Raw genomic sequence first — 82,920 nt, 5'->3', positions numbered from 1 at the left:
AATCATGGGTTGATAATACTATAAATGACAAATAATGCTCTCAAAAACCCTTTATAGCGATAGGTGCAAATTCCTATGTCGGAGCTTGGGTCCCTAATAAACACTATATATTTTTTATTGATATATGTTATTATTGATTGACATGAAGAAAGTAATATTATCATACATTGAGAAAGTCCCGGCGCTTTCTCCAACTATAGCGAAGATTGTGCAGTTGACCAGCAACGACATGTCCTCAGCCGTTGACCTCGTTCAGGCGATTAAACTCGACCCTGCCCTTACGGTAAAGGTGCTGAACCTTATAAATTCCTCATATTTCGGGATGCCTCAGGAGGTTACCTCCATAAACAGGGCTATCATCTTATTGGGTATGAATACGATAAAAAATCTTGCACTAAGCGCCGAGGTTCTATCTTCGTTTAATCCTGCCAAGGGCGCATTGTTTAATGTAGATAAGTTTTGGCAGCACAGTCTGGCCTGTGCGATTTCCTCGAAGTTGATTGCACAGAAGATTGTTAAGGACCCGGTCAAGCGGGAGGAATATTTTATCGCCGGGCTGATTCATGACATTGGTAAGATATTTTTTATAAAACATTTTCCACGGGATTATCTGTCTATGGTGAAGAAGATTGGGCCTGCTGACAGCTTGAATCATAAGGAGAAGCTGGTGTTTTCAATGGACCATGCGGAAGTAGGCGCACTCATAGCCGAGAAGTGGGCTCTTCCGCCTGACCTTGTTGCGTCGATTCGTTTACACCACGAAAAGAATGTCAAAGATGAGACGTCTTTTTTGCCAGCCTCCGTATATATTTCAAATCTGTACTGTAAGACGAATGGGTTTGGCGATGACATCGGCTCATCTGCTGTACCGATGCCGGACGAACAGGACTGGGCCAGACTCAAGCTTCGCAAAGCAGACGAGGCAGCGATACTGACGTGCCTGCCGGAGAAGGTAGAAGAGGCAAAGGTCTTTTTGCAAGTACGAAGCAGATAGTGGGATTCTTAGATATTATGTTTGCAGTTGACAAATATGCTGGTTAATCGTTATCGGCAGCAGCGGCGGGTTGTTGTATTAGTCTTGGCATTAGTCTTAAGGAGGCATAGTTGTTTATGAAAAAGGCGGTCTTAGTGATTTTACTCCTGTTTGTTATAACCTCGTGTGGCAAGAAAGAGGTCAAGGTTCAGCCCGCTGAGTCTATGAAGGCAAGGGTTGCTGTTGAAAAACTTCAGAAAATAAAAGATTATTATATCAAAAAAGACGCTGAAGGGCTTAGGTCAGCTATTACGCCCGAAGGCTTTAAGGTAATAGCCTCTAATATGAAAAAATTTGATTCAGTTGAGCTGAATTTATCTCCCCGCTGGGTTGACATCAAAGACGATTCTATTGTGGTACTATCAGCATGGGATGGGACGTGGAAGCACTCCGGTCAGACTATAACGGAGAAAGGGACTGCTATGTTTCTGTTTACCGGTACACCTTTGAAACTTGATGCAATACTGCGTGACAGCCCATTTATTTATCCTTAAAAATATTACGGTCAGCGTTGCAATAATGTTTGGAATATCGGAAAAGCGGCTTCACTCAGAAAGGGAGTTCGCAGCGCTTGACAGGAATTTTCTCTCATGGCTAAGAACCAGCGTATCACTGTTGGCATTTGGTCTGGGTGTTGAGAAATTTGGCATATTCATAGAGGGTCTTGTCAGTGTCTATCCTACCGTTTTTGCTGAAATTGCATACAAATGCAACAGAGGCATCTATTCTCAACGTGAGGGGATTGCAATAATGTTAATTGGGGCAGCCGTAGGATTACTTGGTTTTGTTCAATATCTGATAAGATTGAAACAGATGGAAAATAAAATATACACCTCAACGCATATATCTGGCATAATGATAACGTTTTTTGTTATCTTAACAGGATATTTATTTCTGTTGAATCTTGGAAGGCTGTTATAGGTTTTGTGAAATTGAAAGAAAAGACTAATGAATATCCCCGTGCACAGGCACACATGGCAAACGAGAGGACATTTCTCGCATGGATTCGTACAACTATCGCGATAATGGCCTTCGGCTTTGTCGTGGAGAAATTCGGCTTGTTTATGATGAAATTCACAGAGATACTAACTGCTGCTGGCGGAAAACGCGAAAAAGTCGAAGGCATGGAACATTACTCATCACACACCGGCATATTCCTGATAGCCATAGGGACGGTGATTGCTATGCTGGCGTTTGTTAAATACATGAACACTGAAAAGCAGATCAATGGTGAAGTCTACCTTCGTTCCATCGCATTAGATATCCTGATGACGATTGCCATAATAATTATTGCCGTGTTGTTTACACTTCATTTAATACAATCAGGGATATGACAAATAAGATTCACCCCCTTAATGAGCTGGTTAGAATCATCGCAGAATTTCGTGCCAGTGTTAATAATAGTGTGAATAATAAGGGGAAGAAGTTAGTTTTTACCAACGGGTGCTTTGACATAATCCACGCTGGACATGTCCAGTACCTGCAAGAGGCAAGGGCGCTTGGTGATATGCTTATAGTTGCCGTGAACTCAGACGATTCTGTCAGAAGACTAAAGCCCCGCAGACCGATTGTCACGCAGGCAGAGAGGGCGCTTGTGTTGTCTGCCCTTGCGGCTGTGGATTACGTTTTGATATTTGACGAGGATACACCGATTGAGGTAATATCGGCGCTGAGGCCGGATATCCTTGTGAAGGGCGGAGACTGGAGAAAAGAAGACATCGTAGGGTCGTCAATCGTGCCGGATGTGTACAGTCTGCCATATGTCGCGGGGATGTCAACAACAGGGATTATTAACAAGATACTGGAAGCATATAGCTGAAAAACATACTAAGTACAATCAAAGAGCATCTCAGTCCATGCCTGAGTCCCCCACCAATACATGAGAGGATATATAATCTCAAGGGCAGCCTGTTGCCGCTGTTATTAACTCAGCACAGGGAGAGCTTCCTGCTTATAACAAACTCAGACGACGATTTCAATTCACTATCTGAAAGTTATGACTTCTTTGCGGCAATAACCGGGGCTAAACCGATTCTCCGGCTTCCCGCCCCTGACGATTCCGCCTCTACGGGGGCGCTTGTGGAAATCCTCGCCACAACCGACAAGGGCGCATCGGCAATGGCCTCCATTAAGACCATTACAACGCCGTTAAATATCTCACAGCTCGATTATTTTTTAATCAAAAAGGGTGATGAGAAATCAAGGGAGGATTCACTCAAAAAACTCCTGTCCTTCGGCTATAAACAGACTGCCCTGGTTATTGACAAGGGCGAGTGCAGTCTAAGAAACTATATCTTGGACTTTTACCCCGTATCAAAGGACAATCCCGTCAGGATAGAGTTCTTTGGTGATGAGGTTGACTCAATAAGGGAGTTTTCTGTAGAGACACAGAGGACTACGAAGACACTTGATGAGATTTCCATATTTCCTCTAATATTCGCTGCCGGTCCAATTGACAGCCAAAGCTCTCTTATTGAATTATTTGACGTATCACGCGTGTTTATTTTTGCAGAGTCGGCGGCAGAGGGGAAGGCGTTTTTGAAGACGTTACCAGCGGCGCCACCGGTAACAGTGCTTTCTGATACCACGTTTGACACCACGGGTGTTGACGCCCGCAGCCTGTCATTAAGCGGACTTGGGGTGTTACTGGAGGAGCGCACATCGGTTTCCGAAATTCCACAGGCTGTGAGCGGTTTGCTCAATGGCTGCCGTGTGATGATAGTCTCGGCGACAAAGGCGCAGGGCGAGAGGCTTAAGGATATATTCATTGAATCAAACATGCCGGTTCCTGTGATAAAAAAAGAAGACGCAGCCACTTATGAAGGCAATATATTTATCACAGTAGGTATGCTAAACGAAGGATTATATATAGACGGGCTTATAGTCCTGACAGAGACTGAGATTTTTGGAGAGGTGCAGCGCCACAGGACTCAGAAGAAGCCCGGGATGTCAAATATATTTAAGATACTTGAGGAGTTAAAGCCCGGCGACTATATCGTTCACTTTGATCACGGCATCGGTATATTCGAGGGGCTGCGCCAGGAGCAGGCGGACAACTTTGTCTATGATATGCTGATAATCAGGTATGCCGACGACGCACGCCTCTATGTGCCAGTCGGCAGTATAAATCTGATTAAGAAGTACTGGGCAGAGGAGGGAGTGCTGCCGCGTCTGGATAAATTAGGCGGCAAGACATGGCAGCGCGCAAAGGGCAGGGCCAAAAAAAGAATAGAGATACTGGCAGAAAAACTCATAGCACATTACGCAGAGCGTGAGGTTGCAAAGGGATTCGCCCTCAGTCCTGACGGCCCGCTTCATGCCGAATTCGACGATTTCTTCCCATATGAACCAACACCCGATCAAATCTCTGCGGCAGTGGAAATTAAAAAGGACATGGAGTCAGACAAGCCCATGGACAGGCTCCTCTGCGGCGACGTAGGATATGGCAAGACCGAGGTAGCCATGCGGGCGGCCTTTAAAGCCGTCTTTGACGGCAGACAGGTAGCAGTCCTTGTGCCGACGACAATACTGTGTGAACAGCACTATTTGAATTTCAAAGAGCGCTTTTCCCCGTTTCCGGTAAAAGTGGATTACATCAGCCGGTTTAAAATGAAATCGAAGGCAGATGAGACGCTAAAGAAGCTGGCAAAGGGTGAAATAGACATAATCATCGGGACTCAGTCACTCTTGAGGAAGAATTTAGACATACCGGCCCTTGGACTATTAATCATAGACGAGGAACACCGGTTTGGGGTTGCCCAAAAGGAGAGGATAAAGGAGCTGAAAACGGGGGTACACTGCCTTACGCTCAGCGCCACGCCGATTCCTCGGACGCTTCAGATGTCCCTGTCCGGCATCTGGAAGATGAGTGCAATAGAGACAGCCCCTGAGCTAAGACAGTCTGTTCGCACAAACATCTCTGTTTTTGACCAGCAAATCATCAAAGAGGCCCTCCATAGGGAACTTCAGCGTGGGGGGCAGGTCTTTTTCGTCCACAACCGGATTAAAGACATAGACAAGATAGCGGCAATGGTCAAGGGGCTGGTCAAGGACAAGAGGGTTGCCGTTGGGCACGGTCAGATGAACAACTCCGAGCTTGAGGAGATTATGCTGGACTTCATAAAAAAGAAAATAGACATCCTTGTCTCTACTGCCATAATCGGCTCAGGCATAGACATCCCAACGGCCAACACGATAATCGTAAACAGGGCTGACACAATGGGGCTTGCCGATTTGTACCAGTTGCGCGGGCGTGTGGGCAGGAGTAATGTCAAGGCATATGCGTATTTTTTTATACCCGGTGAGGACCTGATATCAGCGGACGCAAAAAAACGCCTGACCGCCATACAGGAGCTTAGTTATCTGGGCGCGGGTCTGAGGCTTGCCCTGAAGGACATGGAGATTCGCGGTGCCGGTAACATGCTGGGGGCAGAGCAGTCCGGGCATATTCATGCGCTTGGATTTGATACATACATGGAGATGCTTGAGGAGGAAATATCACGGCTTAAGGGAATACCCATAGAGAAGGAGAAAGAGCCGGTGATAGAGCTGAAAATAGAGGCCCATATACCGGAGGGCTATGTCGATGAGGTCTCGGTTCGGTTGAATTTCTACCGGCGCCTTGCCCTGGCTAAAGAGGAGGCAGATATCTTCGACCTCGAAGACGAAATCATAGACAGGTTTGGTAAGCTGCCAGCCCCGGCAGAGGCGCTTTTCAATCTGATGCGAGTTAAGATACTCTGCAAGAAAATAAGGGCGGCCTCTGTAAAGCGGCTAACCGGCAAGGTACAGGTGCAGTTTTTTGAAGAAGGTACAGATGTGCTTGCCCGCATGGCGTCTGAACATAAGAAATATGGACATAAGCTCCATTTCCTGCCGCTTGGTTTTGAGATCATGCTTAAGAACATCGGTATTGAAGAAATCCCGCGTCTCTTAATAGGTCTTTTTAAGACAATTGCCGCAGACTTGTAAAAAAAGCGCATAGTTCAAAAAGCCTTGTCATAACACCCCGCAGCGAATATAGATAAATCGTCAGGGTTCGTGATACAATAATATCTGGTTCATGATGCAATAATATGCAGTTATTAACTGTCTCATAATAATATAGATTCAAAGGGGCGAAGAGCCCCGTAGATGGGGTGCAGGGGACAAGTTCCCTGCCGGGAGTTTGAGGGCAGAGCCCTCATTCTTCAAGTTGGTTCTATTATGAGACACTTAATAATCGCACAGGCAATTGAGCGGGCGTTGCCCGCAGCCGGTAAAATATTGTGAATAACGGAGGTATAGATGGCGTCTTTCAAGGATGCTTCGGAGTGCTGGAAAGAGATATTGTCAAATCCAAAGGAAAACGTGGGGCTGCTCTCTGACATAGAACGTTTCGCAAAGGAAAACACCAACCCGACAAACGTAGTCTTCGGGACTTCCGGCTGGCGTGGTGAAATCGGCCTCGACTATACCTTTAACAATATGAAGATAGTCACAGAGGCTATTATTGCTATGTTCAGGGAGGAGGACCCTGCCGTCATGGAGGCCCTCGGCGTTAAGGATTTAAAAGAGATTCAAAAAAGAGGCGTTATCGTCGGGCATGACAACAGATTCTTAGGGCCGGACTTTGCTATGACGGCTATAGGGCTTTTAAATCGTGCAGGGATTGCGGCTTACTACTCCGGTGAGACCACAACGCCTGAGTTTTCCTCTGCACTTGAGGAACTTGGCGCTGCTGCATCCATCAATCTGACCCCTTCACATAACCCGGCACGCTGGGCCGGGTATAAGTTCAACCCCTCAGACGGCGGACCGGCAGGCCCTGAGATAACGGAGGTCATAGAGAAGTTTGCCAATAAGATGATGGCTGACAGGGTAATAATCCCCGATGCCAAAGCCGAAAATTACAAGACCATAGACCCCGTTGCCCTGTACGAGAAATACATTAACAGAAAGAAGACCATTGACCTTGATGCGATAAAAAAGTTTATTGCTGATAATGACGTGTTCATCTGCGTTGACCACGTACACGGCTCAACACGCGGGAGGCCGCAGCGCCTGCTTGGTGATATGGGAGATAAAATAAACTATCTCAGACTGGAAAACGATTATTTGTTTGGGGGTATTGCCCCTGAGCCATCGTCAAAGAATATGCAGATGGTAACTGATGAACTCAGGGCGTCAAAAGCAGCTCTGACCCTTGGCGTTATTATGGACCCCGACGGCGATAGAATCAGATTCACTGATGGTACTACCGAACTGCCGATGAATGCATTTGGTGCGCTGGCCTTTCATTTTTTTCATACGCACAAGAAACTCTCCGGTGTCGTGGCAAAGTCTGTGGCCACAAGCAACTTTGTCAACGCGATAGCTGAAAAACTTGGCGTCACGCTCAAAGAGACAATGGTGGGATTTAAAAATTTTAGGCCGTTCATGCTTCCCTCAGCAACAGAACGAGCAATTATAACATTTGAGGAGAGCGACGGCATCTCCGGCTATAACCATACGCTTGAGAAGGACTCGATGTTTGGTCTGCTCATAGCAATAGAGATGATGATGTTAACCGGAAAGACAATCGGGGCGTATTTTAAAGATGTGCAGGAGGAGTTTGGGTACTTCTACCCGGACAGGTCAGGCGTGGAAGTTGACCGCGCCCTTGTTGGTAAACCCCTCGTAGAGAAACTGTCAAAGATAAAAGATACCCTTACACCCGGCTCTTCTGTAACGTTCGGCAGCAAGTCAAAATCAGTAAAAAACATCATAACCGTAGATGGCACAAAGGTAATATTTGACGATAACTCATGGCTCTTGATAAGACCCTCGGGGACTGAGCCAAAGGTGCGCTTTTATATAGAGACGCGCTCGGAAGACGAAAAAGACATTATGTTTAAAAAGGCCGAAGAGATAACAAAGGCGGCAATCTCGGCATAAGCAGGGCTGCGCGAGACAGCTATACTTTATATTTTCGGGCGAGTATTGCGTTTTTGAGAAATGACGATGCCGCATCGTGAAGCACGTTTGACAAATACGCGATTATTGTGTTATTCTGTGATATACGTATTGTGGATTTACACAGGGGGAACGCCATGTATGTATTCATACAGTGGCATTTTATGAACCAGGGACAGAGTTAGGGAGGAGGAACATATGAAGGCAGCAAGGGTAATGGTTTATCTTTTGGGCACAGTATGTTTGTCGTTGTTAGTTGCTTCGGGTGTAATGTATAACGCTGCAACTGCTGAAACAAAGACCCCGGAATCTAATGCTGCGGCAAAAGACCCCTTGCGCGGGCAGCCCTTCAGCGACCCTGCGAAGGTCTTTGAGATGTCCCCTGAATGGATAAAGCAGGGGATAAAATATGAATCGTGGGCAGAGGGGGCAGACCTGGCCCTTGCCCTTGACCAGCAGATATATCCGGCGGTACTGCCGCTGGTGAGGGAATTCGAGAAAAAGAACGGACTTAAGATTGCTGTCGAAGAGGGCACGTGCGGCATTGCTGCCGGTGCAGCTTCGAAAAAGACAGTGGATATATCAGCAATGTGCTGCCCGCCGGGAGATACAGACCGTCTGCCCGGCCTTAAGTATCACACGATGGGGGTTTCCTCGAAGGCAATAATCGTCAACAAGGAAAACCCTGTTTCAAATATTTCGCTTGCAGAATTGAGAAAGATATACAGGGGTAAGATTCACAAATGGTCTGAGCTGAAGACCACGGGCGGCACACCCGGCCCGGACGCCGACATAAGACCTGTTGTCAGGCTTCACTGTAAGACGAGGCCGGGGCACTGGTGCCTGATTCTTGGGAAGGAAGACCTCTTCAGCCCCAGGGCTATGGAAGTCGGTTCTATCCCCAATATGCTCTCCCAGGTAGCGGCGCTTAAGGGTTCCATAGGATACGAAACCCTCTGGATGGCAGCGACCTACGGGTCAAAGGATAAGATAAAGTTTTTAACCATCGATGGAGTTTCTCCGCAGGACGATGCTGCTGTTGCCGCCGGAAAATACAGCATCTACAGGGTAATGAATTTCACCACGTGGGACGACCCAAAACTGGCAAAACCGAATGCAAAGAAACTGCTTGACTACATAATGTCCAATCTGGACAAGGTAGATAAGAGTTTCGGAATTATCCCCGCACCTGTTTTACGCAAGGCTGGCTGGAAATTCACGGGCGACGAACTTACCGGAGAGCCAAATTGATAATTTCACGCACGCAGCTAAGGTAATCCACAGGCTGTATGTTTAACAGGATACCGCTGACCTTAAAGATGGTCATTGTCACGGTGGTAGTCAGCGTGATTGCCAGCGCGGGCTTAGGGTATTACAGTACCCGCCGGTTATCGACCGCGTTAGACTCACAGTTGCATGACCGCCTTGCTAAACGCTCTGTAGTAGACCGTGCAAGATTCGATACTTACGTCCTGGGTTTCCACCAGACCGCGGTCTTGTTGTCAAAACAACATTCAATTGTTGATTATGTAAAGGGTGATAAGTGGGGCAAAAACAAATTGATAACTACTCAGGATGAAATCCCGCCCTGGCTGCCTGGCACTGCCGCGCTCAGGCTTATTGCCGACTTCACATACGCCGCTCTATTTGACTCCGAAGGTAATCCCAGAGAGGTATACACCGAGGATATGAAGCCGATTCCATCCACCTTGATAGGCAAGGGAGGAGTGCTTAACCAGATGAGCCGTGCTCAGGCATTTATGACGATGATAGACGGTGTGCCATATATAATAGCGTCTGAGACCGTTACAGATGAAACAGATAAACCTCTGGCGACACTTATGCTGGCCCACCCATTAGACGATAACTTCCTCCTGTCAATAGAGGGCGCTGCCAACAGAGATACCGCCTTAGCTTTAATTATGGGAAAAGAGCCGGTCATAATAGCAAGCAATAACCCAGATACACTGCCTTCGGGCACGTTAGTATCATCTCTCAAAGGAAAATATATTTTCACAGGGAAATCCTTTCTTGACTACGGAGAGACAGAGATAAAAATAATGTTTGCCTCCCTGATTTCAACAAGTGAACTAAGCAGGTTGAAAAGTGAAATAACGGGTACTCAAATCAAGGTTGGGATAACCGGAACAGCCATTCTTGTTTCAATTTTTACGCTGATAATGTTTATGATTACAAGGCGTATAGAGAGATTAAGCACCAACATTTCCATGTTTTCACAAGAGCAGCTTGGCCTTGTCCAGACTGATGATACCAAAGACCTTAAAGGCGACCAATTGTATGTAATAGAAAAACGTTATAAAATCCTTGCTGACGAAATCACCGCATCCAGAGACCGTCTGATGAAAAAAACAGAAGAGTTGATCTTAAGCGAAAAACGCACCCGTGCAATAGTAGAAAACGTCCCCACAGGCATTATAACTACCGACATCAATACAACGATTGTATCTGTGAACCCTGCATCTGAGGCAATCTTCGGTTATTCTTCAGAAGAGTTGACAGGCCGGAGCTTTTTTGATTTGACAACAGACGAACCCAGCCGTGTACTGAAGGCGCTTACCCTGACAAAGGAATTCAAGACGCACGAGATGAGTGGAAAACGAAAAGATGGAACAGTCTTTCCCGTGGAAACTATGATGAGCTGCATGGACCATGGGGACGATAAGATAATAATCATAATGGTCATAGATATTACAAAGCGCAAGCAAGATGAGGAGGCCATCAGACAGGCACACGAAGAACTCGAGGCAAAGGTAAGGGAACGGACGGCAGCGCTAACCGCAATCAACGAACAACTGTCGGGGGAGGTTGCAGAGCGTAAGCGCGCTGAGGAGATAAATGAACGTCATCTCGACATACAGAGAATAATCAGCCAGGTGCTGGACATTGCCCTTGAGCCGATTCCTCTTGATAGTCAGCTTGAGCATATAATTAACCTGGTCTTGTCCATCAAGTGGCTTTCTATTGACTCAAAGGGATGTATCTTTTTGTTTAATGAAGAGACTAACCAGTTAGACATGAAGGCACAGCATGGTCTTTCAGATAAGATACTTGAACTCTGCCATAACGTGCCATTAAATAAATGTATATGCGGCAGGGCGGCGGCGAGGAAGGAAATCATGTTTACAGACACACTGGACGACCTTCACGACGTAACGTATTCAACCATATCGTCTCATGGTCACTATTGCGTACCAATACTTTCCGGGGCTGATAAGATTCTCGGTGTGCTTAACCTATATGTCAAGGAAGGCCATACCAGCAATGAAATAGAGGTAGAGTTTCTCAAATCAATGGCAGACACTCTGGCTGGTATCATACAGAGAAAACAGACTGAAGAGAAACTCAAGATGTCTGAAGACCTGTTTATGAGTTTTATGAAAAACAGCCCTCTTGCCGCGTTTATGAAAGACGAGACAGGTAAGTACGTCTATGTAAACGACAACTTCAGGGAAATAAGCCACGTTGAGGCAAAAGACGTTATAGGAAAGACAGACAAGGACATTTTCCCTGCGAAGTTGGCCGATGCCCTGCGCGAACACGACGCCGTTGCACTGTCGGTAAATAAGACAATAGATATGGCAGAGACGTTCCCTCATGATGACGGCCCGCACCAGTGGCTTGTAATCAGGTTTCCAATTAAAGACCCTTCGGGACGGCGGTTTATCGCTGGTAAGTGCATTGACACTACCGCCCATAAACGCGTGGAGGAAGCCCTGAAAAAAACAGAGGAAAAATACTATAATATAATAAACAGCACGGCAGATGGTTTCATTGAGCTTAACCGCGCATATGAGATAACCAGTGCTAATGATGCAATTATAAATATGCTTAAAACGACGAGGAGAAAGATAATCGGCAGAGGCGTTCTCAACACTGTACACCACGCAGAGGCCGGGGCATTTGGCGGTGCGTTGGGTGAGTTATGGAAGGGGGTAGGGGTTGCTGCAACCGTAACGCTTCAGGCGGATGACGGAACGCTCCTGCACACGCGTGTAAACGCAACGCCTGTAAAAAACGATGGGGCCAGGTCAGCCAGGGCAGACGGGGCGTTTGCCCTTATTACAGATATAACTGAACTCGTAGAGATAAAGAACTCTATTTCAAGATACTCTGATGAGTTGAAGCGCAGCAATCAGGAGCTTCAGGACTTCGCTATCGTTGCCTCGCACGACCTTCAGGAGCCGCTGCGTAAGATAATAGCCTTCGGAGACAGACTGCGAGCCAAGACCGGCTCATCCCTCACGGAAGACGCCGCTGACTACCTGCAAAGAATGCAGGGGGCGGCAAGCCGAATGCAGCGCCTTATTGAAGAGCTGCTGAGTTTTTCGAGGATAACGACCCGCGCAAAACCATTCACGCCTACTGATCTCAACGCCATTATGCAAGGGATTGTCTCAGACCTTGAGGAGCGCCTTATGCGTACTGGCGGGCGCGTGGAGTTCGATTCGCTTCCCGTTATTGAGGCAGACCCTATGCAGATGCACCAGTTGTTTATGAATCTCACGGCAAATGGATTAAAGTTCCATGCAGAGGGTGTTGTGCCGGTGGTAACGCTAAGGCTTAATCTTACAGATAGTTCGGGTAGTTCCGGGCAATACTATGAAATCGCAGTTACGGACAACGGCATTGGCTTCGATATGAAATATGTAGACAAGATATTTAAACCATTTCAGCGGCTTCATGGCCGGGGGCAATATGAAGGGACAGGCATGGGATTAGCAATTTGTGATAAAATAGTGAAGCGCCACGGCGGGCTATTGACCGTAAACAGCGCACCGGGGGCAGGTACAACCTTTACTGTGCGGCTGCCGGGTAAGAGAGAAACAGAGAAAACGGAGACGATAGCTTGAAAACAGATGAAAAAGCATTAGAGCAATTTCAAATTCTCCACGCCGATGATGACGAAGACGACAATATCCTGATAGCAGACGCGTTCAAAGAGACCGGCCTCAACGCCAATATTACATGGGTTGAGGATGGTGAGAAGCTGCTGGAGTATCTGTCAAAAAAAGGCCATCCCGACTTGATACTGCTTGACTTGAACATGCCGAGGAAAGACGGCCTTGAGACGCTGCAAGCGATAAAATCAGATGTAACCATGAGACCTATTCCAATCATAGCAATGACGACATCATCTTCAAAAGAGGACATACAGCAATGCTATAACCTTGGCGTAAATTCGTATGTCAGGAAACCTGAGAGCTTTGACCGCCTGATAGAAATTGCAGGAATAATCTCAAAATACTGGTTCAATGCAGTTGAACTTCCCGAAAAACCTGAAAAAATGACTACGGACAGCCAATGCGTAAAGATATTCACAAAAAAAACAGATAAGGGTTACAGATGAAAGAGATGAGAGTACTGCTCATTGACGACGACGAAGAGGATGTTCTCCTTGTAAGGGATTACATAAGGGAAGGGTTTAAGAATGTTTCTCTGAAGATCGTGGATGTGCAGACAGTTCCCGATGCGATAGACAAGCTGCTCACTGACAAATTCGACATAATAATTGTGGACTATATGCTTGGAGAGACGGACGGCCTTGAGGTAATCGAAAGGGCGCGTCTTGAGGGAATCACCACGCCGATTATTTTCCTGACGGGCCAGGGGGACGAGGAGATAGTGCTTTTGGCGATGAAAAAGGGCGCTAAGGATTATCTGAATAAGGCCCGCATTACGGCTGAACTGCTCTGTCACTCTATAATGAACGCGATAAAGCTTGGCGAACTGCAATCGATGCGCCTGGATGCGGAGCGGGCGCTCAGAGAATCAGAGCTGAGGTACAGGACTTTAGTAGCGTTTTTACCGGCCATCGTGTGCGAGATGTCAAACGAAGGTATAATAGATTTCCTCAACGACTCGGCAACCAGAATACTTGGCATTAATCCTAAAGAACTCATCGGCAGGGGCTGGAGGGATTGTTTCCTGCCGCAGGCACAGAAAAGCAGCGGAGATGAGGATTTCTCCCGCAATCTGGAGAAGTTCTACAATATCCTGTCACTGTGCAGTATAAATAACCTTGAGCTGAAGACAAGCATTGAAGGCAAGACAGATAAATACATAAACTGGAACTCTACGTGTCTGTATAAAGACGACGGCACCCCAAATAGTATCATATGCGTCGGAACTGACGTAACCGAGATAGCAATACTAAGGGAAAAGCTGCATAAGCTGTCCATCGTGGATGAGCTTACCGGGCTTTACAACCGTCGTGGTTTTTACACGCTGGCAGAGCAGCAGTTTAAAATGGCCGGACGGTATAGCAAACAAATGCTGATAGTGTTTTTAGACCTTGACGGCCTGAAGCACATAAACGACACAAGGGGACACAAAGACGGCGACATAATAATAAAGGCAGCGGCAGACGTGTTGAAAGATACGTTCAGGGAGTCGGACATCATTGGGCGAATGGGTGGAGATGAGTTCATTGTCCTCGTCACAGAAATGGCGGATGAGGCAGAGGATACGATTAAAACCCGTCTTGCCGAAAATATCGAGGCATATAATCTATCCCTCAGGGAAAACAACATGACGCTGTCCTTAAGTACAGGTATAACTATATATGACCCAGTAAAACCAGCCACGCTGGATGAGTTGATAATCGCGGCAGATGCGCTGATGTACAAGGACAAGGAACACAAAAAGGCAGGACGGCGGACCATCGCATAATAATATACACCGGTAAAATATCCAAACGATTTCCCTCCCAATAATTGTGAAAAAGTACAAACGCATAAGATGGATTATTGAATACTGTGCAGTGCGGTTAATCTTTTTAGCGACTGCGGCGCTGCCAACACGGGCGATGCACGCAATCTCTGCATTCTTAGGTCTGCTGCTTTTTATCTTCGTACCGAAAAGGAGGCGCATAGCCGTTGAGAACATTACGCTGGCCTTCCCGCAGATGTCAAAGAAAGAAGTACAGGAGACTGCTGGCAGAAGTGCCGCGTCTTTTTTTCTAACATTTATGGAAGGCATAAAATATCAGGCCCTGCTGAGAGCGAACGACTACATTAGACTGATAAAAGAATCATACCCGGAGCTTGAGGCCCTGTTTCTCAAGGCAAAGGCGGCCCATGAAAAGGCAGGTGGGTGCATATTTGTAACGCCGCATATCGGGAATTGGGAGTTCCTGCCCTATGTAAGTTCCGCCGTCGGGATTCCTCTGGTAGTTGTGGTCAGGCCGCTTGATAACCCATACTTAGAGAAACTAATCTATGCCAACCGCGCGGAAAGCGGCCAGTTGTTCATAGCAAAGACCAACGCCATGTTCACGCTTCAGGAGACCCTGAGAAAGGGCAAATCCATAGGAATGCTGCCCGACCAAAGCACTGCAAAGGGAGTGTCAATACAATATTTTGGCAGAACTGCAACCGCCACACCAATCCCAGCCATGCTTGCAACATTGTATAAACGCCCCATAGTAGTAATCGCCTGCTGCAGGAGGAGGAAAGAAGGGGGGTTTACGGGCTACGTAAGCGACCCCATATTCCCGGCTGCGGGGTATGAAAGCGAAAAGGCCGAGATAATCAGATTAACACAGGAGACAGCCCGCGTAATGGAAGAGATAATAAAGCAGTTCCCCGGCCAATACCTCTGGATGCACAACCGCTGGAAGACATACAAAAAACAAAACCTGTGGGCAAAGGACGTGGTTAAGCCTGACAATGTGCTATAATAATCAGTAGATCGTCAAAGGAGGCGGCATGAACTGGACGGAAAGAATAACATTTGACCCGCTTGTGTGCCACGGTAAGGCGTGTATAAAGGGAACTCGAGTTATGGTGTCGGTAATTCTCGATAACATGGCAGAAGGAGCAACCGAATCTGAGATATTAACAAGCTACCCTTCATTAAGCGCTGAAGATATAAAGGCGGCAATTGCATATGCGGCTGAACTATGCAGTGAAAGATCTGTTGTGATTGTATAGGACAATGCAGTTTAAGATAGACGAAAACTTGCCGGTTGAAATAGCTCAAATGCTAATTAACGCAGGACATGATGCAATAACAGTAAATGAGCAGCAAATGACGGGTGCGGCAGATAGATTTCTTATAGAACGTTGTAAAGATGAAAATCGTGTCCTGGTTACTCTGGATAAAGATTTTTCTGACATAAGGGCATATCCGCCAGAAAAATATGCGGGAATAATGATTATGAGAGTTGCAAGGCAGGGAAAACAACACATTATAAATGTCTTTCAACAGGTCATACACCGCATAGACCTTGAACATCTTAGGCATCACTTATGGATTGTTGGAGAAAAGTTAACACGTATTCACAACAGTAATTATTAAACTGTAGCCGCGGCTGCGCTGCGTTAAGTTTAATGACATTAAATATATGAATAAATATAGCCTTGCTGCCGGACTTGGGCAGTGCAGCCTTGATTACTTATCCTTCGTGGATACGTTTCCCGTGGAGGACACAAAGTGTGAGGTCTCGCCGTGGATTATTGAAGGCGGCGGCCCTGTTGCTACTGCCCTTGTTACGTTGAGCCGCCTTGGAGTTAATACGAGATTCATGGGGCTTGTCGGAGATGACGAGGCAGGTGGGAAAATCAAACACGGCCTCATCGCCGAGGGCGTTGACATATCTCACATGCTCACTGAAAAGGGCGGCTCCTCTCAGACTGCCTGCATTATAATTAATAAAAAGACCGCAGGCAGGACAATCTTCTGGTCGCGCTCCTTAAAGGGCGAATGCACCGTTACTGAGGCGTTTCTTAAAGATGCTAATATCCTGCATCTGGACGGCCTTATGGAAGATGCCTCGATTAATGCGGCAGAGATGGCTAAATCCCTCGGTATCCCCGTCATGCTGGACGCTGGCTCAGTGCGCTCAAAGACGCATGAACTCATCCCGCTGTGTGACTATGTGGTGTGTTCAGAGAAATTCAGCGAAAAATACGCGTCAAGCCACAACAAAACCCTCTCACAGCTCACCGCATCAGGCGTTCGGTTTGCCTCTGTCACGCTTGGAAGCAAGGGCAGCCTGACCATGATAGATGACCGAACGTTTTATCATCCGGCGTATGACATCAGGGCAGTTGATACAACCGGTGCGGGCGATGTATTTCACGGCGGCTGTCTCTATGGCTTATTGAATAACTGGCCGCACGAAGAAATCATTCGCTTTGCCACTGCTGCTGCCGCTATGAAATGCCTTAAAACAGGAGGCAGGGCAGGAATTCCGCGTATATCAGAAATCGGTGAGTTCATGTCTGCAATGCCCCTAATGGGTATCAATGGTCTAGCTGAATTCCACAAAATATAATGCAAAAACACTTGCTTATTTCATCGCGATTATGTATAATGCGTACACACTAATGTAACATCAAACTAAGGAGGCAGGAATGAGTTTTCTGGATAACATGAAAATCAGCACGAAGTTAATAGGGAGTTTTTTACTGGTATCTTTAATCGCGGCCTGTATTGGTGTCTTTGGGATAATCAACTTGCACAAAATAGACGATGCTGACACTTTCTTGTATGAAAAGATGACAGTACCAATAGGCTATTTGGGTGATATATCAACAAATTTTCAGAGGATACGGGTAAATGTAAGAGACTTAGCAGAGGCAGCGACAAAAGAGGAGATGCAGAAGTCCATAGATACTATTAAAAAGTTAAGGGAAGACATAGATAAACTTTCAACTGAGTATGAAAAAACGATAATCACGGATAAAGGCCGTGAGGCATATAAACATTTCCTTGAGACAAGACATGCCTACGGTGAGGTAATAACCAAGGTGACAGAGTTATTATTGGCTGATAAACAAGAGGAGGCACAAGTCCTTATCAAGGGAGCGGGGAAAAAGGCAGCGATGGAAGAGCAGGAGGCTATAAACACCTTGCAGGAAACAAAATTAAAGGTGGCTAAAGAGACCTCGGATTCAAACACAGCGCTTACCGATAAGGTTACGGGTCTCATTATCACTATAACGGTAATAGGTATGATTATAGCTATGGGACTGGGGATAATAATTTCTAATTCGATAAGCAATCCGCTGAAGCGCGGGGTAACATTTGCCGAGGCCGTAGCAGGCGGGGACCTAAGCAAGAAGATAGACTTAAATAGAAAAGATGAGGTAGGGCAGCTTGCCAACGCATTAAACGATATGGTTGAAAAACTAAAAGAGGTCGTAGCCAGTGTGCGCACAGCAGTTGATAACGTTGCATCAGGCAGCAGCGAACTCTCCTCAGGCGCGCAGCAACTCTCAGAAGGTGCGACACAGCAGGCGGCCTCTATCGAGGAGACATCATCTTCAATGGAAGAGATGACCTCGAACATAAAGCAAACCACAGACAACTCAAGACAGACAGAGGCAATATCAACAACAGCGGCAAAAGACGCGCTTGACAGTGGCAAAGCGGTGTCAGAAGCCGTTAGCGCTATGAAAGAAATAGCCAGTAAGATTTCAATTATAGAGGAAATAGCGAGGCAGACAAACCTTTTAGCGCTAAATGCAGCAATAGAAGCGGCAAGAGCCGGCGAGCATGGCAAGGGATTTGCGGTAGTGGCCTCAGAAGTGAGAAAACTTGCAGAGAGAAGCCAAAAGGCCGCTGGTGAGATAAGTGAACTCTCAGCCTCAAGCGTTAGCATAGCAGAACAGGCCGGCACTATGCTCAATAAATTAGTACCAGATATAAGGAAGACAGCAGATTTGGTACAAGAGATAACGGCTGCCAGCAATGAGCAAAACTCCGGAGCTGAACAGATAAACAAGGCCATTCAGCAGTTAGACCAGGTCATACAACAAAACGCATCAGCCGCCGAGGAGATGGCCTCCACGTCTCAGGAATTAGCGTCACAGTCTGATCAACTGCAAAGCACAATTGCATTCTTTAAGACTGGCACCGAAGGTGCAGCCAGAGTTCAGACGAAGGCCAAACATAAACCCATGGCAATAGCGCACGCGGCTGCCACGCAAAGACCAAAATCACCAGCCCCTGCCAAAGGAAAAACGATTCAATTAGAAGATAGTAAAGACCACTCTGATGACAGCGAATTTGAGAAGTATTAAAAGGGATGTGTGAAATGGAGGGCGTTGCTTAACAGGACAAACGTGGCAAGGTCAGCAAAATAGTGGGATTCTCATTAATAACACAAAGCAAATGGAGGGGGCACAAATGGCAGATGAGAGGAAAAACAGATTTAACCTGAGAACCGATGGGCTTAATGTATGTGTTTTAATTGTAGCATTGCTTGCTTATACGGGAAATGGTTATGCCGGAGAGGATAAGGAAACTGGACGCGCTAAGAGCGAACATAAGACACACTGGACATATGAAGGAGACAGCGGACCTATAAAATGGGGGGACTTAACATCTGAGTACGCAGTATGTAAGGTTGGCAAACACCAGTCTCCAGTTGACATTAAAGACATGAAAAAGGCCGATATGAAGATACCCTTCAGGGTTAATTATAAGGCTGTCCCATTAAAGATGATAAACAATGGACACACGATACAGGTTAACTATGCCCCTGGCAGTACCATCACCATATACGGAAAGACTTACCAACTGGTGCAGTTTCACTTTCACCATCCAAGCGAACACACCGTCACCGGCAAAGATTATCCTATGGAACTGCATTTGGTACATAGAAATGATCTAGGAGAGCTTGCAGTATTGGGTATATTCATGACCGAGGGAAAGGAAAATGCCACGATAAAGACACTATGGGAGAATCTGCCGGAGAAGGTCAACGAGGAAAAGTCCTTGCCATGTATAAATGTTAATGCCTCTGCCCTTCTGCCCAAAATGGACAATATTATTGTTTATACCGGCTCATTGACGACGCCTCCGTGCAGTGAAGGCGTCAGTTGGAATGTTGCCAAGGGTACGATAGAAGTGTCGAAATCTCAGATAGACAAGTTTAAATCTGTTATTGGTAAAAACGCAAGGCCGGTTCAACCAATAAACGACAGGCAGCTGCAAGAATCTAAATAAAACTCATGTGAGTGCCGTGAGCTTAGGACACGGCACTCACCGGGACAGCGCTTCTGCTTAATCAGAGTGTTTGCAATGTGAGTTTAATTATAATTTACTTAAAACACTATGTTCACAATACAGGAGCCGGGTCTTTTTACGAGAATCTTTTGTCTGGGTTGTTTCCCAGCCGCAAGAAGCTCCATTACTTTTATATTTTTCAGCGCAAATTCCCTGATATTGTCGTCATCAAGCGAGGCGGAGACCTTCTCTTTTGCCCTGACCTTGCCGTTGATTTGTATGACCAGCTCTATTTCCTCTTCTTTTGCAGCCTCCTCGTCCCATTCCGGCCATGAGTGCAGCAGTATGGAGCCTTTCTCGCCTATGCCTTGCCACAGCTCTTCACATATGTGAGGCGCAAACGGGCTTAGTAACAGCAGCATAGAGCGCACTGCAAAATAAAGCGATGCATAGTCTTCGTCTTTTGATGGCCTAAACGAATTCGCCTCGTTCAGCAGTTCCATCAGCGCCGCTATTGCCGTGTTAAAGTGATAGTCACGTTCGACTGATTGAGTGACCTTGTTAATGGTCTGATGGGTCTTTCTGATTAACGGGCCGGTTGTGTGTGTCTTTTGCCTGTGCGTTTTTAATTGTTCGATGTTTGAATAAATCAGCGTCCAGAGGCGGTTTAAAAAGCGGTATGCCCCTTCTACGCCCTGGTCTGACCAGTCTATGTCTTTTTCCGGCGGGGCTGCAAACAGTGAAAACACCCGCGCCGTATCTGCCCCGTACCGCTCTGTAAGTTCATCAGGGGTGACGACGTTTTTCTTTGATTTCGACATCTTTTCAACCCTGCCGCGCTCAACGCTCCCATTACATTGGCTGCACTTGCCGCCTTTTGCCTCTTCTGGGAAGAGCCACCCGTGCTCAGGACACTTCAGTGTCTCCTTGCAGACCATCCCCTGCGTCAAGAGCCTCGTGAATGGTTCCTCAACCGCAACAATCCCTAAGTCTCTGAGTACGCGCGTGAAGAATCTTGAGTAGAGCAGGTGAAGCACGGCGTGTTCAACACCGCCTATGTACTGGTCAACAGGCATAAAATGCTCTATGTTTGGTTTGTCGAGTGCATCTTCGTTCATCTTTGAGCAGTAGCGAATGAAGTACCATGACGAATCCACAAACGTGTCCATTGTGTCGGTGTCGCGCCTGGCTGGGCCATTGCATTTCGGGCACTTTGCCGCAACGAAGCCCTCAACCGCTGCAAGCGGGGAGCCGCCCATACCCTTTAGCTCTATGTTTTCGGGCAGAATTACCGGTAGTTCGTCCAACGGTACGGGCAGAGCGCCGCAGTTTTCACAGTATACAACAGGGATTGGCGTACCCCAGTAGCGCTGCCTCGATATACCCCAGTCACGCAGTTTATACTTGACAGAGGCTGTGCCGATTCCTTTGTTCTCTATGTACTCGTTTATCCTTACAATGGCCTCTTTGTTTGGGAGGCCGGTGAAATCTCCTGATTCTATGAGTATGCCTTCGCCCTCATATGCCTCAGCAAGCGGCTTGAGTTCACTGACGGCTTCGGGGGGGGCTATTACCTGTTTGATTGTTAGATTATGTGCCGTTGCAAACTCGAAATCCCTGCTGTCGTGTGCGGGGACGGACATTATAGCGCCCGTGCCGTATTCCATCAGCACGAAGGTGGCAACATATATAGGGATGCGCTCGCCGTTGATCGGATTTACAGCGTATTTACCCGTGAACATACCAAGCGTGGTTTGCGCTGTGGCGGCGTCCTGCTTATCGTACTCTGTCCTTATGCGCCTCAATCCCTCCTGATCCTCTGTAAGAAATGCGGCAAGCGGGTGTGCCGGTGAGAGACAAACAAATGTGGCACCGAACAGGGTATCAGGGCGTGTTGTGAATATCCTTATCTTTATATCAGAGTTCTCAACGGGGAAGTCCAGCTCTGCCCCAAGGCTCTTGCCTATCCAGTTTTTCTGCATCGCAACCACATGGTCAGGCCAGCCTGTTAGTGTATCGCACCCGGCAAGCAGTTCCTCGGCGTAGGCGGTTATCTTAAAAAACCACTGCTCAAGTTCCTTTTTGGATACGACGCTGTCACAGCGCCAGCACTTGTCCTCGATAACCTGTTCGTTTGCAAGGACGGTGCTGCATTGCCCGCACCAGTTTACCGATGAGTTTTTCTTATATGCAAGGCCGCGTTCAAGCATTTTAATAAAGAACCACTGGTTCCACTTATAATATTGCGGCGTACACGTGGTCAGCTCACGAGACCAGTCGTAGCTGCATCCAATCTTGCCAATTTGTTTTTTCATGTAGTCAATATTATCAAGCGTCCACTTTGAGGCGGGTGTGCCGTGCAGTATGGCGGCATTTTCGGCAGGCAGCCCAAAGGCGTCCCAGCCCATCGGGTGGAGTACGTTAAAACCCCTCATCCTCTTGTAGCGCGTGATTACGTCCCCGATGACATAGTTTCTGATATGCCCCATGTGAATCTTTCCAGAGGGATAGGGGAACATCTCAAGGCAGTAGAATTTTTTTTTAGAGTCATCCCTGACGATTGAGTCCACGCCGGTCTCATGCCAGAGTTCCTGCCACTTCTTCTCTATTGCAATAGGGTTATATTTCTCTTCCAAAATATGGCCTCCTCTAAAATCATCCATATATTAAACAACCGCTGCTGGCAAAGTAAACACCCACCGTCTACAGTTAGTGCGTTTGCATACGCTGCCATTATTATAATTAATATGTTATAATAATTATATGGCAATAGGAACCTTTTATTAACAAAAGAAGGAGGTATTGACCATGGTAATAACACAAAGGCAGCCCGTAGGAATTGACAGAAGACAGTGCCCTGATGTAATCGTAAAGTCAACGAGGTGGGTAACAACTACCTGCTGGTTGATAATCTCCATCGTGTGTGTGTGTTTGTATTTTGCAATGCCGGAACGCCCTGCAATTCAAATGACCATCAGTATATCCAGAGAGGCAAGGGCATACTGGGATATTGCCATGTTGAAAAATGTGTTCATCATGATGGTTGTTTTGCTGCTAATATCTTTGTTCGGCCTTGCTGAAAGCATTTTGAGGCACAACAGAGTGGTGGACAATATCCCCAAGACGCTTATACTTACGGTCATTATGTCGCTTGTAGGAATGCTTGTTATTTATTCCTATTTTTAACTCGGGTGTGATTATCTTTCGGCATGGTATGGCAGGGCAGATGTAAAACAAAGATTGCCAATCCCCTTTGGCTCCGGCAGGAGGGGAACTTTCCAATGTTGTGCGTTTGCCCTGGCGTCAGCCGAAAGGAAGAATACCCCGCTGGAGCTGCAGATTGTCTGGCGGCATTGACTTAAGATATCAAATGACAAGTAAAGGCTGAATTTATAAGGTGTTGTAAGGGCGTAGAAAAGTTAAACGTGAGCAAAGGAGGTAAAACATGGTATCAAAGATCATCACATTAGTAGGAGAATCACCAGTCAGTTGGGAAGATGCCACAACGAACCTCATTAAGGAAGCCCAAACCAGCCTCAGAGGGATAACCCGTATAAAAGTTACCGAGTTCGACGTTAGACTTGAACAGGAGAATGTTTCAAGATTTCGTGTAAAAGCAGAAGTTGCGTTCAAAATCGAAGCGTAACGTGAATTAAAACTCTACGCCCTTACAATGGTACTTTATGAATGTAATTTTAAAACCAGGATATAACAAAATATACAGCCTGTATAAGGCATTTACCAATACTGTGGAAATAAAAATGGCAATGGAAAGTTATCTCTGCCCCCTTCAGATGTTTATGGAGCTTACTGAAGGCGGTTTCAACTATGGGGCAGTTAAAATCCTGAAACACGATTTGAACATCAAGCGCATCTTTTTAACTCGTGTCACTCTAAAATACTTTAAGAACATAGCCTTAGCGATAAGTGATAAGAATAACCCTTCTAATTCAAATATGACCAGCCAGCCGACAGAACACCTACCTCTTTGGAACAATGCAGTTTCAATACCATTGTTTATACTTGGTGTCATATATGCCATTGCACGAACAATAACACGCAGATTATTAAAGTCGGGTGATAAAACTTCAGGTTGAGAAACTACTGCTGCATATTCCGTTGCAATAGCGGGATTGGAAATATGGAGTACGTTAGTAGTATAAGATTATTTAACCGCTCGGCGTAAATCCGGGAAATAATGCTTACGTACATAACGTACTCCTTTTATTATAATCATTTGACTACCTCTACTGTGTGGCATTTTGTACAATCAAAAGATTTATGGCTCATCATTTGTTTAACTTTGTCCGCCATACCCTTAGGCCCCTTAGCGCCGTGGCAAGTCCTACAGTCCATATTCTCATGTTCTAACATCATCTTGCCAGCCAGAGGGGTTTTAATAACTTCGGCGAATTTTTTCTTCCCATCGGCTTTAGTAGTGCCTAGTTCGTGGCAGTCTGTACACGCCTGCCCAGGGTGGTTTCCCATTTTTACGTTTTTAGGGCCGCTGTCACCGTGGCAATTGGTACAGGCCATCCCAACATGCTCCAACGGCATCTTCCCAAGATATGCCTTAGGTGGGGACTTCTCAGCCCATGATAACGACATTCCAGCCATTAAAAAAACTACTGTGATTGTCAACGCGGACAGTTGCTTAAATCTCATAGCGGCCTCCTTTAATATGGTACTTAGGTTTATAAGCTGCCCCCACTAAATACTGTACCTTTTTAAACAGCCCTTAACTATGAATCAACTTATATTAGTATAATACATAAGCGCGATAGTGTCAAGAAGTTTTTGTCAAGAGCAAGCATGGATTGATTTTAGATGTCTGGGTTATTTGGGGTATCAGTCAATTGTTCAGTAAGTCTTCCGTCCATGAGGGTTAAGACCTTGTCAGATACCCTGCGGGCAAATCCGGCGTCGTGCGTGGAGAGGATTATGGCTGCCTTTAGAGTATGCCTGATGCCTTGGATGATATCTTCTATTGCCTTTGAGTTGTTGGCGTCCACCGCAGCGGTTGGTTCGTCAAGAAACAGGACTGAGGGGGAGATAACCAGCGCACGTGCCAGACCCATGCGCTGAGTCTCACCGCTTGAGAGTGTCACGGCACGGCGTCTGAGTTTGTCCTTCAGACCGACCATCTCAGCAGCATTTAGTACCTTTTCCTCTACTTCATGCCTGCTTACTTTTCGCAGCTTAAGCCCATATGCAATGTTCTCATAGACTGTTGTATTAAACACCCCTACAGCAGGCAATAACAGCGTAATCCGCCGCCTCAGGGCAAGGTTATTCTCTAATACTGTGCCACCCTCAAGAAAATCCACCCTGCCAGAGTCCGGCTGCTCTAAAAATGTGCAGAGTCTGAAAAGTGTTGATTTCCCTGAGCCGTTTTGCCCCATTACGGCATACACAGAGCCGCTTTCAAACCTGTACGCGCAGCCGTCAAGGACTACAGATTCCCCATAGGACTTTTTTAATTCAGATACACTGACGCTCAGACCCAAAGATACCCCGTTGCCCGCCCCCGTTTAGAAAAAAAATATAATGCAATATTAACGCTAAGTGAGATGCCAAGCAGCACAATCCCCAGCGCTATGGCCTCAGAGAAATCCCCCTTGTCCGTCTCCAGCACTATGGCCGACGTAATTACCCTCGTTCGCCCTGCTATATTTCCACCAACTATTAGCACCGCCCCTACCTCGGCACTAAGCCGCCCAAAGGCCGCCATCACGCCGGAGATTATCCCATATCGTGCCTCCTTCACTATTGCCATCGCTGCCTGAAACGGCGCAGCCCCAAGCGACAGGGCAGCCTGCCGTATTATTGGCGGCACACCGTTAATAGCCGCGTAACTAAGCGACGCCACTATTGGAAAGGCCAAAACGCTCTGGGCTATTATCATCGCCGGGGCAGTATATAACAGCCCCATGAAACCCAGCGGCCCCCTCCTTGACAGCATCAGATAGAGAAACAACCCCACCACAACCGGCGGCAGCCCCATCGCCGTGTTCAATATGTTTAATGTTAAATGCCTCAGGGGAAATCTTTTCTTCAGACTTATCAGCGCCCCAACGGGCACCCCAAGTGCGCTGCCAATAAGCAGGGCACTCAGAGATACCTTAAGGGACAATAATACTATCCCCATCAGCTCGGCATCTAATGTATATATCAGTAAGCACGCCTTTCTAACCCCATCGAATATTAAGTCCATCTCAGGGGTAATTAATCCCCTTAATGGGACACTCGGCACAGGCCGGGCGCGGTTTACAGTAATACTTGCCAAGCCTTACGAAGAGGGCGTGGTAGTTGTTGTATATCTCAGGGCCTATGGCGCCGCTCATGTGAAATAGTGCTTGAAAGTCGTCATATGACCGCTTATAGTCCAGAGCCCCGTGTCTGTCCAGGACGCGCTTTGTGTAGGCGTCTATGACGAAGACTGGCTTTTGGAGGGCATAAAGCAGGATTGAGTCTGCGGTTTCCGGCCCTATGCCGTTTATTTCAAGGAGGGCAGCCCTGAGATCAGAAGTCTCCTTCATATTTTCAATAACACCATCGTATCTCAAAACAAGAAATTCGATAAATGCCCGCAGGCGCACGGCCTTTACGTTGTGGTAGCCGGAGGGTTTTATCAATTCCGAGAGCCTCGAAAGCGGCATCTCATAGATTATAAAGGGATCAAGGGCATTGTTGGTCTTTAGATTTGAGACAGCCTTTTCCACGTTGAGCCAGTTGGTGTTTTGTGTGAGGATTGCCCCGACTGCCACCTCAAAGGGGGTATCGGCAGGCCACCAGTGCTGAGGGCCAAAGGCGGCATTGAGAGTTTCATAGAGGCGCGCAAGGAAGTCCCCCATTATTGGTGAAAGTGTCGGTGAAAGTGAATCTGCAGTTGTGTTATAATGCGGTATGGCAGTGTTTTCTTTCATCACGGTCTATTGTAGGATATTTTAAATGGACAGGGCAATAGTGCTGACGTATCACAACATTGGCAAGGCGCCAAGGGGGGCACGGCTCCCCGGGCTTTACGTATCACCTGCGGTGTTTCACCTTCAGATGCGGTATCTGAAGGCCGCAGGGTTTACCGTAGTGCCGCTGGATGAGATAATGAATTTCATAAGCGGTCAAAGCCAGGTAAAGCGCCCTGTGGCGCTTACGTTTGATGATGGATTTCAGGATTTTAACGATAATGCGTGGCCTGTGCTGAAGGCTATGGGGTTTCCCGTGACGGTATTTATTGTAGCTCTACGCGTTGGCGGGGAGAATCTCTGGGACTGCGAATATTTAAATGTGAGAAAGAGACTGCTTGACTGGGACACAATTGCCAGATTACAGGCAGAGGGGGTCAGCTTTGCCTGTCATACCATGACGCACCCGTCTCTTACATCACTGAGGGGCGAGGCACTGAGTGATGAGATATTTGGCTCAAAGGCTGTGGTAGAGGAAAAAATAAATGCCCCAGTGGATTATTTTTGTTATCCATATGGTGATTTTAACGAAGAGACTACTGAAATGGTAAAGGCCGCGGGCTTTAGGGCTGCGTTTACTACCCGAAAGGGCGCTGTGTTTCAGGCTGTCAACCCATACGAGATAAACCGCATATCAGTTAAATCCACTACCGGGCCGCTTGCCTTTGCCTATAAGCTCCACCTGTATAATGGCAGACCTCCAGGCCGCCCGAAATAATGCAAAAACCAATTAACATACTGCTGCTCTATACTGGTAAGCACTGGAGCGGCATCGGCTCACACGGAGCTGTGCTTGCCGGTGGGTTGATGAAAAAAGGCATTAACGTGGTGTTAGGCTGCCCGCGCGGGGGAAAGCTCTACGCTCAGGCCGAGGCCCTGGGCATTACAGTAAGACATATCGGGATGAAAAACCTGATGGACTTCGCCTCATGGTATAGGATACTCAGAGTGGCACGTCAGGACAATATCGATATAATCTGCGCCAATCTTGGGAAAGAGTACTGGCCCCTTGCGGTCATCTGCCGTGTACTAGGGCTTAAATCCGTAATCGTCAGGCATCAGATGAATAAACTCAAAACCCTGACTAACCGTCTTATCAAAGGAGATATTGATAAAATCATCGCCGTAAGCGGCGCCGTAAAACGCACACTGATTAACAGCGGCATCGACGGAGACAAAATAGAGGTCATATATAACTCTGTTGACCTTGGCCGGTTCGACCCCCTGTTAAAATCTGGCAGAGTCAGCCGCAATGAGATACGCGCCGAGCTTGGCCTTGCCAAAGACGATATAGTTATTGCCAGTGTTGGCAGGATAACCGAGGACAAGGGCGGCCTTGACCTGTTGTATGCCTTTAAAGAAGCCGTTGGGGTGTATCCCCGCATGAGGCTGGTCTTTGCAGGTGACGGGCCTTTTCGCAGTTCGCTTGAGGGGCACGCCGCCGACTTGTCGATTTCAGGGCGTGTCCATTTCACAGGCTACAGGGATGATGTAGAGCGTATGTATGCGGCGGCAGACATTGTGGTAGTGCCGACACGTGGATTAGAGTCCTTTGGAATGGTAGTGATAGAGGCGATGGCGATGGAAAGACCCGTGATTGCCTCTGATGTTGGCGGAATACCTGAGATAATAACTCATGGGGTAAACGGTTTGCTGTTTAACGCTACGGACAGGGCGGGCTTGCGGGCGTGTATTTGTGAACTTATTGAAAATCTGTCTTTGGCCTCACGGCTTGCCGCTGAGGGCAGAAAAACTGTCGTTGAGCGCTTCTCAGACGGTGCGTTTTCAGAAAGGTTTGCCGACGTTTTATATAATCTTATGTTATAATGAATAGTTATGATGAAATTTAACTTAATACGCGATGCAACGCTTGGGGCGGTTAATATTGGAAGATACCAGATTCTTCACGAGCTTGGGCAGGGCGCTATGGGGGTTGTATACAAGGGCAGGGACTCGATAATTGACCGTATTGTTGCAATCAAGACAATCAGGCTTGGCAAGGCATTTCTGGGTATGGATGAGAAGGAGATGCTCAGGCTGTTCTATCAGGAGGTCAGAATTGCAGGGAATCTATCGCACCCCAACATAGCCACAATATATGATGCCGGTGAGTCCTATGATATTCACTATTTTGTTATGGAGTTTGTTGACGGCATTCCGCTTAAATCTATAATACAGGACAAGGTATCTTTACCGCTTATCAGCAAGGTAAAACTGCTGGTGCAGGTGGCCTCCGCACTTCAATATGCCCACTTGCGCGGCGTGATTCACAGAGACATCAAGCCGGCAAACATTATGCTTGTCATTAGTGAACATACCAAGTCTAAGGACTATCAGGCAAAAATAATGGACTTTGGAATAGCAATGCTCTCGTCATCAAAAAGCGCCATACACAGGGCAGACCGGATTCTTGGAACGCCGTCATATATGTCGCCTGAGCAGGTAACGGGTGGCGAACTTGACAGACAGACCGATGTGTTTTCCTTAGGGGCAATGTCATATGAGTTTCTAACTGGCCGGAAACCGTTCCCTGCGGCAGACTTACCGGCATTATTTACTAAGATTAGGACAGAAAACCCGCCTCCTCCAAATTATATACAAAAAGATATGCCGCTTATCATAAGCAACTGTATAATGAAGGCCATGGAAAAAGATAAAGAAAAGAGGCTGCAATCTGCCGGTGAATTCGCCGATGAGATGGAGATATACCTCAGCCGTGCAGAAACTCAGGATACGCAAAAGTTCTCAGCCGCGCTCGATACGGCAAACAGGGAATTCCTTCTGAAATTAAAGAAACACTATGCGTTCTTTGCTGACTTTTCCCTCATGGAGCTGAACAAAATTTACAATATAAGCAGCAAACACGTGTATAAAAAAGATGAGGAGATTTTCAGAGAGGGCAGTATAGGCAAGAAGCTGTTCATAATCATGAGCGGGCGGGTGAAAATCACTAAGATGTCTCCGGGAAATATGACTGAAACCCTGTTAAACGTGCTAAAACCAGGGGACTGCTTCGGAGAGATGTCCCTGATGGACTCAGCGCCGCGCTTTGCAACTGCCACAGCCGACAGCGAATGCTCCCTTGTGGCCATTAGCGAGGTAGTGCTGAGAAACTCCGAGCCTATGCTCTGCCTGAAGCTGTATAAGAATCTTGCGATCACCCTGTCTGACAGACTCAGAAAAAGTGACGAGAAGGTCAACGCCTTACTCTCAAGATATCCAGACACTGACATAAGTCATTTAACATAACAACACCAGAAATGTTATTATACTATTAAGGTATGGCAACATCATTATCAAAGCGTACAAGGGGTCCCAGAGGTACTGGGGGCACGCTGGTGGTTATTGTACTGATGTCTCTGCTTTTTATATCGGGCAGGGCCGCCTATGGCGACTGTACACAGGGGGATTGTTACAACGGGCGCGGGGTATTTGTATTCCCCAGCGGAGAGAGATATGAAGGTGGATTTAAGGACGGCAACCCCAGCGGCACCGGCACTATATACTACCCAAACGGTGATGTCTACACAGGGCAGCTTGTTGCAGGGGTAGCTTACGGCAAGGGTACGCTTTCCTTCGCAGACGGTCAAACATATGAAGGGGAGTTTAAGGACGGCAAAAGACACGGCATGGGTATAAACAAATGGCCCTCAGGGGATAAATATGAAGGGCAGAGCGCCGACGGGATTAAACACGGCACAGGGACTTATTACTTTTCCAATGGTGATAGATATGAAGGACAGTTCTCAGGCGATAACTTCAACGGCGATGGCACATATTACTTCGCAAACGGCGATAAGTACACAGGGGAATTCGTTGACAACCTGTTTAACGGTGCAGGCGTTTTGACCTACAAGAGCGGCTACAGGTACGAAGGCAGTTTTGAAAATGATAAGAAAAACGGCCCGGGCATATTAACGTTAAATGGCAGACAGATGCAGGGGCATGATGGCTTAATGGTGAAAGGTGAAATTAGTACAGACGACGCCCCGAAAACACCATGGCCGCCCGTGCCATAAACACTGCCATAAACACTGTATGTTTAGCAGGAGGGATAAATGTTAAAAAAATATATTATATTTTTAGCAACAATAGCAATTGTCTTTTCCAGCGCTGATATCTTATCGGCAAAGGCTGGCAGCTCAAGTAATTCAGGCAGTTCAAGTAGTTCAGGCGGCTCACGCAGCAGCAGTTCATCGGGCAGGAGTTCTTACGGCAATACATCATCTGTGAACAGGGGCTCAACGGCAACGAAGCAAACAACCCCGACTTCAAAATACGGCAACTCTGCCTCGTCACAGGGTACCGGTGCAAAAAAATACGGCAACACGGCGGTTACCCCCTCATCAGGCACTCAGCAAGCCCCGGCTAGTAAATATGGCAACACCGCAGGTACGGCCTCAGCGGGTGGTCAATCCGGTAAACCTTCCACATTTGACCAAAAGCTAAACACTAATGTCTCTAAGCAGCAGGCCAAAGACTCCCTCTCAAAGTATGAAACGCAGCAGAGCAGATATAAATCCAAAGACACCACAACCAACTATGGCAGGTACACCGGCAATCCCATAGTAAACCGCTCGCGCGGCTACGACCAGAATACTCGTGCTTACAGAAGGGACAACTTCTACACAACGTATAGCTATCAACCGCCCAATTATGCGTTTATGGGCGCGCCGTCTTTTGGCATGTGGGATGCCATGTTTTTGTGGTTTATGCTTGATCACATATCAGACAGAAACTACTCAAGAATGTACCATAACCATCAAAACGACCCGGATTTCCAGAAGTGGCGGCAAGAGGCTGACAAGCTCTCAGGCGAAAACGCCGAACTAAAGGCCAAGCTCGCAAACCTCGACAAACAGGTCGCCGAACTAAAGGGTGAACCCGTCGATCCCTCTTATATTCCACCGGGGGTAGATGCAGACATTGCTTTGAATAAGAAAGTAGTAGATAAGGCTCAACCAGAGAAAAAAGAATCTCATTTTTTCCGATGGCTCTTGGTATTTGTGCTGGCTGCTTTGATAATCTATTATATATACAAGAGGAAGACCACTGTGCAGGAAGCGAAATTCAGGTTGGATTAAACAGGAGGCAATAATATGGGTGCATTGGGAATATTCAAACATATCGTTGAAAAGCAAAAAGAGGCGTTGTCAGATTTGCTTGAAGGGAAAAAACAGCGCGTGGACTTAACTATTCCCCTCGGCCTGAAAATCAACAGCATAGTGAAGATAGATGAGACAAAGTTTATCCTCAACGAGGGGAAATTAAAGGTGCCATCCCCCGGGGCGGCAACGCACACGGTAGTTGCTGCCGGTAAATATACCATAGGGCCTATGAGCAACTATAAGTTATATCTTCAGTCAGCTATGGACAAAGAAGATGAGTCTGTTATTCAGGTAGTTGTAGAAAATACGGAGATAGTATCATTGGCTTACTACAGGGTCATAGATGAGGTATTCCCAGCCGATGAGGACGAATGGGGCGTATGGCTAAACTACGGCACAGGACTGATAGGATATAAGGATTTTATAATAGACGGCGAACTGACATACCAGAGGACAGTGGGCAGCCATCAGCAAGACTATATTGAACCTATGGAGTATACTGAGACAGTCGCACTTGACCCGTATGGGATGACCGGTATGAAGATTGATGGTTTGTCGATGAGATATGCAAGGGAAGTGAATAAGGACATGCAGGAGTATATAGTTGTCACAATGGAAAAGGTGAAGGATGAGTTCGGCACAGTTAAGGAAGCCGGAGTAACAATCATGGCAGGCATAGAGCTGGTTGAGCCTGAGCTTGAAATTTCGTAAATATTTAAGGAGGTATTGAAGATGGGGTTTTTCACAAATTATGGAAAGGTTACAATGGACAAGATTAAAAACTCAGTGATAGAAGGGCTGGTTTCCTTTGACCCTGAAGGGGCTACCGAGGCGGAAATAAAGGAGATGGAACAAAAGCTCGAGGCAGTAAGCGTTCAGGCAGCAAAGTCACGGCAAACAATGCTGAAAGAAAAGGATGAGGCAGATAAAATAGCAGCCGTGTACAATCAGAGGATAGAGGCGGGTGAACTCTTAAATCAGAAAATAACCGTAGAGACAGACCCTGCAAAAAAGGCGTCTTTAGAGAAAAGCCTCGCAACACTGCTTGAAAACGTAGAGAAAATGGCCGCCGATGTAGATAAAGAACAGCAGGAGGCAACAGAGGCCGAGGAGATGTTCAGGTACCTGGAGCAGATAACACGGGACGCGGCAAAAAAACTCAAAGAGGCAAAATCTCAATACACACAGGCCATGAGAGAGATGCAAAAGGCAAAAATGCAGGAACAAATGGCTAAGGAAAAGGAGGTTGCAACAAAAACGGCTGCCGGACTGGGCACAGATAATTTTAACACGGCGCTGAAGGCAATGAAGCACATCACAGAGGATGCGGCAGCAAAGGCAGAAGCGGCAAAGCTCCGCTCAGACCTCCTAAAGCCTGTATCCCTTGAGGATGACGCAAACGTGACCGCAGCGCTGAAAGAAGTAAAGGGAGAAGTTCAACCAACAAGCCTGACAGAAAGGTTGAGCGCTTTAAAAAAAAAGTAACTGAGAGATAGAAAGATGTTCAAAGGGGGAGGGGGTATCCTTTCCCCCCTTTTCCTTTGAATACTATCAAAGTGGGCGCTATTTCAGATATTTGAAATAATCGCCTGCAGGTTGGTATAATCACCCTATGTACTATATACTTGCTCTGATTATTACTGTCCTTCTCACCGCATGTACCCAGCCGCATGTGTTGTATCAGTACTCTTCGCTTAACGCCCTTATGGAAGGCGTCTATGACGGTCAGCTGACAATTGGGGAGTTAAAAAGACACGGGGACTTGGGGCTTGGCACCTTCAACGGTCTCGATGGGGAGATGATAGTAGTTGATGGCATCGTCTATCAAATCAAAGGCGATGGGACTGTGTTTGTCGTCAATGATAATGTGGAAACTCCGTTTGCAGCGGTAGTGTTTTTCAAGCCCGCTAAGTCCTTTAGCGTGGAACAGGAAATCTCCTGCGAAGAACTGCAAAAGAGAATCCTTCAACTCGTACCGTCTCCAAATATCTTTTACGCCGTTAAAATCGAAGGACTGTTTAAGCACATCAGGGCACGGGCAGTCAAGGCACAGAATAAACCATACCCACGCCTGATTGAGGCGGCTAAAGGGCAGGGAATGTTCGATTTTAAGGACATCAGGGGGACGTTGGCAGGGTTTTACTTCCCCGAAACATTCGGAGGGTTGAGCGTCGGAGGTTTTCACGTTCACTTCTTATCAGATGACAGGAAATCGGGCGGTCACCTGATGTCATGTCAAGTGAGCCGCGCCGCTGTCGATATAGATTATCTTACGGACTTCTCACTGGAACTCCCAAAAAGCGGCGGTACCTACGGCAAGTCAATCGGCACGGCCCAAAAACAGGAGGTCGATTTAATTGAAAAAGGACGCTGACTCAACTGAATCAACACGACCGCTAAACGGCAAACCATCGAAGACATTAGAAATATTAAAGTATATAGGCCCCGGGCTGTTTGTTACCGTAGGGTTCATAGACCCCGGAAACTGGGCTACGAATATGTCCGCTGGCGCAGATTACGGCTACAAACTCCTCTGGGTAGTCACGCTCTCAACGGCGATGTTAATACTGCTTCAACACAATGCCGCTCACCTGGGAATAGCAACTGGTCTGTGTATAGCCGAAGGGGCGGGGAAGTATTTTTCGCGGCTGACGGCCAAATTGTTTATTGGAACGGCTATGCTGGCCTCGGTTGCAACTGCCCTGGCTGAAGTTTTAGGGGCGGCAATCGGCCTTCAGATGCTATTTAAGATACCTATTGCAGTTGGTGCAGTTATTACGATGATTTTTTCGGCACTAATGCTTATATCTAACAGTTATAAGAGGCTTGAGATGTGGATAATGGGTTTTGTCTCTATAATCGGTATTTCATTTATATTTGAGCTGACACTCATAGATATTAAATGGGACGAGGCGATAAAGGGATGTTTTATACCACAATTTCCAACAGGGTCGATTGCAATAATTATGGGTGTCCTGGGGGCAGTTGTAATGCCACATAATCTGTTTCTGCACTCTGAGGTAATTCAGAGCCGACAGTGGAATCTCAAGGGGGAAGAGGTAATTAACAAGCAGTTAAAGTATGAATTCCTGGACACCATAACTGCAATGTTAATCGGCTGGGCAATCAACAGCGCTATGATGCTGGTAGCGGCAAGCGTATTTAACACCAATGGGATTTCCGTAACAGAGCTTCAACAGGCTCAGGCCACACTAAAGCCACTGGTGGGGAATGCGGCGGCTGTTGTTTTCGCACTGGCACTTTTGGCCTCTGGTCTGGCCTCTTCTACTACGGCTGCAATGGCGGGCGGGAGCATTCTTGGGGGACTATACCAAAAACCACTTGAGATAACTGACACTCACACACGCATCGGCGTGGGAATAACACTCTGCGGGGCGCTGATAATAATATTCCTGCTCAAAGACCCATTTAAGGGGCTGATCTGGAGTCAGATAGCCCTCAGTGTTCAACTGCCCTGGACAGTTTTTGGCCTCGTCTATCTAACGTCATCAAAAAAGGTAATGGGCAAATATGTAAACTCAACAAGAAATAAAATCTCACTATTCATTGTGGCCGCCATCGTTACCGCACTCAACGTTATACTTATTATTGATACTATAAAGTAGATATTTTCACGATTTGTAATACAGAGACAGGGGAAAAGGTGTCTGTGTTGGGAATATTAAGCTGCCCTGCGCGCTTGACAACGTTAAACGATATGTAATACATTATGATTAGTGTTAAACGGGGATATGTATCGGTACTGCGGGCCGTTGTTCGATGGTTTTTATGTTGCTATTGTCTCAGACGGACGCGTGGTGTGCAGCTGCCGTGACGCATGGAACGTCCTTACCTTGGGGAAGGTTCCCAATAGCAGCCTCTATGATATATGGCATGGTGAGGCAGCGAAGCACATCAGAAATATGTTTAGGGAAAACACGCCGCCAGATACGTGTCTGAACTGCCCATTCATCGTCTCGACATATGATAAAAGCAAACTCTACAACACAATTAATACCCCCTATATGGTTTTTTTAGAGACAAATGCAACCTGTAATCTGAGGTGCAAACGCTGTGACCGCAAGAAGATATTAGAAGACAGGGAAACCCCGCACATGTCTCTTGAGACCTACAAAGCAGTTATTGATGACTTGAACACGCTTGAGTATTTCAAGGCGCTTATTCTTCACAACTACGGCGAACCATTTTTACACAAAGATATTTATGACATGCTCTTATACACCAGAGCGAATGCCCCTTTTATCAACGTATATATCTCAACCAATGGAATGCTCATAGACACCAGGGAAAAGCAAAAGATAGTGGCCGCCACAGTAGACCAAATAGTGTTTTCTATTGACGGCAGCTCAGAGGATTCCTATATTCAGTACCGCGAGGGGGGAAACTTTCAGAAGGCATTTAACAACATGGCCGCCCTTGCGGACGAAAAAAGGCAGGCGTCATCGGATATTGATATTGTATGGCGTTATCTGCTTTTTAAGTGGAACGACTCGGACGAGGAAATGCAGAGGGCCATTGAGTTAAGTGAAAAAACAGGGGTCTTACTATACTGGCACATCACAAGCAATCCCCCCGGTGCCCAGTCTGCCAAATACACAATAGATGACAAGATTAATACACCAAAGATAGAGAGCCGCCTGTGGCTTGAGCCTCCATTCGGTGTCCTAAACCTCAAAAGAAACAACTGCAACCCTGATAAATGGGAAAGAATCGCCGCACGTGGACTCAGTGATTATTTCGCCCGCTATCAAACAAGACATCAAAACCGGCTTCAAACAATTTCTCAAGGCGCAAGCTCCGAACTGAGTACTGAAAAAAACACTCAGGCGGGAGGTTTTGCCAGAAAATATATCACTATGCTTGCCTCTTTTCTGAAGAGATAGCGCCGCGCCTGATAATGGTTCATCTGTCGTGCCACCGCTTTTTCACACCACCGTAAAATAAGTCGAGTTCCTTACGCTGGCCCTCAGTCAGTTTCTGTTTCATGTCTGATATGGCCGCCTCAATAATCTTTTCGGCCTCCGGCTGATGCCTGTGCCTTAGTTGTTTTAAGTCTGCGTGTGCCTTCTCAACAATGGGTTCTATTGCCTCCTGCTGTGCCTTTGTAAGTTTTAGTTCACCAGATAGTTTCTTTAATATCAATCTCTTAAATGCAGGCGGCCCCTCGTGAAATATTGACTCCATCTTGTGTTTCATAATCATTCCGCCAATAACTGCACCTGCTAAAATCCCGGACAGGAATATAATCAGGCAGCCGGCGATGACCTTCATATTTTTCATCTCTATACCTCCATAAACTTTCCATTTATAAAAACAACTGCAGCGCGCTGATACCGGAGGGGTCGTCAATAAATACCCCAAAGACAGAGTACCCGCTGCCGCTGCCAGAGAATACCGCGTACAGGGCTGCCGTCAGGGCACATGCGGCTGAGGCGGCTGCAAAAGGCCATATAAATCTTTGGAGTGCGTCTGCCTTTGCATCATGTACCGCTCTGACCCTGGTCATTACAGCGTTGTACCACTTGTCATCTGGCATAGGGGCTGTGTACTGGCTTGCCAGGCGATGAGCTTCTCTGAGGGCTTTTTCTATTTTTTCTATGACATTTTTTTTCATAGCACACCCTCCTTTAAATTATTTAGAATTTTTTTTCTAAGTTTTGCCTTTGCCCTGAGCGCCTTGACCTTTACGTTAATTGTGCTGAGATTGAGCATCTGTGCTGCCTCCTTAACGCTGTAACCCTCAAGATATACCAGCGTTATTAGCATTCTCTCAATGGGGGCAAGCCCAGCCATCGCCCAGTTAAGGATTTCGACTGTGTCCCGCTGCATCTCAGAATCCCTGAACAGCCCCATGGAGTCTTCATTGATAACCCTTTGGAACCATCCCTGTTGGACTTCTCCCAATGAACTCACCGGTAGTTCCCGGCTCTTGTAGTGTGTCCTCCAGAAGTCATAGCACGTTCGCACTGTAATGGTTCTGAGCCAGTACTTGAACTGGCTCTTGCCGTTAAACGACGCAAGCCCCTCGAAGGCACTGACAAACACCTCCTGAGCTGCCTCGGAAACTGCCTCCTGTGGTATGTATGAAGCGGCGATTTTGAATACATACGCGCTGTATCTCCTGACGATGACCTCAAACTCATCGGTATCTCCGGCTATGATGCGTCCAATCAGCTCTTGAAGGGCTGAATCATCGCTGTGTGTATCGGGCATTGTCTGTCCTCTTGTCCCAATCCTATTATACTTGAAGTTAAGGTAAAAGGGGCAAGGGTTTTACGCCATGCCCCTCACTTAAGTTTAACTATTAGCCGCCATTGCTGCTAATCCAGAGGTCAACTATGGAGTGAATGCCCTCCATTTTGTTCTTAATGTGCGTGTACATATCTGTTCTGAACTGATTTGCTGCAGCAAGCTGTTCAACGCTCAGGACGCCCTGAAGTTGTGTCACCACTTGTGCCCTGAGTACGGCGAGTTCCTCCTCGGCTGCGGCTGCGCTTTTTGCCGCCTGACGCACCTTGGTCTCATCATATGCCGTGCTGTGGATAGCGTCACTCAGATTTTTCTTTGCCTCAGCAACGCTTAAAGCGCTGCTTCCAATCGTCTGACGATAGGACTTCAGTATGGAGGCTATCTGCTGCTTTTGTGAAGGGCTGAGTTGCAGGCCAAGCATGAATTTCAGAAACCGTGGTTCAATCGCATGCACAGCGCCCCCATGTCCTGATGCCGTAAAGCCATACGCCTTGTGAACGCTCAACCCTCCAGCAAACACCACCGCACACAGGGCTGCAAATACAACGACCGCCAACATCCTTTTACTGTACATCATGGTTACTACCTCCTTTAATATCATCTTGGGAATCATCCAGACCCGCTGGCTTTTCTAATCCCTTAAATCACTAAGTCGCACTTGAATGGTGAAAGGTTACATATATATAAACAGTGCAGACAGCAAGGAATTTAGCAGAGCACTGAGAAGCCACTGGACAACTCGCTTCACTGGGTAGTAGATGTAGTTTTTCGTGAGAATGACAGCCGTATACGTAGTGGTTATGGAGCTGAAAACTTCTCTGCAGCAAGGCATATTGCGCTGAATCTTCTGAAACAGGAGAAACCCGCCAATATAGGTGTCAAAAACAAGAGACTGAAAGCCGGTTGGAGCAATAGCTGCATGGAGAAAATCATCCTATGTTGAAATGCGTTTGCCCTGATTACTTAACTAACAGGAATTTAATAATGGCAAACGTAGCGGCTAACTGCCCTATCCAGAAGAGGAACATCCATTTGATGTTCTCTTTGCTGGATTTCTCAATTTCAATTCGCAACTTGCCTGATTCCTCTGTGATTCGTTCGTTGACCTCTGAGATGCGTTCGTTGATTTTGCCTGTCTCAAGAGTAATGCGCTCGTTGACCTCTGAGATGCGTTCGTTGATTTTGCCTGTCTCAATCCGCAGTTCAAGGCGCAGCTTACCGGCTTCTTCGACAAGGCGGCGTTCAAAGCGCTCCTCGGCTATAGCGATGGCGTCTTTACGCGCGTTTAAGTCTATGTCATTAATTAACGCAGCAAAGTCGTCACTGGCATCGTCGCCGAGGCGCTCTCTTAAAGAACGAGGTATTGTTATCACACTCATGCCCCTACAGTATCACATTAAAATAATCTTGTCAACCTTAGAATGAACGCATTGGACTTTGCCCAAACCCAGGAGGATGCCCAAATTAACATGAAAGAGCCTCAGCCCCTCAAGGAGAAATCAGAATGTTGAAATGCGTTTGCCCTGCACATTGCTGGATATTGTTAAACGCAATAAGTTAGAATTGATAGTGTAGGAGGACTATTGATGAAAAGGCTAATATTGATGGCGTTTTTTCTGCTGTTGGCATCAACTGCGTCTGCCGAACTGTATTTAAACGGCTATGAGGCGGTGTTTGAAGCGGCTCAAAATAGAGTAGGGGAATTCGTCAATGTACAGGCCAAACTAAGGATAACCTATAAGACTGACCAACCGCTTAGCAGCGGCTTTAAGTTTGTCGGCTCAGGGAAGATTTCAAATGTCATGGTGACAGACGACACTGGAAGACCTGTAAGATATACAGTGGAGAAGCTCAAAGAGAACAAGATAAGCTTTAGTTTCCCTGCTATTACATCTGGATCAAAGACAATTGTAATCATCTTTGTCATGGAAGATGCTATAAAGAACGGGCTGCTTTACGACTCGTTTGATGCCAGTTGGGTTGGCAAGTGGCAAATCCCTGTGAACAACGCTGTGTATACGTTCATATTTCCTCGTGGATTTAATGCTAGCTGGGTTGATACAAATTTCGCATCATTTAATAAGATAACGGTAGACGACAGGCAGGCGATTCAAATCACGCAGCCTCTGCTGGCCGAGTCTGTATTCAGCATGAAGGTGAAACCTTCGTTAGGCGTACCTTCATTTGGTGGACATTCATCTGTTTTTTTTCTTCTGGCGTTGACAGCGGCGGTGTTATTAATCCTGCGTATAATTATAAATATAAAAAATCTGCCAGACTCCGCAAGGCTCGACTCAAGGGAGTTGACGCCTGCCGAGGTAGCGTATTTAAAAAAAGGATTAAAACACTCCATATGTGTTGGCGTATTTGACCTCTTGCAGTTGGGGCGGCTGATAAAGACCCCGCCAAACTCACTGCAATCCCTAAAACCTGACAACACGCTCTACGCGCATGAAATGCTGCTCATGGAATTTTTTAAGACTTCAGCCACATTGACGGATTTATTCAGGGACAAGGAGCTAAGAAAGGGGTATGAGGAGGAGATAATTAATTCCCTGTCAAGAAAGGGATGCCTGAAGGAGGCCAAAGCAGACATGGCGGCAGCCCGAACGATTATTTGGACATCAGCGCTTGCCGTGATAATAATGGTTGCTGCAGGGAAATTCTCAGGTGTTAGCGCTTTCTATCTGATATTGTCTTTGATTGTTCCGGTTATTGGTATAATAACAGGGTTGATATTGTATAAACGCCGTCCTAAGTCTGGCAGGGCAAGGTATATGTTAGAAAAATGGGAAGCGACAGTGGAAAACCAGTCCTTTGTAGTACGGGAAGGAAATCCGTTTATTAGTTATGGAGTTGCGATTTTAGGGCTTAGTATTATAGCGGGTACTGTTTTTGATGACTACTTGGGGTATGTTTCATATGCCAGGGCACAGCGTGGGGAGTCATCGTCGGGGTGTTCGGGATGCAGCTCGGGTGTTTCATCCGGTGACAGCGGTGGAAGTGACGGCGGAAGCGGTGGCTGCGGTGGCTGCGGTGGAGGCGGCGGTGATTAGACCACTGCTATTCAGGGGGGATTCAGGGGGGAGCAGGGCATACTGAGAATCTCGGGATTTGACGATTATTTTTACCTTCAATGGCACATCACAAACAGTTGTAACCTGCGCTGCAGCCACTGTTATATCGAGGAAGATAAGCCTCCGTTAGGCCGTGAGGCATTGATAAGCGTTGTTGAAAAGTATGACGAGTTCCTTAAGCGAATGGGCTTAAGGGGAAGGATACAGTTTACGGGCGGCGAGCCGCTCATCTGCGGGGACTTGTTTATACTGCTTGATGAAGCAAGGAAAAAGAACATGCCCACAAGGATTCTCTCTAACGGCACACTGCTTACAAGGGATACTGCCATAATGCTGAAAGACTCCGGCTGCAAGATAGTGCAAATATCCTTGGACGGTGACAGACAGACGCATAATGCCATAAGAGGGGAATTTGCCTATGAAAAGGCAATCGAAGGTGCGAGGATACTAAAGAAAGAGGGTATCTCAGTAACCATAATGATGACCCTGTCAACGGTTAACCACACCCTGCTGAAACCTGTTTATGACGAGGTGCTGGCGGGCGCAGCGGTGGACAGGTTTTCCTTTTCAAGGCTTGTACCCATAGGGCGCGGTGCGTCTTACCGAGGTGATACACTGTCAAAAACCCAACTGAAAGGGCTGTTTAAGGTTGGTCGTCAACTGAAGTCAGACCATCGCATGGAAATGCCGATGAGAGACCCCCTGTGGGGCCCGTATTTAAACAGCAGAAGCCTGTCAAAGGGCAATCCCAGACTTCTAAGCGGGTGTTCGATAGGATATAACGGCATATGCGTAGATAGCGATGGCTCTGTGTATCCCTGCCGCAGGCTGCCACTGCGATTAGGCAATATAATGACAGATGATTTCGGGAAACTCTGGAATGACGAGATATTAAATCACCTGAGAAACAGGGATGTCCTCAAGGGCAAGTGCAGAAAATGCCGCTACAGATGGCAGTGCGGTGGCTGCAGGGCAGTTGCCTATGCAATACACGGGGACTACATGGAGGAAGACCCGCAGTGTTTCATCTAAATAGCTTTATTCAAAGGCCGATGGTTCTTATTATCGTAACTGTAATATTGTGGATATTGTCAGTTTCCATTGTATTACATAATCAGGAGATAGTCGTTGCCGCGTGGCAGCGTAAACCGGTTACAAACTTTAACCATGTGGCAAACTATACATACGAGTCGTTTTTAGACAAAAACGATTATTCTCCGCCCTCTGCCTCAATGCTTTACGAAAACGGTATCCCGCTTGGGCCTGGCAACTCAAACGGCCCATCCATCTCGTGTTTTGGAAAGGGAAGGTATCAGTTTCGCTATGACCGTCTGCATTTTTCAACGTCTGACAACACCGACCCGCGCACTAATGGTCGGCATTACGAGATAGAGTGGCCGTTTCCAATACCCCCGTTGTTACGCTGGCTCGTCTTCGGACTGGCTGCTGCAACCGTCATAACTTATCTGAAGAAAGCAGACAAATGGATATGGGGCTATAATGTTTTCATTCTACCATGTTCTTTCGGGGTTGTCATTGCGTCGTTTCTGATAACAAGACTGCCATACTTCCTTTATTATCCCGTTATTTCACTACACCCTGATACTGCTGGGTATTTAGTGATAGTAGATAGTATTGACAAAGGTGTACTCCCGTCCTTGTATTTGAGGCCGCCCGGTTATCCATTGTTTATTAAGTTGGTCTTCTTGTTTTCCAATAAGCTGTTTTCAGTTGTAGCAGCCCAAAGCATGTTGGCGCTAATATCGTCTTTAGCATTCGTGTATGTGGTATTTAAGGCATACCGGAAATTGACGCCTTTAGTGTCGATAGCGTTAGCTGCCTTCATATCAAGTAATGTCCATCTGGAATCAGAGATTTCGATATTGTCAGAGAGTGTCTACGTAAGCGTTTCAGTGCTGGCTTTTGGATTTTTAATAGCGGCGTTAAGGCTGAGAAGTACCGTATACTTTACTTTATTTTCCTCCGCTGCCGCATATGCTATATATATTCGCCCTGCCGGAATATTTTTTGTGGTAATCGTTTTACTAACGCTTATATATTTAATAGTCAATCGTTTTAGGAGAGTTAATTTGATAGCGCTTGCCGCACCGTTTAGTTCGCTTCTTTTGATTCTCGCATTCTATAACTTATTTACGTTTCACGCATTTACTTTAAACAACAATGCGGAACTGACACTTATTGCAGGGATTTCCGCCCTAATGGAGCAAGATGACAGATATAGCAGGGAATTAAACAATGCCATAATAAAGATTCAAGGCAGGTCGAAGCCGTACGAGAAAGAAATATTAAAGACATCATGGAATCCTGAAATGTACGACAAAGCTCTGAGTAACGCTTATTCGAATACCGGTGGTGACAGCGCTGTTATCGGTCCAATAATAAATGCAGTCGGGGATTATCCCCAACAGAAATTGCACGAGATATATAAAGAGTTATACCTCGATGTAATCAAAAGAAATCCTTATCAGTTTTTTAGAAAGACATTTATGACGTTTTTAGCATATCACCAAAATACATCCAATGATCACGAGATTTACAGCATATTAAATATGTTATATAACAATACATATATTCAGAGAAATACGGTATGCAGCTCTCAAAATATTACAACAAAAACGCTTTGCAAGGATTATTCAAACCCACAGCCTTTGCCATATTTCAGCGTGCAGGAGAGCGATTGCGGCAGTATTGTTAATTATAAACAGACATTTATTCAGGGAATACACTATAAAATATTTTCTAAACTTCATAAGGCATTATTTAGAAATCTTTTGTGGCCTGTATTAAACCTTGTTATTTTCGTAATGAGCGCAATTTATTTAGTCCGCAGCCGCTTGGCCCACACCGGCGCATTTATTCTGTTTGCAATGTCGTTCTCAGCAATAGCGTCGGCGCTGATAGTGGGGTTGTCAACCTTTCCGAACATCAGATACAGCTATCCGACAGAGTTTATATATTACGCAGGCGCGGCCTTGCTGCCTGTACTATGGCACCTCGATAGCAAGATTGCGATTAGTCCCACCCCCAGCGAATATCACGCATAATGTCTTTGAACTCGTACAAGCGTATCCTGTTTTGAGCCGGGGCAAGGGCAGCGCTTACGAGCTTGCCAGCATCGCTGAACTTTGTGAGTACTACTGGTGTGCCAGAGCCCGGGGGGGTGTTCAATGGAAATCTGCCCTCAAGCATCCAATATGTCAGAAGACCTAAGCAGTAGACTATGGTCTTTTCTTTTAGCTCCTCGCTTTCTAATATCTTTTCCGGTGATGGCTCTGCAAGGAACTCAGGGGTGACAAACCAGTCACCCCTGAATACCGCCTTGTACCTCCGGCTGTGAAGGATTATCTGCCTGTCAATAGAGAGTTTCGATAAGCCATTGCCAGCAAGCAGGACCTTCCCATCGTCCCAAAATACATGCGATGGGTGCAGATTTGGGATGAAGCGCAGCGGCTGTGCAGCACTGAGGAGTTCGACAACGGCTGAGAGGATAACTTTTACCTTGTTCGGTGTCATGCCGGTCACACCAAGTGTCTTTAACGAAGATGCCCTTATGAGAGGTTCCACTTGTACTAACCATTTATGGCTCCTGTGGACATTATATATCCTTGTAAAACCATCTGGCAGGTTGTTAAGGGCTTGGTAGTCGGCAATGTTGATATGCTTGTGCCTTTTGGGGATACACCTCAGGAGTACGTCCATTTTCCTTTCCTGGTTGTATGCGCCTAGTGTGACAAACATGCCGTGGTCTCTGTATAATCCCATTGGCACGTAATCGCCAACCACTACCATTGGGAATCCCCTTGCTGCCAGACAGCCCTTGAGCCGCTGGTTAATTAACTGGTCAACACCGGATTGAAGCTGCTTTCGTCTGTACGCGGTTAATATAACGATTTGGTCTTTTAGTGTTGGCACTCTGCTTAGAAAATGTTTGTTGAAATTCAAAAAATAGCTTTCTATTTTATGTTCAGGCAGTCTGTCCAAAAAATCCATCTCTTCTGTGGTGCCGCCTTCAGGGCGGGTCTCATATTCCGTTAAAATAAACTTATGCAAATAGTTAAAGGCCGGTTTAAACTCGTCTATATTGAGAAAAGCCCTTGCAAGCTCAATTTTCAGTGAGCAAAGCGCATGGTCGTTTGTTTTAATATCATAGTTGTCCCTTTGCAGTACATGTTTAATTTGGAAAATAAGCCATTCTATCAGACCGGCACTGGCAAGCCTCATGTAAAACAACCGTTTGTAGAGACTGAGGATATATCTGTAGAATCTCCGCTTCTCTGAATTGCTCAGTTTAACGCCGTTTATTACGTTATTTTCGTACAGGCGCAGTATCCCAAGCCATTCCATCGTCGTATCGCGTTTAATCAGCTTTGCAAGCAGGACTTTGAGGCTGAAATCCCATGCCTGTGTTGGGGGCTTTGACAGAAGTCCTGCGTCGTTCAGATATGCAGGAATCTCACCGGCGCCAGGGTGGGCGGCGATTACTTTTTTCCACTTGCTGTTTTCCCTCCACCAGAAAAACACCGTGTAGAATAGTTTTATAAACAGCGGGTAGTTAAACACGACCAATATCAGGACAGTTAAAATGAAAATCCCCGTAGCCAGAGGGATGAAGGCCTGTATCACAGAGCGTACCAGTTGAACCTTCTTGTAAAAGTCCGCCACCCCAGGCTCCTCTAAAAACTCAGGGTCTTGTTTTAGTACATGTTCTAATTTTTTCTCTACATCTCTGTACAGTATAAATTGAAGCAGCGCCGGATAATCATATTTTGATACCATCTCCATTATGTCGTTTTTAACCCCTGTGAAGCTGGACAAGAGTGCTGCCTCCTGTTTGATGTTCTGCTTAAACTGCTTAATTGCCTGCCGGAAATATTGATCACCTGGGTAAAGTTCTCCGGCAATGGACATGAGGACAAATGTCCTTTCGTCATTGTGCGACAATAGGGAGTTTTTTAGTTCTGTAAGCAGTGAGTCCATCTCCGGCGGAGGCATGATTCCCTGATTGAAGTAGTCCGGCACGTTTGGACTACGCAGGGGCAGGTTGATTGCCGGTGCAGGTGCAAAGTATATCTGTTTTTCATCAGTTATGCCGGTCAGTGCGAATTGCCCATCGGCGGTTGGGAATAAAAACAGCCTATCCAACTGTGGTATGGGGGCGTTGAACTCAGCAAGCGCATTTGCTTTGCCGTCTTCAACCCCATAAAGCGTATTATTGTCCTGGGATAAAATCATGGGGACATATGTGGCATTGTCTGATTTTCTGAGGTAAAACGGTATGTTGTCGTAGGATTTAATCCCGTCTGCCACAGGGAATTTAGTAAAGTCAACGGTGCTGATTTTCCAAATCGAGTTGGTCTCTATGATGTTAAGATATAAAAAACAATCTGAGCCGCCAGCACAAAATGCCGACAGTTGGTTCAAAAAGCTGAATTGAAGGCCCTTGTAGATAATATCAGGCTTTATTGTTAGCGTCTTGTCTGCGTGTACGGTAAGCGTATAGAAATCAACGGTCTTGTTGTGCGATGGGCAGATAAGCTGCCACGTGATGGCGTCTTTTGATTGACTGCCCTTTATCAGCGTCGGTGCGACGCGTAGTTCGTTTACGATGGGAAGGGTTAGCTGATTGAAAACAAAATCGTTTGACTCTGAGAGAAACACCTGTAGGTAGTACTTGTCTTTATAGGTAAAGGGGATGATGAAGTCGCTTATACCGTCGTCATTTAAATCTCCGGCAACGGGAGATGAAAATGTTGTACCGTTTACATCAAACTGATAGACGTCTAATGGCGCTTTTTGGGTTAATCCCTCGCCGTCGATTAGAAAAATGCCCCTTGCTGCGATAAGTACATCGACATTGCCGTCGTTGTCGAAATCTGCGATGACCGGTCTGGAAGTAATGCTGCCGGGGATGTTCACCTCTGTCCGCTTTGTAAATGTACGGCCATCTATGACCGCAAAAACGCTTTTATCTGCCGGTTTGTCATAGTCTGCCAGCTTTGCGAAGGCCAGAATGTCGGTGATGCCTGATTTCTTAAGGTCAAGAAGAATGGGGTCTGCCTTAATGGAATCGCCGATTTTGATTGCATGGGGTTTTTTGCCGTTTGAGTTAATGGAAACTATGTAGCCATTTTTAGTGCCGAAGATGATTTTGTTTTTGCCGTCACCGCTTATGTCGCCAAAAACAAGGGAAGTGGATATCTCACCATATGTTTCAACCCACTGTTTGTCGTTATTGGGCGGGAAGAACCACGGGCCGCCAGCAGAGGCCAGAGTTGGCAGCAGCAAGACCAGCAGCACAAGTTGTCTGACAGTGAAGTGTGTCCGCATACATTGATTATATAAATATTTGGCAGGTTAATGTCAAAAAAATCGTTGAGGCTGCCATGACATCACACCGGTGTTGTCTGGGAAATGCTGCGTGGTGCAGCGGAGTCACAGGTATCCGCTACGCCACGCTTCATACAACTTGTTAAACAACACACCATCAATTCCGGCAGTTCCGGCGGTTCCGGTTTACAGCGTAAAGTTATACGTTTGAGGCGTCTTCAGTGTAGCCGCGGTAGTAACCCTCGACCTTTGCGATGTAGTTTTTCGTCTGCTGCGGCATCTTGTGCGGTTTTCTGTCAAGATTTCCCATGCCCCAGTTGTATGCGGCCAGCGCCTGATGGACGTTGCCATCGTATTTATCAAGTAGTTGACGCAGGTAGCGGCTGCCGCCGTCTATGTTTTGTTTTGGGTCATAGGAATTGGCTACGCCAAGCCCTCTGGCAGTTGCAGGCATTAACTGCATCAGCCCCCTTGCGCCTGACCTTGAGCGCGCCTTCGCATTCCCGCCGCTTTCAGCTACTATTACTGCCTTTATCAACGCCGGGTCTAATCCATAATTGGATGCCGATTCATTAATATAGGTTTCGTATTTATCAAGATTTACGTCAGTTTGCTGTGTCAGCAAGGTGTCTGCTGATTGTCCCGGCTTGTAAGCGAAGTTGGCTTGATTGAAGAGTCGTCCCTTTTGCGGCTTGTATGACGCTATTGCGTTGGAATCCCACCTGTCATATGTCCCGTGGAGCCTTCCCTCTGCTGCCATCTGGCGTAATGAAGTGTTTCTGTCAGTATTTACAGTGGCAATATCTGTATTGAATTCAGATGATGGAAATATATTCCCAGATTCAGGAAATAAATTCGTATCGTCTATCCTGTCCACTGATAAAAACGTATCCATAGCAGCGTCATTTGATACATAACCCGATACTTTACCTGTTGATGTTGAAAACGATGTTGAGGGTCTTTTCCTGTCTCCTGCTACGGCGCTCTGCAGGGCGGCCTTAAAATCGCTGTTCATTGCAGTCTTGGCGCCCTGTGAGGCTGACCGGTTTCCCCCAGTTGCCTGAAGCTCTCTAAATAACTCTTTGTCTACCTTTCCTAACATGCTAAATATATTGCAAATAGCGTGCCAGCAACTTCCAGTAGCCTCCAGTAGTTTAAAGAAGAGTTGTTTAGTCAGGAACAAACAGTAAAAACAGGCATAAGTGTCAGGCCTTCCGCCCTTTGTCCCTTCCCGATTCCATTAGGCCTATAGCCTCTCTGAACAGGCCGCTTATCTTTTTCGTCTCCTCAGATATCTTGTTTAACAGCTCTGGAAGCCCGTCTACAGCCAATTCAGCGGATTGCTGCGCCCACTTAACATATGTGGCAGCGTGTTCGTCATTGTGTTCTAACCAGTGTTGAAGCATTGTCTTGATCCTGTTATAGTCGTCCATGGTCTCCCTTTACATTCATGTGTTTTGATTATGCTGGAATTCTGACACACCCGTCAATATTTAAATCTCAGGCTTTCATCCAGATTTTTATTAAAGTACGGGTCGATATAATTCTCTATGTCCCAACGCTCCCTGAACAAGTCAACCTCGGCCTCGAAAAGACCGGCACAGCGGCTTGTATCCTCGTATGGTTTTCCCACGCTTACCGATTCGTGGTGGTAGAGTTTTGCGTATGGCGTATAGATGACCTTGTAACCCATCTTTCTCACGCGCAGACACAGGTCTATGTCATTGAAGGCTATCCTGAATTTGATGTCAAAGCCCTTGATTTCATCAAACAGCGCCCTTGGCATCAGCAGGCACGCCCCGGTTACTGCCGTTACATTTCTCACTACGTCCTTGGCATGGAGAAATGGGAAGCCCATCGGTTTTCTGTCCGGGTACAGTCTTCCCACGTGTGAGGCCGCGCGCTTGAGGCCCACTACCACGCCCATGTGCTGGATACTGTTGTCCGGGTAGAGCAGTTTTGCACCCACAGCGCCAACCTCCGGCAGCTGCCCATATTCCATCATCGCCGAGAGCCACCCAGGTTCTATCACCTCGGTGTCGTTATTTAAAAACAGCAGGTACTGTCCTTGTGACCGCGCGGCTGCCCAGTTATTAGCCTCTGCGTAGTTAAACTCAGGGTTTGGATAATCTATAATTCTTATTGAACTGTGCTGTCTGATTTCATCGTAAAATTCATGTGTCTGAGGTTCTGCACTACCCGTGTCCAGCAGTATTATCTCTATGTTGGGATAATCTGTTTTCCTGATTAGGGACCTCACGCATTTCTCCAGATACTCCACCTTGTCCTTTGTCGGTATGATAATTGACACCAGAGGTGTTTTCACCAACTGCCTCTTAATCCTGTATAGGCCGGTATTGTGTTCGTTTATCACCTCGCCTTCGATGGAGTTCCTTTGCATGTAGTCTTTGAGTGCCTTCATAGCACTGTCAAAGGCATAGGTCTTGTGCTGTGCGCTCTCTGAGGCCGAGCCGTATATCTTTCTCCAGTGGTAGAGTGCCTTTGGGAGGTGGGCTATGCGCTCCGTGGTTGTCTGCTCAACAAACCTCAACACCATGTCATAGTCCTGAGACCCCTCGTAGCCCTTTCTGAAACCATTTATTTTTTCTATTACGGTCCTTCTATAAACTCCAAAATGGCATGTGTACATCATCGTGCAAAAAAGCTCCGGTGACCAGTCAGGCTTAAAAAACGGGTCGCAGAGTGTGCCGTCTTCCTCTATCTTGTCCTCGTCGCTGTATATGAAGTCCAGCTCAGGGTTCATATTGAGGAGTTTGACTGTTTCATAGAGGGCGTCCTTTGTCAGCTCGTCATCGTTATCAAGCAGGGCTATAAACTCCCCTTCTGCCAGTTTTAACGCCTGGTTTGTTGCCCCTGATATGTGCAGGTTTACTGTGCCAAATGCGATTTTAATACGCTCGTCTGCGGTCTTCCATTTATGAAGACATGCAATTGTATCAGCGCGTGTGGAGGCGTCGTCATATATGCACAGCTCCCAGTTGTCGTAGTATTGGTCAAGTACCGATTGAATACACTTGTCCAGCCAGCGTGAGTGTACGTTATATACCGGCGTCACTATAGATATTTTCGGCCTGTACAGGAACTCTTCTATCGTGCCTTTTATTTTACTCAGAAGGGGATGCTTTATTTTTTGCAGATATTTCTCATACGAATCGGCAATGTAGTACTGTGTAGACCATTCCCTGACAAGCCCGGTCTCAGATATTATCTTAAGTGTAATCAAGTGGTCACCGGCGGTAAAAGTATGCTCATACGCATTATAAAGTACAAAGGCAGAGTGTGAACTGTTTTTATAACAGGGAAGCAGCCTTTTAATCTCCTGGGTGCTGATTCCATGAAAGGCCTTATCTATATATTCGCCATCGACATAAACCTCCACCGTGCTTACCCCGTCGGGGCTGGCTGTCCATCCCTCGACTTCTATAACGTCAGGGGTTACCATCAGTTTGTCGCAGCTTAGGATGATTCGCGGTACGTCAGAGTGCATTTCTTTGTATGGTCTGTTGATAAAATTGTATTCGTACATCTCCTTTGATATGCCGGTAACAGACAGCGCAGCCACTTTGAGTGTGTGGTACCCCGGCTCAAGCGTCTCGTCCAGTTTCTTATATAAACAGAACCCGCTGTTTGCCCCGTTTTTATAGAACGAATGCATGGGGAATGTCTCTTTCATATCCCCTCGCTCATATCCATAATAGGCCGTGTCAACAAACCTGTTATCAAGGTATATTTCCACCTTGTCTATACCTTTGGGTGACAGCGCCCAACCGTTTACCTCAATAAAATCAAGCGACATCACTGCCTTGTCCAACTGAACAAGTACCTCTGGGGCGGTTGACATCAGATAATCTGCATATGTTTCAACATCCTTATATTCAAAATCCCACGACATCGTCTGCCCGTCTTCGGCAGTTGCCTTTACTGTGAGTATGTGTCTGCCTGTTGATATCGGAGTCTGTAGGATTTTGTCAAAACCTAAGAGCAGGTTTTTCTTGTTCTTATAACAAGGATAGAGCTGTGCTATGTCAGGCCTTGTATTAACACCTTCAGCGTAGCCTGTAAACTCACCGTCTATGAATATCTCAGTTGTGGCAAGCCCGGCAGGGGTAACAATCCACGCAAATATCAGGATTCGTTCACAGGTCAGGAAGCATTTCTCAAAACTAGCGATAAAGGTTGGGTTTTGTACCGAGTATGTTTTGTAACTTTCAACTGTCTCACACATTATATCAAGTGCGGATTCCTGACCGTTGCTGCTTTTTGCCTTGAGTGTCAGGGTATGCTGCCCCTCAGACAGTGGGTTTTCAAGTGTCTTAAACAGACAAAACCCGGCATTTATACTGCCTTTGTAACATGGGTATCTTTCTGCTAAGGTCTTAGTCGGCACACCGCACACTGCGTTATCTATAAATACGCCGTCAACGAATACCCCAATCTCCTTAATCCCATCGGGCGACACTGCCCAGCCGACTACCTCTATAACGTCAAACGTCAGCAGCTCTATGTCACAGTTTATAAATATACTCGGGTTGTCATCTGTAAGGGCCTTGTATGGCAGGGCAATCTCAACTTGCTCTGACCACTGTTTGACATGTCCGCCTTCGGCCCTGACGGTAAGCGTATGCACTCCGGGCTGAAGCGGTTCATTAAATTGCTTATAGAAACAAAACCCTGCGTCCTTGCTGTCTTTGTAACAGGGATAACTCAGCGCTACGTCCATTCTGTTAAGTCCACAGTGGGCGTTTCCTGCGAGCTCTTCATCTATATATACTTCAATTTTAGTAATTTTCACAGATGATACCACAAAACCATTAATCTCAATGGCATCTGTGCCAAAATGGATTTCATCGCATACAATATCAACAATGGGTGTGGTTTCATTTGCGGCGTCAACGGTTAAGCTGTGACTGTCTGTGATGCCATTTTTAGTGACCGCCTTCAGTGTAATCGTATGCGGGCCAACTTCGATGGGCGCTTCGAGTTCGGTGTATAAACAAAAACCTGAGTTTAGAGAATCTTTATAACAAGGGGACATCGACTCAGCGTCAGGGCGGTGGATACCGGTTAAGGCACTGTGTACGAATATATCGTCAATATACACATCCACGCGGTCAATAGGGTATGGAGAAACCGCAAAACCTGTCATATCTATGGATTTCAGGCCTAACAATACCCTGTCAAAGTGGACAATCACGGTTGGATTCTCTTGTGAAAATGCCCCGTATGTACCGGTTATATCAATTTGAAACTGTCTTATTTCAACATGACCGCAATTTGAGGTTATTTTTACATCAAGTCTGTGAAGACCATCTGGTAATGGCGGCTCAAGTGTCTTAAAAAGACAAAATCCGGCGTTTAAGGAGCTGCTTATTTCTGGAAAGGCCGCCTGAATATCTGTTCTGACGCTGCCATAGATGGCTGGTCCTGTGTGTATATCGTCGATTGAAACTTCTACAGATTTTATCCCGTTGGGTGAAACTGCCCAGCCCATTATGTCTACCGCATCGACGGTCAAAACGGTCTTGTCGCAGTTGGCCGAAATCGGCGTAGAAGGGTGAGGGGGAGGCGGCTCATGCACGCTTTTAGACTTTGTTGTGTCGGCTATCAAATTAAATATTTTTTGTTTTAAATTCATCTGTTTATAAACCGCAATATCAATTTTTTAATCCATACCGCCATATTATAAAGATAAAACGACCTGTGAGCCAGATACGAAGCCGCAATCTGTGAGAAGGCCGGATAGTGCTGCATATAACAGTATTTCCTTAGAAACAATAACTTATGCAGCAGGGCTATTAACAAGACCTGCCAGATTCCGCATCTCTTAAGGTCAAGATTCCCTGTAAAGTAGAAGTTATCCTTCATAGCCCCCTTATTATATCATAATATCTCAAGAGCAGGTTAATGCCAGGTATCCCCATGGACTTTACCGTGCCGTATCTCCAGTTGGACTTTTTTACCGCTGCCTTAAATCTGGCCGGATTGAATATAATAGCGGGGCTGTCGGCCCTGTCACTGCTGAAATCGGTAACGCTTTTCGAGCCGAAGTCCTCTGCATGTTTTATCTTAAAGAGACAGCTCATCTCCTCTTTTGTTGGGAAGGCTATACATCTTTCTGCTGTGGTCATTATAAATGGTTTAATGTCATCAAAGGTACAGCCTGTAAGCAGGATTGACCTGAGAAATTCCCTTGAGAAATCAATGGCGCCGTCTTTCATTGCCTGTATCATGTCGTTATTGAGCAGCTCTACTGCCCTGTCGTGTTCTTTTTCATCCTTAAAGACTGGTTCTGCCATACCTGTTTGAGGATTTATTTTATATCCTACTGTGGTTGGCTGAAGCGATCTGGCGCCCTCTTCAAAGAGTTCTTCAAAACGGGCAAATATTTGTTCTATAGCAGAGCCGCGCCTCTGGTCAAGCAGTACCCCTGTGATAGTGTTTTTTGTCTCGTCAAAGGTATACTGCCCAAGATTGCTGAAGCCAAAATAGAGGCCATAGACGTGGGGATAGTCCTCGCGCGGCATAAATGTATCCTGAAGGAACTTTTGAATCGAGGCACTCCATCCAATATCTACGAAGGCCGTCTTGTCTGAGCCAAAGAAATTCAATTGATTCAGATACCTTTCAAGTTTATCTCTGTCAGCACCGGCATATTTGCGGACAAGTCTTTGAAATTCCTCATCAGCTATCATATCGGCAATCCGGGGGTCATTGTAGTTCCATATAGGCTCTTCGATGTTATGAAAACCGTATTTTCCTGAGAGCGCTGCAATGTCACTGTGATATAAGCCAAAGACATTTAAAATAGAGTACAGGCCCTTTTGAGCCGGATTACAAAGCCCAAGCAGCGCCTTATCCAGGGGAAGCCCCTTGCACAAGGAGGCCAGAGCGGTTGATTTTCTCGTTAAATAGACGTAATCAGTCGTGGGAGTTTCATTTTTTGTTAATAGTGCCGGGGCAAACAGCTTAAAGATGTTCAGGAACAGTTCCCCTTCCCGGGATATAAAGAATGCCTTTTTTATCTCATGCCTCTTTATCTCCTCTACTACGCCATAGACAAATGCCGCGTATATGGGGCCTAAGAAAGAGTACCCGTAGTTATAGTAAAAATCGCCGCTTTCATGATTGGTTTGATTGGGACGTATGAGCTGCAGGACATAACGGCCCCTCCAGTAGGGATTCTTAGAGGCGAGGGCATTGTAGTTAAGCAGGATATTTTTTTTCTTAAGATGTGATATATCATAAAGCCGTATGGCCTTAATACCCATACGAAGCGGGACTTTATAGTCTGCCTCAATGTGGTCGCCAATATGCAGCATACGCTCTGGCGGCACGCCCTCTTTGTGCAGCACATAGTCAAACAGTTTCCCTGAGTGCTTGCCCAGTCCGTTTTCCGAGGAGACATAGATTTTATCAAAATAACCGTCTATGCCCTTGTCTTTGAATATTTCCCGGAAGTGTTCCTTGTCGAGATACATGTTGGAGGTGGCAATGATTCGTTTATTCAGAGATTTGAGCCACTGGAGGATTTCCCTCATGCCTTCTTTGATATAGATAACATCTTTTTCAATGTCAATGTCAAACTTAATGATTTGTCTCTGAATTTTACTGCCTATGTCGCCCGGCGCCTCACTGGCAATTTCACGTGCCATTTCACTGGCAATGGCGGTAAAGGAGCATTCGGTGTCCTTGCCTTCGGCGCCTGAGAGTTGTCTTAAGCGTGTCTCTGTCAGATTTCTGAGGGAGTACAACTCATGCGGTGAGTATTTTAAGCCGTGAGTATCGCTTAAATATTGAGATAAGGCGCGGGCGGCGGCCTCTTTTACCTTTTCTGGTGGTTCAATTTCCCTTTCAAACAGCGTATCGAAGACATCGAAAGAAATAATGTCCACAGAGCCGGTCAGTTTTTCTATTGCAGTTCTTAAGACGCCTGGCGTCTTGACCTGTCGTCCATTTGAGCGTATCATCTATATCTTTAGGTATATATTCAGGCTTAATATTAAGAAACCACATCAAGCAGCGCTCGGTACACTGACTCAGCGTTTGCGAGCCTTACAGCGCTCGTGTTGATTATAAAAGAGAAACATTTATTTGTCAATAACTGCTTTTATTTTTCCTTTAGTTGTGTTACTATACCGGACAGCAGAGCCAGCATTGCGTAGTACGGCAGGAAGTTGGACAATCAAGCGGTTTTGAGAAGGGTTGAATGGGAGCAACGGGAGCGGGATGAAAGGAAGTTTATCATATAGAATTAAGAACGGGCTGCTTAAGATACTGCCAAGGGCAGCGGTAAGATTTCCCCACCTGGGGTCAGAGTCTGCGGCACCGCCGCTGTATAACGTGAAAAAGGACATCCTAAGAACGTTTCAAGGCGGGTGCATTGATGCAATAGATATAGAACCCTGCGGGCTTCTCCGGTTGGAAGGCTGGTATATAGAGAATGTTTTACAGCTGTTGGATTATATTAAACTATATATAGACGATAACTTGGTGCCGGTTGCGTTTTATTACAGGGTACACAGGGCTGACATAGCGGCTCATGCAGGAATAACTAATTATTTCTCAGGGTTTGCTCTGGAATATCAGGTATCTTCGGCATTTAAGGACTTGAGGGTAACCTTTAAGGATGAGGAGATATTTAGTTCGAAAATTGAATATCAGATTGCAGCCCCACACTATGCCGAGCTGATTTCTCAGACGAAACCGGCCACGCGCAAGGATATATACGGCTCTGCGCCTGCTGCCAGGTATGTATCTGAGGTGATAATGAATTTAGCGAGCAGCTACCTGCTGTCGCCGGTGCTGGATTTTGGATGTGGAAGTGGTGCCTTGATAAGGAATCTGCGCGGCATTGGGATTGAGGCCTATGGTATAGAGATAGAGAGTGAGGCGATTATTGAAAACCTGTACCCTGACATTCAGGAGTACGTTACTCTGTATAAGAGCGGTTCAAAGTGTCCGTTCAAAGATGGAAGCTTTGAAAGTGTTGTCTGCACAGAGGTAATAGAGCATATCCCTGACTTTAAAGGCGCGGTCAGTGAAATTGCGAGAATAGCGAGGAATAGGGCGCTGATAACTGTCCCGGACATAAGCGCCATACCGGTGTGTTACCAGCACAATGTAGTGCCGTGGCACATACTTGAGGCAACACACGTCAATTTCTTCAATCAAAACAGCCTGCATCACCTGTTAAAGCCGCATTTCAAGGATATAGAATTCGTCAAAATCCACCCCAATACGATTAACGGCACAGTGTACTTCAACAACATCGCCTGCATCTGCGCAAAATAATGGACGCCGGGCAGGGAACCGACAGTGCATAAGATACACATCAAGAACTTCGGACCAATAAAAGACCTAAAAATGGACATAAAGGATTACCTTGTCCTGATTGGCCAGCAGGCCACCGGTAAGAGTACCGTGAGCAAGTTGATTTATTTCTTTAGGACAATTAAGGATGAGATGTATAGGTATTTTAGGGAAGAGATAGAGAATTCACCTGTCCAGGTAAATTTTACATATTTAAATAATGGATTACTAAGTGTCATCAGACATAAGTTTCTTCGAATCTATGGTTCTACATATTCTATGAAAGGCTTATCAGTTAAGTATGAATACGACGAGGATAAATCTATATCGCTAAGTTCAAGTTCAACCAAAACCCCACTTAATATCGATATGACCGATGCATTGACTAATAGTTATAAACAGCCTTTTTATTCCTGTTCTAATAACATAAGGAGTATCAATGAAGCGATAACCGGTTTGTCATCGGATGTGGATATCAATATAATTAGTGAACGGAAGGAAAGATGCTTCAGGGAATTGAAAGGAAACTTAAACAACTTGTTTAAAGATGATACCTCTGCTATCTATATTCCGGCTGGTCGAGCTATGGCAACGGTGTTCGCAGATCAGATGAGTAAAGAAAATATTGAGTACAAAGACTTATTGACTGGTAATTTCATTGAAAGGATCAGAAACTATAGAATTTTCTACTTAAAAGATATGGAACAAAACACAGAAAGAACATCTTGCCATAGTTATGCAAGCAAGTATATTAAAACTATTTTAAAAGGTGATTATGTGTATGAAAAGGTAAGGGATAGGGAAACGTACGAAGAAAGATTGTATATAAATAGAAATAAGTTTGTAAAGATGCAATTTGCTTCTTCGGGGCAGCAAGAATGTCTTTGGATATTGTTAACACTAAATAAAATATTGTACGATGATCAATACAATAAGCAGAAAGTTTTATTCATTGTAGAAGAACCTGAAGCACATCTATATCCTATAGCCCAACGGGATTTGGTCGAATTGATAAGTTACGTTATGAACGCCACCCAAGGCCAGATGATAATAACCACCCACAGCCCATATATTCTGACGAGCTTTAACAATCTGATACATGCAAACAATGTTGCCAAGAAAATCAGTATAGAGAATGAAGTAACTAAGATTGTCGATAAAAGTTTGTGGATAGATATAGATAAGATGGATGTGTATGAACTGGAAGGTGGGGAATGTATCGATATAGTAGACAGGGAACTGAATTTTATTAAGGCAGAGGCAATCGATAAGGCCTCCGATGACATAGAAGATGTTTACGAGAAACTATTTGATATAAAATAATACGATGATTTGTGAAATATTCAAAAATGAATATCCAGGCTATGAGCACTGTATTTTATGTAACGGCAATGATGAGAGTTTCTATGTAGAAGCTAATAACATGGAGTTCATTGTTAATAATGCTTCTAAAAAAAAGTTTATGGTAATTGAGATTGACGATTGTATAATAAAAAATGAACAAGCTAAATGCGATTTTTTATTTATAGATTGCGATGATGACACACTTTATTTTGTTGAGTTAAAAGGAAAAAAAAGAGGTGTACCATATGCTATAGAGCAAATTCTAATGACACTGAATAAGTGTAGCATTAATAAGTTTTATATTGATTCAAAGTCGGTAAGTGCATATATCGTCGCATCAAAACTTAGAAGACCTAAGATAGTTTCTGCAGAAAGAGATCGGTTGAAGAACGAATTGTATAGAAAAAATGGTAAGCTTTCAATTATGCTTAAGAAACATGAGATAAAGGTTTAACTCCGATCACAGGGGCTCTCTAATCATTCCTCCCCATTTCTGCAATCCTTGCCTTCACCTCTTCGGTTATAGATTGATACGTGCCGCTGGCGGGGGGTATTGGTTTGCCTAAGTTCAGGGTTATGCAGGCGGGTTTTGGCAGGAATGCCCCGCGCGGCAGTGCCTCATATGCACCGTCTATTCGTGCAGGGATTACCGGTACCCCGCACTCCTTTGATAGTATTCCAACACCCTTCTTAAACACCTGAAGTGTGCCGTCAACCGAACGCCCACCCTCTGGGAATATACACAGTGACAACCCCTGTCTCAATAGGTATGCCGACATCGTCATCGCCTTTTCAAGATTCACATTAGGGTCAATCGGAATCACATGCCCAAGACGTGCAAATAGCTTTGCCAGAGCGCTCCTGAATATGTCCTCAGCCCCCTGAAAATATAAATTTTTAAACACTGCCCAGGGCAGAAGTGCCGCCACTATAAAGGCATCAAGATAACTCGTGTGGTTTGGGCTAATAATATAGGGCGGTGCTGTAAGGTTTTCAATCCCTATGAGCTGCCCCCTGTAAAACCTCCTGATACACTGTCTTATCAGCCACAGTACAGCCCGTGTGATTAATCTCTCAGGCAGTGAATTACGAATGCCTATTTTTTGCAGGTCATGTGCATCGGGCGGGGTGCTAAACATCTCCTTAAACCCGCTCTGTGCCTCGTTTGTTAGGATGGCTGTGCCTGTATTAGAGCCCGCCCTTTCGTAAAACTCCCTCACCCCATCAGACAATTCCTTAACGGTGTGAATTGCCTGCCCGAAACCATCGGGAAGCCGCGCCTTGAAGTGTTCTTCAATCGCACCAAGCAGCTCCAGACGCTTCAGTGAATCAATGCCGAGGTCAAGCTCAAGATTCTCTTCAATTGAGATATTACGATTCAGTTCCATGAGATTCTTTAGTATTGAGATAACTGCGGCGGCGTATGGTTCTGTGACAGGCTGCCCCTCTGGCGTATTGCTGCCTTCTTCGGGGGCGGCAGATGCAATGGCCTTTAGCTGAAACCTCTTTATCTTGCCTAGTCTGGTCCGGGGCAGTGGTTCTGAGTGAATCACAAAGCCTTTTATCCTCATATAGGGCGGCAGCTCTGTGGATATTTTATTTATTTCCCATCTGAGGGCATTTTCAACAGTGGCTATGTTCATTCTTTTTGCGTAATCCATGTCGGGGACGATAATTGCCCTGACTGCATCTGTGTCAGGGCCACTTGCATGGACGCACATCTCTTTTATTAATGGTATGGCAGAGTATGCCTGTTCAACATCTTCGGGATAGACGTTTTTCCCCGAGCTTAGGACGATTACCTCTTTAGACCTGCCGGTTATAAACAGGTAGCCATCCTCGTCTATATAGCCGAGGTCACCGCTGTGAAACCAACCGACTGCCGTTGAGTCTGCACCAAAGGCCTTTTCGGTCTCATCGGGCATGTTTAAGTACCCTGTTGTTACCATCGGCCCTTTAATCAGGATTTCACCCTCTGGCGGTGGAGTGTTACCGGTTTTTCGCGGGGCACTTATCTCTACCCCCTTAAGCGGCACACCGGCAGAGCCGGGTCTTCGTTTTCCAAGAGGATTAAACGTTACTACAGGGGATGTCTCAGTCAACCCATAGCCCTCAACGACAGTGAATCCATAGGACTCAAGGCGCGTCATCACATCTGGTTTGAGGCGCGCGCCTCCTGATGAGATAAACCTGAACTGCCCTCCAAATGCCTCCTGCACGGCCTTAAAGAGATACCTTCCGGCGTTTATATCAAGCGTTCGTCTGAGCGTGTGCGATACAGTGTTCAGTGCATTGATGACACGGCGTGCTGTCTCAGGTTTTGCGGCAATCTTGTTGTCTATGGCGGCCAGGAACATCTCTAACAGACGTGGAATACCGATTAAGATAGTAACAGACTGCGTACGAATTGTGCTTATTAATTCCTGTCCCTTAAGGCTGGGTGGATATGTGATTGTCGCCCCGACAAATAAGGGCACTAAAAATGTACACATAAAGGGATAAGTGTGATGGAGCGGGAGTACGGAAAGTACGTTGTCTGAGGGGGTTATCAGCCCCGTTTCGATTACTGCGGCAGCGTCAGAGAGGAAATTTTTATGCGTCAGAATGACCCCCTTGGGGGTTGACGTTGTGCCGGAGGTGTAGATTATTGATGCAGTATCATTGGGCATCGATAGAACTTCTGGGGCAGCGGCGCCGGTCTTAGCGTTTTCCCAAATATCATTAAACTCACCGGAATCTAATAATATTTGATGGACTGCCAAGCCCTCACACGCGCCGCGTACCTTGTCATTCGTGTGGCGGCTTGTGAATATGACAGAAGCGCCGGAGTTAATAAGCAGATTTCTGATTTCCCCCGCGCCAAGTTCTGAGTCCATTGGGACTGAAACACCGCCCGCTGCCGTTACCGCAAGATATGATGCGCACCACTTTGGTGAGTTTTCAGCACATATCGCTGCCCTTGAGCCGCTTGTTGTTCCAATGTCTTTCAGCAGACCTGCGATGGCGGTTGCCCTGTCGAGGATGTCTGCATATGTGTATGTCTGGCACTCTGGGGCGGGGCTGGTTGATTTCTCGCCTGAGCTGCAATATATAAATGCCTTTTTTGCGGAGTTCTTCCTTGCCGATTCGGCAAATCGGTTGAATATTGAGCTTGAGTTTTGTGGCGTTTCTTTCATTTTTTTTGTCATTATTTATCTCATCTGTAATGTGAATTAATGAGGGCGTCGAGGGCTCTTGCGTGAATGTGAGCGTTCGCTGACGCCAGTATAGTGTTTATCTTTCCCAGTCCGGTGTGGATGGTGCTGATGTTGCGGCCCTCTGCGTCGGTACATATGCCCCCGGCCTCTTTTACGATTAAATATCCTGCGGCAAAATCAAAGCTACGCGATTTCGATAGTGTGACAAACAGGCTGACAGACCCGGCGGCCACATGTGCGAGATTGAGGGCGGTTGCCCCCAGGCAGCGTGTCCTTACGGTGTAAGAAAACAGGCGGTTCATGCGGGGCAGCTCTTCTGAGGGCCTCTGAGATTCATAAAGCACTATCTCGATATTGTCGTCTGTTTTAGTATGTGTTTTATTGCCATTAAAATAACAGGCACCGCAGCCTTTGACTGCCCAGAACTCATCTCCGCTTATGAGATTGACAATATATCCCATGTATACGTCATCAAGAGTTGTACCGCTTGCAACTGCAATTGAAGTACAAAACATAGGCAGACCATTTATTGCATTTTTACTGCCGTCTATGGGGTCGATGATTACTCTGAGACTTGAGCTGTCTTCGTCTTCAATACCGCACTCCTCTGAGACGATGCTTAATGGCTCCCCCAGGGATTTGATACGGGAGACAATGATATTTTCAGCAGCCTCATCCAGCGGGAATGTCGTATCCCCTGCAGCCCCGGTACGAAGCCCCGTGCGCGCGTTTTCGGCGAAACGATAGCGTGGGATTACCGAAAGAAGCTCTTGCCCTATGTTTCTCAGGTCATCAATTGTCACGCCTCACCTTTTTTAGATGTAAAATTAATGGCGGCCTGTTAAAAAGCCCCTACCATATGTGATATGAATACATGGTATGCACTGCCTCAATTACCCGCTTAATGTACTGAGTGTACTCTTCGCTGAGTTCGATTTGTTTATCTGTCAGTTGACTTAGAAAATCATTCCAGTTTCCCGTGCCCTTAGAGTCTTTAATGAAATCGAGCATAACCTGGGTGATTTCGATGAGTTTATTCTCCATGTCGGAGGTTGAGGCGGCGGCCTTTTGATAGTCAATCATTGCATCAAGAATGCGGGCTGAAAACTCAGTAAAGTCATTGCCCATGGCCAAGCCCTTGTTTTGAAGCAGCGACAGGTAGTCCCAGAAGATATTAACACCCTCATAGCTTGGCTGACCGAAACGCTCTTTTACGAAATTCATTGTTGCATCTATAAGTTCATTAAATCCCGATGCCATAAAAAAACTCCTCCTTGAATTGTTTATCTGTAATTAGTAAATTGTAGGTGTATGTCAAAGTCCTGTCCTTTAATTTTTTCGATGATGAGTTGAAGGTCGTCGAGTTTTTTGCCTCTGACCCTGACGGAGTCACCCTGAATTTCAGAGGACACCTTGAGCTTCATATCTTTGATGATTTTTACGATTTCCTTAGCCTTGTCAATGGGAACGCCCTGCTGGAGGGTAATCTTTTGCCTTACTGTGCTTGCGGCGGCTGGTTCGACCTTGCCGTATGAGAGGGCCTTAAGGGATACCTCGCGTTTTACAAGTTTGCCCTGAAGGATATCAAGGACATTTTTCAGCTTGAATTCGTCATCTGAGGTGACGAGGATGGTGTTATTACCCTTGTCGATTTCAATGCTGCTCTTACTGCCTTTGAAGTCAAAGCGCTGGGCAATCTCTTTCATGCTTTGGTTAACAGCATTGGTAACTTCCTGCATATCAACCTGACAGCCAATGTCAAAAGAATGTTCGTCGGCCATTGAGTAGTCCTCCGTAAACGATTTTAAATGGTATTATAGCATATTTCGCATTATCTTACTAATTTTTTACCAGTACGTTTTCAAATGCCTGTGCGGTCAGTTGTCTTAGGTCTGCCTTATCTGAAACTGAAAGTATCTATTATCTCAGAATGCTCGTTCAGTATTGTATCTATTAGCGCCAGTTCAGGACTCAATGCCCATAAGCCTTTCTCAAATTGCAGTTTCTAATCGTTCAATAGATTCATTCTCCCCTCCTGTTTCTTGATTTCTCTGCAATTATACCATTTGCCCTTATTTATTGAGTAGTTAGAGTTTATGGACAGACTCTACTTAGGAAGCGCCCTGCGTTTCTCCTATTCGCATCAGGGCGCAGAAATACAGATATGTGCAAAAATACATATAATATTATATGTTTACTGCAAGATTGGCTGCCAAATGGCCAAAAATGCCGGAAACAGTGAAAAACGGCTTGACAAATTTACTCACTATGCGGTACATTCGCAGATGGATAGCGCCTTAAATTCAGCATATATTTCTGATTTATTTCAAAAAGCCAGGGTTTAGTGACTACTACTATTGTATTGCATACCATCGGGGACGCTGATCATTATTATAATAATTATTATTGTAATGATCACATGATTTTCTCTACCAGCTCTTCAGTCGATGTCTACCTGAAAGAGGTCCATAATATTAAATGCCAGTGTCTGAGTAAATTCCTCAACGAAGATGAAATCAAGAAGGCTATGGATTATACAACTGCGGTTATAGATGAGATATTGCTTGCACTTGACAATACAGTTTCAGCGGAAATAAATAAGGCATACGGCCTTGATATGAATTTTTTCTCCGCCCTTTACTCCTATAGTGGGAAACATCATTTTGCTGAATATTACTTCTTTATAATCTCATTAAAACACTTCATAGAGTTACATAAACCTGATGAGCCAAATGAAATAATTATTTATAACTTTGACTTCAGCGCCACATTTCCTGGTATAAGCACTGATATGGCGTATATTATAAATCAACTATCTCAATTATTTGGGGGATATGATATTAAGATAATATCTTATCACAATATTAAGCGCAGGCAGAGAAACTATTTCAAAGAACTATCGATAGTGTTCAGAAGGTTAAAGAAGATGCCGTTATATATGATTAACAGATTAATATATGTACTATCGTCATCACTGCGGCACAAGGGGTTTTCAGCGAAGAAAAAAACAATCCTGCTTTCTGAGCCTTTATATGAAATTGAGTTTATAAAAAGCCGTCTTAATAAATATAACGTCATAACTGACAAATTTGCTGAGGATACCGGGATCAAAGTAACCCAGAATATTAATAGTATACCCGCAGGTATCAGGCATAATATCAATGGCGATTCACTTGCCAATATCTTTATTAAAGATATAACTGAGTCATTTAACAAGAACATAGTGTCGTACTTAAACACTGTTGACGCATTAAGAAGCATTAATAAGCAATATCCAATATGCCTTGGAATATGGGGATGTTCCCCCTGGGACGGCACAAGGGCAATAATATTCGAATATCTGAGGTCTGTCAATATAAAGACAGCCGGTTCTCAGCATGGGTGCCTGTTCGGAGAGGCCTTTATTCCATGGCAATTTAATACTGACTTCAATAGATGTGATTATTTTTTCAGCTATGGATTTACTAAAAATGATTTGAAAAAACTGTATCCTGAAAAAAAAATTAACATTGATGTCCTGCCGTTTGGAAAGGTAAATATAATACCAAGAAAACGCAAAAGACAGGCAATAGATATCCTGTTCCCTGTAACTAATACGCTGTCAATGCTGCAAGGAGGGATTGTCAGAACTCCACCCGACAGATTAACAAGGATACAAATTGAAATTATTAGTTATCTGGATTCTATTGACGGCATTAACGCTTACGTAAAACCATTTATGAATTCAACAGTTGAAAACTGCTCAGTCTTTACGCTCTTAAATAAGGTAAAGCGCTTAAAGGTAGTTTATGATATGAAATTAGATGAATTTTTACAGATTTATAGTCCACGTGCTGTAGTTATCGAGTTCCCTTCGCAGCCGCTGGTTGAGGTTATACATTTGAATACGGAGATATTTTTATTGAGCGACCCCATTAACCCATACGCAGAGGATGTCCTTGAACTGCTAAAGAAGCGTGTCCATTACTTTGATAGCACTGAGGGTCTTATTGCCGCTCTTGACCTGTTTTTAAATGGCACACTGGAAAAAAAGAGAGACAACTCGTACATGAATCACTACGTATGTAAAGACAATACAAAAGAAAATATTTTAAAATCTATATATGCCCTTATTGAAAAAAATGAGTAGCAGAACCACCGATTCCTTCAACAAGAGATACCTCTATAAGCTGACAACAAACTTTGCCGGTCTTTTGATAGGCCTGATCTCGCAGACGATTATACCGCGGAGCCTTGGCCCGCGTGCCTATGGCGACTTCAACTACTTAACCGGCTTTTTTAGTCAGCTAATCTCGTTTTTGGAGTTAAACACTTCAACGGGGTACTTCACAATGCTATCGAAGAACCCGCAGGACTCACGTCTTGTGCGTTTCTACATGTTATTTGGCATATTGGTCTGTCTTGCTGTGTTTTTTTTCACCAGCTCTTCACATATAATGTCTCTTCATATGTATATATGGCCAGGCGAGCAAATTGGTTTTATTTACCTGGCCGCTGGCTTTGGGCTTTTCACATGGATAACGCAGATATTGAGCCAAATGGCAGATGCCTATGGGTTGACCGTTACCGCGGAAAAGGCAAAGATGCTCCAGCGTCTTTTGGGATTGTGCCTTTTGGTGTGGTTATTTGTGTCGGGCAAATTAGACCTGACCGTTTTTTTCTTATATAACTATGCATTATTTATTTTTCTTTTGGCGGCCTTTATCTTTATTATGCAAAGAGGTGGGTTTTCACTATTTAAAAGGACAGAATTAACTGCGCACCATGTAAGGCTTTATGCAAGGGAATCTTACACCTATGGTCATCCACTGTTTGTAAGTGGTTTGATCGGTATGGTAGCGAACATTTTCGATATGTGGCTCTTGCAGGTCATGAGCGGAAGCGTAGAACAGGGTTTTTTTGGGCTCTCAACTCAGATAGGCGCCCTGTGTTTCCTATTTACCGGGGCAATGACGCCGCTTCTGATGCGGGAGTTTTCCATCGTCCACGCCGAAAACGACATCGGACGAATGAACAGACTTTTTGAAAAATACATACCGCCGATGTTTTCTATAGCCGCGTTTTTTTCGTGTTTTGTCTCTATTAATGCTGGCAAAGTTATTCACATATTCGGCAGTAAACAATACGACGCCGCACTTTGGGCCGTTACCGTTATGGCCTTTTATCCAATTCATCAGACTTATGGACAGTTAGTTGCCTCGGCGTATTTCGCAATGGGAAAGACCACCTTGTACAGAAATATTGGAATCTTTGTTAGCGCTGTCGGCGTACCCATGTCGTTTTTCTTAATAGCATCTCCAGAGTATCTCGGGGCCAGCGCTGGGGCGGCAGGGTTAGCCATTAAGATGGTTGTAATTAACATAATAAGCGTAAATGCACTGCTTTTTTATATATCAAAGCCAATAGGCATATCTTTCGTCCACTACTTGCGGCATCAGGCGCTTTGCATAGGGTTTATGACTGTGACGGCATATGTAACGGCAATTATTATTGACCCTCTGACAAAAGACCATATGATCACGGGTTTTCTAATCTCAGGCATTATCTATACGATTGCAGTCAGTGCATTCGCCTTTTTCATACCATCAGTGGCGGGGCTTAAGAAAGGGGATATTCAAAATATACTTAAGACGTTCAGGCCATAGTACTATCTTAGTCAAAACAGGGCACTATTTGGAGAACTTGCTGTAGTGGTCAGAAAATCTCTTCGTGCGAACCTTGAAAAAGTCGGAGACCTGGGACTCTGTGAGTTTAGCAGTTACCTCTTTTATCCTGTCAGTCGGTGATGGATGGGTCTTAAACATGCCGCCGTCAGAACTTCCCGTCTTGCTCTGAAGATTGCTCAGGACATCTTTCAATGCCGCGGGGTTGTAGCCGGACGCCTTTAGATAGACAACCGCGGTCTCATCTGCTGAATATTCCTGCGTCCTTGAGTAGCCGTTTGTTACCAGAGATTTAACGATGTCATCTATCGATCCCTCGAAAACACTCAACAACTGAGACACCTGACCAGGGCTGTATTGCTTTGCAGCCTCAGAACCCATTACTGTCAGCGCCTCAGTCCAACGCGATGATTTAATCGCGCCAAGCCCGTCCTTATGGGTTATGTGCGCGACCTCATGCGCAAGTATTGCAGCAAGCTGGTCCTCGTTTACCGCTAAATCTATCATGCCCTTTGTGATAAATATAATCCCTCCCGGACACGCAAAGGCATTTACCTCCTTAGAATCCAGTATAGCAAAGTGATAGCCGCCAAATGTGAACGGCATCTCCGAGTGAAACACTATCGACTGCCCCGTGATATTGATATACGCCGTAAAGTCCGGGTCATTCAAAAGCTTATAGGACGACAGAATCCTTGCCGCAACAGACCTGCCGATATAGTATTCCTCTTCCGGCGTTATCTCGCGTGCTGCCTTGGACACCGCTGACCCTGTCTTGACCGCCGTCTCTGTTAAAGACGTAAGCGACGGCACACAGCCTGTAAATACAAACGCTGCAAATATCATTATGCTTAAGTGTTTTTTCATGGCTAATTTATTCCGTCTATTCCTTTAGGCCCCCGTCCTTTATAAACGCTGCAACCTTCTCAGCTGGTACGGTGAAGCCTTCTATTTTAGTAACAAGATCAAAATCCAGTTCCGGGTGCTTTTTCTTATAGGCATCCTCGACCTGCGGATTAAATCCCTTGCCAGCAAGCGATACCTCATCCTTTGAGGCGGTGTGCTTGCCGCCCTCTGTCTTGGCTAATGCTACAGCAGTCTTGTTGAGCGCGGTTTTGTGTATGCAGCCGGACTTATCCCCAAACTTCACCATGTACCAGTCACCCTTAGTTGAGACTATCTCCAGCGTGTCGGCATACTTGACCATCGCCTTGACGGCAGAGTAAAAGTTGCAGTCTGCCCTGACGGCATTCTCCTTCGTGATTACCTGCATAGTCTCGCTATAGACAAGCGCAGGTACAAGCAACAAAATTACTATTACTGCAATCTTTCTCATCATTTCTCAGTCATTTTAACAATTATCCAATCTTTTGTCAAGTCATCTTTTAGCGTCGGGGCAGCCAATAAATTTTTTACCCGTTTTAACAGTACACCCGATGGCCCGTCTGCCGGATACAGCGATAAGATTTCCTCTAATTTCTCTGCCGATTCCTGCCACTTTCCCTCTTTAAACAGGTGCATCGCCTCTTTGTAGCGCCCGGCAAGCACTCTTTTGTCATCGTCAGCGCCGTCAACAAAACCCATGACCTCAAATATTTTTACCGGTATGCTCTTGCCCTTGACCTCTATGAGGGCCAGCTCACGGCTTAAAAATAAGTCATTTGTACCGGCAAGTACATCTTCGCTTACTATTATCTTCGTCTTAAAATACTTGTTTACAGACTCAAGCCTCGATGCGAGATTTACCGTGTCGCCAATGACAGTGAAATTGTAGAGCCTGTTGCTGCCCATATTCCCGGCGATAGCGTCGCCTTTGTGCATACCTATGCGAAGGGAAATATTGGGGAATCCCTTGCTTTTAAATTCGTTATTGACCTTATCCAGCGCCTTGAGGCAGTTTACGGCAGCGCTGCAGGAGTTTGTCTCATCGCTTTCTGAGACCACTGGGGCGCCCCAAAAGGCCATTATACAGTCGCCAATATACTTATCTACCACGCCCCCGTATCCGATGATTACCTCTGTCAGTTCGCTCATCACGCCATGAAGCATGATGGCCGTCTCCTGGGCGGTTTGCATCTCAGAGATTGTCGTAAACCCTGCAATGTCAGCAAAATACACGACAACGTCCATAGTGTTGCCACCCGGCTTCAGAAGCTCTGGATTTTTTAATATGTGATCGGCAATCTTCTTGTCCATGTACTGCGTAAAAACCGTCTTAAGAAACTGCCTCTTCTTGCCCTCTGAGGCATAACTATATGCCAGCGCTGCAATGAAACTTGTTATATCGGCAGCTAAAAGAGGTATGACCTCAAGATATATTGCATTTTTAAATAAAATTGCAGTAACGGCTGTTATCACAACAACAGACGCAGCCAATGCCCCAATGTTGCTTAAGAGCGAATGCCGCCTTAACACAGAGGTAACGGCAAAGAGGCAGAGAATAAACATGGGCAGACATACGTAAATCTTGTCCAGTTTTCTGATAAATCTGCCGTTAATGATGTTGTCAAAGGCGGCGGCATGGATATTTATACCTGTTGAGATGGTGGTAACCGGTGTGGATTTCAAATCATATAGTCCTGCCGCGGTCAGCCCCATGAAAACAGCCTTTCCTTTAAAGAAATCTTTATCGATCGCAGGCTTTTCTGACTGTGACGCTGCAAGATGGGACTGGAGAATCTCTTCAGCAGAGATAGAGGGGTATGGGTCTTTGTGGGTAGAATATCTTAAGTACGGGCTTATTCCCGGCACCTCTTTTCCCTTTACAATGAGACGGCCATCGGCAATAGCAGCAACCTTTTTATCTATCAGAAACCCAAGCGTAAAATATGGTATTGTATGACCTCTTAGTTTAAAGAACAAGGGGATTTTCCTGTAAATGCTGTCGCTGTCAGGTGAAATCGAAACATTGCCCCCACCCCTTACTGCCTCCATCAGTTCCTCTATTTGAGGTACCATAGAGTTAAAGGTGCTGAACACGGTGGCGTTGTCCCTGATTTCTATACGCCTGATAAGTGCCTCTTCTGCCTCAGATATCTGGTTAGGGGGGGATTCCGAGAGGAACATCGCTATATAGACATTGTCGGCCTTCTTTACGGCATCGGCAAATAATTTGTCATCTTCCACGCCGTAGAAGGACGACTGGGTATAAAGTATATCAATAAATATTGCATCGGCCTCAGACATATACTCTACCATTGCGGCATAGAGCTGGCGCGGCCACGGCCAGTTTGTCCCCTGCTTACTCCTTTCATCAAGGCTGTGCTGGTCAATCTTGACTATGACTATGTTGTCAGAAGTAGTCGCGGGATTTAAGTACCGGCAGTATATATCATAGGCCTTTAGCTCAAAGTAATCAAACCCGCCGGATGTGTACAGTATCAATGATAAGAGAAATGTTAAGGCGGTTAGTACTGGCAGAGATTTTTTCATTTATTTATTTTGGGCGTGTGCTTGCCTGACTAGTCCGTTATTTTTTCCTCAGCGTTATGCGGCATATATTTCTCTGCCACTTCGTCTCTGAGTTTTTCCCATATGGCATCGCCTTCGGGTGTCAGCTTTTCGGCCTTTTCAACCTCAGGCCACATGGACTTCGGCAGTTTCGTATATATCACAAAGCACCGCCTGACGCCCTCTATTTGTTCAGGCGTGTACTGCGGCATATTTAGCAGTGTTGGTCTTGTTACCGAACGGGCTATAGTGCCTGGCTTGATGTAGCCCTGTTCTTCTGCGATTTTTCTCAGTGGTGTGCCGTGAAACGGGCTGAAGGAATAGGCGTTCATGCTGTCGGCGTATATATGCCGGTTCAGCTCTATTGTGTCAAACGTCAGCTCGCGCGTCTCAAATGGGAATCCCAGTATGTTGTTTACACTGAATGGGACGCCCACATCATTAACCGTTGCAAGGGCCTTGATAATAGTCTCATTTTTTACGCTTCTGTGAATGACCCGCTTTCTAAACTCTTCGTTGCCGTGCTCTATGCCGAAGGCCATTCTGAACATGCCCACCTCTGAGAGTTTTTTCACCCGCCTATGTGTAACGGTCTCAGGGCGCGTCTGGCACCAGAAGGGGATTTTAAAGTCTGAATACATCTCAACGAAGGCGTCAAACTCGGCCTCTGAATACGCAAAGAACGTATCTGCCCAGAAATAAAATGCCTCGGCGTTGTAGTTATCACGGAAATGAATTATCTCCTGCCTGATCTTATCAAGGCGCTTCTTGCGAAAGAACCTTGAGCCTGTCTCTTCCCTGTATTTATATGTCTGAGACGGGGAATTGCAGTACGTACACTGGTACGGGCAGCCGCGGTGCGTCTCAAGTGGAAACATCCTCCACACCCGCCCCTGCATCGGCCTGTAGAGTCGCCCCTCAGGGAATATCGACAAATCAAGCATCGGGTTTTCGTTCATATCAACTGCCTGCCCCATGGGGTTGCGTCTTATTTCACCTTTTTTCTTTGTCCAAAGCCCCGGGATATCGTCGTATGGCATTGCCTTGTCCATGCGCGCACACAGTTCCTTTATAACATGTTCGCCCTCACCAACGCAGACCATATCCACCTCCGGCCGGCTTATCACAAGCTCCGGCGCAAAGGTTGCAAACACCCCGCCAACCAATGTGGGGATTTTATATACTGACGACAGCTCAAGCAGCCTAATCCCTATAGGGAACATGTCCTCTGTTGTTGACATAGCAATGAGGTCAGGGGAAATGCCCTCTACGTGTTTTTTATATGACTCAAAGAGGTCGTCTTCCTTAAATGTAATTTTTAAGAGTGTGTCGTCAAAGGGGCGGACATTCAGGTTTTTTTCTTTCAGCTTATCGCTGTTGAACTCGTTATCTTCAATATTTGGGTAATCTGTGGCGTCAAAGAGCGATACCGTATGCCCTTGTTCTTTCAGTATCGATGAGAAAAGCGCGATTGCCGGAGGAAGCATATTCATCCCCCTGATGTTTGGGTATATCAGCAGTACTTTCATTGGTTTCCTTTTGAGTCATGTTTCCTTGCAGCACAGCACAGCGTGTCGCCCTGATTTGTCACTGACATCAGCCTTAGAAAGCGCTCGTTCATTTCGTTAAACATATCATTCATCCCTGCCTCAAACTCACTGTTACCCATAAAAAGGCCTTTCCCTGTAACGGCATCTACGAACGAACCCTGGGGCCTTCCCCTGAAATACCAGTTCAGGTAGTTATGAAGCGTGTACTCGTGCCTGCAGCTTAGTTCACAGCTCAGTCCAGCCTTTTGCATTAACTTTGTCAGCGTATCTGCAGTGAAATAATAGAAATGCGCCTTGTGCCAAAAAAACTTGTTAAATGCCTTGAGATTCGGCTCAGGCAGGTAATGATTCAGAGCCTCATCCCTGTTTGGTACTTCAACGTACATCAGCCCGTCGTCTGTGAGCAGGGATTTCAACTTTAACAGGGTCTCAAAGGGATTGATAAGATGGTCAAGAGTGGCTATGGAGACAATCAAATCGTATTTCCTGCCGCCAAAGTCAATATCGTTTATATCCTGCGCGTATGCCTCGATACCAAGAGAGCCTTTCATAAATTCGACGAATCCCTTGTGTATCTCTATGCCTGTGACAGACTTCACATGCGGCTTTATGCTGTAGAGCAGTTCCCCTGTGCCTGAGCCAAGCTCAAGGACAGTTAAATCTGGATGGAGATAAGCACGCAGCTGTCCGACAATTGGGTCAATGGTCTTGAGCCTGTCCTCGAAATGTTCCCGCGGGGATTGTTCTCTGGTTGAGTCGAGGGAGTTGGTCTTTTGGTATATCTCATTATAGTACGTCGCCAGCTCCTCAGCGTCCATCGCAATGTCCTGTATAACGAGACCGCAGTGCGTACACTGGCAAATCCGCCCCGGTCCCTCTCTGATTTCAGTGGCGATTAACTCAAAACCACTGAGGCCGCATAGTTCACATCTTGCTGTCATTAGTGTTTATCTTTTTCTTTCACTTAAAGGTGCCGCTTTTTAGGTATACTCTAACATATTTTTTCTGCTTGTGTATACGATGGCGGCTTTTCGGTAGTGTCTCAGTTTGAAATTTTAGGGTCTTCATTTTAGGGTCTTTGTCAATGTGATATATTTGTTATAATGCATTCACTGTAGTTGAATAAAACAAGTCAGGGATAGGTTGTGTTTTTTCTATCTTCTCACATAAGGGAGTGAAATTCATAACAAGTGCTTCAACCATTGGATTGCGATTGTCTTCTTTCGCCCCGACATGGTAGAAGTGGTCTTGTGTAACTATGCTGAATTTTGACCAAAGGCTGTATAAGGAATCATTCTTCCGATACTTATTGCTATGCCATGTTGAAAGAATAAATTTTGCCTTAGTTGCTGCTAAACAATCATATAGTCGTTTCTCGTCCTCAACAGTCCATGAATTATAATAATCAACATGCCTTCCTAAATATGGTGGATCGCAATAAATAAAATCCTTTTCTGTCGCAGAGCTAATAGTCGTTTCAAAATCCTGACAAGTAAATGACCAACTACAATTACTCAAAACATTATAAAATCGTGCAATTTGATTGACAATTTTAGTTATATATGCGATGGCAAACCGATTGGATTTTCTACAGAATGGGACATTGAACCATCCTTTACTGTTGAAGCGAATCATCCCATTAAAGCAAGAACGCGATAGAAAAAGAAAATCCATAGGGTCTTTCTCACGGTTAAATCGTTCACGCACAGAATAATAATACGTTTCTCCTTGTTCTTTTAAAAGTCTCCCCTCTTTTTCTAAATATAGTCTTGTAGATTCAGGTGTAATAGACTTGGATTTTAGAGCATTATAGAAATTTATCAAATGTGGATTGATGTCAGAGAATAAAGCCTTAACCGGACGAGCATTAAGGCCAACAACACCTGAACCCATAAACGGTTCTATCCATGCCATTTCATTAAGATGTGGGGAATTAGCCAAAATTAAAGGTACGAGTTTCGATTTAATCCCTTGGCATTTAATCGGAGGGATTATTATTTTATTTATCATGCGTTTCAGCCTTAGACCTAATGCACGGATATGCAAGGGTTGGGTCTTTGCCTTTAAATACCAAAAACTCATTCAGTTTAGTAATCTTTTTTGTTTTGCCAGTTTCAGTTGTTATCATTATCTTCCCATAATTCATCCAGTACTCATCAAACCATTCTTCCCCAAGGTTCTTCAAAACCCCATTGCCAGAGAGAATATCTTTAATACGAACAATACTACCAATATTGGCAGTGTTTCCACTCCCTTGAGAATCACTTGCGATTTCCCATTTTTCACATGCAAAGAACTCAAAATCGCGAATAACGGAGGTAATAGATTGGAGTTGTTCAACCTTTTGGATTGTTGTTTCGTCAATATCTCTTATATTTGCTCTTGTGTAGATTATCCCTATACAGAAATGTCCACAATATTGATTATAAGAATATTGAATATTCTTTTTCTTATCGCGTTCAATAAAATAACTTCCGTGTGAGCCAAGTGTAAAACCATTACAAAAGCCAGGCTTATTGGGTAGACGGTATGTCGTTTTTATGTCAACCGCAAATTTTATAGACTCGTCTCGAGTTGAAACAAAAGACAGGTCGGGATAGTAGTTTTGGTGGTCGGCAAGAACTATAATATAATTGTGTTTTTGTGCGAATTTTAGCAATACAGGGAAAAGATGGATTTCAAGAATCTTAGAGACAATTTTCGTATCTGCAGAAATCGTGTACACATTGCGAAAAACATCAATGAAACCCTTTATAGTCCATTGTCTATCATCAGTAGCAACATGACCACTTAATGTTTCTGTCAGCTCTCGGAGCAGTTGCTTGAAATTATCCTTATAGTGCTGCTTATAGTTACTCAATAAACACCCTGCGCTACAACTTTTGGATACATTGTTGACATATAATATAATAACAGTAACTTTATATTTTCCTCAATGCCACTTGAGATTCCTGCTTCCGGAGTTACCCGTAACGTCTTATAGGGTAAAACAATCAAATTGAGACACTACAGGCTTGCCCCTGCCGGGCACTGTCACTTATTTACTAAATCAAAAAATCTTTGAACGCTGTCAACCGGCTCGCTGAAATAGAAAAACTCGTTTATTATCCTCTTTGCCTCTGTCCTATGCCGGAGCGTGTCATGTTGTTCCATGAATATTCTGACGGCTTGACGCTTTAGTTCATCTGCCGATGAAACCGTGTTAATCATAGAAGCCCTGGTCTTTGTCAGGGGTGACATGCTTATCCACTCCGGGGAATTTACAATAAACACATCACAGCCAAAGGCTATGGCCTCGATACAAACGCTTGACTCCCCAACCACTACTACCCGGGCGCGCTGAAGAAGCGTCCCTATTGGTTCATTTATTATCTTAAAAGAACAGCTTTTCATTTCTATCCCTGAGTACTGAAACAGTTTCTCTATCTGTAAAAATGGGTGAGGCTTTATCCATACTTCAATGCCGGGTTCATTGTTTAGCGCCTCATATAGGACATTTAACATCGAACTGCTTTCATATATGCTGATAGAACAGGCCAGCAGCACAATTTTTTCTGTCCTGATAAACTCAGCCTCAAGATATTTGATTAAATAAGAATATCGTACAGCCTCAGCTATATACAGTTTCTCCTGTGGCCAGCCGGACCCCAGCATAAAGCTGTATGGATGCTGCCCGTTGCATATAATAATGTCGGGCTTGGGTAATGAATACCGGCCCGTGTCGCGTATCTCTGATGGGTCATTAAAGAAATTCAGCAGCATTTGCGACACCGTGCCGGATTGTGAGCCTAAAACCGGTGGTGTAAGCCCAAGCGCCTTCTTTGCTGAGATAAATGCCTTCTCCCACGCCTGATGCTCAAGCAGGTAGAGGTATTTTCTTGCCTTAATTGTAGATAAAAGCCTCTTAAATGTCTTATAGTACACAAGGCCCTGGTATCCGGCTATGCCCATAAAGGAGCTATACCAGTCATCTTTGACCAAAGCATACATGTTGTAATCCTTGATAACGTGCGCCGCCTTAATGTTCTTCTCCAGCAGGATAAACTTCAGTGCGCTGAAAAACATTGTTACCAATGAGCTGAGATGAGTCCACAATGAGTTGAACTCATCAAGGAAATATATACGGCTGCCATTTTTTATAAACGTCTTTGCTGAACGTATGGCTTCCTCTTTCGTGATTGCGTTGCTTTCAACATATAGGGCTATCCATGTAATGGCGCTGCCTGCTGCTGTCAGCATTGTTTGCAGCTTCATATAGTTCTTGTCTGCGAAGATGCCTTTTTTTGCTTGTGCTATGTCGATATTCGGGTAGTAAGTTAGCAGCATCAGGGCGTTGTCATCAACAGGTTCTCTTTGAACGCTTGCAAATTCCCTCTTCATAGTCATCGAAGTGTAGAGGCTGTAAATGAAGTAATAGAGAATCCCTGTTATCTGTTTTATTATGCTTTTAGCTTTGGCTGCTGTGTTGTTATGATGCTTATTTGAATTATCAATGAGGATGTTCTTTTCACTTGCATAACCGGTTAGTGCGCTCTTGAGTCTGGATGAGCTGCATGTTATTATGATTTTATTTATGTTATAGCGCTTTATGGCTTCAGTTATCGCGTCAAGCTGGGAAAGCCTTGTCAGGGTGTCGGACTTGTGTGTGTTTTTCTCTGCAACAAGGCTGAACCACCATAAAGACGCATGCTGCCCGACGGCAAAAATCTCTTTTAAGTCACTGCCTTTGTTTTTAACTTTGACTGGCAGTTTTGCTATTAACCGTATATACATATCTCTCATACTGAGGGCCGATTCATTGATAGCCTTAGATGAGTCTATGATTTCAAAGGTGCACCCAATGGCCTGTAACAGGCGTATATATGAATCTGATACATGTTTCTTAGATGTTAATGAAAACAGAAATACCTTATCGGCCTTTACAATGCTGCCTAACTTACCGCTGTATGAGTCATATATAAGTAATGTATTCACGTGGGCTGTCAGCAGGTTGCCGGTATTGTTTTCAATGTGACGCCAGCAGCAGCTCTTTAGACATTTCAAGTACAGCATCCAGTTTTTCAACAGGTGCGGTGCCTATCCTTGTCCACTGCCTGAGGTGTTCCTCTCTGAAGGGGCGTCTCAGCAGGACTCCCTTGTCTCTGAGTTTGAGGCTCATCTGTTCGCCTGAGAAATGCGCCCCAAAGCGTGCTGCCAGAAAGTTGGCCACGCTCTTGCTGGTTTCTATGCCCAGTTCGGCAAATTTATCCTTCAGATATTGAAGGCAATAGCGTGTCTCTTTGGTAAAGGAAAAAATCTCCTCCGTATGGTCTAATAGCTCATCTATCAACAACAGGGCAATCCCGTTTAGCTCGTGCATGGGTTTTACCTTATAGAGCGAGTTAATGTTTTCCTCCTGCGACAGCAGATACCCGGCCCGAAGCCCGGCAAGCCCCATCGCCTTTGAAAAAGTCCTCACCACAATCAGATTTTCATGGGTTTGAATCATATCAGCCGCCGTAATGTCGTGAAAGAAAAAATACGCCTCGTCAACAACACATATAACTCCGGTTGCTTCACATTTTCTTACGAATTCTCTTAGTAACTCTTCTGGCGGCGCCACCCCTATAAAACCGTTTGGATTTTCCAGCACAGCCATGCGCAGATTGCTGTCGATTCTGTTTATGTATCCTTCATAGTCAAAATCCAGGTCTGAGTCGAAATCCTGATATATGGCCTCGGCCCCAAACATCTTTGCATATACGGGAAACATCGCATACCCGGGACGATGCATGAGAATCGTGTCATCGGCTTCGATATATGTCTCAAAAATAGATTTAATGCTCTGGTCTGAGCCGCTGTTAAAGAGAATACGTCCACGCGGCTGCCCCAAAAACGCGGCGCACTTTTCATACACCGGCTCCGGTTCGGGATAAGTATTAAGCCACTCGCTGTCTAAACGCGCCCGAATACGGCTTATAAATTCGTCCGAGAATGGGCGTGTGCGCTCGCTCCTGTCAAGGCGCACCTTGTAGTAGCGCGAAGGCTCTTTTTCATGTATTCTGATAACTTCCGCAATCAGTGGTTTGGGTTTAATCATAGTCCCCCGAAATAAGCTGCTCTAACGTATTTGACGGCCTGCCTGATGGCGGCCTCTGGGTCTGGTTCCTGTCTTCTCATCTCTATTGATATGTAGCGGCTGTAGCCGCTTGCCTTTATTTTTTCATTTACTATTTTGTGGGCACTGTCAAATCCCATGCTTCCCGGTGGCATAAGCTCAGGGTCGTTTACGTGTACGTGTTTGGCTCGTGAAAAGGCATCGGTGATATACGGGGCATTTATCTCTGCTTCGTCTATGAGCGCCTTTATGTCTACATGCAGGCCAAGTCCTGCGGGGTTTCCAGCCTTTTTAATTAACTCATCAGCGTCAAGGACTGTGTTGATGAAATTCGTCTCGGTCTTTCCAAGCGGCTCGATGCAGAAGTATACGCCCCGGTCACCGGCCAATGTGCCAAGTTCGTGAAAAAAATCTACGGCCACCGCCATCGCTTCGTCTGAGTTTAATCCCTCAATCTTACGGTTTGCAGGGGAGCCGAACACCATCACCTCGCCACCGAGGTCACGGCACAGGTCCATCATTTTTGTTAAATAGTCAATTGCGCTGCTCCTGCCACCGCCAAAAATCGTCAGCTCACGCCGCGTGTAAAGCAGGGCTTGCAGACCTGTTACCTTAAGCCCGTTGTCTTCGATTTGACGCCGCACCAGAAGCCTGTCGTCCCTTGACGAATCAACGGGTTCATCCCAAATCATACTTGTCGCTAATTCGATACCGTCGCAGTCGAGCAACCTCATGAGCGTGACAAGGCTCTCAAGCTGCTTAGGGTACCATGCGACATTTGATACGGCCAGTTTCATCTTATTGTTGTTTTTATCCGGGTATTTCAAGCCTGATACCTTCTCTCATAACATTTTCCATGAACGGCGTTGGAATTGACTTTAATCTCATATATTCGTTTGTTTGAAATATCTTCAGCGATACCAATTTGCCTGTTTCTAATAATATGTCCATCACAGAGTCATAGAGTTTATCTTTCATTAACCTGTCTTTTTTATCAACAACAATCAATATATCATAGTCTGAGTCAGGCAGCCAATCCATGCGGGTTCGTGAACCGAACAGATATATTTCCTTTATCTGACCTTTAAGTGTTTTTATGCCCCGCAAAAAATCTACCACTATGGGGTCAGTCACGGGCGTTGTACATTCTTCAGTAATCACGCATCACCGCGCTTTTTTATCTCATTCATTCTCATAGGGCACTCTGCACATGCCTGGGCCTCGTGCGCGCGGCCTGCTTTGTGCAATTTTCTCAGCGGCTCCATCAATGACTTCCATGCCTCTTTTATCGTTACATTGTGGACATTACCAACCGCCAATTTGCCGTAGTGGTCATTATAGCACGCGGTTATTGTCCCATCCCACATTATCATTAATCTTTGATAGGGAAATGGACAAATCCACGGCGATACCGCCGGTTTAATTGTGTTTGGTACGTTATCCAACATTTCATTGTATGATATCTGGTCGGCCTTGTCACTCCAAAATGCGGTGAACTCATCAAGACGGCCACGCAGCTCAGGGATAAGCACGGCCTGAATGCGTACCTTCGGCGTCCTGGAGCCATGCCGTATCTTTAAATCTCTCAAGGCTTCGATATTTTTTACGACTGCCTCAAATGTTGCCCCTACACGGTTTTTCTCGTACAGCTCCTTTTCAAACCCTTCAAATGATACCGTAAGCCTGTCAAGGCCGCTTTCAATCAGTGCCTCGGCCTTGTCTGGTGTTAGGAGTGTGCCGTTTGTGTTGAAAAACACATCGACGAGGCCCTTTTCCTTTGCATATCTGATAAACCGGCATAACTCTTTATGGAGCAGCGGTTCGCCCCTGAAGTTAAACTTACAGGCGTAGAGGCCGTTCTCCCCTGCCTCATCCATTATTTTTTTCAGCGTCTCCCATGACATAAAGCCGTTGTTTATGTCAGTCCGCGAGTATGTGGTCTTGCAAAATGGACACCTGAGATTGCATGTGCTGGTGGTTTCAATATCAAGATGTACGGGGAATGTGCCTGCGGTAAGAGTCATTGGATTATTCTCCCACATCCTGCGGTATTCCATGAATCTCTCATCAGCGCGAACGAGGATGTCCTCACCTGAGATGTCGTGGTGCAGTGTATCGCCTGAGTGCTGCGCCACTATTTAAGCCCCTTTGCCCAGTTGACCATTTGAGCAATGCCAGTCTTGAGGTCTGTGGCAGGGTACCAGTTCAGCTCTCTTTTTATAAGGCTTATGTCTGCCACAGTGCCGAATTGGTCTCCGGCTGTATTTTGGGCAAACACTATTGGGTACTCAGGTAAGTTAAACGCGTCTTTTAACTCACTGAGAAGTTCGCCAACCGTTGTCTTAATCCCAGTGCCAAGATTATATGTCTTGCCGAATGAGACTGGATTTTCATAAGCGTGCAGCCACGCAGCCACTATATCGTCAACACTTATAAAGTCACGATAGCGTGTGGAGGAACCTTTGACGATTACCGGTCTGCCCTCAAGCATATATGACAGGTAAATACTCAACATCCCCTGCATCTTGTTATCAAGATTCTGCCCCGGGCCATAGACGCTGAACAGGCGAAAGACCGTGGTATTAATGCCAAGCCTGCTGTAAAGATTTATATACGCCTCCGCCCCTGCCTTGCCTGCCGCATAAAATGTCTTCGGTTTATAAGGATGCCCCTCGCTTATGGGCAGTGTGTCAGGGTCGCCATAAACGCTCATCGAACTTGAGTAGAGAAACCGCGAAACACCGTGTTCCTTACACCACCGCAGCATATAAAACGTGCTTAACACGTGGCTTCTGAGGTCATATTCGGGGTCGTCAAATGAGACCTCCCCAGAAGACTGCCCGGCCAGGTGAAACACCGCGTCGCAGTTAATCCCCTTTATGTGCGGGTTTGCCCCGAGGTCGATATTAATAAAATCTGCCCCTTGGGGGATGTTTTCCTCTTTGCCGGTGTGAAGATTATCAAGTACAGTAACGCGGCAGCCGCTTTTGAGCAATGCCTCAGCAATATGTGAGCCTATAAAGCCCGCCCCGCCTGTGACAACTACATGGCTGTGTGTCCTGTTATTATATGCCATGCTTTTTGAGCCAATACACTACCATCGGGATTTGCCATTCGTAGTCGATGTCACACCCGCCCCACTGCTTAAGCGGATATATCTTCTGTCCCATCCACTTCTGCGGCAGGAGGCCGTCATCGAGATTCTCCAGACACCGCGGGCGTACTATTGAAACCCCCATGTCGGCAAACCACACATCACCCTGAGAGTCCCGGTCACAGTTCAGCGTCTTCGGGTCTCCAAACGTCTCAAAAGGGACAAAGGGTTTTAGCAGGCCGTCTGCGTCAATTTTTCTGGCGCGAAGCGGACTCCACATGTTGTACCTTGATACGCTGACTGCTGAGTCATACTCTGGATTTTCCCGCAGAACCTTTATGCCCTCTGAAATAATGGCAGGGGTTACGGTAGGGGCATTACACATGAGCAGCACTACAAGTTCTATATCTTTGTCCTGGTTAAGTTCCCTGATAACGCCATATGCATGCCTGTAGACGTGTTCACCCAGGGCAGCATCAGTGCAAAGCTCCGGTGGGCGCACAATTACCCCGACAGAGTTTTCCTCTGCAAGGGCCATGAGCCGTTCATCGTCTGTAGATATATATGTCTTATCTATTTCAGGGGTATCGGCGGCGGCCTTTATTGGATAATAGGAGAGCGGCTTGCCAAATACCGGATGCAGATTCTTCCCGGGAAAGCCCTTGCTTCCCTTCCTTCCCATTAACATTGCTGCAATCATTCGCCGTGCCTCATTACATACAATAGCATAATTGCCTCTGATATTGCATATAGCTCAAGCCTCAGGGCAAACACATTGGCTCAGGATATACGAGAACTTGTTGACCTTCGACTAAACTCAGCCTCTTGGAGAATGGACTTATCGTTCGAAGATATCCTCGATATTGACTTTCAGACCTTCGATGACCTTTGACGTAACTGTACCTTCAATCTCTGCAGCGGAATTTAGTTTATATTTATCGTTTTCCATCGTGAAAATCTCGATAGTTAGAAACTCTGGAAGGACTATCCAATACTCCGGCACCTTATATTTTTCATAAATCGCTTTCTTAGTTTCTGTATCCTTTCTGAATGTGCCTTGCGATACAATCTCACAAACCATATCGGGTACGCCTCTAATCCAGTCCTGAAATATAGTCATATTCTCTTTCTTGATAAACAATATATCTGGTTGAAGGCGGTTGATCCCTTCCTCAAATATTATATCTAAAGGTGAATAAAACACCTTTCCCAAACCATTCGCTTTTACATAATTCCATATAATACCATTTAAATTGCTGCTTATGTACTGATGCCTCCCAAATGGACTTGGACCCATAACCTCTTCTCCATCGATTATTTCCGTTAAATCGAAATCTCTAGTTAGCATAGCTGTATTATATCATTAGGTTTGTCAATGTTTCAATAAAGAATTGACGCTGTCCCAATACTGTGCGGTACAGGAATTGCTTAACAATTTACGGTAGAGGTTGAGAGCAGTCCTAAAGCTACAATTATCAGCACATC

73 protein-coding genes are annotated in these 82,920 nt (G+C 45.7%); 38 read left to right on the top strand and 35 right to left on the bottom strand.

The genetic code is table 11. From position 1 onward, the window contains the following. Positions 1 to 142 precede the first annotated feature (142 nt). From ASN18_RS04735 to ASN18_RS04655, 17 genes are all read left to right on the top strand, one after another. A complete protein-coding gene (locus ASN18_RS04735) occupies positions 143 to 994 on the top strand; it encodes an HDOD domain-containing protein (RefSeq protein ID WP_236861520.1) in 852 nt (283 codons plus the stop codon). Between the two features lie 116 nt (positions 995 to 1,110). Next, entirely contained in the window at positions 1,111 to 1,527 is a 417-nt protein-coding gene (locus ASN18_RS04730; protein ID WP_085051535.1) for a hypothetical protein, read from the top strand. Beyond that, positions 1,502 to 1,954: a YidH family protein gene (locus ASN18_RS04725; RefSeq protein WP_236861519.1), complete on the top strand. Its 453-nt coding sequence runs from the start codon at positions 1,502 to 1,504 to the stop codon at positions 1,952 to 1,954. Before ASN18_RS04730 ends, ASN18_RS04725 begins: the two co-directional genes overlap by 26 nt. Before the next feature lie 5 nt (positions 1,955 to 1,959). Next, positions 1,960 to 2,367, top strand: coding sequence for a YidH family protein (locus ASN18_RS04720; protein WP_236861518.1), 408 nt, complete (start codon positions 1,960 to 1,962; stop codon positions 2,365 to 2,367). Beyond that, the gene (gene rfaE2, locus ASN18_RS04715; RefSeq protein ID WP_085051531.1) at positions 2,364 to 2,852 is read left to right on the top strand and encodes a D-glycero-beta-D-manno-heptose 1-phosphate adenylyltransferase; all 489 of its coding nucleotides are present in this window, start codon (positions 2,364 to 2,366) and stop codon (positions 2,850 to 2,852) included. The genes ASN18_RS04720 and rfaE2 overlap by 4 nt, the downstream gene beginning before the upstream one ends. Before the next feature lie 92 nt (positions 2,853 to 2,944). After that, positions 2,945 to 6,004, top strand: coding sequence for a transcription-repair coupling factor (mfd, locus tag ASN18_RS04710; protein WP_085051529.1), 3,060 nt, complete (start codon positions 2,945 to 2,947; stop codon positions 6,002 to 6,004). 315 nt (positions 6,005 to 6,319) lie between these two features. Beyond that, a complete protein-coding gene (locus ASN18_RS04705; RefSeq protein WP_085051527.1) occupies positions 6,320 to 7,948 on the top strand; it encodes a phosphohexomutase domain-containing protein in 1,629 nt (542 codons plus the stop codon). A 216-nt stretch (positions 7,949 to 8,164) separates the two neighbouring features. Further along, positions 8,165 to 9,217, top strand: coding sequence for a substrate-binding domain-containing protein (locus tag ASN18_RS04700; RefSeq protein WP_085051525.1), 1,053 nt, complete (start codon positions 8,165 to 8,167; stop codon positions 9,215 to 9,217). Between the two features lie 38 nt (positions 9,218 to 9,255). Further along, positions 9,256 to 12,837, top strand: a complete 3,582-nt coding sequence (locus tag ASN18_RS04695) for a PAS domain S-box protein (protein ID WP_085051523.1) — start codon at positions 9,256 to 9,258, stop codon at positions 12,835 to 12,837. Next, positions 12,834 to 13,334 (top strand): response regulator, encoded by a 501-nt coding sequence (locus tag ASN18_RS04690; RefSeq protein ID WP_085051521.1) that lies wholly within the window; start codon positions 12,834 to 12,836, stop codon positions 13,332 to 13,334. Before ASN18_RS04695 ends, ASN18_RS04690 begins: the two co-directional genes overlap by 4 nt. Next, complete coding sequence (locus tag ASN18_RS04685; protein WP_085051519.1) at positions 13,331 to 14,656, top strand: GGDEF domain-containing response regulator; 1,326 nt, start codon at positions 13,331 to 13,333, stop codon at positions 14,654 to 14,656. Before ASN18_RS04690 ends, ASN18_RS04685 begins: the two co-directional genes overlap by 4 nt. A gap of 91 nt (positions 14,657 to 14,747) precedes the next feature. Then, positions 14,748 to 15,665 carry a lysophospholipid acyltransferase family protein gene (locus ASN18_RS04680; RefSeq protein ID WP_236861517.1) on the top strand — a complete coding sequence of 306 codons (918 nt, stop codon included), beginning with the start codon at positions 14,748 to 14,750 and terminating at the stop codon, positions 15,663 to 15,665. A gap of 28 nt (positions 15,666 to 15,693) precedes the next feature. Next, entirely contained in the window at positions 15,694 to 15,918 is a 225-nt protein-coding gene (locus ASN18_RS04675; protein WP_085051515.1) for a DUF433 domain-containing protein, read from the top strand. A gap of 4 nt (positions 15,919 to 15,922) precedes the next feature. After that, positions 15,923 to 16,285 carry a DUF5615 family PIN-like protein gene (locus ASN18_RS04670; RefSeq protein ID WP_085051545.1) on the top strand — a complete coding sequence of 121 codons (363 nt, stop codon included), beginning with the start codon at positions 15,923 to 15,925 and terminating at the stop codon, positions 16,283 to 16,285. Positions 16,286 to 16,331: 46 nt separating this feature from the next. Further along, the gene (locus ASN18_RS04665) at positions 16,332 to 17,264 is read left to right on the top strand and encodes a PfkB family carbohydrate kinase (RefSeq protein WP_085051513.1); all 933 of its coding nucleotides are present in this window, start codon (positions 16,332 to 16,334) and stop codon (positions 17,262 to 17,264) included. Between the two features lie 79 nt (positions 17,265 to 17,343). Continuing rightward, positions 17,344 to 19,014, top strand: coding sequence for a methyl-accepting chemotaxis protein (locus ASN18_RS04660; protein ID WP_085051511.1), 1,671 nt, complete (start codon positions 17,344 to 17,346; stop codon positions 19,012 to 19,014). Between the two features lie 106 nt (positions 19,015 to 19,120). Beyond that, a complete protein-coding gene (locus tag ASN18_RS04655) occupies positions 19,121 to 19,942 on the top strand; it encodes a carbonic anhydrase (protein WP_085051509.1) in 822 nt (273 codons plus the stop codon). A 98-nt stretch (positions 19,943 to 20,040) separates the two neighbouring features. Here ASN18_RS04655 and leuS read toward each other — a convergent pair whose 3' ends face one another. After that, complete coding sequence (leuS, locus tag ASN18_RS04650) at positions 20,041 to 22,578, bottom strand: leucine--tRNA ligase (RefSeq protein ID WP_085051507.1); 2,538 nt, start codon at positions 22,576 to 22,578, stop codon at positions 20,041 to 20,043. Positions 22,579 to 22,750: 172 nt separating this feature from the next. Here leuS and ASN18_RS04645 point away from each other — a divergent pair, with 172 nt between their 5' ends. The 3 genes from ASN18_RS04645 (at position 22,751) to ASN18_RS04635 (ending at position 24,039) form a co-directional block, all read left to right on the top strand. Further along, on the top strand, positions 22,751 to 23,128 hold the full coding sequence (locus ASN18_RS04645; protein ID WP_085051505.1) for a hypothetical protein: 378 nt from the start codon (positions 22,751 to 22,753) through the stop codon (positions 23,126 to 23,128). A 259-nt stretch (positions 23,129 to 23,387) separates the two neighbouring features. After that, entirely contained in the window at positions 23,388 to 23,588 is a 201-nt protein-coding gene (locus ASN18_RS04640; RefSeq protein ID WP_085051504.1) for a dodecin family protein, read from the top strand. A gap of 37 nt (positions 23,589 to 23,625) precedes the next feature. After that, positions 23,626 to 24,039 (top strand): hypothetical protein, encoded by a 414-nt coding sequence (locus tag ASN18_RS04635; protein WP_085051502.1) that lies wholly within the window; start codon positions 23,626 to 23,628, stop codon positions 24,037 to 24,039. Positions 24,040 to 24,175: 136 nt separating this feature from the next. Here the strand turns inward: ASN18_RS04635 and ASN18_RS04630 are convergent, their stop codons facing one another. The 4 genes from ASN18_RS04630 to ASN18_RS04615 form a co-directional block, all read right to left on the bottom strand. After that, the gene (locus tag ASN18_RS04630; RefSeq protein ID WP_085051500.1) at positions 24,176 to 24,607 is read right to left on the bottom strand and encodes a hypothetical protein; all 432 of its coding nucleotides are present in this window, start codon (positions 24,605 to 24,607) and stop codon (positions 24,176 to 24,178) included. A gap of 158 nt (positions 24,608 to 24,765) precedes the next feature. After that, positions 24,766 to 25,449, bottom strand: coding sequence for an ATP-binding cassette domain-containing protein (locus ASN18_RS04625; protein ID WP_085051498.1), 684 nt, complete (start codon positions 25,447 to 25,449; stop codon positions 24,766 to 24,768). Next, positions 25,440 to 26,156 carry an ABC transporter permease gene (locus tag ASN18_RS04620; RefSeq protein WP_157072829.1) on the bottom strand — a complete coding sequence of 239 codons (717 nt, stop codon included), beginning with the start codon at positions 26,154 to 26,156 and terminating at the stop codon, positions 25,440 to 25,442. The genes ASN18_RS04625 and ASN18_RS04620 overlap by 10 nt, the downstream gene beginning before the upstream one ends. A gap of 1 nt (position 26,157) precedes the next feature. Beyond that, positions 26,158 to 26,868 carry an endonuclease III domain-containing protein gene (locus ASN18_RS04615; RefSeq protein ID WP_236861516.1) on the bottom strand — a complete coding sequence of 237 codons (711 nt, stop codon included), beginning with the start codon at positions 26,866 to 26,868 and terminating at the stop codon, positions 26,158 to 26,160. 25 nt (positions 26,869 to 26,893) lie between these two features. Here ASN18_RS04615 and ASN18_RS04610 point away from each other — a divergent pair, with 25 nt between their 5' ends. The 10 genes from ASN18_RS04610 (at position 26,894) to ASN18_RS04565 (ending at position 36,919) form a co-directional block, all read left to right on the top strand. Further along, positions 26,894 to 27,625: a polysaccharide deacetylase family protein gene (locus ASN18_RS04610; RefSeq protein WP_085051495.1), complete on the top strand. Its 732-nt coding sequence runs from the start codon at positions 26,894 to 26,896 to the stop codon at positions 27,623 to 27,625. After that, complete coding sequence (locus ASN18_RS04605) at positions 27,625 to 28,734, top strand: glycosyltransferase family 4 protein (protein WP_085051493.1); 1,110 nt, start codon at positions 27,625 to 27,627, stop codon at positions 28,732 to 28,734. Before ASN18_RS04610 ends, ASN18_RS04605 begins: the two co-directional genes overlap by 1 nt. A 9-nt stretch (positions 28,735 to 28,743) precedes the next feature. Beyond that, positions 28,744 to 30,156 (top strand): serine/threonine-protein kinase, encoded by a 1,413-nt coding sequence (locus tag ASN18_RS04600; protein WP_085051492.1) that lies wholly within the window; start codon positions 28,744 to 28,746, stop codon positions 30,154 to 30,156. An 89-nt stretch (positions 30,157 to 30,245) separates the two neighbouring features. Continuing rightward, a complete protein-coding gene (locus ASN18_RS04595) occupies positions 30,246 to 30,926 on the top strand; it encodes an MORN repeat-containing protein (RefSeq protein ID WP_236861515.1) in 681 nt (226 codons plus the stop codon). Positions 30,927 to 30,965: 39 nt separating this feature from the next. Next, positions 30,966 to 31,991 (top strand): hypothetical protein, encoded by a 1,026-nt coding sequence (locus tag ASN18_RS04590; protein ID WP_085051488.1) that lies wholly within the window; start codon positions 30,966 to 30,968, stop codon positions 31,989 to 31,991. Between the two features lie 15 nt (positions 31,992 to 32,006). Next, positions 32,007 to 32,726, top strand: a complete 720-nt coding sequence (locus tag ASN18_RS04585) for a DUF2491 family protein (RefSeq protein WP_085051486.1) — start codon at positions 32,007 to 32,009, stop codon at positions 32,724 to 32,726. Between the two features lie 21 nt (positions 32,727 to 32,747). After that, a complete protein-coding gene (locus ASN18_RS04580) occupies positions 32,748 to 33,500 on the top strand; it encodes a hypothetical protein (protein WP_085051484.1) in 753 nt (250 codons plus the stop codon). A gap of 127 nt (positions 33,501 to 33,627) precedes the next feature. Further along, on the top strand, positions 33,628 to 34,389 hold the full coding sequence (gene budA / locus ASN18_RS04575) for an acetolactate decarboxylase (RefSeq protein ID WP_085051482.1): 762 nt from the start codon (positions 33,628 to 33,630) through the stop codon (positions 34,387 to 34,389). A 52-nt stretch (positions 34,390 to 34,441) separates the two neighbouring features. After that, on the top strand, positions 34,442 to 35,641 hold the full coding sequence (locus tag ASN18_RS04570; protein ID WP_353740363.1) for an Nramp family divalent metal transporter: 1,200 nt from the start codon (positions 34,442 to 34,444) through the stop codon (positions 35,639 to 35,641). Between the two features lie 111 nt (positions 35,642 to 35,752). After that, complete coding sequence (locus ASN18_RS04565; RefSeq protein WP_157072828.1) at positions 35,753 to 36,919, top strand: radical SAM protein; 1,167 nt, start codon at positions 35,753 to 35,755, stop codon at positions 36,917 to 36,919. Positions 36,920 to 36,938: 19 nt separating this feature from the next. On the opposite strand, the gene ASN18_RS04560 is transcribed toward ASN18_RS04565, so the two are convergent. The 5 genes from ASN18_RS04560 to ASN18_RS04540 all read right to left on the bottom strand — a co-directional run bounded on the left by ASN18_RS04560 (position 36,939) and on the right by ASN18_RS04540 (position 39,664). Continuing rightward, positions 36,939 to 37,316: a hypothetical protein gene (locus tag ASN18_RS04560; protein ID WP_085051478.1), complete on the bottom strand. Its 378-nt coding sequence runs from the start codon at positions 37,314 to 37,316 to the stop codon at positions 36,939 to 36,941. Between the two features lie 25 nt (positions 37,317 to 37,341). After that, the gene (locus ASN18_RS04555) at positions 37,342 to 37,650 is read right to left on the bottom strand and encodes a hypothetical protein (RefSeq protein WP_085051476.1); all 309 of its coding nucleotides are present in this window, start codon (positions 37,648 to 37,650) and stop codon (positions 37,342 to 37,344) included. Then, a complete protein-coding gene (locus tag ASN18_RS04550) occupies positions 37,647 to 38,249 on the bottom strand; it encodes an RNA polymerase sigma factor (RefSeq protein WP_085051474.1) in 603 nt (200 codons plus the stop codon). The genes ASN18_RS04555 and ASN18_RS04550 overlap by 4 nt, the downstream gene beginning before the upstream one ends. A gap of 91 nt (positions 38,250 to 38,340) precedes the next feature. Then, positions 38,341 to 38,862 (bottom strand): Spy/CpxP family protein refolding chaperone, encoded by a 522-nt coding sequence (locus ASN18_RS04545; RefSeq protein WP_236861513.1) that lies wholly within the window; start codon positions 38,860 to 38,862, stop codon positions 38,341 to 38,343. Between the two features lie 382 nt (positions 38,863 to 39,244). Then, complete coding sequence (locus tag ASN18_RS04540; RefSeq protein ID WP_085051471.1) at positions 39,245 to 39,664, bottom strand: LA_3696 family protein; 420 nt, start codon at positions 39,662 to 39,664, stop codon at positions 39,245 to 39,247. A gap of 207 nt (positions 39,665 to 39,871) precedes the next feature. Between ASN18_RS04540 and ASN18_RS04535 the strand changes: the two genes are divergently transcribed. The 3 genes from ASN18_RS04535 to ASN18_RS04525 are packed head-to-tail and all read left to right on the top strand — an operon-like array spanning position 39,872 to position 44,427. After that, on the top strand, positions 39,872 to 41,341 hold the full coding sequence (locus ASN18_RS04535; RefSeq protein WP_085051469.1) for a DUF2207 domain-containing protein: 1,470 nt from the start codon (positions 39,872 to 39,874) through the stop codon (positions 41,339 to 41,341). 9 nt (positions 41,342 to 41,350) lie between these two features. Continuing rightward, a complete protein-coding gene (locus ASN18_RS04530; RefSeq protein WP_306688617.1) occupies positions 41,351 to 42,394 on the top strand; it encodes a radical SAM/SPASM domain-containing protein in 1,044 nt (347 codons plus the stop codon). Continuing rightward, entirely contained in the window at positions 42,382 to 44,427 is a 2,046-nt protein-coding gene (locus tag ASN18_RS04525) for a hypothetical protein (RefSeq protein WP_085051466.1), read from the top strand. The genes ASN18_RS04530 and ASN18_RS04525 overlap by 13 nt, the downstream gene beginning before the upstream one ends. On the opposite strand, the gene ASN18_RS04520 is transcribed toward ASN18_RS04525, so the two are convergent. The 6 genes from ASN18_RS04520 to ASN18_RS04495 all read right to left on the bottom strand — a co-directional run bounded on the left by ASN18_RS04520 (position 44,396) and on the right by ASN18_RS04495 (position 55,698). Then, complete coding sequence (locus tag ASN18_RS04520) at positions 44,396 to 47,710, bottom strand: FG-GAP repeat domain-containing protein (protein WP_157072827.1); 3,315 nt, start codon at positions 47,708 to 47,710, stop codon at positions 44,396 to 44,398. The two genes, ASN18_RS04525 and ASN18_RS04520, sit on opposite strands and share 32 nt — an antisense overlap. Positions 47,711 to 47,909: 199 nt before the next feature. Continuing rightward, entirely contained in the window at positions 47,910 to 48,812 is a 903-nt protein-coding gene (locus ASN18_RS17770) for a lytic transglycosylase domain-containing protein (protein WP_306688606.1), read from the bottom strand. A gap of 103 nt (positions 48,813 to 48,915) precedes the next feature. Continuing rightward, the gene (locus ASN18_RS04510) at positions 48,916 to 49,143 is read right to left on the bottom strand and encodes a DUF8180 domain-containing protein (RefSeq protein ID WP_085051461.1); all 228 of its coding nucleotides are present in this window, start codon (positions 49,141 to 49,143) and stop codon (positions 48,916 to 48,918) included. 53 nt (positions 49,144 to 49,196) lie between these two features. After that, complete coding sequence (locus ASN18_RS04505; protein ID WP_085051459.1) at positions 49,197 to 53,366, bottom strand: glycosyltransferase family 2 protein; 4,170 nt, start codon at positions 53,364 to 53,366, stop codon at positions 49,197 to 49,199. Then, positions 53,363 to 53,596, bottom strand: a complete 234-nt coding sequence (locus ASN18_RS04500; RefSeq protein WP_085051457.1) for a hypothetical protein — start codon at positions 53,594 to 53,596, stop codon at positions 53,363 to 53,365. Before ASN18_RS04500 ends, ASN18_RS04505 begins: the two co-directional genes overlap by 4 nt. Further along, positions 53,593 to 55,698, bottom strand: coding sequence for an HAD-IA family hydrolase (locus tag ASN18_RS04495; RefSeq protein WP_085051455.1), 2,106 nt, complete (start codon positions 55,696 to 55,698; stop codon positions 53,593 to 53,595). Before ASN18_RS04495 ends, ASN18_RS04500 begins: the two co-directional genes overlap by 4 nt. Positions 55,699 to 55,957: 259 nt before the next feature. On the opposite strand from ASN18_RS04495, the gene ASN18_RS04490 reads away from it, so the two are divergent. Genes ASN18_RS04490 through ASN18_RS04480 form a run of 3 tightly spaced genes read left to right on the top strand, consistent with a single transcriptional unit; the run spans position 55,958 to position 58,838 of the window. Beyond that, a complete protein-coding gene (locus ASN18_RS04490) occupies positions 55,958 to 57,022 on the top strand; it encodes a class I SAM-dependent methyltransferase (protein ID WP_085051454.1) in 1,065 nt (354 codons plus the stop codon). Between the two features lie 24 nt (positions 57,023 to 57,046). Beyond that, on the top strand, positions 57,047 to 58,363 hold the full coding sequence (locus ASN18_RS04485) for an AAA family ATPase (RefSeq protein WP_085051452.1): 1,317 nt from the start codon (positions 57,047 to 57,049) through the stop codon (positions 58,361 to 58,363). 4 nt (positions 58,364 to 58,367) lie between these two features. Next, positions 58,368 to 58,838 carry a hypothetical protein gene (locus ASN18_RS04480; RefSeq protein WP_085051451.1) on the top strand — a complete coding sequence of 157 codons (471 nt, stop codon included), beginning with the start codon at positions 58,368 to 58,370 and terminating at the stop codon, positions 58,836 to 58,838. A gap of 19 nt (positions 58,839 to 58,857) precedes the next feature. On the opposite strand, the gene ASN18_RS04475 is transcribed toward ASN18_RS04480, so the two are convergent. From ASN18_RS04475 to ASN18_RS04460, 4 genes are read right to left on the bottom strand one after another with little or no spacing between them, the layout of a single operon-like run. Continuing rightward, complete coding sequence (locus ASN18_RS04475; protein ID WP_085051449.1) at positions 58,858 to 61,572, bottom strand: AMP-binding protein; 2,715 nt, start codon at positions 61,570 to 61,572, stop codon at positions 58,858 to 58,860. A gap of 8 nt (positions 61,573 to 61,580) precedes the next feature. Next, positions 61,581 to 62,384, bottom strand: a complete 804-nt coding sequence (locus ASN18_RS04470) for an inositol monophosphatase family protein (protein WP_085051447.1) — start codon at positions 62,382 to 62,384, stop codon at positions 61,581 to 61,583. Between the two features lie 49 nt (positions 62,385 to 62,433). Further along, positions 62,434 to 62,841 (bottom strand): hypothetical protein, encoded by a 408-nt coding sequence (locus tag ASN18_RS04465; RefSeq protein ID WP_085051446.1) that lies wholly within the window; start codon positions 62,839 to 62,841, stop codon positions 62,434 to 62,436. 23 nt (positions 62,842 to 62,864) lie between these two features. Then, complete coding sequence (locus ASN18_RS04460; RefSeq protein ID WP_085051444.1) at positions 62,865 to 63,362, bottom strand: YajQ family cyclic di-GMP-binding protein; 498 nt, start codon at positions 63,360 to 63,362, stop codon at positions 62,865 to 62,867. Positions 63,363 to 64,000: 638 nt separating this feature from the next. On the opposite strand from ASN18_RS04460, the gene ASN18_RS04450 reads away from it, so the two are divergent. Beyond that, a complete protein-coding gene (locus ASN18_RS04450; protein ID WP_157072826.1) occupies positions 64,001 to 65,710 on the top strand; it encodes a hypothetical protein in 1,710 nt (569 codons plus the stop codon). Further along, complete coding sequence (locus ASN18_RS04445; protein WP_236861512.1) at positions 65,694 to 67,226, top strand: lipopolysaccharide biosynthesis protein; 1,533 nt, start codon at positions 65,694 to 65,696, stop codon at positions 67,224 to 67,226. The genes ASN18_RS04450 and ASN18_RS04445 overlap by 17 nt, the downstream gene beginning before the upstream one ends. 24 nt (positions 67,227 to 67,250) lie before the next feature. Here ASN18_RS04445 and ASN18_RS04440 read toward each other — a convergent pair whose 3' ends face one another. The 15 genes from ASN18_RS04440 to ASN18_RS04370 all read right to left on the bottom strand — a co-directional run bounded on the left by ASN18_RS04440 (position 67,251) and on the right by ASN18_RS04370 (position 82,783). After that, the gene (locus tag ASN18_RS04440; RefSeq protein WP_085051437.1) at positions 67,251 to 68,111 is read right to left on the bottom strand and encodes a M48 family metalloprotease; all 861 of its coding nucleotides are present in this window, start codon (positions 68,109 to 68,111) and stop codon (positions 67,251 to 67,253) included. Between the two features lie 16 nt (positions 68,112 to 68,127). Beyond that, positions 68,128 to 68,583 carry an SH3 domain-containing protein gene (locus ASN18_RS04435; RefSeq protein WP_157072825.1) on the bottom strand — a complete coding sequence of 152 codons (456 nt, stop codon included), beginning with the start codon at positions 68,581 to 68,583 and terminating at the stop codon, positions 68,128 to 68,130. Beyond that, complete coding sequence (locus ASN18_RS04430) at positions 68,580 to 70,676, bottom strand: CHASE2 domain-containing protein (RefSeq protein WP_085051433.1); 2,097 nt, start codon at positions 70,674 to 70,676, stop codon at positions 68,580 to 68,582. Before ASN18_RS04430 ends, ASN18_RS04435 begins: the two co-directional genes overlap by 4 nt. A 29-nt stretch (positions 70,677 to 70,705) precedes the next feature. Further along, positions 70,706 to 72,223, bottom strand: a complete 1,518-nt coding sequence (locus ASN18_RS04425; protein WP_085051432.1) for a B12-binding domain-containing radical SAM protein — start codon at positions 72,221 to 72,223, stop codon at positions 70,706 to 70,708. Then, the gene (locus ASN18_RS04420) at positions 72,220 to 73,185 is read right to left on the bottom strand and encodes a class I SAM-dependent methyltransferase (protein ID WP_085051430.1); all 966 of its coding nucleotides are present in this window, start codon (positions 73,183 to 73,185) and stop codon (positions 72,220 to 72,222) included. The genes ASN18_RS04425 and ASN18_RS04420 overlap by 4 nt, the downstream gene beginning before the upstream one ends. 157 nt (positions 73,186 to 73,342) lie before the next feature. Beyond that, positions 73,343 to 74,254, bottom strand: a complete 912-nt coding sequence (locus ASN18_RS04415) for a DNA adenine methylase (protein ID WP_085051428.1) — start codon at positions 74,252 to 74,254, stop codon at positions 73,343 to 73,345. Further along, the gene (locus ASN18_RS04410) at positions 74,244 to 75,104 is read right to left on the bottom strand and encodes a type II restriction endonuclease (RefSeq protein ID WP_085051427.1); all 861 of its coding nucleotides are present in this window, start codon (positions 75,102 to 75,104) and stop codon (positions 74,244 to 74,246) included. Before ASN18_RS04410 ends, ASN18_RS04415 begins: the two co-directional genes overlap by 11 nt. Before the next feature lie 173 nt (positions 75,105 to 75,277). Continuing rightward, entirely contained in the window at positions 75,278 to 77,287 is a 2,010-nt protein-coding gene (locus ASN18_RS04405; protein ID WP_085051425.1) for a hypothetical protein, read from the bottom strand. Then, positions 77,250 to 78,323, bottom strand: a complete 1,074-nt coding sequence (locus tag ASN18_RS04400) for a pyridoxal phosphate-dependent aminotransferase (protein ID WP_085051423.1) — start codon at positions 78,321 to 78,323, stop codon at positions 77,250 to 77,252. The genes ASN18_RS04405 and ASN18_RS04400 overlap by 38 nt, the downstream gene beginning before the upstream one ends. After that, a complete protein-coding gene (locus ASN18_RS04395; RefSeq protein ID WP_085051421.1) occupies positions 78,320 to 79,168 on the bottom strand; it encodes a sugar phosphate isomerase/epimerase family protein in 849 nt (282 codons plus the stop codon). The genes ASN18_RS04400 and ASN18_RS04395 overlap by 4 nt, the downstream gene beginning before the upstream one ends. Continuing rightward, positions 79,152 to 79,502, bottom strand: coding sequence for a nucleotidyltransferase domain-containing protein (locus tag ASN18_RS04390; protein ID WP_085051419.1), 351 nt, complete (start codon positions 79,500 to 79,502; stop codon positions 79,152 to 79,154). The genes ASN18_RS04395 and ASN18_RS04390 overlap by 17 nt, the downstream gene beginning before the upstream one ends. Then, positions 79,499 to 80,476 carry a radical SAM/SPASM domain-containing protein gene (locus tag ASN18_RS04385; RefSeq protein ID WP_085051417.1) on the bottom strand — a complete coding sequence of 326 codons (978 nt, stop codon included), beginning with the start codon at positions 80,474 to 80,476 and terminating at the stop codon, positions 79,499 to 79,501. Before ASN18_RS04385 ends, ASN18_RS04390 begins: the two co-directional genes overlap by 4 nt. After that, positions 80,476 to 81,417, bottom strand: a complete 942-nt coding sequence (locus tag ASN18_RS04380) for an NAD-dependent epimerase/dehydratase family protein (protein ID WP_085051415.1) — start codon at positions 81,415 to 81,417, stop codon at positions 80,476 to 80,478. The genes ASN18_RS04385 and ASN18_RS04380 overlap by 1 nt, the downstream gene beginning before the upstream one ends. Further along, complete coding sequence (locus tag ASN18_RS04375) at positions 81,407 to 82,135, bottom strand: acylneuraminate cytidylyltransferase family protein (RefSeq protein WP_085051413.1); 729 nt, start codon at positions 82,133 to 82,135, stop codon at positions 81,407 to 81,409. Before ASN18_RS04375 ends, ASN18_RS04380 begins: the two co-directional genes overlap by 11 nt. 138 nt (positions 82,136 to 82,273) lie before the next feature. Next, the gene (locus tag ASN18_RS04370) at positions 82,274 to 82,783 is read right to left on the bottom strand and encodes a Uma2 family endonuclease (protein ID WP_085051411.1); all 510 of its coding nucleotides are present in this window, start codon (positions 82,781 to 82,783) and stop codon (positions 82,274 to 82,276) included. Positions 82,784 to 82,920 lie beyond the last annotated feature (137 nt).

Source organism: Candidatus Magnetominusculus xianensis (assembly GCA_001541255.1).
GTDB classification, from domain to species: Bacteria; Nitrospirota; Thermodesulfovibrionia; order Thermodesulfovibrionales; family Magnetobacteriaceae; genus Magnetominusculus; species Magnetominusculus xianensis.
This window is presented reverse-complemented; position numbering and strand designations above follow the sequence as displayed.

Coding starts and splice junctions, on each gene's coding strand:
- ASN18_RS04460 (WP_085051444.1), bottom strand. CDS start 63,362: ATGGCCGACGAACATTCTTTTGACATTGGCTGTCAGGTTGATATGCAG.
- ASN18_RS04705 (WP_085051527.1), top strand. CDS start 6,320: ATGGCGTCTTTCAAGGATGCTTCGGAGTGCTGGAAAGAGATATTGTCA.
- ASN18_RS04535 (WP_085051469.1), top strand. CDS start 39,872: ATGAAAAGGCTAATATTGATGGCGTTTTTTCTGCTGTTGGCATCAACT.
- ASN18_RS04670 (WP_085051545.1), top strand. CDS start 15,923: ATGCAGTTTAAGATAGACGAAAACTTGCCGGTTGAAATAGCTCAAATG.
- ASN18_RS04560 (WP_085051478.1), bottom strand. CDS start 37,316: ATGAAAAATATGAAGGTCATCGCCGGCTGCCTGATTATATTCCTGTCC.
- ASN18_RS04695 (WP_085051523.1), top strand. CDS start 9,256: ATGTTTAACAGGATACCGCTGACCTTAAAGATGGTCATTGTCACGGTG.
- ASN18_RS04495 (WP_085051455.1), bottom strand. CDS start 55,698: ATGATACGCTCAAATGGACGACAGGTCAAGACGCCAGGCGTCTTAAGA.
- ASN18_RS04580 (WP_085051484.1), top strand. CDS start 32,748: ATGGGGTTTTTCACAAATTATGGAAAGGTTACAATGGACAAGATTAAA.
- ASN18_RS04500 (WP_085051457.1), bottom strand. CDS start 53,596: ATGAAGGATAACTTCTACTTTACAGGGAATCTTGACCTTAAGAGATGC.
- ASN18_RS04430 (WP_085051433.1), bottom strand. CDS start 70,676: ATGAAAAAATCTCTGCCAGTACTAACCGCCTTAACATTTCTCTTATCA.
- ASN18_RS04465 (WP_085051446.1), bottom strand. CDS start 62,841: ATGGCATCGGGATTTAATGAACTTATAGATGCAACAATGAATTTCGTA.
- ASN18_RS04510 (WP_085051461.1), bottom strand. CDS start 49,143: ATGGACGACTATAACAGGATCAAGACAATGCTTCAACACTGGTTAGAA.
- ASN18_RS04655 (WP_085051509.1), top strand. CDS start 19,121: ATGGCAGATGAGAGGAAAAACAGATTTAACCTGAGAACCGATGGGCTT.
- ASN18_RS04480 (WP_085051451.1), top strand. CDS start 58,368: ATGATTTGTGAAATATTCAAAAATGAATATCCAGGCTATGAGCACTGT.
- ASN18_RS04585 (WP_085051486.1), top strand. CDS start 32,007: ATGGGTGCATTGGGAATATTCAAACATATCGTTGAAAAGCAAAAAGAG.
- ASN18_RS04600 (WP_085051492.1), top strand. CDS start 28,744: ATGATGAAATTTAACTTAATACGCGATGCAACGCTTGGGGCGGTTAAT.
- ASN18_RS04610 (WP_085051495.1), top strand. CDS start 26,894: ATGGACAGGGCAATAGTGCTGACGTATCACAACATTGGCAAGGCGCCA.
- ASN18_RS04735 (WP_236861520.1), top strand. CDS start 143: ATGAAGAAAGTAATATTATCATACATTGAGAAAGTCCCGGCGCTTTCT.
- ASN18_RS04685 (WP_085051519.1), top strand. CDS start 13,331: ATGAAAGAGATGAGAGTACTGCTCATTGACGACGACGAAGAGGATGTT.
- ASN18_RS04505 (WP_085051459.1), bottom strand. CDS start 53,366: ATGAATTTAAAACAAAAAATATTTAATTTGATAGCCGACACAACAAAG.
- ASN18_RS04540 (WP_085051471.1), bottom strand. CDS start 39,664: ATGAGTGTGATAACAATACCTCGTTCTTTAAGAGAGCGCCTCGGCGAC.
- ASN18_RS04400 (WP_085051423.1), bottom strand. CDS start 78,323: ATGATTAAACCCAAACCACTGATTGCGGAAGTTATCAGAATACATGAA.
- ASN18_RS04660 (WP_085051511.1), top strand. CDS start 17,344: ATGAGTTTTCTGGATAACATGAAAATCAGCACGAAGTTAATAGGGAGT.
- ASN18_RS04370 (WP_085051411.1), bottom strand. CDS start 82,783: ATGCTAACTAGAGATTTCGATTTAACGGAAATAATCGATGGAGAAGAG.
- ASN18_RS04550 (WP_085051474.1), bottom strand. CDS start 38,249: ATGCCCGATACACACAGCGATGATTCAGCCCTTCAAGAGCTGATTGGA.
- ASN18_RS04640 (WP_085051504.1), top strand. CDS start 23,388: ATGGTATCAAAGATCATCACATTAGTAGGAGAATCACCAGTCAGTTGG.
- ASN18_RS04645 (WP_085051505.1), top strand. CDS start 22,751: ATGGTAATAACACAAAGGCAGCCCGTAGGAATTGACAGAAGACAGTGC.
- ASN18_RS04620 (WP_157072829.1), bottom strand. CDS start 26,156: ATGGACTTAATATTCGATGGGGTTAGAAAGGCGTGCTTACTGATATAT.
- ASN18_RS04635 (WP_085051502.1), top strand. CDS start 23,626: ATGAATGTAATTTTAAAACCAGGATATAACAAAATATACAGCCTGTAT.
- ASN18_RS04615 (WP_236861516.1), bottom strand. CDS start 26,868: ATGAAAGAAAACACTGCCATACCGCATTATAACACAACTGCAGATTCA.
- ASN18_RS04605 (WP_085051493.1), top strand. CDS start 27,625: ATGCAAAAACCAATTAACATACTGCTGCTCTATACTGGTAAGCACTGG.
- ASN18_RS04520 (WP_157072827.1), bottom strand. CDS start 47,710: ATGCGGACACACTTCACTGTCAGACAACTTGTGCTGCTGGTCTTGCTG.
- ASN18_RS04450 (WP_157072826.1), top strand. CDS start 64,001: ATGATTTTCTCTACCAGCTCTTCAGTCGATGTCTACCTGAAAGAGGTC.
- ASN18_RS04665 (WP_085051513.1), top strand. CDS start 16,332: ATGAATAAATATAGCCTTGCTGCCGGACTTGGGCAGTGCAGCCTTGAT.
- ASN18_RS04425 (WP_085051432.1), bottom strand. CDS start 72,223: ATGAAAGTACTGCTGATATACCCAAACATCAGGGGGATGAATATGCTT.
- ASN18_RS04590 (WP_085051488.1), top strand. CDS start 30,966: ATGTTAAAAAAATATATTATATTTTTAGCAACAATAGCAATTGTCTTT.
- ASN18_RS04545 (WP_236861513.1), bottom strand. CDS start 38,862: ATGATGTACAGTAAAAGGATGTTGGCGGTCGTTGTATTTGCAGCCCTG.
- ASN18_RS04380 (WP_085051415.1), bottom strand. CDS start 81,417: ATGGCATATAATAACAGGACACACAGCCATGTAGTTGTCACAGGCGGG.
- ASN18_RS04675 (WP_085051515.1), top strand. CDS start 15,694: ATGAACTGGACGGAAAGAATAACATTTGACCCGCTTGTGTGCCACGGT.
- ASN18_RS04375 (WP_085051413.1), bottom strand. CDS start 82,135: ATGATTGCAGCAATGTTAATGGGAAGGAAGGGAAGCAAGGGCTTTCCC.
- ASN18_RS04630 (WP_085051500.1), bottom strand. CDS start 24,607: ATGAGATTTAAGCAACTGTCCGCGTTGACAATCACAGTAGTTTTTTTA.
- ASN18_RS04490 (WP_085051454.1), top strand. CDS start 55,958: ATGAAAGGAAGTTTATCATATAGAATTAAGAACGGGCTGCTTAAGATA.
- ASN18_RS04700 (WP_085051525.1), top strand. CDS start 8,165: ATGAAGGCAGCAAGGGTAATGGTTTATCTTTTGGGCACAGTATGTTTG.
- ASN18_RS04415 (WP_085051428.1), bottom strand. CDS start 74,254: ATGATAAATAAAATAATAATCCCTCCGATTAAATGCCAAGGGATTAAA.
- ASN18_RS04435 (WP_157072825.1), bottom strand. CDS start 68,583: ATGATGAGAAAGATTGCAGTAATAGTAATTTTGTTGCTTGTACCTGCG.
- ASN18_RS04440 (WP_085051437.1), bottom strand. CDS start 68,111: ATGAAAAAACACTTAAGCATAATGATATTTGCAGCGTTTGTATTTACA.
- ASN18_RS04475 (WP_085051449.1), bottom strand. CDS start 61,572: ATGACAAAAAAAATGAAAGAAACGCCACAAAACTCAAGCTCAATATTC.
- ASN18_RS17770 (WP_306688606.1), bottom strand. CDS start 48,812: ATGTTAGGAAAGGTAGACAAAGAGTTATTTAGAGAGCTTCAGGCAACT.
- budA (WP_085051482.1), top strand. CDS start 33,628: ATGTACTATATACTTGCTCTGATTATTACTGTCCTTCTCACCGCATGT.
- rfaE2 (WP_085051531.1), top strand. CDS start 2,364: ATGACAAATAAGATTCACCCCCTTAATGAGCTGGTTAGAATCATCGCA.
- ASN18_RS04730 (WP_085051535.1), top strand. CDS start 1,111: ATGAAAAAGGCGGTCTTAGTGATTTTACTCCTGTTTGTTATAACCTCG.
- ASN18_RS04420 (WP_085051430.1), bottom strand. CDS start 73,185: ATGACAGCAAGATGTGAACTATGCGGCCTCAGTGGTTTTGAGTTAATC.
- ASN18_RS04555 (WP_085051476.1), bottom strand. CDS start 37,650: ATGAAAAAAAATGTCATAGAAAAAATAGAAAAAGCCCTCAGAGAAGCT.